The 115105-nt window shown below is 41.3% G+C and carries 122 protein-coding genes and 2 riboswitches (2 of these 124 only partly in view); of the genes, 82 read left to right on the forward strand and 40 right to left on the reverse strand.

Annotated elements, in window-relative coordinates; genetic code table 11:
• The 3 genes in view from MGG13_RS02485 to MGG13_RS02495 are tightly spaced (at most 26 nt apart) and all read left to right on the forward strand, a layout consistent with a single transcriptional unit that may run on beyond the window.
• Positions 1-1020: the 3' portion of a DUF2075 domain-containing protein gene (locus MGG13_RS02485; protein WP_239035248.1), read on the forward strand. Its footprint begins 645 nt before the window's first position; 1020 of the gene's 1665 nt are visible here — the last part of the coding sequence; the start codon falls outside the window, past its left edge; it ends in the stop codon at positions 1018-1020.
• A complete protein-coding gene (locus tag MGG13_RS02490; protein ID WP_239035249.1) occupies positions 1010-1303 on the forward strand; it encodes a nucleotide pyrophosphohydrolase in 294 nt (97 codons plus the stop codon). Before MGG13_RS02485 ends, MGG13_RS02490 begins: the two co-directional genes overlap by 11 nt.
• A gap of 26 nt (positions 1304-1329) precedes the next feature.
• Entirely contained in the window at positions 1330-2412 is a 1083-nt protein-coding gene (locus tag MGG13_RS02495; RefSeq protein WP_420827902.1) for a type I restriction endonuclease, read from the forward strand.
• Between the two features lie 220 nt (positions 2413-2632).
• On the opposite strand, the gene MGG13_RS02500 is transcribed toward MGG13_RS02495, so the two are convergent.
• A protein-coding gene (locus MGG13_RS02500) for an IS3 family transposase (RefSeq protein ID WP_239035251.1) occupies positions 2633-3777 on the reverse strand; the annotation gives its coding sequence in 2 pieces (ribosomal slippage) (positions 2633-3531 and positions 3531-3777; 1146 coding nt in all).
• 107 nt (positions 3778-3884) lie between these two features.
• Here MGG13_RS02500 and MGG13_RS02505 point away from each other — a divergent pair.
• Together MGG13_RS02505 and MGG13_RS02510 are read left to right on the forward strand one after the other, a co-directional pair.
• The gene (locus MGG13_RS02505; RefSeq protein ID WP_239035252.1) at positions 3885-4277 is read left to right on the forward strand and encodes a hypothetical protein; all 393 of its coding nucleotides are present in this window, start codon (positions 3885-3887) and stop codon (positions 4275-4277) included.
• 8 nt (positions 4278-4285) lie between these two features.
• The gene (locus tag MGG13_RS02510; RefSeq protein WP_239035253.1) at positions 4286-4837 is read left to right on the forward strand and encodes a hypothetical protein; all 552 of its coding nucleotides are present in this window, start codon (positions 4286-4288) and stop codon (positions 4835-4837) included.
• A 45-nt stretch (positions 4838-4882) separates the two neighbouring features.
• Here MGG13_RS02510 and MGG13_RS02515 read toward each other — a convergent pair whose 3' ends face one another.
• Genes MGG13_RS02515 through MGG13_RS02530 form a run of 4 tightly spaced genes read right to left on the reverse strand, consistent with a single transcriptional unit; the run spans position 4883 to position 8511 of the window.
• Complete coding sequence (locus MGG13_RS02515; protein WP_239035254.1) at positions 4883-5629, reverse strand: class I SAM-dependent methyltransferase; 747 nt, start codon at positions 5627-5629, stop codon at positions 4883-4885.
• A gap of 1 nt (position 5630) precedes the next feature.
• The gene (locus tag MGG13_RS02520; protein ID WP_239035255.1) at positions 5631-6758 is read right to left on the reverse strand and encodes an ABC transporter substrate-binding protein; all 1128 of its coding nucleotides are present in this window, start codon (positions 6756-6758) and stop codon (positions 5631-5633) included.
• Positions 6755-7510, reverse strand: a complete 756-nt coding sequence (locus tag MGG13_RS02525) for an ABC transporter ATP-binding protein (protein WP_239035256.1) — start codon at positions 7508-7510, stop codon at positions 6755-6757. The genes MGG13_RS02520 and MGG13_RS02525 overlap by 4 nt, the downstream gene beginning before the upstream one ends.
• A complete protein-coding gene (locus MGG13_RS02530) occupies positions 7507-8511 on the reverse strand; it encodes a FecCD family ABC transporter permease (RefSeq protein ID WP_239035257.1) in 1005 nt (334 codons plus the stop codon). The genes MGG13_RS02525 and MGG13_RS02530 overlap by 4 nt, the downstream gene beginning before the upstream one ends.
• Before the next feature lie 384 nt (positions 8512-8895).
• On the opposite strand from MGG13_RS02530, the gene MGG13_RS02535 reads away from it, so the two are divergent.
• From MGG13_RS02535 to MGG13_RS02545, 3 genes are all read left to right on the forward strand, one after another.
• Complete coding sequence (locus MGG13_RS02535) at positions 8896-9966, forward strand: YeeE/YedE family protein (protein WP_239035258.1); 1071 nt, start codon at positions 8896-8898, stop codon at positions 9964-9966.
• 11 nt (positions 9967-9977) lie between these two features.
• On the forward strand, positions 9978-10202 hold the full coding sequence (locus MGG13_RS02540) for a sulfurtransferase TusA family protein (protein ID WP_133432649.1): 225 nt from the start codon (positions 9978-9980) through the stop codon (positions 10200-10202).
• Positions 10203-10508: 306 nt separating this feature from the next.
• A complete protein-coding gene (locus MGG13_RS02545) occupies positions 10509-11060 on the forward strand; it encodes a hypothetical protein (protein WP_239035259.1) in 552 nt (183 codons plus the stop codon).
• Between the two features lie 283 nt (positions 11061-11343).
• On the opposite strand, the gene MGG13_RS02550 is transcribed toward MGG13_RS02545, so the two are convergent.
• Positions 11344-12981 carry a peptide ABC transporter substrate-binding protein gene (locus MGG13_RS02550; RefSeq protein ID WP_239035260.1) on the reverse strand — a complete coding sequence of 546 codons (1638 nt, stop codon included), beginning with the start codon at positions 12979-12981 and terminating at the stop codon, positions 11344-11346.
• Positions 12982-13138: 157 nt separating this feature from the next.
• A complete protein-coding gene (locus MGG13_RS02555; RefSeq protein WP_239035261.1) occupies positions 13139-14620 on the reverse strand; it encodes a M4 family metallopeptidase in 1482 nt (493 codons plus the stop codon).
• A 241-nt stretch (positions 14621-14861) separates the two neighbouring features.
• Here MGG13_RS02555 and MGG13_RS11315 point away from each other — a divergent pair, with 241 nt between their 5' ends.
• Positions 14862-14984 (forward strand): hypothetical protein, encoded by a 123-nt coding sequence (locus MGG13_RS11315; protein ID WP_275416149.1) that lies wholly within the window; start codon positions 14862-14864, stop codon positions 14982-14984.
• A 174-nt stretch (positions 14985-15158) separates the two neighbouring features.
• Here the strand turns inward: MGG13_RS11315 and rarD are convergent, their stop codons facing one another.
• Positions 15159-16055, reverse strand: a complete 897-nt coding sequence (rarD, locus tag MGG13_RS02560) for an EamA family transporter RarD (protein WP_239035656.1) — start codon at positions 16053-16055, stop codon at positions 15159-15161.
• Between the two features lie 117 nt (positions 16056-16172).
• On the opposite strand from rarD, the gene MGG13_RS02565 reads away from it, so the two are divergent.
• On the forward strand, positions 16173-17087 hold the full coding sequence (locus MGG13_RS02565; protein ID WP_239035262.1) for a hypothetical protein: 915 nt from the start codon (positions 16173-16175) through the stop codon (positions 17085-17087).
• A gap of 67 nt (positions 17088-17154) precedes the next feature.
• A riboswitch (SAM riboswitch) is annotated at positions 17155-17257 on the forward strand.
• A 71-nt stretch (positions 17258-17328) separates the two neighbouring features.
• Positions 17329-18147: a MetQ/NlpA family ABC transporter substrate-binding protein gene (locus MGG13_RS02570; RefSeq protein WP_133430947.1), complete on the forward strand. Its 819-nt coding sequence runs from the start codon at positions 17329-17331 to the stop codon at positions 18145-18147.
• A gap of 606 nt (positions 18148-18753) precedes the next feature.
• On the opposite strand, the gene MGG13_RS02575 is transcribed toward MGG13_RS02570, so the two are convergent.
• Complete coding sequence (locus MGG13_RS02575) at positions 18754-19269, reverse strand: TM2 domain-containing protein (RefSeq protein ID WP_239035263.1); 516 nt, start codon at positions 19267-19269, stop codon at positions 18754-18756.
• 252 nt (positions 19270-19521) lie between these two features.
• On the opposite strand from MGG13_RS02575, the gene MGG13_RS02580 reads away from it, so the two are divergent.
• Both MGG13_RS02580 and mqo read left to right on the forward strand, forming a co-directional pair.
• Positions 19522-21003, forward strand: a complete 1482-nt coding sequence (locus MGG13_RS02580; RefSeq protein ID WP_239035264.1) for an FAD-dependent oxidoreductase — start codon at positions 19522-19524, stop codon at positions 21001-21003.
• A gap of 111 nt (positions 21004-21114) precedes the next feature.
• Positions 21115-22602, forward strand: a complete 1488-nt coding sequence (mqo, locus tag MGG13_RS02585; RefSeq protein ID WP_239035265.1) for a malate dehydrogenase (quinone) — start codon at positions 21115-21117, stop codon at positions 22600-22602.
• 22 nt (positions 22603-22624) lie between these two features.
• Here the strand turns inward: mqo and MGG13_RS02590 are convergent, their stop codons facing one another.
• The 5 genes from MGG13_RS02590 to MGG13_RS02610 form a co-directional block, all read right to left on the reverse strand.
• On the reverse strand, positions 22625-22945 hold the full coding sequence (locus tag MGG13_RS02590; RefSeq protein ID WP_239035266.1) for a hypothetical protein: 321 nt from the start codon (positions 22943-22945) through the stop codon (positions 22625-22627).
• Between the two features lie 78 nt (positions 22946-23023).
• Positions 23024-23536: a hypothetical protein gene (locus MGG13_RS02595; RefSeq protein ID WP_239035267.1), complete on the reverse strand. Its 513-nt coding sequence runs from the start codon at positions 23534-23536 to the stop codon at positions 23024-23026.
• Positions 23523-23729, reverse strand: coding sequence for a helix-turn-helix transcriptional regulator (locus MGG13_RS02600; RefSeq protein WP_239035268.1), 207 nt, complete (start codon positions 23727-23729; stop codon positions 23523-23525). Before MGG13_RS02600 ends, MGG13_RS02595 begins: the two co-directional genes overlap by 14 nt.
• Before the next feature lie 88 nt (positions 23730-23817).
• Entirely contained in the window at positions 23818-24255 is a 438-nt protein-coding gene (locus MGG13_RS02605; protein WP_239035269.1) for a GNAT family N-acetyltransferase, read from the reverse strand.
• A complete protein-coding gene (locus MGG13_RS02610; protein ID WP_239035270.1) occupies positions 24255-24779 on the reverse strand; it encodes a DUF805 domain-containing protein in 525 nt (174 codons plus the stop codon). The genes MGG13_RS02605 and MGG13_RS02610 overlap by 1 nt, the downstream gene beginning before the upstream one ends.
• A 110-nt stretch (positions 24780-24889) precedes the next feature.
• Between MGG13_RS02610 and MGG13_RS02615 the strand changes: the two genes are divergently transcribed.
• Entirely contained in the window at positions 24890-26335 is a 1446-nt protein-coding gene (locus MGG13_RS02615) for an NAD(P)H-binding protein (RefSeq protein WP_239035271.1), read from the forward strand.
• Positions 26336-26624: 289 nt separating this feature from the next.
• Positions 26625-27347 carry a C40 family peptidase gene (locus tag MGG13_RS02620; RefSeq protein WP_239035272.1) on the forward strand — a complete coding sequence of 241 codons (723 nt, stop codon included), beginning with the start codon at positions 26625-26627 and terminating at the stop codon, positions 27345-27347.
• A gap of 32 nt (positions 27348-27379) precedes the next feature.
• Here the strand turns inward: MGG13_RS02620 and MGG13_RS02625 are convergent, their stop codons facing one another.
• Positions 27380-28075: a type 1 glutamine amidotransferase domain-containing protein gene (locus tag MGG13_RS02625; RefSeq protein ID WP_239035657.1), complete on the reverse strand. Its 696-nt coding sequence runs from the start codon at positions 28073-28075 to the stop codon at positions 27380-27382.
• 88 nt (positions 28076-28163) lie between these two features.
• On the opposite strand from MGG13_RS02625, the gene MGG13_RS02630 reads away from it, so the two are divergent.
• The 5 genes from MGG13_RS02630 to MGG13_RS02650 all read left to right on the forward strand — a co-directional run bounded on the left by MGG13_RS02630 (position 28164) and on the right by MGG13_RS02650 (position 31128).
• Positions 28164-28601: a GNAT family N-acetyltransferase gene (locus MGG13_RS02630; RefSeq protein WP_239035273.1), complete on the forward strand. Its 438-nt coding sequence runs from the start codon at positions 28164-28166 to the stop codon at positions 28599-28601.
• Positions 28585-29073, forward strand: coding sequence for a methylated-DNA--[protein]-cysteine S-methyltransferase (locus MGG13_RS11320; RefSeq protein WP_275416150.1), 489 nt, complete (start codon positions 28585-28587; stop codon positions 29071-29073). The genes MGG13_RS02630 and MGG13_RS11320 overlap by 17 nt, the downstream gene beginning before the upstream one ends.
• A 30-nt stretch (positions 29074-29103) precedes the next feature.
• Entirely contained in the window at positions 29104-29439 is a 336-nt protein-coding gene (locus MGG13_RS02640) for a zinc ribbon domain-containing protein YjdM (RefSeq protein ID WP_239035274.1), read from the forward strand.
• Positions 29436-30569: a DUF418 domain-containing protein gene (locus MGG13_RS02645; RefSeq protein WP_239035275.1), complete on the forward strand. Its 1134-nt coding sequence runs from the start codon at positions 29436-29438 to the stop codon at positions 30567-30569. Before MGG13_RS02640 ends, MGG13_RS02645 begins: the two co-directional genes overlap by 4 nt.
• 61 nt (positions 30570-30630) lie before the next feature.
• Positions 30631-31128 carry a hypothetical protein gene (locus MGG13_RS02650; protein ID WP_239035276.1) on the forward strand — a complete coding sequence of 166 codons (498 nt, stop codon included), beginning with the start codon at positions 30631-30633 and terminating at the stop codon, positions 31126-31128.
• A gap of 29 nt (positions 31129-31157) precedes the next feature.
• On the opposite strand, the gene MGG13_RS02655 is transcribed toward MGG13_RS02650, so the two are convergent.
• A complete protein-coding gene (locus MGG13_RS02655) occupies positions 31158-31532 on the reverse strand; it encodes a hypothetical protein (RefSeq protein WP_133430932.1) in 375 nt (124 codons plus the stop codon).
• 130 nt (positions 31533-31662) lie between these two features.
• On the opposite strand from MGG13_RS02655, the gene MGG13_RS02660 reads away from it, so the two are divergent.
• The 17 genes from MGG13_RS02660 (at position 31663) to MGG13_RS02740 (ending at position 47912) form a co-directional block, all read left to right on the forward strand.
• Positions 31663-32736: a YkvI family membrane protein gene (locus MGG13_RS02660; protein ID WP_133430931.1), complete on the forward strand. Its 1074-nt coding sequence runs from the start codon at positions 31663-31665 to the stop codon at positions 32734-32736.
• Positions 32737-32825: 89 nt separating this feature from the next.
• Entirely contained in the window at positions 32826-33725 is a 900-nt protein-coding gene (locus MGG13_RS02665; protein WP_239035277.1) for an NAD-dependent epimerase/dehydratase family protein, read from the forward strand.
• Between the two features lie 196 nt (positions 33726-33921).
• Positions 33922-34539 carry a DUF47 domain-containing protein gene (locus MGG13_RS02670; RefSeq protein WP_239035278.1) on the forward strand — a complete coding sequence of 206 codons (618 nt, stop codon included), beginning with the start codon at positions 33922-33924 and terminating at the stop codon, positions 34537-34539.
• 10 nt (positions 34540-34549) lie between these two features.
• Positions 34550-35548 (forward strand): inorganic phosphate transporter, encoded by a 999-nt coding sequence (locus MGG13_RS02675; protein ID WP_239035279.1) that lies wholly within the window; start codon positions 34550-34552, stop codon positions 35546-35548.
• A gap of 59 nt (positions 35549-35607) precedes the next feature.
• Entirely contained in the window at positions 35608-36156 is a 549-nt protein-coding gene (locus MGG13_RS02680) for an esterase/lipase family protein (protein WP_165983034.1), read from the forward strand.
• Between the two features lie 8 nt (positions 36157-36164).
• The gene (gene gntK / locus MGG13_RS02685) at positions 36165-37694 is read left to right on the forward strand and encodes a gluconokinase (protein WP_239035280.1); all 1530 of its coding nucleotides are present in this window, start codon (positions 36165-36167) and stop codon (positions 37692-37694) included.
• A gap of 56 nt (positions 37695-37750) precedes the next feature.
• Positions 37751-38380: a Bax inhibitor-1/YccA family protein gene (locus MGG13_RS02690; RefSeq protein ID WP_239035281.1), complete on the forward strand. Its 630-nt coding sequence runs from the start codon at positions 37751-37753 to the stop codon at positions 38378-38380.
• Between the two features lie 79 nt (positions 38381-38459).
• Positions 38460-39173, forward strand: a complete 714-nt coding sequence (locus tag MGG13_RS02695; RefSeq protein ID WP_133430924.1) for a YebC/PmpR family DNA-binding transcriptional regulator — start codon at positions 38460-38462, stop codon at positions 39171-39173.
• 37 nt (positions 39174-39210) lie between these two features.
• Positions 39211-39702, forward strand: coding sequence for a cupin domain-containing protein (locus tag MGG13_RS02700; RefSeq protein WP_133430923.1), 492 nt, complete (start codon positions 39211-39213; stop codon positions 39700-39702).
• Entirely contained in the window at positions 39702-40079 is a 378-nt protein-coding gene (locus MGG13_RS02705) for an acyltransferase family protein (protein ID WP_239035282.1), read from the forward strand. Before MGG13_RS02700 ends, MGG13_RS02705 begins: the two co-directional genes overlap by 1 nt.
• Complete coding sequence (locus MGG13_RS02710; RefSeq protein ID WP_239035283.1) at positions 40045-41703, forward strand: acyltransferase family protein; 1659 nt, start codon at positions 40045-40047, stop codon at positions 41701-41703. The genes MGG13_RS02705 and MGG13_RS02710 overlap by 35 nt, the downstream gene beginning before the upstream one ends.
• Positions 41704-41768: 65 nt before the next feature.
• Positions 41769-42161, forward strand: a complete 393-nt coding sequence (locus tag MGG13_RS02715) for a GNAT family N-acetyltransferase (protein ID WP_239035284.1) — start codon at positions 41769-41771, stop codon at positions 42159-42161.
• A gap of 1 nt (position 42162) precedes the next feature.
• The gene (locus tag MGG13_RS02720) at positions 42163-42942 is read left to right on the forward strand and encodes an SDR family NAD(P)-dependent oxidoreductase (protein WP_239035285.1); all 780 of its coding nucleotides are present in this window, start codon (positions 42163-42165) and stop codon (positions 42940-42942) included.
• Between the two features lie 221 nt (positions 42943-43163).
• Positions 43164-43553 (forward strand): GntR family transcriptional regulator, encoded by a 390-nt coding sequence (locus MGG13_RS02725; protein WP_239035286.1) that lies wholly within the window; start codon positions 43164-43166, stop codon positions 43551-43553.
• Entirely contained in the window at positions 43534-44439 is a 906-nt protein-coding gene (locus MGG13_RS02730) for an ABC transporter ATP-binding protein (protein WP_133430918.1), read from the forward strand. Before MGG13_RS02725 ends, MGG13_RS02730 begins: the two co-directional genes overlap by 20 nt.
• Entirely contained in the window at positions 44411-46309 is a 1899-nt protein-coding gene (locus tag MGG13_RS02735; RefSeq protein ID WP_239035287.1) for an OST3/OST6 family protein, read from the forward strand. The genes MGG13_RS02730 and MGG13_RS02735 overlap by 29 nt, the downstream gene beginning before the upstream one ends.
• A 52-nt stretch (positions 46310-46361) precedes the next feature.
• Positions 46362-47912 carry a phospholipase D family protein gene (locus MGG13_RS02740; RefSeq protein WP_133430916.1) on the forward strand — a complete coding sequence of 517 codons (1551 nt, stop codon included), beginning with the start codon at positions 46362-46364 and terminating at the stop codon, positions 47910-47912.
• A 38-nt stretch (positions 47913-47950) separates the two neighbouring features.
• On the opposite strand, the gene MGG13_RS02745 is transcribed toward MGG13_RS02740, so the two are convergent.
• Together MGG13_RS02745 and MGG13_RS02750 are read right to left on the reverse strand one after the other, a co-directional pair.
• A complete protein-coding gene (locus tag MGG13_RS02745) occupies positions 47951-49285 on the reverse strand; it encodes an N-acetylglucosaminidase (RefSeq protein ID WP_239035288.1) in 1335 nt (444 codons plus the stop codon).
• Positions 49286-49357: 72 nt separating this feature from the next.
• Positions 49358-49903 (reverse strand): TetR/AcrR family transcriptional regulator C-terminal domain-containing protein, encoded by a 546-nt coding sequence (locus tag MGG13_RS02750; RefSeq protein WP_239035289.1) that lies wholly within the window; start codon positions 49901-49903, stop codon positions 49358-49360.
• Between the two features lie 121 nt (positions 49904-50024).
• A riboswitch (SAM riboswitch) is annotated at positions 50025-50129 on the forward strand.
• A 68-nt stretch (positions 50130-50197) separates the two neighbouring features.
• Between MGG13_RS02750 and MGG13_RS02755 the strand changes: the two genes are divergently transcribed.
• From MGG13_RS02755 to MGG13_RS02780, 6 genes are all read left to right on the forward strand, one after another.
• Positions 50198-51211, forward strand: a complete 1014-nt coding sequence (locus MGG13_RS02755; protein WP_133430960.1) for a methionine ABC transporter ATP-binding protein — start codon at positions 50198-50200, stop codon at positions 51209-51211.
• Positions 51201-51866: a methionine ABC transporter permease gene (locus tag MGG13_RS02760; protein ID WP_133430913.1), complete on the forward strand. Its 666-nt coding sequence runs from the start codon at positions 51201-51203 to the stop codon at positions 51864-51866. Before MGG13_RS02755 ends, MGG13_RS02760 begins: the two co-directional genes overlap by 11 nt.
• A gap of 12 nt (positions 51867-51878) precedes the next feature.
• On the forward strand, positions 51879-52715 hold the full coding sequence (locus MGG13_RS02765) for a MetQ/NlpA family ABC transporter substrate-binding protein (RefSeq protein ID WP_239035290.1): 837 nt from the start codon (positions 51879-51881) through the stop codon (positions 52713-52715).
• 343 nt (positions 52716-53058) lie between these two features.
• The gene (locus tag MGG13_RS02770; RefSeq protein ID WP_239035291.1) at positions 53059-53709 is read left to right on the forward strand and encodes an HlyD family secretion protein; all 651 of its coding nucleotides are present in this window, start codon (positions 53059-53061) and stop codon (positions 53707-53709) included.
• Positions 53710-53721: 12 nt separating this feature from the next.
• Entirely contained in the window at positions 53722-55608 is a 1887-nt protein-coding gene (locus MGG13_RS02775; RefSeq protein ID WP_133430910.1) for a DHA2 family efflux MFS transporter permease subunit, read from the forward strand.
• Between the two features lie 122 nt (positions 55609-55730).
• On the forward strand, positions 55731-56267 hold the full coding sequence (locus MGG13_RS02780) for a ribonuclease FAU-1 family protein (protein ID WP_239035292.1): 537 nt from the start codon (positions 55731-55733) through the stop codon (positions 56265-56267).
• A 3-nt stretch (positions 56268-56270) separates the two neighbouring features.
• Here the strand turns inward: MGG13_RS02780 and MGG13_RS02785 are convergent, their stop codons facing one another.
• On the reverse strand, positions 56271-56654 hold the full coding sequence (locus tag MGG13_RS02785) for a YkvA family protein (RefSeq protein WP_133430908.1): 384 nt from the start codon (positions 56652-56654) through the stop codon (positions 56271-56273).
• A 92-nt stretch (positions 56655-56746) separates the two neighbouring features.
• Positions 56747-57616, reverse strand: a complete 870-nt coding sequence (locus tag MGG13_RS02790) for an SDR family oxidoreductase (protein WP_133430907.1) — start codon at positions 57614-57616, stop codon at positions 56747-56749.
• 143 nt (positions 57617-57759) lie between these two features.
• Here MGG13_RS02790 and MGG13_RS02795 point away from each other — a divergent pair, with 143 nt between their 5' ends.
• From MGG13_RS02795 to MGG13_RS02810, 4 genes are read left to right on the forward strand one after another with little or no spacing between them, the layout of a single operon-like run.
• A complete protein-coding gene (locus MGG13_RS02795) occupies positions 57760-58518 on the forward strand; it encodes a TatD family hydrolase (protein ID WP_239047713.1) in 759 nt (252 codons plus the stop codon).
• Positions 58505-59356 (forward strand): LysR family transcriptional regulator, encoded by an 852-nt coding sequence (locus MGG13_RS02800; protein ID WP_239035294.1) that lies wholly within the window; start codon positions 58505-58507, stop codon positions 59354-59356. Before MGG13_RS02795 ends, MGG13_RS02800 begins: the two co-directional genes overlap by 14 nt.
• 11 nt (positions 59357-59367) lie before the next feature.
• The gene (locus MGG13_RS02805) at positions 59368-60024 is read left to right on the forward strand and encodes a GTP pyrophosphokinase (protein WP_239035295.1); all 657 of its coding nucleotides are present in this window, start codon (positions 59368-59370) and stop codon (positions 60022-60024) included.
• 11 nt (positions 60025-60035) lie between these two features.
• On the forward strand, positions 60036-60833 hold the full coding sequence (locus tag MGG13_RS02810) for a hypothetical protein (protein WP_239035296.1): 798 nt from the start codon (positions 60036-60038) through the stop codon (positions 60831-60833).
• Here the strand turns inward: MGG13_RS02810 and MGG13_RS02815 are convergent.
• A complete protein-coding gene (locus MGG13_RS02815) occupies positions 60816-61460 on the reverse strand; it encodes an MOSC domain-containing protein (RefSeq protein ID WP_239035297.1) in 645 nt (214 codons plus the stop codon). The genes MGG13_RS02810 and MGG13_RS02815 overlap by 18 nt on opposite strands.
• A gap of 56 nt (positions 61461-61516) precedes the next feature.
• On the opposite strand from MGG13_RS02815, the gene MGG13_RS02820 reads away from it, so the two are divergent.
• Entirely contained in the window at positions 61517-62722 is a 1206-nt protein-coding gene (locus tag MGG13_RS02820) for a sugar efflux transporter (protein WP_239035298.1), read from the forward strand.
• A complete protein-coding gene (locus MGG13_RS02825) occupies positions 62719-63207 on the forward strand; it encodes a DUF456 domain-containing protein (protein ID WP_239035299.1) in 489 nt (162 codons plus the stop codon). Before MGG13_RS02820 ends, MGG13_RS02825 begins: the two co-directional genes overlap by 4 nt.
• Positions 63208-63261: 54 nt before the next feature.
• Here MGG13_RS02825 and rsgA read toward each other — a convergent pair whose 3' ends face one another.
• A complete protein-coding gene (gene rsgA, locus MGG13_RS02830; protein ID WP_239035300.1) occupies positions 63262-64317 on the reverse strand; it encodes a ribosome small subunit-dependent GTPase A in 1056 nt (351 codons plus the stop codon).
• A 268-nt stretch (positions 64318-64585) separates the two neighbouring features.
• On the opposite strand from rsgA, the gene MGG13_RS02835 reads away from it, so the two are divergent.
• Positions 64586-65062 carry a DinB family protein gene (locus MGG13_RS02835; RefSeq protein WP_133430898.1) on the forward strand — a complete coding sequence of 159 codons (477 nt, stop codon included), beginning with the start codon at positions 64586-64588 and terminating at the stop codon, positions 65060-65062.
• A gap of 31 nt (positions 65063-65093) precedes the next feature.
• Here the strand turns inward: MGG13_RS02835 and pflA are convergent, their stop codons facing one another.
• Together pflA and pflB are read right to left on the reverse strand one after the other, a co-directional pair.
• Positions 65094-65849, reverse strand: coding sequence for a pyruvate formate-lyase-activating protein (gene pflA / locus MGG13_RS02840; protein WP_239035301.1), 756 nt, complete (start codon positions 65847-65849; stop codon positions 65094-65096).
• Positions 65850-65872: 23 nt separating this feature from the next.
• Positions 65873-68122, reverse strand: coding sequence for a formate C-acetyltransferase (pflB, locus tag MGG13_RS02845; RefSeq protein ID WP_239035302.1), 2250 nt, complete (start codon positions 68120-68122; stop codon positions 65873-65875).
• A 221-nt stretch (positions 68123-68343) separates the two neighbouring features.
• On the opposite strand from pflB, the gene MGG13_RS02850 reads away from it, so the two are divergent.
• The gene (locus MGG13_RS02850) at positions 68344-68766 is read left to right on the forward strand and encodes a GNAT family N-acetyltransferase (protein WP_239035303.1); all 423 of its coding nucleotides are present in this window, start codon (positions 68344-68346) and stop codon (positions 68764-68766) included.
• A gap of 9 nt (positions 68767-68775) precedes the next feature.
• Positions 68776-69723, forward strand: coding sequence for a magnesium/cobalt transporter CorA (corA, locus tag MGG13_RS02855; RefSeq protein WP_239035304.1), 948 nt, complete (start codon positions 68776-68778; stop codon positions 69721-69723).
• Positions 69724-69756: 33 nt separating this feature from the next.
• On the opposite strand, the gene MGG13_RS02860 is transcribed toward corA, so the two are convergent.
• The gene (locus tag MGG13_RS02860) at positions 69757-70260 is read right to left on the reverse strand and encodes a cupin domain-containing protein (RefSeq protein WP_239035305.1); all 504 of its coding nucleotides are present in this window, start codon (positions 70258-70260) and stop codon (positions 69757-69759) included.
• 71 nt (positions 70261-70331) lie between these two features.
• On the opposite strand from MGG13_RS02860, the gene MGG13_RS02865 reads away from it, so the two are divergent.
• The 6 genes from MGG13_RS02865 (at position 70332) to MGG13_RS02890 (ending at position 78043) form a co-directional block, all read left to right on the forward strand.
• Positions 70332-72365 (forward strand): cation:proton antiporter, encoded by a 2034-nt coding sequence (locus tag MGG13_RS02865; protein WP_239035306.1) that lies wholly within the window; start codon positions 70332-70334, stop codon positions 72363-72365.
• Positions 72366-72419: 54 nt separating this feature from the next.
• Positions 72420-72722: a hypothetical protein gene (locus MGG13_RS02870; RefSeq protein WP_133430891.1), complete on the forward strand. Its 303-nt coding sequence runs from the start codon at positions 72420-72422 to the stop codon at positions 72720-72722.
• A 105-nt stretch (positions 72723-72827) separates the two neighbouring features.
• On the forward strand, positions 72828-74507 hold the full coding sequence (locus tag MGG13_RS02875; RefSeq protein WP_239035307.1) for an immune inhibitor A domain-containing protein: 1680 nt from the start codon (positions 72828-72830) through the stop codon (positions 74505-74507).
• A 133-nt stretch (positions 74508-74640) separates the two neighbouring features.
• Positions 74641-76986 carry an immune inhibitor A domain-containing protein gene (locus MGG13_RS02880; RefSeq protein ID WP_239035308.1) on the forward strand — a complete coding sequence of 782 codons (2346 nt, stop codon included), beginning with the start codon at positions 74641-74643 and terminating at the stop codon, positions 76984-76986.
• A gap of 56 nt (positions 76987-77042) precedes the next feature.
• Positions 77043-77579, forward strand: coding sequence for a GNAT family N-acetyltransferase (locus MGG13_RS02885; RefSeq protein WP_133430888.1), 537 nt, complete (start codon positions 77043-77045; stop codon positions 77577-77579).
• Positions 77576-78043: a 2-thiouracil desulfurase family protein gene (locus MGG13_RS02890; RefSeq protein WP_239035309.1), complete on the forward strand. Its 468-nt coding sequence runs from the start codon at positions 77576-77578 to the stop codon at positions 78041-78043. The genes MGG13_RS02885 and MGG13_RS02890 overlap by 4 nt, the downstream gene beginning before the upstream one ends.
• Here MGG13_RS02890 and MGG13_RS02895 read toward each other — a convergent pair.
• Complete coding sequence (locus tag MGG13_RS02895; RefSeq protein WP_133430886.1) at positions 78017-78553, reverse strand: LOG family protein; 537 nt, start codon at positions 78551-78553, stop codon at positions 78017-78019. The genes MGG13_RS02890 and MGG13_RS02895 overlap by 27 nt on opposite strands.
• 49 nt (positions 78554-78602) lie before the next feature.
• On the opposite strand from MGG13_RS02895, the gene MGG13_RS02900 reads away from it, so the two are divergent.
• Complete coding sequence (locus tag MGG13_RS02900; RefSeq protein WP_239035310.1) at positions 78603-79070, forward strand: GNAT family N-acetyltransferase; 468 nt, start codon at positions 78603-78605, stop codon at positions 79068-79070.
• Here the strand turns inward: MGG13_RS02900 and MGG13_RS02905 are convergent.
• The 4 genes from MGG13_RS02905 to MGG13_RS02920 form a co-directional block, all read right to left on the reverse strand.
• A complete protein-coding gene (locus tag MGG13_RS02905; protein WP_239035311.1) occupies positions 79064-79507 on the reverse strand; it encodes a YaiI/YqxD family protein in 444 nt (147 codons plus the stop codon). The two genes, MGG13_RS02900 and MGG13_RS02905, sit on opposite strands and share 7 nt — an antisense overlap.
• Entirely contained in the window at positions 79508-80152 is a 645-nt protein-coding gene (locus tag MGG13_RS02910; RefSeq protein ID WP_239035312.1) for a hypothetical protein, read from the reverse strand. It lies immediately after the preceding gene.
• Positions 80153-80244: 92 nt separating this feature from the next.
• Positions 80245-80664: a MarR family winged helix-turn-helix transcriptional regulator gene (locus MGG13_RS02915; protein ID WP_133430882.1), complete on the reverse strand. Its 420-nt coding sequence runs from the start codon at positions 80662-80664 to the stop codon at positions 80245-80247.
• Positions 80665-80686: 22 nt separating this feature from the next.
• Positions 80687-81529, reverse strand: coding sequence for an undecaprenyl-diphosphate phosphatase (locus MGG13_RS02920; RefSeq protein WP_239035313.1), 843 nt, complete (start codon positions 81527-81529; stop codon positions 80687-80689).
• Positions 81530-81675: 146 nt separating this feature from the next.
• Between MGG13_RS02920 and MGG13_RS02925 the strand changes: the two genes are divergently transcribed.
• From MGG13_RS02925 to MGG13_RS02935, 3 genes are read left to right on the forward strand one after another with little or no spacing between them, the layout of a single operon-like run.
• Positions 81676-83268, forward strand: coding sequence for an ABC transporter ATP-binding protein/permease (locus MGG13_RS02925; RefSeq protein ID WP_239035314.1), 1593 nt, complete (start codon positions 81676-81678; stop codon positions 83266-83268).
• Positions 83261-84886, forward strand: a complete 1626-nt coding sequence (locus MGG13_RS02930; protein ID WP_239035315.1) for an amino acid ABC transporter ATP-binding/permease protein — start codon at positions 83261-83263, stop codon at positions 84884-84886. Before MGG13_RS02925 ends, MGG13_RS02930 begins: the two co-directional genes overlap by 8 nt.
• A 9-nt stretch (positions 84887-84895) precedes the next feature.
• Positions 84896-85741 (forward strand): DegV family protein, encoded by an 846-nt coding sequence (locus MGG13_RS02935; protein WP_239035316.1) that lies wholly within the window; start codon positions 84896-84898, stop codon positions 85739-85741.
• Positions 85742-85759: 18 nt separating this feature from the next.
• Here the strand turns inward: MGG13_RS02935 and MGG13_RS02940 are convergent, their stop codons facing one another.
• Positions 85760-86200: a MarR family winged helix-turn-helix transcriptional regulator gene (locus MGG13_RS02940; protein ID WP_133430877.1), complete on the reverse strand. Its 441-nt coding sequence runs from the start codon at positions 86198-86200 to the stop codon at positions 85760-85762.
• 133 nt (positions 86201-86333) lie between these two features.
• Between MGG13_RS02940 and MGG13_RS02945 the strand changes: the two genes are divergently transcribed.
• The 8 genes from MGG13_RS02945 (at position 86334) to MGG13_RS02980 (ending at position 94292) form a co-directional block, all read left to right on the forward strand.
• Entirely contained in the window at positions 86334-87233 is a 900-nt protein-coding gene (locus MGG13_RS02945) for a CobW family GTP-binding protein (protein WP_239035317.1), read from the forward strand.
• A 122-nt stretch (positions 87234-87355) separates the two neighbouring features.
• Complete coding sequence (locus MGG13_RS02950) at positions 87356-88087, forward strand: DeoR/GlpR family DNA-binding transcription regulator (protein WP_239035318.1); 732 nt, start codon at positions 87356-87358, stop codon at positions 88085-88087.
• Position 88088: 1 nt separating this feature from the next.
• Positions 88089-88991: a 1-phosphofructokinase gene (gene pfkB, locus MGG13_RS02955; RefSeq protein WP_133430874.1), complete on the forward strand. Its 903-nt coding sequence runs from the start codon at positions 88089-88091 to the stop codon at positions 88989-88991.
• Between the two features lie 19 nt (positions 88992-89010).
• Entirely contained in the window at positions 89011-90915 is a 1905-nt protein-coding gene (locus tag MGG13_RS02960; RefSeq protein ID WP_239035319.1) for a PTS fructose transporter subunit IIABC, read from the forward strand.
• Positions 90916-91025: 110 nt separating this feature from the next.
• Entirely contained in the window at positions 91026-91799 is a 774-nt protein-coding gene (locus MGG13_RS02965) for an alpha/beta fold hydrolase (RefSeq protein ID WP_133430872.1), read from the forward strand.
• A 108-nt stretch (positions 91800-91907) separates the two neighbouring features.
• Positions 91908-93245: a hemolysin family protein gene (locus MGG13_RS02970; protein WP_133430871.1), complete on the forward strand. Its 1338-nt coding sequence runs from the start codon at positions 91908-91910 to the stop codon at positions 93243-93245.
• Positions 93242-93550, forward strand: a complete 309-nt coding sequence (locus MGG13_RS02975) for a DUF3817 domain-containing protein (RefSeq protein ID WP_133430870.1) — start codon at positions 93242-93244, stop codon at positions 93548-93550. Before MGG13_RS02970 ends, MGG13_RS02975 begins: the two co-directional genes overlap by 4 nt.
• A 37-nt stretch (positions 93551-93587) precedes the next feature.
• Positions 93588-94292 carry a pseudouridine synthase gene (locus MGG13_RS02980; protein ID WP_239035320.1) on the forward strand — a complete coding sequence of 235 codons (705 nt, stop codon included), beginning with the start codon at positions 93588-93590 and terminating at the stop codon, positions 94290-94292.
• A 166-nt stretch (positions 94293-94458) separates the two neighbouring features.
• Here MGG13_RS02980 and MGG13_RS02985 read toward each other — a convergent pair whose 3' ends face one another.
• Positions 94459-95253 (reverse strand): TIGR00266 family protein, encoded by a 795-nt coding sequence (locus MGG13_RS02985; RefSeq protein WP_133430868.1) that lies wholly within the window; start codon positions 95251-95253, stop codon positions 94459-94461.
• A gap of 120 nt (positions 95254-95373) precedes the next feature.
• Between MGG13_RS02985 and MGG13_RS02990 the strand changes: the two genes are divergently transcribed.
• Positions 95374-96093 carry a YwiC-like family protein gene (locus tag MGG13_RS02990; RefSeq protein WP_239035321.1) on the forward strand — a complete coding sequence of 240 codons (720 nt, stop codon included), beginning with the start codon at positions 95374-95376 and terminating at the stop codon, positions 96091-96093.
• 73 nt (positions 96094-96166) lie between these two features.
• Here MGG13_RS02990 and MGG13_RS02995 read toward each other — a convergent pair whose 3' ends face one another.
• The 5 genes from MGG13_RS02995 to queC form a co-directional block, all read right to left on the reverse strand.
• Complete coding sequence (locus MGG13_RS02995) at positions 96167-96619, reverse strand: DUF4385 domain-containing protein (RefSeq protein ID WP_239035322.1); 453 nt, start codon at positions 96617-96619, stop codon at positions 96167-96169.
• Positions 96620-96665: 46 nt separating this feature from the next.
• Positions 96666-96920, reverse strand: a complete 255-nt coding sequence (locus tag MGG13_RS03000) for a GlsB/YeaQ/YmgE family stress response membrane protein (RefSeq protein ID WP_239035323.1) — start codon at positions 96918-96920, stop codon at positions 96666-96668.
• 102 nt (positions 96921-97022) lie between these two features.
• Positions 97023-97730, reverse strand: coding sequence for a 7-carboxy-7-deazaguanine synthase QueE (gene queE, locus MGG13_RS03005; RefSeq protein ID WP_239035324.1), 708 nt, complete (start codon positions 97728-97730; stop codon positions 97023-97025).
• Positions 97727-98140 (reverse strand): 6-carboxytetrahydropterin synthase QueD, encoded by a 414-nt coding sequence (gene queD / locus MGG13_RS03010; RefSeq protein ID WP_239035325.1) that lies wholly within the window; start codon positions 98138-98140, stop codon positions 97727-97729. The genes queE and queD overlap by 4 nt, the downstream gene beginning before the upstream one ends.
• Positions 98137-98793 carry a 7-cyano-7-deazaguanine synthase QueC gene (gene queC, locus MGG13_RS03015; RefSeq protein ID WP_239035326.1) on the reverse strand — a complete coding sequence of 219 codons (657 nt, stop codon included), beginning with the start codon at positions 98791-98793 and terminating at the stop codon, positions 98137-98139. Before queC ends, queD begins: the two co-directional genes overlap by 4 nt.
• A 165-nt stretch (positions 98794-98958) precedes the next feature.
• On the opposite strand from queC, the gene MGG13_RS03020 reads away from it, so the two are divergent.
• The 5 genes from MGG13_RS03020 to ltaS all read left to right on the forward strand — a co-directional run bounded on the left by MGG13_RS03020 (position 98959) and on the right by ltaS (position 104498).
• Positions 98959-99522: an anthranilate synthase component II gene (locus MGG13_RS03020; protein WP_239035327.1), complete on the forward strand. Its 564-nt coding sequence runs from the start codon at positions 98959-98961 to the stop codon at positions 99520-99522.
• On the forward strand, positions 99519-101195 hold the full coding sequence (pabB, locus tag MGG13_RS03025) for an aminodeoxychorismate synthase component I (RefSeq protein ID WP_239035328.1): 1677 nt from the start codon (positions 99519-99521) through the stop codon (positions 101193-101195). The genes MGG13_RS03020 and pabB overlap by 4 nt, the downstream gene beginning before the upstream one ends.
• Before the next feature lie 50 nt (positions 101196-101245).
• Entirely contained in the window at positions 101246-101458 is a 213-nt protein-coding gene (locus tag MGG13_RS03030) for a hypothetical protein (protein ID WP_133430859.1), read from the forward strand.
• Positions 101459-101502: 44 nt separating this feature from the next.
• The gene (locus tag MGG13_RS03035; protein ID WP_239035329.1) at positions 101503-102369 is read left to right on the forward strand and encodes a 5-oxoprolinase subunit C family protein; all 867 of its coding nucleotides are present in this window, start codon (positions 101503-101505) and stop codon (positions 102367-102369) included.
• Between the two features lie 188 nt (positions 102370-102557).
• Positions 102558-104498: a polyglycerol-phosphate lipoteichoic acid synthase LtaS gene (gene ltaS / locus MGG13_RS03040; protein ID WP_239035330.1), complete on the forward strand. Its 1941-nt coding sequence runs from the start codon at positions 102558-102560 to the stop codon at positions 104496-104498.
• A 37-nt stretch (positions 104499-104535) separates the two neighbouring features.
• On the opposite strand, the gene MGG13_RS03045 is transcribed toward ltaS, so the two are convergent.
• A complete protein-coding gene (locus tag MGG13_RS03045) occupies positions 104536-105348 on the reverse strand; it encodes a ZIP family metal transporter (protein ID WP_239035331.1) in 813 nt (270 codons plus the stop codon).
• A 72-nt stretch (positions 105349-105420) separates the two neighbouring features.
• On the opposite strand from MGG13_RS03045, the gene MGG13_RS03050 reads away from it, so the two are divergent.
• From MGG13_RS03050 to MGG13_RS03075, 6 genes are read left to right on the forward strand one after another with little or no spacing between them, the layout of a single operon-like run.
• Positions 105421-107295, forward strand: a complete 1875-nt coding sequence (locus MGG13_RS03050; protein ID WP_338041218.1) for an ABC-F family ATP-binding cassette domain-containing protein — start codon at positions 105421-105423, stop codon at positions 107293-107295.
• Between the two features lies 1 nt (position 107296).
• Positions 107297-109057, forward strand: coding sequence for a DNA helicase RecQ (recQ, locus tag MGG13_RS03055; RefSeq protein WP_239035332.1), 1761 nt, complete (start codon positions 107297-107299; stop codon positions 109055-109057).
• Between the two features lie 39 nt (positions 109058-109096).
• Positions 109097-110017: an ABC transporter ATP-binding protein gene (locus MGG13_RS03060; RefSeq protein ID WP_239035333.1), complete on the forward strand. Its 921-nt coding sequence runs from the start codon at positions 109097-109099 to the stop codon at positions 110015-110017.
• Entirely contained in the window at positions 110017-111531 is a 1515-nt protein-coding gene (locus MGG13_RS03065; RefSeq protein ID WP_239035334.1) for an ABC transporter permease/substrate-binding protein, read from the forward strand. The genes MGG13_RS03060 and MGG13_RS03065 overlap by 1 nt, the downstream gene beginning before the upstream one ends.
• Before the next feature lie 12 nt (positions 111532-111543).
• On the forward strand, positions 111544-112605 hold the full coding sequence (gene hisC / locus MGG13_RS03070; RefSeq protein WP_239035335.1) for a histidinol-phosphate transaminase: 1062 nt from the start codon (positions 111544-111546) through the stop codon (positions 112603-112605).
• Positions 112602-113138 (forward strand): 5' nucleotidase, NT5C type, encoded by a 537-nt coding sequence (locus MGG13_RS03075; protein ID WP_239035659.1) that lies wholly within the window; start codon positions 112602-112604, stop codon positions 113136-113138. Before hisC ends, MGG13_RS03075 begins: the two co-directional genes overlap by 4 nt.
• Positions 113139-113173: 35 nt before the next feature.
• Here MGG13_RS03075 and MGG13_RS03080 read toward each other — a convergent pair whose 3' ends face one another.
• Together MGG13_RS03080 and MGG13_RS03085 are read right to left on the reverse strand one after the other, a co-directional pair.
• On the reverse strand, positions 113174-114079 hold the full coding sequence (locus tag MGG13_RS03080; RefSeq protein ID WP_239035336.1) for a diacylglycerol/lipid kinase family protein: 906 nt from the start codon (positions 114077-114079) through the stop codon (positions 113174-113176).
• A gap of 71 nt (positions 114080-114150) precedes the next feature.
• Positions 114151-115105: the 3' portion of a peptide MFS transporter gene (locus MGG13_RS03085; RefSeq protein WP_239035337.1), read on the reverse strand. It continues 548 nt past the right edge of the window; the window shows 955 of its 1503 coding nt (coding positions 549-1503); its start codon lies off the right edge, out of view — the gene reads right to left on this strand; it ends in the stop codon at positions 114151-114153.

Genomic DNA, 115105 nt, shown 5'->3' on the forward strand with positions numbered 1-115105 from the left:
CCAGAGTTTTATGGTGAATCAGACCTCTATAAAACAAACAATTATCTATTAGTCAATCATAATGAAATGAAGAAGACATACGAATCAATTGCAGAAAGTTTGCCGAACTTAAAAAAGAAAAACTTTGAAAAACCGACACCATTTATTAACAAAATGACGAAAGAAAAAAAGATGGCAGATATCACTTTTGTGGATGAAGCCCATTTATTACTCACAAAAGAAGATAACTTTAATGGCTTTACAGGACAAAATCAATTAGAAGAAATTATTAAGTTAAGTAAAGTGACAGTCATTGTTTATGATGAGAGGCAATATTTAAAAATCAAAAGTCACTGGTCCGAAGATTTGCTGAAAAAAATTACGAAGAATGTCTACACGAAACCATTTACGTTAACAGATCAGTTTCGAATGCAGGCAAGTGATGAAATGATTGACTGGATTGACTCTTTTGTAAATAAACAAATTAAGCCCATTCCTGATCATAATAACGGTGAATTTGATTTTAAAGTTTTTGAGTCAGCTGCAGAATTGAAGGAAGCAATCATTGAGAAAGATAAAAAGTTTAAACTATCTAGAATTGTTTCTACCTTCGACTATCAGCACAAAAAAGATGGAAGCGATTATTATGTTGAAGAACCTGGATTTAAACAAGTGTGGAACAGGACAGATTATAAAAATACATGGGCTGAAGAACCTGAAACAATTAATGAGGTTGGATCTATTTATACCATTCAAGGATTCGACTTGAATTATGTAGGTGTGATATTAGGGCCGTCAGTCATCTTTGATAAAGATTCTAAAAGTCTGAAGATAGATACAAAAAAATATCAGGACACAGAAGCATTCAGAGGTAAAAGTGGTGTGAATGAAGAAGCAAACACCGAAGAACTTAAAGAGCAAATTGTACTAAACTCAATTAATGTTCTGATGAAACGCGGCGTTAAGGGATTATATATCTACGCAAGTAATCCAGAGCTAAGAGAAGTGCTGCTAAACGGAGGGAAAATAGATGAATCCTGATCTGATTCAATTGATTAACAAATTTCGTGAAGAAAGAAACTGGAAGCAGTATCATAATCCAAAAGACTTGGCATTATCACTGAGTTTAGAAGCATCTGAATTACTGGAAAACTTCCAGTGGCTTTCAAGCGATGAAGCGGTCGTTAAAAACCGGCAGGAAATTGCTGAAGAACTCGCTGACGTATTTATATATGGGATACAGTTAGCCGAAGAAATGAACTTTGATATAGAAGATATTATTCGTATGAAAGTTAGAATGAACGGGGAAAAATATCCACTGTGATATTAACAATAATATAGATAAGAGGGATGGGAATGGAACAATTTATTAATAACATGGAATTAATTTCACAGAGAGTCGAAAAATTAAAAGGAAGTGTAAGTACAGAAGAAGCTACAAAAACTGCTTTGGTTTTACCGTTTTTTTCAACTCTAGGTTATGACGTATTTAATCCTTTAGAATTTACGCCAGAATTTATTGCTGACGTCGGTATTAAAAAAGGTGAAAAAGTGGATTACGCAATCATGGAAAATAATGAACCAGTCATACTTATTGAATGTAAGTCCGTTAATGAGCAGCTAACAAATCATGATTCTCAGTTATTTAGATATTTCGGTACTAGTACATCTAAGTTTGGTATTTTAACAAATGGAATAGAGTATCGATTTTTTACAGATTTAGAAGAACCGAATAAAATGGATTCCAAACCATTCTTAATGTTCAGTATTACCGATTTAAAAGATGCGCATTTAAGAGAACTATTTAAGTTCACAAAAGAAAATTTTAATGTACAGAACATTTCAAGTTCTGCATATGAATTAAAATATGTGAATTTAATAAGAAATTACTTAAATGAACAGATGGAAGATCCTAATGAAGACTTTGTAAAACATATCCTCAATCATGTTTATGAAGGAGTTAAAACAAAGGCTATCATTGAAAGATTTACCCCTACTGTTAAATCGACATTTAATCAAATGATGAAAGATAAAGTTACTGATAAATTAAATGCGGCACTGAATACAACAGGAGAAGCAAAAATAAAAATTAGTGACAAGAATGATGTCGAATCATTGGAATCAGCAAAATTAAAAAATGACACTTTAGAAGTGATTACAACTCCAACTGAACTAGAAGCTTATGCAGTGATTAAAGTTTCTCTCATGGATATAATATCACCTGAAAGAATTCACTATAGAGATAATCAAAGCTATTTCAATATTCTTGTAGATAATAATATTAGGAAATGGGTAGTTAGAGCGTATTTAGAAGGTAATAATAAAAAAATTGTGATAAATGATGAAAATAAATCTACATTCTCAATTGAGTCACCTATGGATATTGTTAATTACAAAGAAGCGTTAATTGGAGTAGTCGAAAAATTTGTTTAAAATTAGAAAGTAAACTGTTCAAATCAGTATGCTTAACACTAATTTTCCGACCCTTCACATGAGACTCATCATTAGGCTATATGTTATATCTTGTCTATGCATTGAGAAGCATACCACTTAGCGTTTCATTTTTCCGCTTCTGATAGTTCTCTAAATAAGCAAATATCTGGTATATGTTACTGGATATTTGCTTTTTATTTTGCAGTGATAAAGTGGTCTGTCAACATAATATTGGACAGTTTTTATAGAATATTTCTTTATATTCCCTTGGTGTTAGATAATTTAATGCGTCGTGCGGCCTGACATTGTTATACCAGTTCACATAATCAAAAAGTTCAATATTCAAATGATCAGTAGATTGAAAGTTATATTGATTGATAAATTCAGTCTTCATCGCTTTAAACGTAGTTTCAGCTACTGCATTATCGTATGGGCATCCTTTCATACTTAGCGATCTCTGGATACCGAAGGTATCAAGCACTTCATCAATAAGATGATTATCAAACTCTTTGCCTCTGTCTGTATGGAACATCTGTACCTCTCTTAAATCATGTCTGATAGTACTAAGAGCTGCTGAAACAAGACGACTATCTTTATTGGGTCCTGCACTGTAGCCAACAATTTCGCGGTTAAAGAGATCAATAAATAAGCATATGTAATGCCATTTTCCTGCCACCTTTACATATGTCAGATCACTCACAAGCACTTCCATCGGTCTTTCTCTATAGAATAATCTGCCCAGACCATTAGTAATATTGCGTTCATTCGACCGATCCGGAAAGGCTCTGTAACGCAGGGAAGTATATGTGGAGATAAGATTTTTAGATTTCATAATACGACCAATCCGTCTCCTGGAGACTTTCAGACCTTGTTTATCTAATGCTATCTTGATTCTTCTCGTGCCAAAACAACGCCTGTTTGTATTGAAGATATGAATGATCTTCTCAGTGACGTCTTCATCAGGCGGTTCTTTTTCTCTGTCACTCAGCTTGTTGACTTCATAATAGTAGGTACTTCTAGGAATCCGCAGGACTTTACACATTGCTGATACTGAATATTTCTCGGCATTCTCACGAATGACGGCTATCTTCGTCCCATGATCAGCGCTGCTTGCTTTAAAATGTCATTCTCCATCTTCAGCCGCTGGTTCTCTTTACGTAATTTCTTGAGTTCCTTCTCTTCATCACTCATATTGTCGTTGTGCAGAAATGACCCTGTGGACTGATGCTGTTTGATCCATTTCCCTAATGCCGAAGGCGTCAGGTCATACTCACGTACAATTTCATTTCTAGGTTTACCATTCTCATAAAGTTTGACCATCTGTAATTTGAATTCTGGACTGAAACTTCTTCTTTCACGTGACATAAATAAATCGCCTACTTTCTTAGATTAACAATATCTATTCACATAGAAATTGTCCAACTAAGTGTAGACGATTCAACTAGAGGCAAATAACTGGTGGAGGGATAGAAATGAAAAAGTTACTGCTTGCTTCACTCGCTGCAGGTGTTCTTCTTGCAGGCTGCTCTGAAGAGAAATCAAATGAGAAATTCGAGAAGGAAGAACAGGAGCTGTCAAAAGCGACGAAGAAGTATGATCTGGTGTTTGCTGAACTGATTGCGGATGGCGATAAGGATACGGCAACTTATCAGATTGCTTATAAAGATGGTGGCAAGGTCAAGTATCTGGTTAAAGACGGGGACCATTATCACGAGCGTATTCTGAAGGACCCGGAGGCAAAGCCTTATATGGTACGTCAGCCTGATAAAGAGAAAGAGGTTTTCGTTTATCGGCAGCCATACATGGTTTACGGTCAGGATGAGTCTTTTGAAGCAGACGTTAAAGATAAATCTGTTGTGAAGTAGGTGAGGGTATGAAGAAGTTATTCATCTGCTTGATAGTTGTTATGTTGAGTTTCAGTCATTCACCTGAGGCGGTCGCTAAGGGTGGAGGGAGCAGTTCCAGTTCGAGTAGTTCTGCTGGTTCGAGCAGTTCTGCTCGTTCGAGTGCAGCGGCTACGCGTAGTGCGGTCAGTGCGTCTCGTCTGAATGCTGTCTCACGTATGAACAGTACCAGTCGGATAAGTCGTGCGAATGTCCAGCGTTCTCAGACTGCGAAATCTTTAGCGAGACCGCATGTGCGGGATTTCTCCGGTAAGTCCGGGCGCAATCACTACTTTGCTGCAAGTGCAGGTTACCAGAATAACTGGTTGATGTACTGGATGGTCATTAATGCCCATCATCTGACTGCGGCCAAGCAGCGCGCTGCACTGAATAAGTTATCTGACGATGCCGTCTATACGATTACAGTTGAACATAAAGGCGAGGATAAGGTGTATGCGGTGCCTCCTGATATGTATCAGAAAATCCAGAAAGGCAGCAAGGTGAGAATCAATGGCGGCAAAGTGGTGCTGATAAATGAATAAAAAGAAAAGAAGCATTCTGATGGTAAAGTCAGAATGCTTCTTCTGTTATGGTTTAATGGCACTGATAAAAAAGACAGGCGTGATATCGCCTTGCTTCAGTCGTTCTTCTTTGCCCGTGATGTCATCCAGGTAATCATGGTGAACGTCCTCAATGGTGAAGCCGGTTGTCTCAAGTGTGCTGATATCCCAGTCAGGCCGCTTCTTATCACTTAAGTAGAGGTGGTGCATCATCTCGTGGTCATCTGGATGCTCTTCGCCGCCGTAGTTATAGACATTGACCTGATAGGTGTCTTTCACGTAACGTGCGAGTGTCTGAAATCGTTCCTGACGGTCAGCGTGATAGTGATGGCCGTACCATTCACCGTCGAAGATCAGCAGCTGACCGCCGGGCTTCAGCAGTCGGTGCCATTCCTGATAAGCTGCGACGGGTCTTTCAAGTGTCCAGACGAGGTTCCGGCAGATGATGACGTCAAACGATGCAGCAGGGAACTGTGTATCAGCAGCATCTCTGACAAAGACGTCTGCTGATACACCTGCTGTCTTGATGTTGTTCTTCGCCTGTTCAATCATGCCTTCGCTGAGGTCAATGCCTGTGACATGGAGATGTTCATCTGCTAACAGCACCGGAAATATACCGGGGCCTGTGCCGACATCGAGCAGTTCAATCGCGCCTTCTTTATGAATAGCGTTCTGGACATAATGTTGCCATCTGCTGCTGATATCAGAAGCAAGCTCCTGTCTGACGATCTCGCTGTAGTCTGCTGCGCTTTTGTTCCAGTGGTCTCTGATCATATTAATCCTCCCATTTCGTCATGAAGCTGCTGTCTGCCGGCAGCTGCGGTAAATATTTCTTGTTGAAGACTGTCAGCTCCTTAGTCGGTTCAAAATCCTTGAAGTAGTCCGGATAAAGCATCTTGCCGATGTATTCCATCAGCACGTAGTCTTTCATCGTCCGCATCAGATCGTTATCAAGTGCATAGACATGTCTGTTCTTCACAGCTGTCAGTTCTTCGAAGCCAGGTCGCGCTTTGACGAGTTGTGAGATGGACTGATTCGTCTCCTGCTTGCTGATTGTGTAGCCGGTTCTGATGGTCTTCATGTTCTTATCAGCATAGTTGCCGCCGTCCAGGAAGATGGCTTCCGGGTCCTGCTGAAAGAGGTACTCAGGGTCGACGTCGCCGAGTTCCTTCACTTTGTCTTCGTAGATATTCTTCGCGCCTGCTTCAGCAGCGAGCAGACCTAGCATATGACGGCCGTATGTTTTGCCGTATTCCTTGAAGGTAGGGCCGTTATAACGGAGTTCGAAGTAAGCGCTCTTCAGTTTATGGTCGGGTATTTTTGCGACTGCTTCCTTCACTTTCTTAACGTGCGCCGTGTAGTTGTCATTCAGTTCCTGCGCGCGTTTCTCTGAGCTGAATAACTGACCGATGATGGTCGTGGACTTCGTATGGGCCTCTGGTGTCAGGTCAGTGTAATCGATGAAGACAACCGGTATGCCTGACTGCTCAAGCAAATTGATGTTATCTTCACCGATTGCATCGTACTGGTAGTTAGCGAATATCGCTACGTCCGGTTTCAGTGCAATGAGCTGCTCGATATCGAAGTTATCTTTCAAGGTAGAGCCGATATCTTTCATCTCTTTGAAGCCGGGTGACTGGTCACGTAATAGCTGATAGAACGTTTTTGAGTAATTCTCAGTGTCATAAGTGGAGGAAGCGATGACTTTTTTGAAGGCATCAGGTCCGGCGATCGTCAGCAGGTTCTCATAGTAATACGGATAATAGACTTTACTGATTTTTTTCGGGACAGCAACTTCGCGTCCTCTGACATCTGTGATTGTTGTGGTATCTTTTTGCACTTTCTGTTCACTGCAGGCTGACAGACAGAGCAGCAGTACAAGTAAAATGATTAATTTTTTCATAGTAATGTCTCCTTCGGTTGGATGGGGATAATAGAGATAAAGCCTGCAGGGGTGCGGCTGATTTCAAGTTTGACATCATAGAGGGTTTCCAGTCTCTCTCGTGTCATGAGGTCAGTGACTGTCCCTTCTGCTGTCAGCTGACCTTGCTGCATCACATAGAGCCGGTCAGCGTAGCGACTGGTCAGTGTCAGGTCATGCAGGACGATGATGCCGATTGCCTGCTGCGACTTGATGTAGTGTTTCAGTGTTTCGATATAATGCAGCTGATTAGCGAGGTCAAGTGCTGATGTCGGCTCATCAGCAATGATGACTTTTGGCTTCTTGATCAGCGCCTGAGCGAGCAGGATCATCTGCTTCTGTCCGCCTGATAAAGTCGCGAAATCCCGGTCGGCGAGATGGCTGAGTCTCATGTCCGACAGCAGATGTTCGACCTGCGTCAACTGCTCAGAAGAGACGCGCCAGTTGAGTTCAGCGTGAAGACCGAGCAGAATGACTTCAAAGACGGTCAGGTGTAAGTCCTCACTGCCCTGCGGGATATAGGACAGGTCGCTGAAGCTGAGAGGCACCTGATCAAGCAGCACCGTGCCGGACCCTTTCTCCAGTCCGAGCAGCGTCTTCAGCAGCATACTCTTGCCTGAGCCGTTGACGCCGATGATACAGGACAGCTGACCGGCGTCAAAAGCTGTCGTGACGTGCTGAACAATGTCATTTCTACCTTTCTTAAGTGACAGATTATTGACGGTTAACTTCATGACCGACCTCTCAGCGCAATCATACACATGAACGGGACCCCGATGATATGGGTCAGAATACCGATCGGAATAAGTGTGCCCGGGATGATGGATTTAGACAGAATAGAAGCAGCAAGCAGGATGGCGGCTCCGATAACAGCGGATAAGGGTGCAGTGAAACGGACATCATAACCAACAAGAAACTTGGCGAAATGGGGGGCAAGAAGACCGATGAAACCGATTGTGCCGACGTAAGAGACAGCGACTGCCGTGATAATAGAGCTGCAGATGAAGATAAAGATTCTGAAGCGATGTGTATTGAGCCCCATACTTCTGGCGCGGTCGTCCGACATCGTCATCAGATTCAGGTGCCACGCCTTACGGTAGCTGAGCGTGAAGAAGACGATAAAAGTAAGCGTCGTCACAGTGACGCCGGTCCAGTTTGCTTTTGTCACGGAGCCGAAGACCCAGTTGACGATTTTCTGCACTTCACGTTCATCTGCCATATACTGCGTGAGCGACTGAAAGGCAAGAAAGAAGAAATTCAGCGACACACCGAAGAGAATCATCAGCTTCGGATCCATCTGCCGTCTGAACGCTGTCATTACCATCAGCCCGCTGCAGAAGAGGGAGAATAGGATGGCGGACAGCTGAATATTGACGACTGGATGGATGAAAGGGAAGCCGGTGACAATACTGACAGCAGCCCCGCAGCTCGCAGCCGATGAGATACCGAGCGTAAAAGGACTGGCAATCGGGTTTCTCAGGATGATCTGCATATAGAGTCCTGCGACACCAAGACATGCGCCGACGATCATACAGGTCAGTGCACGCGGCAGCCTGAGATTGAAGATAACCAGGTTATCAATCACGCTGTCCTTGAAATGGAAGAGCAGCTGCGTAAGAGAGACGTCATAAGCTCCGATTGTGATATCGATTATTAAGAAACAGACCACCATAAAAGCAAGAATGAAGATCATCCAGCCATTACGTGAAGTCTGCTGTCGATAAGCATTTGACATAATAACTCCTTTTTTAAATCGTAATAATTACGAATTAACTTTACGCTTCTAGTTAGAAAGTGTCAAGGATGAATTAATAGATATTTAAAAATAAATGTCAGTTTACAGTTCTTACGTTTATTCATAGTCAGTAAGCAGCAACGACTTAACATGGAAGTCGGTGACTACCACCCTGGGTCACAGCTTAAACTGAATCAAGCAGATTTTCGTCTGTAGAGCTACACGATAAAGAAAAAAGATGGGGATCATTAACCGGGCGTACTATCATCAGATAACAAAAAATAAGAAGATATTCTGTAACTTATCAATCATTCTATTTACAGCTGAATCTTCATGTGCTATTATTCCTAGTATATTTATCGGAATAATAGGAGGTCGTATGATATGTTATGGACCATTATAAGTGGTCTGCTTGTCGGCGCTGTGCTCGGCTTTGTGATGCAACGCACGCGTTTCTGTCTGACAGGCGGCTTTAGAGATATGTATGTTCAGAAAAGCAACAAGATGTTTTATGCGTTACTGATCGCAATTACCATTCAAGGTATCGGCTTGTGGGTGCTGTCTGCGATTGGCTACCTGCATTTAAGTTATGACTCGTTCTCTGTTGTCGGCACAATGATTGGATCATTTGTTTTCGGCATCGGGATTATCCTTGCCGGTGGTTGCGCGACGGGCACCTGGTATCGTGCAGGTGAAGGTCTGATCGGCAGCTGGATTGCTCTTTTCATGTATGCGTTTTTCGCTGCGATGACTAAGTTCGGTGTCTTCAAGCCGCTTCTTGATAAAATGAATTCAATGACCGTTGCTGAGGCCGATATGACTCAATTAACAGGTCTGCCTTACTGGTTACTACTGTTAGTGCTCGCTTCAGTGACACTCTTTGTCGTCAGAAAAGAGTTGTCTAAACCGAAACCGAAGTTTGCGGTGCCGACGTTAAAACCGAAATTCACAGGTATCCGTCATGCGTTATTCGAAAAGAAATATCATACATTTGTAGCAGCAATCGCTATTGGTATCATTGCACTGATTGCATGGCCTATGAGTATGTCGACAGGCCGCGTGGGTGGTCTTGGAATCACGACCCCGTCTGCGCATTTAGTGCAGTTCTTTGTGACAGGTGACAGTAAGCTCTTGAACTGGGGTGTTTTCTTAGTCCTCGGTATCTTTATCGGTTCATACATTGCTGCACGCGGTGCACGTGAGTTCAAATGGCGTCTGCCAGATAAAATTACGATCAGAAACAGTGCAATCGGCGGTGCCTTAATGGGTGTTGGTGCTTCACTTGCAGGGGGCTGTTCAATCGGTAACGGTTTAGTAGCCACTGCAACCATGAGTGCCCAGGGCTGGCTATCTCTGATCTTCATGATTCTAGGGACATGGTTTATGAGTTACTTTGTGTTTATAAGACCGATGCGACAGGCTAAAAAAGTAGCAGTCAAACCACAGACTGCATAAGGAGAGATGAGATGTTATACGAATTAGGTACAGTAGGAATGGTCTGTCCATTCCCGTTAATTGAAGCACAGAAGAAAATGGAAGAGCTGAATCCAGGGGATGAGCTGAAAATTGATTTCGACTGCACGCAGGCGACAGAGGCGATTCCGAACTGGGCAGCACAGCAGAACTACCCTGTGACGAGTTATGAACAGTTAGATGATGCCTCATGGACAATCACTGTTCAGAAAGCATAACGATTTAAAGCAGACATCCTGGATGTCTGCTTTTTTTATAGGCTCATAAGTATCATTTATGATTCTATAAATATGATGGCTATGTTTCAGCTATGTTGAATGAACCGGAAAATGACTCATCAAGGAGCATTGATTATAAAGTTAAGGATATTCTTACCGGAGCACTTGTTGAACTTTCGTCGTATATTGTAAATTTCATGAAAATATTAAGTTTATTGTGTAAATTATCTTTAAAGGTGCATACAGGGTCTATCTGAGAGTGTATAATATTGTTGAAATCAAATACAGGATTGGGAGGTAATTGAAATGAAAAAGCTTGCAACTGTCGTTTTTGCTTCTGCACTTTTCGTTACACCGTTTGCTGATCACCAGGCTGATGCCGCTGCTGCTCCGTCGTATAAAGCACCTGACCTACTGAATACAACTGTCGCTAAACAGCTGAAAAATGATACGTTCGTCTATAAAAGAGTGGATGGTAAAGCTGTTAAAATCGGTGATACTTTTAAAACAGCGAAATATCAGTGGGGGCGTCCGAGCTATCTGTCCACCTACAGCCTCCTAGGCAATTCTTCGTTTGAAGCAGGCTATGGACCTCAGCCGATTGTCGTTCTGAAGGGTGCTGCTGCTAAATATGTAGAGAACTTCAGTTATACAAAAGTTAACAGCTATCAGTTCTATTACCAGAACAAATATTCACCGACAGCCATTCAGAAAGTGTATGGTAAACCGACTTCAAGTTCCCGTCTCAACAGTCATCAGATTGAGCATTACTATAAAAATCTGTTTAAAGTTACTTATGAGAAAAATAATGAAGATAAATGGAGAGTCCGTACAGTCATTTATGCAAAAAATATTTAACTGTCAGTGTGACCGGTACAGCTTGTACTGGTCTTTGCTTTTTCTGGAATTAAGCAGGGTTTAATCTTTTACTATTGAGGTATATAGGACAATAGCTGTTACTTATAAGCATGATACGTCTGAAGAATGGATTAAACACATAGTATCTATCATCTGAAGGGGGGACGACCATCATGAAATCGGATAAACGCGTTCAGGAGAAGACGACCCGGGTAAAGATGAGAAATAGCATCAGAAGTTTCTAACTGAAAAATGCGTATGGCACTTCTGCCATACGCATTTTCTATTCTTCCATATAGGCTTCTTTCAAAGAAGTGTCCCCTGCGAATTTATGCACTACCATATTTTTCAGCTTAGGATTGACAAGTCGAGCCATACCGCTCTGATACATCGGTGCAATGGCGGCATCGTTAAGCAGTAGTGATTCCGCCTCCTGTAATGTATTCCAGCGTTGCTGCGGGTCGCTGAGTAATGCTCCTTTAGCATCTTTGACTTTCTGGTCGAACTCTTTATTTGACCAGCCTGTTTCGTTGTTCGGACCATCTGTCAGGAACATATCGACGTAAGTCATCGGATCCGGATAATCTGCACCCCAGCGTCCGAATGACATCTCGAAGTTCTGCTTCGATTCAAGACTCAGTTTCTGTTTGAAAGGCTGTTGCTTGATGTTTAAAGTCACGCCTGGTAGATTTGTTTCAATCTGCTCTTTGACATACTCCGCATCTTTCTTGGCAGTGTCCTGGTCATAAGTCAGATACTCGAAATTAAACTGATCTTTACCAAGTTCCTTTTTAGCTTGTTCGTATAATTTCTTTGCTTCTGCTTTATCATAGTTGAGTGGCGATTTCACGCCATCAACATAATCCTTCCCGTCTGGACCCGTGACAAATTCGGATGGCGTCAGAACGTCTGTTGCTTTAGAGCCGTTGTTCAACAGATTCTTGACATAAGACTCTTTATCGATGGATTTAGCGAGAGCGAGACGCAGGTTCTTATTCTTCAGTTCAGGCACTTTATCCTGATTGAAGCGGATGAAGTAAGTACGTGCCTCAAGCTGCGCATCAAATCCTTTTTCGTTTTTATACTTGTTGACCTGTTCAGCGGCAAGCTGCACAACATCGAGCGCACCAGTGCTGTAAAGATTCGCTGCAGTCTGCTGATCCTTGATGACTTCGTAATTGACCTTCTTCAGTTTGACTTTGTCTTTATCCCAGTAATTTTTATTCGGTTCAAGTACATAGTTTTTTTCAACATTCCATTCCGATAGAACGAACGGTCCGTTGTAGAGGGCAGTATCTGCTTTAATACCGAAATTCTTACCCTGCTTTTCAACGAACTTCTGATTCTGCGGCAGGAATGTACCGAAAGCAAGCAGTTCCTGGAAGTAAGGAACATTCGTGTTCAGTTCAATTTGTAAGGTATGGTCGTCAAGCGCTTTAACACCGAGTTCATCAGGTTTTTTCTTACCAAGATTGATATCTTCGGCGTTTTTGAGGTCATACATAATATAAGCGTATTCTGCGCCGGTTTCAGGCGTGAGCGTCCGACGCCACGAATAGACGAAATCATTGGCAGTGACAGGCTCACCATTTGACCATTTGGCATCTTTGCGTAATTTGACGGTCCAGGTCCTGCCATCCTTCGATTTCTCGGGAGCTCCTTCAGCAACGCCGGGTTTCGCTTTATCCTTGTCATCAAGAACATATAGACCTTCCATTGTCTGATTCATGACATTGAAAGCCACCATATCTGTTGCCAGTGAAGTATCCAGTGTCGGAATATCAGAAATAGACATTAGCTTCAGTTCCTGTTTCCCTTTACTCTCTTGAGACTGATTGTCTTTATTCTCTCCGTTGCCAGAGCAGGCAGCAAGTCCTGAAACCACCGTAAGTGAAGCAAGAAGTGCATATTTTTTCTTCATATCCATACCTCCAGAGTTTAATATATGTGTGAATTTTCAGAATATTAAACTTATTATATCGCAGGAGAAAATAAAAACAAGAAAAATATTGTATAATTATACAAATTTATAATTATAAAAAGAAAAACACCCTGAACTAGGTTCAGGATGTGCAGCATTACTGGAAGCCGACTTGTGTCCACGCTGCTGCTACTGCATCAGCAGTTGTCTGTCCGTATAAGTCTTTGGCAGACTGGATAAGTGCGATACGTGCATCTGAGAAGTCTGAAGTTGAAGTGAGATAATAACTAAGTGCACGGTAGTAGATCTGTTCCGCTTTCTCTCTGCCAGTAGACTGGATTGTCAAATATGCTGCTTTATTAGGAATACCTGAGTTTGTATGGATGCCGCCATTATCAGAGGCTGTATTAACGTATCCTGACATGGTGCCCGGCTGCCCATAAGCTTCAGGATTAGATAAACTACGTAACGCATCGCCACTGACATTCGGTGTATAAACATCTTCAGCAATGGTCCAGTCAGCTGGATCCATGAAATAAGCGAAGACATCTGACATACTTTCATTCAGAGCACCAGACTGATTGCTGTATTCAAGACGGGCTGTATTTTCTGTGACACCATGTGTCAGTTCGTGAGCAACTACGTCATTCGCAGCTGACAGCGGACGATAGTTTGTTCCGTCGCCATCACCGTAGGCAATTTTGTCACGCAGCCATGCAGCGTTATTACGGTTATCATTCGTTGTATTGAGTGTGTTGACATGAACAAGAGAAAGGATGTTGCTGCCTTTATTATCGTAAGATTCACGGTTGAATTTAGTCTTGAAGTAAGAATAGAACTTTCCTGCATAATAATGAGCATCAACGCCTGCTTTTTGTATGGAAGCACTGAATGTTTTATCAGGATCAGTAATAAGAGATGCCTGGCGTGTAGAATCGTTGAAACTATAAGTTCCGATTCCACCGACATGTGTGAGGTCCTGCAGCGCATAGCCGCCCGTGATGGAATTAATCTGAATCGTTTTCACGTTGTTCAATACGCCGTAACCTAAACCGGTAGTGGCAGCATGCTGAAGAAGGTCAGTGACTGACAGCACTGCACCGTTTGCTGCATCAATCTTAACGATATAGCGGCTGATTTTAGGTGTGACCGTTGTAAGTTCAATTCTATAAATGAGTTTATTGAGGTCACCATCAATTTCAGTGGAAACTGACTGGACGATGTTTCCTCCAAGATTACCTGTACTTTTCTGGTTAAGACCAGTAGCAGTAAATGCCTGTTTTACAGCTGTCCTTTCAGAAATATTTATATCATTTGAAGGCGCAATTAATTTTGAATCAGTTTCACCGTTGATCAGGACAATTTGCCCGCGAGAGTTGACGTGGACTTTAATCTCCCTATCAGTAGCAAAATAACCTTTCGCTTTTGGTTGCAGCGTGTAGTGGGTAAAGCCAGCAGCATCTTTTTCTGATGAAACAACCTCATAGTTTCTATAGTGTTTACTGATAGCTTGTGTACCCTTAATGGTTCGTAAAGCGAGCTGCGCCTCTTGTGCAGAATGAACAGTCTGAGCATGAGCTTGATTAGGGATAAGAACAAGAGTTGCTAGAAATGCAGGGAAAATGATTTTTGTGAACATATTTGAGTTCCTTTCAAAAGTTGAATGTTTAATGTATATAAAGATAACACAATTAGGAGAAAAGTATATATTGAAAGTAAAGAAAGAGAATTTATAATAAAAATAATTTCCTTGTATCTCCAGCTGATGGTTAATAATATTTTTGCCACTAGTTTATGATAGCGCTGACATTTCCAAGGTTTATCCAGGAATTTCCTTGGGTAAAAGACAATATCACATCATTACATTATAGGAGGGTATTATGACTGAGAAAAATTTGGAAGAAGTTCAAGAAGAACGTACAGAGAAGAGATTTGAACAGGATGAAGCAGCTGAACGTGAAGCAGAGAATACAGCAGAAACAGAAGAGAAAAACTTTATCTAAATCTTGCTTAGATTATTGAGTTTCTGTAAATTTTCGTTTCTGACGTTTATTGTAAGACATTTGGATGTATACTGATAGTAAAAACGCGTAGAAGGAGGTAATGTTCATGGAAAAAACGATTTCTGTTTCATTACCTGAAAAAGCATCACAGCTGCTGCTGTGATGCTTTTTATATTATAGGCGTTTTTGTCTTCGGTAAGTCATGATTTTAGAGATGCTGTAAAGTATCAGTCCCGTCCAGATCAATCCGAATGTAACAAGGTGGGTGATGGTGAACGGCTCATTAAACAGAAATACACTTTGAATCAGCATAAGAGTAGGACCTATGTACTGCAGGAAGCCGATCAACGATAACGGGATACGTCGTGCACCTGCTGTAAACAGAATCAGTGGAATCGCCGTCAGTGCACCTGAGAACAGTAGAATAAAGCTATCCTGATTCATTCCAAAATGACTCATATTGACACTTTTTAAGTAAACCAGTCCTATTAAAGCGAAAGGTAAGGTGAACAGACATTCAAGCAGAATGGTATAGATGGCGTCGATTCGGATATTCTTTTTCAGGAGACCGTAAACTGCAAAAGAAGCAGCAAGCAGCACTGAAATATAAGGGAATACACCGAGCGATAACGTCATATAGAATACACCGGCCGCAGCAAGTGCGATAGCGATCCATTCAACCTTAGTGAACCGTTCTTTCATAAAGATAAGGCCGAGCAGGATACTCATCAATGGATTGATGTAATAACCGAGACTCGCCTGCATGACGTGGTCATTTGAGACCGCCCAGATAAAAAGACCCCAGTTGATGGCAATAACAAGTGCCGCAATAAATAAACTGAGCGCCTGTTTCGGTTCGCCGAACAGGCGTTTAGTCTGAATCTTGAGTTCAGAAGTCTTACCGAGAATAACAACGAGAAGAATCATAAAGACAAGTGACCATATAATACGATGGGCTAGAATTTCATAAGAATTGATGCTGCCAATCAATTTCCAGTATAACGGCAGGACACCCCAGATAATGTAGCTGCCTGCCGCGTACAGTATTCCTTTTTGTTGTTCAGACATAATTTCACCTCCTTGTTATCATAACAGAAGAAATCTTAAAGTTTTCTTAAAAAGTTTGCCGTTTATCATTTACTGATTTTTCTAGTGGTAAGATAAGTAAAAAAGGAGATGGCATACTTGATGAAACGTATGATAGTTATCGTTGTCATGATTGTGATGATGTTAAGTGTCGTCTGGCTGATAAATCTGAAAGAGCCGGAACCGCTGACTGAGCATCAAAGACAAACAGTAGAGCGGCGTTTTCCTTCATATAAAGCAGCTGAAGAAGCTGTTCTTCTGCAAAGCAATGAAGTTGAAGGTACGATAGGTCCATACTTTTACAAACTACCTAATCAGCATTACTTTATCTTACATTTAAATGATTTTGAACATCATAATGATGGTTATGTGAATATCAGTTTCTTAGATATGGACAAGAATGGTAAGACCACAGTGAAATTAGCAGATCCTTATACTGTCAAAGTGACTGATAAAGAAAAATTCATCGATCAATCCTGGGACGAGAAGACACCAGCTGGGTTATTGCAATTTAAAGGTGGTATTGTTGATAGAGGTGACAACCTGGATGAAGGGATTATGTTAAGTGACGATGAGACCAGACTCGCTCTCCATTCTCAGCTGAACAAAGGTGTGATCAGGGTTGATAGCAATGGATTATGGCGGGATTCATCAAATTATTACAAAGGTTATCAAAATAAAACGAAAAATTATTCGAGCACAACTGCTGCCCTAAAAGAAATCAATCCACACGGCGAACAAGTAGGCAATTTGAAAAAAGGAAAGACTATTTTTTATATCTATCAGCAGCCATATGGCATGATGTCTGAGTGGATGATTATTCCTGTCATTAAGCAAGGTGAGCAATTCGAAGCAGGAAAGACGATTCAGTTTTCTTTTGAGAAACAGACAATCAAAGATAAACAGGTTAATACGAAATTTACTAATCAAATTGAAGATGTGCCTTTTACACTTCACATCAATCATCAAAAAGAAAGTCAATTAAGTGCTAAAGGGCTGTCTTTTAATATTAAATGAACTTTTTGATTGATCAGTTATTGACGAACGCCGATACAATTGCTATGATTTTAACAACTTAATAAAACTCTTATCAAGAGTGGCGGAGGGATGTGCCCGACGAAGCCCGGCAACCAGTCAATCTGACATGGTGCTAATTCACATAAAGCGATTGCTTTAGAAGATGAGAGAAAGCAGATACTTTCTCTATTTTTTATGGAGAAAGTATTTTTTTATTAAAAATTTTGGGGAGGATTTTACAATGAAAAAAGGGTTAGGTATTTTAGGTGCATTATTATTAACAGCGTCACTTACAGGTTGCGGAGCAACGGACGCAAAGGAAGACAATAAGAAAATCGTAGTCGCTGCATCACCGACACCGCACGGGGAAGTCGTCAAACATGCAGCTGAAGCGATGAAGAAAAAAGGCTATGATGTAGAAGTTAAGATTGTTAATGATTATAAAGTCCCGAATAAGCTGCTTGATGAGGGGGATGTGGATGCAAACCTATTCCAGCACATTCCATATCTCAATGCTGAAAAGAAAACACATGGCTATAAAATTGAGGAAGTCGGTAAAGTCTTCACAACGCCGATGGGTGTATATAGTAAGAAATATAAAAACTTAGATGAAATTCCGGACGGTGCAGAAATATTTGTCTCCAGCAATCCAGCTGAAGAAGGACGTTTCCTGTCATTCTTCGTCAATGAAGGGGTCATCAAGCTGAAAGATGGCGTTAAAATAGAAGACGCTAAATTTACAGATATCGTCGAAAATAAAAAGAATCTTAAATTCAACAATAAGCAGAGTGCAGAATTCCTGCCGAAGACTTACAAAAATGGTGAAGGTGCGGCAGTTATCATGAACTCTAACTATGCAATTGATAACGGCATTATTCCTCATAAAGATGCGATTGCACTCGAAGATAAGTCATCACCATTCGCCAATATTCTTGCCGTACAGGAAGGACATAAGGATGATCAGAAGTTTCAGGATCTAATTGAAGTCCTGCAATCAGATGACATGAAAGAATACATTAATAAAGAGTTTGGTAAAGATGTTGTGCCTTATGAGAAATAAAAAGTTCGATTAAAGTACTATTAAAATAAAGCCTGCCTTCAAGTAAAGGTAGGCTTTGGTTTGTAGCTCATATTTTTAAAAAGTCTAAATGTCAGGAATATAAGAGACATAGGTATAACTGCTGTCAATACCCCTAAAAATAAAGGTAGGGAACAGATGGTAATAAAAGTGATTAATAAGAGTGAACGTTTTTTGTGTTTAAGTAGAAAGAGACTTATAAAGAGTAATAGAGTTAAAAAGCCCAGATAAACCAGTAGTACCAAGACAGCGAATAATAGCCTAGTACCAAAGAAAGCTTTGGGGGCAACTCCAACAATCAATGAAAATAAATAGCTTTTAACAATCATCGAAAAAATCGGGTTGCCGATAATTTCTGAAATGATATCTTCATGGCCAGCTGAATCGATGTAAAGTCCTTGCGCTTGATCAAGCAGAATCTTGTGTCCTGTGAAAGAGAAATAAATCAGTGCGAAATTACAGAGTGTCGTTAGAAAGAGAAATAAGATATTTAACAAGATAATTGAACTGTTTATCGCATGCATAAAATAACTCCCTATTAAAAACCAGCTGATAAGTGATAATCAGCTGGTTTTATTTGTTTAAGAATTAAGCGTTTTTAGTTAAATCTTCATCATTTTTAACAACCTTAAGTTCTGGTTGTGTAGTGTAAGTTGTAGTTTCTACTACTGGAGATGCTTGAGGTGTAATCAGTTCATCAACAATTTCCTGTTCAGTTTTTCTAGGTTCTGGTTGAACAGGTGCTGATGGCTGAGCTGCTGGTACAGGTCGAGCAACGTGCTGAGACTGAGCGGGCTGATGGTTACCGTTCATCATGTGCACTTCTTGAATAGCTGCATGACGAACTTTTGCTTCATCTTCTTTAAGCATGTTTTGGATTAAGAACAAATCGACGATTAGCCAAATTGCCATGGGAATCCAGAATAACCACCAATTCACAAGAAGAGTAACAGCAATCATAGCAATAGCAGAGCCTGTTTTACCGAAATAAAAACGATGACCTCCAAAGCCACCTAAAAAGAACCATAGCAGATAAGCAACAACAGGACTTTTCTTATTATTTGCAACTTTTGATTCGATGAATGAACTTTCATGAATATTCATAATAGACCTCTTTTCATTTGGATATTTATCCATATTTAGTATTTTCAATATAAGTCTAAAGTAAATTGTCATAGTTTACAATGACAATTTTGATATAAATATAAACTAATTAGGTAGGATGAAATGCTATTTTTCTAACTGATATGTTATTTTAAGCTATTTATATCGTGTTAATAATTGTAATAATTTATTGAGAATGAATTAAAAATTAAAGGGTATAGCAAAGGGAAGTATAATAGAGGGGGCTATTTAATGAAGAGAGAGAACATTTCATATTGGACTGAGTCAGCAAAAGTTAGTCAGTTTCCAGCTTTAAATCAGGATATCAGAACAGAAGTACTTGTAATCGGTGGTGGAATAGCGGGGATACTTGCAGCTTATCGGTTAGCTGAAGCGGGTCATAAGGTCGTCCTTGTTGAAGGGCGTAGGCTGGTGCAGGAGACGACTGCTAATACGACAGCTAAGATTACAGCACAGCATCATCTGATGTACCAGGAAATTTTAAAAGCTCAAGGTGAAGAGAAGGCGAAGGCATTTTATCAATCTCAAGCTGATGGTATAAAAGCTATTGAAGATTTGGTTGAGAAACATGGAATCGACTGCGATTTTGAGAAAATGTCGAGTACCCAGGTAACAGATGGCAGTAACGAAAAAGTAATACGTGCTGAATATGATGCTTATCAGACGCTAGGTATCAAGTCAAGGTTACATGAGGAAGATCTCGGTCTTCCATTTAAAACGACACTTGGACTGGAGATGCCGGACCAGGCTCAGTTCCATCCGGTGAAATTCCTGGCAGGCGTGATTGATGCAGCTGTAAAACTAGGGGTTACATTCTATGAAGAAACATTGATAACGGAACTCGGTAAAATCAGGGCAGTGACTGATAAAGGTCAGACGATTCATTTTGAGAAAGCAGTTATGGCAACGCATTTCCCAGTCAATCATCTGAAGAATAACTATATGTCTCAATTACAGATAGAGCGTTCTTATATTGTAGCAGCAGACGGTATGGATATTCCGCATGGGATGTTTCAGACTGTCGACACACCGAAACGTTCACTCAGACATTATCATACCGAAAAGGGTATTGGAGTACTGGTAGGCGGAGAAAACCATATTACAGGTACAAAAGATCATACAGAAGAAGCTTATGAAAAGCTCAGTGAGTTTGCTTTTGAAAACTTCAAAGGAAATATTACGGGGCAATGGTCTGCCCAGGATATGATGACAGTTGATCATATGCCTCTTATTGGTCAGTATGATAAACAGGATCCGAATCTTTACGTCATAACTGGTTTTAATAAATTCGGGATGGCAACAGCAGCGACAGCGGCCCAGCTGATCAGCGATTTAATCAGCCGTCAGCACAATCTTTATGAAGAACTCTTCAGACCAGAACGCATCAATACATTAGGCAATCAGGCGAAAGCACTGGGTAAACAGATGATTGATGCAGCTAAAGGAGAGACTCTGGCGCTTAAAGATTACAGCACAGATACTTCTAAACTTGAACGTGGAGACGGTGGCATCTTCAATATTGAAGGGAAACTGCAGGCTGTCTATAAAGACGATGAAGGGAACGAACATCACGTTAGTCCGTTCTGTACACATTTAGGATGCGTCATTAAGTTTAATGGAGCTGAAAAGACATGGGATTGTCCATGCCACGGTTCAAGATTTGACCGAGAAGGTTGTGTACTGGAAGGACCGGCAGCTAAGGATTTAAAATAGTTAATAAATAATAAAATATTTTTTGAGTAATAACATCTTAATTAGTTATGTAATCGCATACTTTTTTCTTGAAAGAGATAAGCGTATAATAGAAGCAAACAAGGTAGGAGGATGCGAAACATGACGAACAAAACCGATGTTATCTTAATTGGTGGCGGTATTATGAGCGCCACTTTAGGAATATTGCTTAAAGAGTTGAAGCCGGAGCTCAACATCACTGTTTTTGAAAAACTTGATAAACCTGGGCTTGAGAGCTCAAATGCCTGGAACAATGCAGGAACGGGGCACTCAGCTTTATGTGAACTAAATTATACGAAGGAAGATAAAGACGGCAACGTTGATATTTCAAAAGCACTGGATATCAATGAACAGTTTCAACTTTCGAAACAGCTATGGGCTCATTTAGTGAAAAAGGGATTACTGAAAAATCCACAGGACTTTATTATGCCGGTGCCACATATGAGTTATGTCAGTGGTGAAGACAACGTCCGCTTCATTAAAAATCGTTATCAAGCATTGTCTGACAATCCGCTGTTCCGTGGCATGAAAATAACAGAGGATAAAGAAGAAATGAAAGAGTGGGTTCCGCTCATGATGGAAGGACGCGACCCGAATGAAGTGATGGCACTGACGATGATGGAGTCAGGGACTGACATCAACTTCGGTAAATTGACAGAAGATTTATTTGATGTATTGCAGGCGCAAGGGGTTAACCTGGAATATCGTCATGAAGTAAAAGACTTAAATCATGTTCAAGGTGGCGGCTGGCAAGTTAAAGTCTATGATGAAGACCAGAAGAAGACGGAATATCATAATGCTGACTTCGTCTTTATCGGGGCAGGCGGATACAGCCTGCCGTTATTACAGAAGACGGGTATACCGGAATCAAAACATATCGGCGGATTCCCTGTAAGCGGACTCTTCCTTGTATGTAAGAATCCAGAGATTGTCGAGAAGCATCACGCAAAAGTATATGGTAAAGCTAAAATCGGTGCGCCACCAATGTCAGTCCCTCATCTGGACACACGTTATATTGACGGTGAACAGTCACTGTTATTCGGTCCTTATGCCGGCTTCTCACCTAAGTTCCTGAAAACAGGTTCTTATATGGACTTAATCGGTTCAGTGAAACCGAATAACCTGCTGACCATGTTATCAGCAGGGGCTAAAGAAATGAAACTGACACAATATCTGATTGAACAGGTGATGCAGTCAAAAGAGCAGCGTATAGAAGAATTACGTGAGTTTGTTCCGAATGCTAAAGCAGATGACTGGGATATTGTAGTGGCTGGACAACGTGTACAGGTCATTAAAGATACAGATCAAGGTAAAGGTACATTGCAGTTTGGTACAGAAGTCATCACTTCAGAAGATGGCACAGTTGCCGCGTTACTAGGCGCATCACCAGGTGCTTCAACAGCGGCACATGTCATGCTGCAAGTACTGGTAAAATGTTTCGGCAGCCAGATTCCTGATATTGAAAAACGTCTTAAAGAAATCATCCCGTCTTATGGCCAGAAACTGGGCGATAATGAAGGGTTGTTTGAACAGGTCAATCAGGATGTATCTGCAGCACTGAACTTAATACCGAAAAAATAAAAAGCAGCCGATCGGCTGCTTTTTATTTTGTTTCTTCTGAAGGAATAAAAGTGAACTGGTAATTTGGAAGTTCATTCTGAAGCCTTTTCGTCAGGAAGACACCTTCTTCGTTATGTTTCGTTTCAAGTGCCTCGCCACCTGATATGACTTGATTGGTTTCAAGGTCAAGCCATTCACCGTAGCGGTTTGTCCATCTGAATAAGTCATAATCTAACGTATCTGTAAGATTGAACTCAGTCATATCCAGGTTTGAATGACAGACCGCACACCAGATAGGATCAGCACCATAATCAGCTGAAACGTTGATATATGTAAGATTAGGACAGTTGCAGAGAGTAGACATATAAATAGCTCCTTTTTATAGATGAATGAATTTGCGCTCCATAACTTTTGAGAAGTGGCGGATAAACGGGGAAACTGTCTAATTACTAAAATCTCGAATGACTCTCTTTGTGTATTTATTTCTACCTGCAATAAACATACCGATACAACCACCAATCAGTGCAGGCACCAATTCTTCACTGAAAACAGTTTCTCCCTTTGTTCTGAAATAGGTGGAAGTCATAAAGATAATAAAAAGAGTAATGGAATAAATGGCAAAGTCAATAAAAGAACGAATTTTAGCTTGTTTGAGTAACTGTAAATACTCTTTTTCATCATATGCATAGACTTTATCTAACTGATGAATACGTATAAGTCGTCTTAAATAAAACTGAGATCCCAGCACAATCACAAGCATTAACAGTGTGGTCAATGTGATTCGGTCATGTGTCATATCTGTAATTGCGAAGACAAGAAGCAATATCATCATTAAGCCATCCATCAGTACAGCATATTTCGCTAAAACCTGTCGCGCAAGTTCTCGTTCTCTCTCATCTTTAAGCCCTTCTATACCAATCATATACTTGTAATACCATTTCTCAAAACGTGTCATAGCTTTCGACCTCCCAGAATAACGTATTTAAATCTGTATTGAGAGCATGGGCGAGTTTAGTGCACAGCTCAAGGGTTGGATTATAGTTATTATTTTCAATCATATTGATGGTCTGACGTGTTACGTTAATAGTTCTTGCGAGTTCAAGCTGGGTCATGTGATTAAGCTTGCGATATTTTCTAACGCGGTTCATCTATTTCTCCTTCGTATCAAATATATCTTACACCCATTATAAGGAAAATAGCAGATTATGTCAATTATACATGACAAAAGAGGACTGTCTAAAAACAGTCCTCTTCACCATATTGCATGATTAAAAACTCCTCCAGCACATCACCGGCAAGCATTAGTTCATAATCTTTCTCAACAAAGCCACAACGTTCATATACTTTAATGGCACGTTCATTCGAAGAGATAACAGCAAGCTGAATGGATTGATAGCCCTGCTCTTTAACAAGTTGAACAGCTGCTTCAACAAAATGCTGGCCGTGGCCTTTTCCTGTTAAATCAGGTCTTAACCCAAGTCCTAAATGACAAGTTCCTTCATTATAATGAAGTTTTAGCATACCGACTAATTGATCATCATCAAATACACTGAAAAAATCATATTCACCATTAAAATCATCTGCAGTTAAATCATATAGCTGATAAGGCGCCGGGTAGTGCCACGATACAATTATTTCTTTATCACTTTCAGACATCACATTGATTTGATACATCAATATTTCCTCGGATTTAGTTCATCTATTTCTTCTTTAGGGTCATGTCCATATTTATTGGGACCTTCTGTCCCGTCAAACATCATGATAATCAGCAATATAAGTGTGACAAATAAATGAAGGGCATCGATTAAAAACTGAATATTGATATTAAGTAAACTTGATGGCATATCTGCTGGTAAGTGTAATGCAGGCACAAGTAACGTGAACCAGCCGGAAATGTTCAAATCCTGAAGTCGTCTGAACGTCACAGAGAAAGTAGGGATAATAAGAATCAAATTGCCGATTAGATTCATCATTCTATAGATATGTTCATTATCTAATTTATAGTACATCCCTATTAGAATATAGGCGATGGAATAGAGCAGGAGGTGGATGCTTATAGGAACCCAGAACTCTTTACGTCTAGCGCGGTCATGTAAATTGAATCCTTGCGTCCAAAATCGCTTATAAGCTTCCATTGCTGTCATGGTTACAATCAAAATAACACCTGCTTTCAAATCTCTGTCTAAAATATAGCACACTATGACAACATTGCTAAGGCTGGAATAACAGTTTAAGAAAACTTTAAGGTTCATACATATACAGGAAATAAACGGGTATAGTTCACCATCATAATAAAAGAGGGGTTTATATGAAGAAAATATTATTGACCGGTGCTTCTGGTTATATTGGTGGAAACTTACTCAAAGAAATCAAAGACGATTATCAGATTGTGGCTGCATCCCGCAGTACTAAAAATAAAGAAAACGAACAGAATGTAGAATGGAAGAAAGTCGACCTGTTCTCTATTAAAGATGTTGAAAATGCAATGGAAGGTATCGATACAGCGATTTATCTTGTTCATTCCATGCAGCCTTCAGCTAAACTGACTCAGGCTTCATTTGTCGACATGGATGCTATTCTGGCAGACAACTTTGGTCGTGCGGCTAAAAAACAAGGTGTGAAGCATATTATTTTTATGAGTGGTATTATGCCGCATGAAAATGCTAAAGACTTATCGGATCATCTACGCAGCCGTTTAGAATGTGAAAAAATTCTCGGCTCATACAGTGTTCCAGTTTCTACATTACGTGCCGGACTTATTATCGGACCAAAAGGGTCTTCATTCCCGATTCTGAAAAAGCTCACTGAACGTCTGCCAGCTCTTGTATTACCTAAATGGGCCTACAGCAAAACGGCTCCAGTTGCATTAAAAGATGTGGTAAAAGGACTTTCAGCACTTATTGAACGCAGCCCGGAAGAAAATGAATCCATTGATATTTTCCATGATGTAACTGATTATAAAGGCATGTTTAAAGCGACTGCAAAAGTGATGGGCAAAAAACTGCCGATGATGGATCTGCCGATTATACCAGTATCCATTACTAAACCGATTGTCAGTCTGATTACAGAAGAGCCGAAAGAACTGGTTTATCCACTGCTTGATAGCTTAGTACATGATATGGTTCCTTCAAAAGAAAATTATGTTGAAGGTATTACGAATGCGCCTACACCACTTGAAGAAAGTATTAAGACAGCGCTTGAAGAAGATAAAGAAGGCAAAAAGAAGCCTAAGAAATCAGAATCAATTGGCCGGGCACTGAAGAAAAGTGATGTTAAATCCGTGCAGCGTATAACGATTCCTTCATCATGGTCTATTGACCAGACAGCAAATTACTATATGAACTGGCTATCTCGTATTGGCATGTCATTTATTAATACGGCGATCGATGGTGATACATTATCTATCAGCCTGCCGATTTTCAAAGATCCGATTCTCATTTTACAGAAAAACAAGGACTATACAGATGATGACCGTGTTTTATTTATGATAAAAGGGGGTAAATTCTCTAAGACAGTGAAAGAAGGCGAAGAGGGAAGAGCACGTCTCGAGTTTCGCAGGGTGCTTGATACTAATGAATGTATTATCGCCATTCATGAATATGAACCGACATTGCCATGGTTTATCTATAAATTCACACAAGCACGCGTCCATTTAATAGTGATGACGCTCTTTGGCTGGGAAACAAAGATTCTCGAAAAGACGTTGGATTCTACTTATTTAGTCGATAAAGGAAAAAAAACAAAAGAGGCTTAAGTCATCTTTGTAATATAATTGGTAAAAAATTGAACTTTTAAATAAGCTAAAAACCGCAAAAACCTTATGATAATAGGGTTTATTGCGGTTTTTTAGATTGTTACATAGAAAGAAAGTCATTGTAACAATTGACTGTTAAACATATCACTTATGTAACAAATATATAACAACGCCCAATTTTGAAAGTTTAAATGCTAATATAAATTCATCGCAAAGAGCTGATAAATGAATCAGCGCTTATTAAAAAATTACAAATTCACTCAATTGAATTTCTGGAGGATATTATATAATGAAAAAGACAGTTCTTACTTTAACAACTTTAGCAGGTTTAGCAACATTAGGTTCTCATCATGCAGACGCAGCAGCATACACTATCGATGAAGTAAACAATGGTGAAGCTGGATCACACGCACAAGCAACATCTTCTAACCAATCATACAGCTACACTTACGTAATCAACCAAGATGGTTCAAGAACTTATAACTACTCAAACGGTAGCAGCCGTACGACTTCAGCACAAGCGCCAGCAGTACAAGCACAAGCAGCTACAACTTCAGTACAAGCTCCAGCTGTTGCAGCTCCAGCAGCTAACTTAGACCGTGTATCTTATTCAAACACGACTGCTACTGCAGCACCTGTTGCTAAAAAAGCAGCAACTGCAACTACTTCAGTTAATAATAACGTAGCAGCAATCGCTAACAGCATGGCAGCAAACAAAACTTATGTATACGGTGGCAACTCAGCTACAGCTGTTGACTGTTCTTCATTCGCTCAACAAGTATTAGCTTCAATGGGTAAATCAATTCCACGTACAACTTGGGCTCAAATGGCAGCTGGTACACAAGTATCAACTCCACAACCAGGTGACTTAGTATTCTTCAACGGTGGTTCACACGTTGGCGTATACATCGGTAACGGTCAAATGGTTGATGCATTAAACCCATCAGCTGGCGTTGGACAACGTGCAGTTTCATACATCAGCGGTTCAATCACTGGTTACTACCGCTACTAATTTAATCAATTAAAGTTTAAAACCGGACATCTCTAAGATGTCCGGTTTTTTAATGCTTTGACAAGTTCTTTACCTACTTTTTTAGCAGAAGTTGGATTCTGTCCGGTAATAATCTGACCATCTGTACGCACATATTCCTTCATTGGGCGTTTCGCTTTATATTTAGCACCTGCTTCTTTTAAGCTGTCTTCTGCCAGGAAAGGTACATGCTTTTTAGTACGATTTAAACGTTCTTCAAGGTTACTGAAACCTGTGACTTTCTTGCCTTTGATCAAACGTTTGCCTGTCTTTGTATCAAGTAGGTTAACGAGACCGACGATTCCGTGGCAGACACCTGTCACATAGCCACCGTCTTTATAAATCTGTTCTGCGATCTGCTGAAGTTCTATGTTATCTTTGAAATCCCACATTGTACCGTGTCCGCCTGTGTAATAAATCGCTGCATATTCAGATGGATTGATATCAGCTGGCTTAAGCGATTCTGCAAGTGCCCGACGCTTAAAATCTGCATCTCCATACCATTTAAAATCAATATCATCAGCCATAGGCATGCTGGATGGATCAATCGGTACAAAACCGCCCTTTGGACTGACATAATCAATGTCATAACCTGCTTCTGAAACAACATCTACGAACTGAGCGGCTTCTCCAAGCCATAATCCTGTTGCGCGATTGATATCTTTATATTTTTCAGTATTCGTTAAAACGACAAGAATTTTTTTCATGATGGTTTCACTCCTTTTTTATTTTATACCCGATAATGTCGTATTCACACTTTATCTGTAGTAGAATAAACAAAAGTATGAGGTGATGACCATGTGGAAAATAAGAAGATTAGATGAATTATCTACGAGAGAGTGGTATGACATTACAAAGCTTAGAGTAGATACTTTTGTAGTCGAGCAGCAGTGTGCTTACCCGGAGATAGATGACAAGGACCTCACAGCCCTTCATGTGACAAATTTTGATGACGATTTAAAAGCCTATGCCAGAATAATTGAAGGCGATGATATTTACATTGGACGTGTCATAGTCAATCAGCATTTTCGGGGGAGAGGGTTGTCACGGGAACTGATGAACTGCTGTCTGGACTATATTGATGAGCATTATCCAGACAAAACTGTGAAGCTGCAAGGACAAGCTCATTTCGCTGATTTTTATCGTTCTTACGGTTTCAAAGACACATCTGTTATCTACTTTGAAGATATGATTCCACATGTCGATATGGAGCGATTATATGAAAAAAATCTATAAAAGTGATTTCACATTACTTGATGAGCGTTTGATTATCTGTTCCACGGATTCAGGTCTCTGTTCCCTTAGTCATGACGTGCCGAATATTAAGGGAGCAGAATGGATAACTGGGAAAGAAGCGGAGCAAAAAAATCAAGAATATGTAAATGAAATGCTGGCCTATGCAACAGGTACCGTTTCCGATTTCAACTGGACATATGATCTGACAGGAACACCGTTTCAACTTGAAGTTTGGGATGCACTGCGGACGATTCCGTATGGGGCAACTTGTACTTACAGTGATATCGCCGAGATGATTGGACGGCCACGAGCTGTTCGGGCAGTTGGCGGTGCAATCGGTCGCAATCCTGTCTTAATCTCAATTCCTTGTCACCGTGTGATAGGTAAGAACGGCAAGCTGACTGGTTTCTCAAGTGGTCTTCATTTAAAAAGAAGATTGCTGGATATTGAAGCTGTCCCTTATAATGATTGATAGAAAAAAGATAATAAAGGAGAATGATTCATGACTTTACCTGTATGCCCGCAATGTGGCTCTGAATATACTTATGAGGACGGTTTGAACTATGTCTGTCCGATGTGTGCTCACGAATGGCCCATACATGCCGATGAAGAAGAAGCTGTCGTGATCAGGGATGTCAACGGCAATGAACTTTCAGATGGAGATTCAGTCACTGTAATAAAAGATTTAAAAGTAAAAGGCGCTTCTTCAGTGATTAAACAAGGAACGAAAGTTAAAAACATCCGATTAGTTGATCCAGAAGACGGACACGATATTGACTGTAAAATAGAAGGTTTTGGACAGATTGGTCTGAAGTCATCAGTTGTCAAAAAAATATGAAGCGCATCTATAGCTTAGATGCGTTACGGGGATTCAGTTTATTAGGTATTGTGCTGATGAATGTAGTAGGGTTTACGCATGATATATTTCATCTGGATCCTTTTGTTATGTTTCAGCATGGCTGGAATCGTGTCCTTTATGCACTGGATGTTCTGTTTATTAAGCAGTCGTTCTATCCGATTTTTGCTCTTTTATTTGGTTACGGGCTTTCGATGATGAAAGAAAGCGCTGACAAAAGAGGAGAAGCCTTTCTACCTATCGTCTATAGACGATTACTGGCGCTGCTCGTCTTTGGAATGCTTCACGGGATGTTCATCTTCTCCGGGGATATTCTTCAGAGCTATGCTATAGTGATGCTCATCGGCGTACCTTTTCTCTTCTGGGACAAGATGATCAGTATGCTTGCGAGTATAGTTTTATTCGGTTTTTATATTCTCAACTCCATTATTCCATTTGTGATGAATGGACTGTCGATGCCCCGCTATGATTATATGATCAACGCGCCGCGCAAGGCGGAACAGGTAATGGAAGTCTTTAGAAGTGGTGACATAACGGCGATTATTGCGCTTAATAAAGAGCACTTTTTTAACTATTTCTTTATTACTGATGTAGAAAATCTCCTTTTCAGACTATCTAGCCTCTTGCCGCTGATATTAATCGGCAGCTATGCCAGAAGAGCCGGCTGGTTTGAGGTCATCGCTCATGACCGCCGATTCAATGGAATCGGACTGCTCATGTTCATAAGTGGGATGATGCTTAAAGCGTTGCCTCTCATCTTTTATGCTCGTTACAGTGCCGATGCAGTAGGCGGGTATATAGGCGGAGTGATAGTCGCTGCCAGTTATGTCATCTGTATCATCAGAATGAGTAAACATCCGCAATTCAGAGTAATAACAGAACCAATCAGCCAACTCGGACGAATGAGTTTTACCATCTATATCCTCCAAAGCGTTCTCATGTTTATCTTAACTTATGGATTCAGGCTCTATGGTCAGATGAATCTTTTGGAAACATTCAGCATGGCTTGTCTGATTTATGCCTTGCTGCTCGTATTTGTCCACGTTTATTTCAAGCGTTTTAAACAGGGACCGCTGGAATGGATATGGAGAAAAATTACTTATTTGAAGTAGTAGGTATTAACGTGAGGATATGTTACAATAAAAATGCTGAAAAAAGAAGGAGGTTCATCAATTGAAAGAACAAATTGAAGTTCTGATTCTGAACGGTGAGTTCGAGCGTGTCAGGCAGTTGATGACCGACCATGATTTCCTGGATTTTGAAGAGGCATTCATCGGAGCGGCTCAGAACACGGAATCTGTTATGTTCTATACCTTTATTGTAGAAGTAATCAAAGAACAGGAAAGTGCTGAACTACATGACCTTGCATTTTTACTGCTTGTTTACCCGCTCAGTGATGTCACAGATGCATTTAAAGCCGCTTATTATCATGCTGAACGCTCTGCAAAATTGACAGGGTATAAGGAGATCAAGAACTTACTGCAGCTCTTATTTCTTTATACTGTACCGGAACCTGTGCTCACAGATAGGCAGGCTTACCAGGTTGCAAAAGAAATTCTGAAACTGGATCCGCACAATAAGATTGCCAGAGATCTAATGAAAAAAGCAGTAAAGAATATGGATGTCGGAGTTGTTGATATCAATGATCTTGGCCGCTCTCGTAACGCATAAAATCCTCGGATTGTGATCCGAGGATTTCTTTATTCTTCCAGCCAGAGTTCAACTGGAACGATGACTGGAAACATACCGCGATCTTCAGTGATTTTTGTAATGATGGCAGAAGCTTTAGAGAATAATGGAACAGCATACATTTTTTCGTCGCTGAGAAGTTCCTGAAGGACATCATCTGAAGGATCTTCGCTTTTAACGATAATCGTCGCCTGAATGACGCCGTCGACCTGTGTGCCAAAATGTCCGAACATAAAGTTAAGGGTGAACTCAAAAATGTCATTGTCTTCGGGATGTTGTTCAATATCAATACGATGCATTTTAGTGATTTCAGGAGAATGCTGACTGAAATCCCGGACGTGCAGCTCTTTCAAGTGCATATGTACTACTTGCTTATGTAATTCCATTGTTAAGCTCCTCTCAAGTTAAATACATCCTTATTATAACCTATCTGTTTTGAAAATGTTTATTCATTATTAAGTCGGGTAAAATACTAATCGTGTTTAAAGAGTTTTTAATTCCATAGGAGGAGATGTAGTGTCAAAAAATACAGAAGCAGTTAAAATTGGATCAGCCTATGTAGGTGTAGTTGTTGGCGCAGGGTTTTCAACCGGTCAGGAAGTTTTGAAGTTTTTCACGAACTATGGTACTTATAGTTATTTAGCTATTCTGATTGCAGGTCTGATGCTGACATTCTTCGGGCGTCAAATCTCAAAAATCGGGAATGCACTGGATGCGGAAGATCATGTCGGTGCCATTCATTACTTATTTGGTGAAAAGCTTGGAAAAATCATTGACTATATTTTAATTTTCTTTCTTTATGCGTTATCAGTCGTGATGATTGCCGGTGCAGGAAGTGCTGCACATGAAAGTTTCGGTGTACCGACATGGCTCGGTTCACTGATCATGATGCTTGCAGTCAGCTTTACGTTATTAATGGATTTTAATAAAATTGTAAGTGCACTTGGAATGGTCACACCGTTCCTGATAGTAGTGGTGACAATCATAGCAGTTTACTTCTTCTTTAAAGGCACGCTGTCATTTAATGAAGTAAACAATCATATTGATACTTCCAGACAACCGTCACATTTATGGTGGTGGGATGGTATCCTGTACGGTGCTCTCGCATTCTCGACTGCTTTCAGCATGATGACAGCGATTGGCGGCGATGCAAGCCGTAGAGTTGTAGCAGGGCGTGGCGGCTTAATCGGGGGCCTTATTCTGCTGGTGCTGATTCTGATGGTTAACTCAGGATTACTGGCTGAACTGGATAAAGTCAACGAGGCCGCGATTCCGACAATCCTGTTAGGGCGTGAAATTCATCCTTTTGTGAGCGTTGCGCTGAGTATGATTATGTTACTTGTTATCTATAATACCATCGTCGGCCTGATGTACTCATTCGTTGCTCGTTTTACAGTCCCTTATTCTCGAAATTATAAATTACTGCTCTTCGGTTCTATGATAATCGGATATGCTCTCAGTTTCGTTGGTTTTGTAGAATTAGTCGATGTGATTTATCCGTTGATGGGTTACGTCGGACTTGCATTATGTATCGGTATTACAGTGAAATATTTCTTACGTAAGCGAAAAGGTAAGCAGCATATTGCATAACTCAAAGATACAGAGTAGAAACTCTGTATCTTTTGTACTTAAAAAGGGTAAATGCTAGAATAAAGTGACAAATGAGTGGAGGCAGAATGATGCGAGTGTTATTGACAGGTGTCAGCGGCTATATCGGTAAAAATCTTTATGAATCACTGCACATGGAACATGACTTAGTGGTCGTATCCCAATACAAGCAGATATATGATGATGTCAGATGGATCAAAGGTGATATCTTTACTCTTGAAGATGTGACAAAAGCAATGGAGGATATTGATATCGCGATCTATTTCCTGGATCCGACAAAACGCTCATCCAAAACAATGGAAGCGTCATACAAAGATATGAATGCGCTTGCTGCAGATAACTATGGACGCGCAGCAGCAGCGATGAATGTGAAACAAATCATCTACGTAGCAGGTGCAGTAGAGGATAATGAAACACTGAAGATTCTTCGGTCGTATAAGACACCAGTCAGAGTGACGCATACAGAAATTAAACGAAAAGGGATGCTGGCTCGTTTTCAAAGCGCGAGAAGAGATGATGTCAGGATTATCAGACGTTTCAGGATTCCGAAGTCATGGACACTCGAGAAGTTTACTGCCTATTATTTCGACTACTACAAAAATGTCCTCCCGGGGCTGTCAAATGTTGAAATTCATGAGGACTCTTACTATCTGCAGGGCGCGAAGAGAGATTTAATTCATCTTAAGCGACGCACAGCCTTAAAGAATAATGACCGCCAGATATTTGATATCGCAGGCGGAGAACTGGCAACTATACGTGATCAGCATACCGGCACACTTGAATTCCGGCGGATGCTCGGGACGGAGGAGATTATGGTCTGTATCCATCGTTATGAGCCTTCTAAACCCTGGTTGTTCTATCAGCTTCTGCAGGCACCGTTTCATGCACTGACGATGCGTATATTTGAAGTTGATATGCGCATAGAGAAGTTCAACGAGGAACAGCGTAAAGGTCATACTGAAAATAAATGATATAAAAATCTATTCTGAAAGTGTCAGAATAGATTTTTTGTTTCTTTCACGCTTTAATTTAGCAATATATCAAAATAATTAATATTATCACTACAAACTTTACTTAAAGTTTACAAAAAAGGTATCGTTTCATTTTATTTTGTTTTACACTAATAGATGTTGTGAGATTATTCCACATAACTCTAGGAGGATTTTCATGTTTACGAAGAAGAAAGACAAATTTATAGTACAGCTGGAAGATATGGCTGAAAATCTGAAACGTGCATCTGTAGTGTTTGGCGATATGTCTTTTCATAACGCATTTGACCTCAAGAAGTATGCCGATAATATTAAGTCATACGAAAAAAACGGCGATGATTTAATGCAGCAGATGATCTCAGATCTTAACCAGACATTCATCACACCGATTGAACGTGAAGATATTTTAGCTTTAGGTAATGCGATAGATGATGTCATGGACGGGATGGAAGAGACGTCTGCGATGTTCGAGATGTATTCAATCGAGTATTCTGATGACTTTATGGGCGAATTTGTTAAAAATATTCAGGCATGCGCTGATGAAATAAAAATGGCCGTTGATTTAATCGGCTCAAAAAAGTTTTCTCATATCCGCGTCCATTCCATGAATATCAAAGATCATGAAACCATCTGTGATAATATTTTACGTCAGTCAATTAAACACATTCTTTCTGTTGAAACAGAACCCGTGACTATCATGAAAATTAAAGATATCTACCAGGCTCTTGAGAATATTGCGAACAAGTGCCAGACAGTTGCCAACAATCTTGAATCAATCATTATGAAAAATAGTTAGGAGTTTCATGATGGATCATTTATTAATTATCACTATAGCCATCGCTGTCTTTGCACTTGTCTTTGACTTTATCAATGGCTTTCACGATACAGCAAATGCGATTGCAACAGCGGTCTCAACTAAAGCGTTAAAACCGAGACATGCCATTTTGATGGCAGCTATCTTGAATTTCATCGGTGCATTATATTCTACAGGTGTGGCGAAAACAGTGACGAAGGATATAGTAGATCCTTTTACCTTAAAGAATGGATCGGTTGTGATTTTGGCAGCTTTGTTATCTGCTATTATCTGGAACTTGGTTACCTGGTATTACGGCATTCCGAGTTCTTCATCGCATGCATTGATCGGTTCTGTAGCAGGTGCAGCAATCGCCTCAGCAGGATTTGGTGTACTGCATTATAGCGGCTTCGTCAAAATCATTATGGCACTGATTATTTCTCCGTTATTGGCATTCGGAGTCGGCTATATTGTTTATTCAATTTTTAAAGTTGTCTTTAAGAACAGTAATCTGACCCGGACGAATCGTAATTTCCGATTTTTCCAGATCTTCACAGCGGGACTTCAGGCTTTTTCTCATGGAACTAACGATGCTCAAAAAGCGATGGGGATTATTACAATGGCTCTCATTGCTGCCAACATGCAGACAGGTACGGAGATTCAGCGCTGGGTTCAAGTAGCCTGTGCGACAGCAATGGGGTTAGGGACAGCCGTAGGTGGCTGGAAGATTATTAAGACAGTCGGTGGCAACATTATGAAAATTCGTCCGGCTAATGGTGTGGCAGCTGATCTCAGTTCAGCGCTTATCATCTTCGGTGCGACGCATATTCATCTGCCAGTTTCTACTACACACGTCGTATCATCTTCTATACTGGGTGTAGGTTCTTCTCATCGTATTAAAGGTGTAAAGTGGACGACTGCACAGCGTATGGTCGTGACATGGGTTATTACATTACCGATATCAGCTCTTATCGCTGCACTTGCTTATTTTATATTGCAATTATTTTTATAGAAGTTTAAAAAAGGGTAAACTTATCATGAGTTTACCTTTTTTATATGGGAGGAATGAACATGAAACATGTACTTTTTGTCCATAGCGCAAGTGAACAGCATTATGACAGTGGCAGCAATCCGCTGATTCGTTATTTAAAAAGCCAGCTGCAGGGAATTGAATGGCATACACCGTCTTTCCCGCGAGAAGATGGGCAAGTCTATATGAACTGGGTCAAAGTACTGACAGATAGTCTTAAGGATATACCTGATGAGGACGAGCTGATGATAATAGGTCATTCATTCGGCGGGACAGTCGTCATGAAATATCTGACAGAAAATCAAGATGCACATCATATCTCTAAAGTCGTGCTGATTGGCTCACCTTTCTTCGGATGTGATGACAAATTCAGTGCTTCAGAGAACAAGTTGAAAGAAAATGCAGAAGATACATTAGACAGCAAAATTATTCTGTATCATATCCAATCTGAAGATGATGACCGCGTCGATATCAGACATCAGGACTGCTGGCGGGAACACTTTAAAAGAGTGAACACAATTACGAAAACAGAAGGCAGACACGAATTTCATCAAGGTATAGAAGACTTGCTGCCGATTTTAGAATCTTAAGGAGATTGATGATGTATATAGGTGTAGATATCGGGACGACAAGTACAAAAGCGGTGCTGTTTGATCAGTCAGGTGCTGTAAAAGCTAAGCATCATGTGGAATATCCGCTTCTGACACCTGCACCGGATATTGCTGAACAGCGACCGGACGATATTTTAGAAGCGGTTATTGAAACGATTAAACAGGTCAGTCTTAAAAGTGCGGATCCGATTCGATTCGTCAGTTTTTCAAGCGCTATGCATAGTCTGATTGTAATGGACGAAGAACACCGTCCTCTGACCAACAGCATCACATGGGCTGATAACCGGAGTCAGGCCTATGCGAAAAAACTGAGGCTGAGTGACAGAGGTCAGGAAATATATGGAAAGACGGGCACACCGATACACGCGATGAGTCCGCTCTGCAAGCTATTCTGGCTGAAACATGAAGATCCCGGAATCTATCAGCGTGCAGCCAGATTTATTGGGATTAAAGAATACGTCTTTCAGCGTTTCTTCGGCCAGTATGTTATAGATTATTCGATCGCCTCTGCTACAGGACTGTTTAATATTCATGAAATGAGATTTGATGAAGGTATCTTAAATGAACTCGAGATAGAAGAACAGCAGCTATCTCAAGCGGTAGATACGACTTATATTCTGAAAGGCCTGAACGAGACTTTTGCAGAGAGAATGGGACTGGACTCTATGACCCCGTTTGTCATTGGTGCATCTGACGGTGTCCTTAGTAATCTGGGCGTCGATGCCTTTAGACCCGGTGAAGTAGCGGTAACAATCGGAACAAGTGGTGCTATTCGGACTGTTGTAGATGCACCTCGTACTGATCATGAAGGCCGGCTCTTCTGTTATGCGCTCACGAAAGACAAGTGGGTGATCGGCGGTCCTGTCAATAATGGGGGCGTTGTTCTACGCTGGATACGTGATGAGTTTGCTGCAAGTGAAATTGAGACAGCCAGACGACTGGGGATTGATAGTTACGATGTTCTGATGCGTATTGCAGAGCAGGTACCTGCTGGCAGCAACGGACTAATCTTTCATCCATATCTGTCAGGTGAACGTGCGCCTTTATGGAATTCGGACGTCAGAGGGTCCTATATCGGTCTTACACTCGCCCATCAAAAAGAACATATGATACGTGCAGCATTAGAAGGTGTTCTTTATAATCTCTATACGGTGTTCATTGCTTTGACTGTACTGATGGATGAATCTGTGACATCAATCAAAGCGACAGGCGGTTTTGCACGCAGCAATCTGTGGCGTCAGATGATGGCAGATATATTCGATGAAAATCTGATTGTTCCAGAAAGCTATGAAAGTTCATGTCTGGGCGCTGTGGCACTGGGGCAGCTAGCGACAGGCGAGAAGCAGGATTTCTCACATGTTTCAGGCTGGGTCGGTCATTCATTCAAGCATATCCCTAACAGCGAGCATGTTCTGATTTACCGGGAAATATTGCCTATCTACATCGACATCGCTCAATCACTGACTGAGCAATATACACGTATAGCAGATTTTCAGCGCAAGCATAATTCTTTGTGAAATCACGCGTAGCCATGTAAAATGAATGCTACTAATTAATTAAAGAGGTAATGTCTATGAACTATCAAAATGTTTCTATTTCACGGTCCGGTCAGATTCGTCAGGCATGGCTGTATTTTATGTATTACTGGCTTATTTTTGCAGTCGGTACATTTGCAGGCCAGTTCGTTCCTCCTGCGCTTAGAATGTCAGTTTCGATTCTGATTATGGCTATCGTGCTGATTTCATTATTTGTGAAGTCATCGCGTAAATTCAGTGCACTGATTGCAAACGTGCTTGCTTTTCTGATAGGAGTTGTCAGCTATGCGTCATTTATGTATTTTCTGAATGACCTCGGAACGGTTGCTTTCTATCAGAATATTGGACTTGCAGTTGCTGCATTCTTTATGTTTGGATTTCTGGGTTATTTTGTGATCGGTGATGCGTCGAGCTTAGGTCGTTTGCTCTTCCCCGCTCTGATTGCCCTTATATTTGCGAGTATTCTCGGATTTTTTATTCATATTCCTATGTTCCATCTCGTGATTACTATTTTTGGACTGGCTATTTTCCTCGGCTATACCATCTATGATTTTAACCGTATGAAACGAGGGGCATTCTCTCCGCGTGAAATGGGGTTCAACTTATTTATGAATTTATTGAACATCATTATGGATGTGCTGAGACTGGCCAGTATACTGAGAGATTAAGAGTGACATGAAGTCACTCTTTTTTTGTGTGAAATAGTGTATAATAAGTTTATATTAAATCGAAAGAGAGATGGCTTTTATGGGTCGTAAATGGAATAATATCAAGGATAAAAAAGCAGCAAAAGACAAAAACACGAGTCGAATCTACGCAAAATTCGGACGTGAAATCTATGTGGCTGCGAAGTCTGGCGAACCGGACCCAGAATCAAATCAGAATCTGAAATTCGTACTGGAGCGTGCTAAAACTTACTCAGTACCTAAACATATCATTGACCGTGCAATTGAGAAAGCTAAGGGCGGCGGAGAAGAAAACTACGATGAGCTCCGTTATGAAGGTTTTGGACCAGCGGGTTCTATGCTGATTGTTGATGCGCTGACAAACAACGTCAACCGTACTGCGAGTGACGTACGAGCGGCATTTGGTAAGAATGGCGGAAACATGGGTGTATCCGGTTCTGTTGCCTATATGTTCGACAATACAGCAGTCTTTGGTTTTGAAGGTAAATCAGCTGACGAGACGCTCGAACTTCTGATGGAAGAAGATATCGACGTACGTGATGTGATGGAAGAAGAAGGACAGACCATTGTCTATGCTGAACCTGATCAGTTCGCAGCAGTTCAGAATGCACTGAATAATGCAGGTATCACAGAATTTACGGTTGCAGAACTTTCAATGCTTGCACAGAATGAGCTGGAATTATCAGAAGAAGACCTTGCAACATTTGAGAAACTGGTTGATGCGATAGAAGATTTAGAGGACGTACAGAACGTCTATCATAACGTGGAAATGTAAGCCAAGGCTTTTCTTGGCTTTTTTTATAGGGGGAACTATGAAGAATAGACAGAAAGAGCAGCTGATCAGACAGCTCAATATGACACCACATCCGGAAGGTGGCTATTTCAGTGAGACATATCGTTCGGACATAACTACTGAAGGACGCGAACTATATTCGAGCATTTATTTTTTACTGGAAACAGGAAACATCTCACATTTCCACCGTATTGATGCCGACGAACTCTGGTATTTTCACGGGGGTGATGCACTGACATTACATATGATTATGGAGGACGGGACTTATCAATCTGTAAAGCTGGGCCTTGATGTGATAAATGGTGAAGTCCCGCAGTATCTAGTGCCCAAAAACACCATTTTTGCGTCAACCGTTGAGGAGGAGAATGAGTGGAGTCTGGTCGGTTGTATGGTTTCGCCTGGCTTTAAATTCGAAACGTTCGAACTCTTCACTCAGCATGAACTGATGGCAATGTATCCTGAACATGACGAGCTCATCGTAAAATATGCACTGAAGGAGATCAGAGACTAGTGGAAGCGGTAAAACAAAATAAAAAATTTCGTCCTGAGATTGAAGGACTACGTGTTGTAGCTGCCCTGTTAGTCGCGGTCTACCACATCTGGTTAGGGAAGGTGTCAGGAGGAGTAGATGTCTTCTTCGTTGTATCAGGCTTTCTGATTACGACGAGTCTGTTATCGAAAGTCAGAAGAACGGGTACTGTTAATTTCTTTGACTTTATCTTTGGACTACTGAGAAGATTAGTGCCTGCTGCATTTTTTGTTCTGTTTACAGTCATTATACTCAGTTACTTCTTCTTGCCGGAGGTGCAGTGGACGCAGACGATCAAAGAAATCTTTGCGTCAGCATTTTACTATGAAAACTGGCAGCTGGCTTTTTACAGCTACTGATTATCTCGATCATACCAATGCCAAAAGTCCGGTTCAACATTACTGGGCAATGAGTATCCAGGGCCAATTCTACATCATCTGGTTCTTGATAATCTGGTTTGCTATCTGGTGTGCCAAATGGATGAAAACATCGGTGAAAAAACCGCTTTTCATTCTGTTTTTAATTCTATTTGCTGTTTCGTTTGTGTTTTCAGTTTATCTGACTGCTATCAATCAGCCGTGGGCCTACTTTGATACACGCACACGGGTCTGGGAGTTTGCGCTTGGCGGTTTACTTTGTCTGCTTCTGACTCGTATTAAGCTGCCGCATATACTTGCTGGCATACTCGGCTGGCTGGGTTTACTGATGCTGATATCGTGTGGCCTGCTGCTGAATGTATCATCACTGTTCCCTGGCTATGTGGCATTATGGCCGACGCTGGCAGCAGTCTTCATTCTGATTTCAGGTGAGAACCCTTCGAAGTTTGGGGTGGAGAAACTGCTCGGTACATCCTGGATGGTTAAGCTTGGCGCATTGTCATATGGATTTTATTTATGGCACTGGGTAGTACTGACGTTCTATCATGTACTTAAAGAAGTGAAGCATGTTCCACTTACAGACGGCCTATTGATTATTGCAGGATCCCTTCTTCTGTCATGGCTGACGACGCGATTTGTCGAACAGCCGTTACGAAAAGTGAAGTTTCCGAATAAAAGTGTGCGCACAGCATTACTGCTCGGCAGCTTACTGGCGATTGTAGCGGGTAGCAATGCGTTCTGGCTATACCAGATGAATAGTGATCAGGCAGCTGACCAGAAACTGATAGGTTCAGATGATTATCCTGGTGCACGTGTAGTTGAAATGGACAGTGTGCCGAAAAAGGATTACCTGCCGGAAGCAGAAGCCATTAAAAATGATAAAGCAGCACCTTATACAGATGGCTGTCACGTAGCTGCGGGTGACCCGGTTGTTAAGGTTTGCGAATACGGTGTGACAGAAGATTATGATTATACTGTCGCTTTAGTAGGAAGTTCTCATGCGACGCACTGGCAGCCTGCGCTTGTAAAAATGGCAGAGAAAAATAAAATACGTGTTCTTAATATTACGAAGAGTGGCTGTCGCTTATCAACTTACAAAGCAAAAGACCCATCATGTATCGTCTGGAATAAGAATGTTGTTAACAAAATCGCTGCTGAGAAACCAGACATGGTCTTTGCGAATGCTGATATTGGTTACTGGAACGTTCATGAAGTGGAGAAGGGTTATATTGAGCAGTTTGAGGCACTGAATAAAAAAGGAATTGAAGTTTTCGGAGTACGTGATACGCCGTATTTCCGTAAAGATGTGCCGACTTGTGTCAATCACTACGGAGCCGATAGCCCGAGATGTCAGACTAAGCGAGAAGAACTGTTCCCTGAACCTTCTGACTGGTCTAAATTAAAGAACCCGCCTGAAAACGTGCATGTTTTTGATTACACTGATTTCTTCTGTAATGAAGAAGTATGTAAGCCGGTTATTGGGAACGTTATGGCATATGTTGATAAAGGACATATCTCGAAATCTTATATGGAGACGTTGAGTCCCTATATAGAGAAAGACTTAATGCCTTTGCTTGAAAAAGTAAAAGAGAAACGTTCATCTTAGTGGATGAACGTTTTTTTCGCAAATAAAGATTAATTTCATTACAATATGAATAAGGAGATGATGCGATGATTCGAGCATTTAAAACAGCTGACATAGATCAGATTCAGGCAATGAATAAAGCAGAAGGCTGGGATAACCTGGTCGCTCGTCACGAACAGACCCTGAACAGTTGGCAGCATAGCATCGCATATGTCATGGAGATTGAAAATGAGATAGTCGGTTGTATCCGCGCATTGACGGATGGCTATGTCTCTTTATATGTCTGTGAGTTAATTGTCAGAGAAGACGTTCGAGGTAAGGGATATGGGCGAGACTTGCTGAATTTTGTGCATGATATCTATCCATCTACACGAATGGAACTGCTTGCGACAGCTAGTTCTAAAGAGTACTATGCACCCAGGTTCAGACCTTTTTATGGTTTTAGAAGAACATATCATGAAGACTTAAGGAGTGAATAGCATGGATTTAGGATTAAAGGATAAAGTAGCAGTGATTACAGGTTCAAGCAAAGGAATTGGCAAAGAAACAGCAGCACTGCTGACTGAAGAAGGCGCAAAAGTGATATTGGTTGCGCGTAATGAAGAAGGTTTACAAGAAGCTGTACAGACTATTAAGGAGAAAACCGGCCAGACTCTGAGTTACGTAGCGGCAGATGTTACAAAAGAAGAAGATGCAAAGAAAATTATTGCGCATGCAGTGGAAACTTATGGCCGTTTAGATATTCTGATTAATAACGCAGGTTCTGCATTCGCTGAAAACTTCGAGAATGTTGAACTGAGTGACTGGCAGAATGATTTAAATCTCAAGCTCTTCGGCTGGTTGCATATGATTCATGCGGCATTGCCTGAACTCAAGAAACAAGGCGGTGCCATCCTTAATCTGACAGCAGTCGCTGGCAAAACACCACCCGCTAACTCATCACCGACATCTGTTTCGCGTGCAGCAGGACTTGCACTGACCAATACCCTTAGCAAGGATCTCGCACCTTACAATATTCGTGTCAATGCGGTCTGTATCGGACTGATACGCAGTGGTCAGATTGAGAAACGCTGGCAGCAGGAAGCCCCTGAAAAATCGTGGGAAGAATATGCAAGAGATCCAAAGTTCAATATACCGCTTGGACGAATCGGTGACACGAGAGAAGCGGCAAATGTGATCTCTTTCCTTGTTTCTGATGCTGCAAGCTATGTAACTGGAACAGCAGTTAATATCGATGGTGGCAGTGGCGCTACGCTATAGATTATCGAGAGTGATTAATGTGAAAAGTGAGTGATGAGCGATAAACAGTGAATATTGCTTATAAAGCTAAATAAAATACTATTCGTAAACCGTATATCCTGAAGATATACGGTTTTTTGCATGTCTTAAGAAATATTTAAAATAATACTTGCTCTTACACCGTACTAACTGTATTATATTAATTAATACAGTTAGTACAATATTTAAAAGGAGGTCATCTATTGATTTCAATTGATAACCGCAGCCGTACGCCCTTATATGAGCAATTGATGGAAAACATCAAATTGCAGATTATTAAAGGTGTCATGAAACCTGATGAACAGCTCCCATCTGTCAGACAAATGGCACAGGAACTGACCATCAATCCCAATACGATTCAAAAAGCTTACCGGGAACTTGAACGTGAAGGCTTCACTTATTCTATTCCGGGTCGAGGCAGCTTTGTTCAAAAAATAGAAACAGATATTAATAAGGAGCGTGTGGATGAATTGACAACTGAACTGGAACGTATCATACAGGAACTTTTATTCCTCGGTCTGACCAAAGAAGAACTACAGCAGAAAATTGAGCTTATCGCAGGAGGTGAACAGCATGAACGTCAAGGCAATTGAGGTTACTAAGTCATTTGACCGTTATCAGGCAGTCAGAGAAGCAACTTTAGAACTCGAACCAGGTACTATCCATGGTCTGCTCGGTTCTAACGGGGCCGGTAAGACGACTTTCCTGAAATTGCTGGCCGGTATATACCGGGCTGACAGCGGTCAGATTCTCTATGACAAAAGAGAGGTTTATGAAAACACTGCCGTAAAAGAAGCGATGCTTTTTATGCCGGACATTCCATATTTCTTTAACTATTCCAATTTGATTGAAATGGCCGGATTCTATAAAGAGTCGTATCCAGGGTTCAGCGACAGCCGGTTTCATCAGCTCGTTAAACTACTCAAGCTGAATCCAAAACAGCGCTTCAACCGTATGTCAAAAGGGATGAAACGTCAGGCGGCCTTCATTCTGTCACTATCCTGTCATCCGCAGGTACTCCTGCTGGATGAACCTTTTGATGGTCTGGATCCAGTAGTGAGACATACCATCAAGAATCTGCTGATCCAGGATGTGTCGAATCATCAAATGTCTATTTTAGTTTCGAGTCATAATCTACGTGAGATGGAAGACTTCTGTGACAGCATCTCTATCATGCATGAAGGTACGATGCTGATCAATCGTGAGCTCGATAGTCTGAAACGTGATCACTGTAAAGTTCAGGCTGCATTTGAAACGTTACCGCCTGAATCGTTCTATAGAGACTTAAAGGCACTCGACCGTAAAATAAAGGGGCGTGTCGTGACATGTATCACTGCAGGTAGTGACAGCCATATAGAAGAAATCATCACGAAGTATCATCCGCTCATGTATGATATTCTGCCGCTGACATTAGAAGAGATCTTTACTTATGAGATGGGAGGGCATGGTTATGCTATCGAAAACATTATCGTTGAATAAAGGGTTATTTCAGCATTTCTTTTTCAACAATTTAATCTTTATGGCGATCAATATCATCTGTACATTTTTCCTGCTGCCATTTGGCTATATTCTTATGACTTACAGCGGAGAAAGTCATTTGTACGGAGCTGATAATCATCTGCTAGGTTTTGATTCTGCTGTCCTTTCAACCTTCTTTGTCGGTACATTATTTTACGGTGTGCTTAGCGGGCTTGGTATGACTTATTTCCTGAAGAATGAAAAGGCGTCTGACTTTATGCATAGTCTGCCGTTTAAAAGGAATCAGATACTGGCACATATGCTGGCTGCTTTTACAGCGACAGTAGCCATGAACTTAATGATTAACGGTATTATTCTTGGTTTGTTTTCACTCCATTTTAAGGACATCACGGCTGGTAAAATCTTTGACTGGGTGATTCTTACTTTAATCATTTCACTGTTTGCATTCATATTTACACTCTTTGTAGGACAGCTGATCAATCATTATTTTGGTCATCTCGTTCTGACAGGTTTACTGTTAATGCTGCCCGTTATCTTCCATAGTCTCGCGACGGGAATATACAATAACTTATTTCGCGGAGCGACAGTACTGGATTTTGATCCAGGACAGGAAAAAGTCTATACATTATCAGAGAACCTGACATTCCCGATTGGCATGGTGAATCATATCGTTGATCACATAGACTGGCTGTATTTCGGGATAGCGATGATTGTAGCCTGCATACTGCTCGCTGCGACATATTTCCTATATGAACGACGTCGCAATGAGCGTATTGTTCATTCTTTCCAGCGTTCTTGGCTTGAGTGGTCATTTATCACGCTAGTCGTGCTTTTAGGTGTGATGGTTGCCGGAACTATTTTCACTTCGGGCATTCAGAATTTATTCGTGATTGCTGTTATTTATATTCTGTCATTCCTGATTATCTATCTGCTTGCGCAGGCAGTCAATCAGAGAAGTCCGCGTGTTAGACTGAACTTCCGGTCTATGGGGCTGACGTTTCTGGTGGTCGCACTTATACTTGCAACGACATATGCATTTGGTAAATGGCAGGAAGGGTACGTACCTGATACAGATAAAGTAGCTTCAGTGAATATGGAGACCGAAATGGCTGAAGAGGGAAGACCGCATTTAGAAAGTTATGTAAAGGATCCCGCATATATAAAAGAAGTGGTGGCGATGCATCATGATATTATCAATCATAATGCCAATGATTCATACGGCAGCTTCTCGGTCACATATAAGATGAAAGATGGGACACTTCAACACCGATCATATACCGATCTGTCAGAAGAACAGTTTAAGAAAGCATCACGATTAACAGATGATAAAACTTACAGTAAAGCAATCACAGAAGGTTATGACTGGGATGACTTGAAACGATACTCTGTTAATATCCAGTATGGTGAAGATGATATTCGAACGATTGAACCTGAAGATAATTCAAAATTTCTAAAAGCATTTAAAGCAGATATGGCAGAAGCAAACACTGAATATTCGCCGGTTCGTATCTCGTCCAGCCCAGTCTATGTAACGCTTGAACAATTAGATGGCAGTTTTGTTGACTTCAATATATCTCCTTATCATCCGCACTTAATTCAGTACATGATTGATGAAAAAATGATTAAACAGCCAAGTGATATTTTTAATGCAGATGAATATTATCGTTTAAATGTTAAACCGGATCATTTTAAAGGTCAGACCATTTTTGAAAAAAGAGAACTTAAAAAATTAAAGAAAACTAAAGTAAGTGAGAAAGCATTCAATCAAGCAATGAACGATGGTTCTGCTGATGTTGATGGTAATTATATATATGCTATAGGTAGTGATGATATATTTGCTATAATTAATATGAATAAAGAAGTGAAATAAGAAGATGCCTGCATCTTCTTATTTACTTATAACCCGGGAAATGGAGGATGCCATGGCAGAGAAAAAAACAACAGCCAAAAAACCAGCTGCTAAAAAGGTAGCAGCAAAGAAAACGACAGCCAAAAAGACAATCCCAAAAAACCGAAAGGCCGCAGCGGTTAAAAGAAAACCGAAATCTAAAAAGAAAAAATCGCTGGGTAAATGGATAGTAGGAAGCTTATTTTTAATCGTCACTGCTGTCGCGGTCTTTAATGTTCTGAAGCCGATGCCAGTAGGCCTGTCTAAACGTTTTGAACCGAGCAGAACCAATAATGTGAAGCTCTTGCTTGATAATACATATGGTCATAAATATGATCATGAAATCTTCAATACTGTCTTTCAGACGATAGATGAGGCAGATGATTTCATTATCCTGGATATGTTTTTATTTAACGATGCCTATGATGGTAATGAAAAATTTCCTGACTTAACAGGTGAGCTGACAAGACATTTAATCAAGAAGAAAGAGGAGAACCCGAATATTCGTATTTATGTACTGACTGATCCGATTAATTCTGTTTATGGCAGTTATACACCCGCTCATTATAAGCAGATGCGCGCACATGATATTTTTGTCTATGAGACGGATCTGACGAAACTACGGGACTCTAACCCGCTTTATTCCGGTTTTTGGCGTTCCACTTTTTATTTTTTAGGCAATAGTGAGAACGGGCATATTACGAATATCTTCTCGAAGAAGGCGCCTGATGTTACGGTAAGAGGAATGGCGGAGCTTCTTAATTTCAAGGCGAATCATCGTAAAACGCTTGTGACTGAAAAGTCCGCTATTATCGCGAGCAGTAATCCGCATAATCCAAGCGGCCATCATCAGAATATCGCGCTCAAAATGTCGGGTCGTATTCAGGAAGACTTGATCAGAAGTGAGGTTGCGGCCATCAATATGAGTGGCGGCAGCCTGGAAAGAGAAGATTTTACCATTCAGAACCGGGCCTTTGATAATATGATGGATTATGAAACAACGCTTGTGACTGAAGGCAAGATTAAAGAAGCAATGCTTGAATATATTGAAAAAACGAATGATAATGACACGATGAAAATAGGGATGTTTTATTTATCAGACCGCGACGTGATTGATGCACTCCTTAGAGCAGCCGATCGCGGGGTCAATATAAAGTTGATACTTGACGTCAATAAAGAGGCATTCGGCAAAGAGAAACCGGGTATACCGAATAAACCGGTCGCCCATGAACTAGTCTCAAGAAGCGATGACCGTATTCAGGTGAAATGGGCTGTCTCACATGGAGAGCAGTTCCATAACAAATATGTGCTGATCGAAGATGATCAGCAACAGACTTCAACTTTGTTTGTCGGCAGTGCGAACTTAACGCGTCGAAATATAGCAGATTATAATATGGAGACTGACGTCATTCTGTCGGGTAAGTCAAGTCTTCCTGTCTTTAAGGAACTGGATACAGATTTTGATGCTAAATGGAACAACGAATATGCGCATGTGACAGATAGCTATGATGTTAAGAAAGAAGCTTCGTTCTGGAAGACTGTACTTTACCGACTGCAGGAGTTGACAGGACTCTCCAGTTTCTAAAAAAATAGACGTTCAGCAGTATTGCTGAACGTCTATTTCTATTTACTGTACTGAACGAAATCGAAGTGAGTGCCTTCAAGACCGAGCTGCTGATAGAACTGGACTAAGTACCTTGCATTTGCATGTGCCCAGTGAATATCAGTTGCATATTGGGTCTGTCCAGGTGCATCCGGATTCCAGCGCATTTTGTAAAGGGTATTCTGTGATTCGCTTAAATAACCTGTTGAAATAAACTTAGCGCCACCGATGATGGCTTTATCAGGCGTATCCCAGCCGACATTGGCTGCATACTGTGCACCATATTTCACAGCATGTTTATCAAACGCACCGATTCCAAACATGTTGTAATATTTTTTCTTTTTATCAGCGCCTTTGACTTTCTTACCTTGCGCGAGTTCACTCGTTCCTTCACCTGTTTCAAGAAAAGCATGCGAGATTAAATAGATCTCATTAATACCATAACGTTCACTTGCGGTCTTGAATGCCTGTCCTCGTCCTTCTAAAATACCTTTACCTTGAAGTAAGTAATTGAGCTGCGCCACTGACAGGCCTTGAGGTTCTGTTAAATTCAGGAACTGATAACGATTCACGCTGTCAGCTGCCAGTTTACCTGTATCCATGGCAGCAAGAATAGCTGATTTAGGTGCGTTATACCACTTAATACCGTTAGAGGTCTGAGGTCTCGGCGTCAGTCTCATCTGAGCTTTATAGGCATCTTCAAGACTTGTTGCTACCATTCGGGCACCTGCAATAGGAGTTGCTTTGATTTCTGTTTTAACGACAGGTTTCTTAATGACAGATTGAGCAGGTTTCACAATCTTTTTCACTTTATTGACAGCTTGTCTGACTTGAGGTTTTTGCGCTTTTGTATGGCTGTTTGCTTTAATCCAGCCTGTTAAACCAGTAGGACGAGTGATTTCATGATAGACTTTACCACCGACCTGCAGCGACTGATTCACTGTCACACTTTCATTTTTAGGTGCACGATCAATGATTTGTCTCTCTGTTCCTTCAGGTACGCTGTAAACCTTTGTGCTTGCAGAAAGTACGAGTGTCGTATCAGGTTTAGCTGTATCCTTAACGGGACGGATAGTTAGGTCCTCAGCTGCAACGTAACCAATGGCATTATTGATATCAGGTGTCACTTGAACACGGTAATAAGGTTTTTGATTGATCATCACTTTATCATTAACGTAAAGCGTATAATTGACATAATCACCTGCGACCTTTTTAGTCATGGCATTCATACTGGTGACAATAATTGAACTCGTATCTTTAATATGCCCCATTCTTAACGAATCCGCTTGAGCGTAAGCAGAAAAAATAACAGAAGAAAGCATCGTCATTGCAAGTGTGCGTTTAATGTATTTCATTCAGGACCTCCGAAAGCTTAGTGAATTTATTATACAGTATACGATTAATCAATGGCTGAGCTTTACAATAAATTAACGATTTGTCTTTAGAATGTTACGATAAACGATATCTGCGACCTTATCTGGTGATTCTTCGCAGTTATTCTTCAGCCAGAAATAGATGATGCCGAACTGTCCGCCTAATGTATAGTTAACGAAATATTCGGGATCCTGAAGATGATGATTTTTAATGATATGCATATAATTGTCTTTTAATACATTGAGAAATTTCTGAGTAAAGTTCTGAGCGGGATGAACAGTCATCAATGTCCGAAAGAACTTCTGATTGTTATAGATATATGAAAATAAATTATCTAAATAAAGAAGCGACAAGGTGCGAAGCGCATCACGGTCTATTATGATGGCATCTGCAAACTGTTTGCCGATTGAATTGAGTTCTGAAAGATGGTGCTCTATTAGTCTATCCAGCAAATCATATTTATCAAGATAGTATGTATAAAAAGTGGATCGGTTGATATGCGCTTCTTCGCAGATCATTTTAATCGTAATTTCACGGAAACGATGTTCTTCTAATAGTTTTAAAAATTGTTTTTCTATCAGCATTTGTTTATCTGTCATAAGTACCTACTTCTTATATCTGTTATAATCATTTATTTTATCATGAATTCAAGATTGCGAAAATTAAAAAAACAAGTTGACACCTTATAAATGTACATGTACTATGAGTATAACTTCATAAAACTTATCAAGAGAGATTGAGGGATATGGCCCGATGACATCTCAGCAGCGGACTCGTTTACGAGCACTGTGCTAAATCCATCAAGCTTAGCTTGGCAGATAAAAGGACGTTTAAGACTTTTTAGCTTCTAGCTAAAAGGTCTTTTTTTATTTTTTAAGGAGGCTATCATGGCGATTATCGAGATTGACGAAGTATCAAAACAGTTTCAGACGAAGAAAGGAACAGTGACGGCACTGCAAGACGTCACGCTGAATATAGAGAGAGGACAGATATTCGGCATAGTGGGGTATTCCGGTGCAGGTAAATCGACTTTAATCCGGTTGATCAACAAGCTTGAGAAACCGACAAGCGGGCGAATAATTGTTGATGGTGAGAATATAACCACTTTAAAGCCACAGCTGCTCAGAAAAAGACGGCAGAATATCGGAATGATTTTTCAGCAGTTCAATCTTTTTAAGGCAAAGACAGTGGCAGAGAATATCAAATATCCTTTGAAACTTTCGAAGAAGTATTCGAAAGAAGAACTGGATCAGCGAGTAGATGAGTTACTTAATTTCGTCGGTTTATTAGATAAAAAATACGACTATCCGGCCCAGTTGTCAGGGGGGCAGAAACAGCGTATTGGTATCGCGCGTGCCTTAGCCACAAATCCAGAGATCCTGCTTTGTGATGAGGCAACATCTGCTCTTGATCCTGAGACAACAGACGAAATCCTACGTCTTCTGAAACGCATCAACCAGGAACTGAACATCACAATCGTACTGATCACCCATGAGATGGAAGTTGTCAAGGCTATCTGTGATGAAGTGGCGGTCATGGAACAAGGTCGGATTGTCGAACAGAACAAAGTATTTGAGCTATTCACGAATCCACTGCATCCGACGACAAAACGTTTTGTTCACTCTGTTCTGAATGACCACGTACCAAAAGGCGTAGAACGTTCACGCAAACTTTATCGGTTTATTTTTAACCATCAGCAGATACTGGAGCCCGTGCTGAGTCAGATTGGACGTAAGTATGAAGTCGATTTCAATATTTTGTACGGTAGTATAACTGAGTTAACCGATCGTTTATTCGGTAATTTACTGATTGAAGCAGTCGGTCCAGATTACAAAGTCCAGTTTGCACTGCTTGAACTGAAACAGCATGGTATTGAAATCAAGGAGGTAGAAGGTTTTGAAAGCTGATTTATCTGAATTTTATCCGATTATTCTGCAGGAGCTTGTGAATACATTGATCATGGTGGGCATCACATTAGTACTTGCGGCGCTCATTGGTATTCCGCTCGGGATTTTACTTTATGCAACAGGGCGAGGCAATGTGCTTGAAAATCGCGCGGTCAATGTCACTTTAAACTTTCTGATTAACACGATCAGACCGATACCTTTCATTATCTTTCTGGTGGCGCTGATACCGATCACCCGATTTTTAGTCGGGACATCCATTGGTATATGGGCGGCTATCTTCCCGATGACGCTCGCTGCCTCGCTCTCTATCGCCCGGGTGGTGGAAAATAATATCATCTCTGTTGATAAAGGGGTCATTGAAGCAGCAGAAGCGATGGGGTCTACTAAGTTCGATATTCTGTTTAAAGTGCTTGTCCCTGAAGCAGCAGGTGCATTGATACTCGGTCTGACATTTACGACTGTCTCATTGATTGAATTCTCTGCTGTTGCCGGACTAGTGGGTGCTGGCGGCATTGGTTATCTCGCATTTACATATGGCTATCAGCGATTTGACGTCGCAGTCATGTTCATCACGGTTCTGATACTGATTATTCTTGTTCAGATCGTACAATTCATTGGCAATAAGATTGCAAATATATATACAAGTCGATTATAAGGAGAGAAAATGATGAAAAAATTAATTTGGGTATTCTTAAGTGTGATTGTTTTTTTAGCAGCATGTGGAGGTAAGGACGAAAAAACGGTTAAAATAGGTGTGACAGGCGAAGATAAAACTGTCTGGAATATTATTAAAGAAAAGGCGGAGAAAGATGGCATTAAAGTAGAACTCGTTGAATTCCAGGATTACACGATTCCTAATAATGCACTGAATGAAGGGGAAATTGATTTAAACGCATTCCAGCATTTTGCGTTTTTAGAAGAATTCAAGAAAGCACATAACTTAGACATTACGCCAATCGGAACAACTGTATTTGCACCGATGGGTATTTATTCAGAGAAAATTAAAGACATCAAGGAACTGAAGAAAGGTGACACAGTCGCGATTCCAAATGATCCGACTAACCAGGCGCGCGCACTTCGTTTGCTTGAAACGGCGGGAATCATTAAATTAGATGATGATTTCGGACTATTAGGCGACCCATCAAAAGTAAAAGAGAACGACTTAGGCATTAAAATTAAAGCAATCGATGCACAGCAGACACCACGTGTATTACCGGACGTTGCGGCAAGTATCATCAATAACGGTGTAGCGGGTAAAGCAGGATTTGATACAAAGAACGACCCGATATATCTGGAAAATGCGAATGCTGATAACGCAAAACCTTACATCAATGTCATCGCAGCAAAAACAGAAAATAAAGATAAAGAAGAATACAAAAAAATCGTTGAATACTATCAGACACCAGAAGTAGCTGAAGCGATTAAGAAAAACTCAAATGGCGGCGAAGTTGTTCATAAGTTATCAGCAGATGAGATTAAACAAGTAGAAGAAGATGTGAAATAGTAGAGTGAGCACCTCGTTTTTATAGCGGGGTGTTTTTTTATGGATTTACCCGCCATCATTATCGAGTTTCTTCTATAATAATACGTCACTCATTAAGTTATATATTTCCCCTCCGCCATCTTTATCAAGTTTAATTAAGACATTTATCTCTCGTTGTCATTTTTCACCTCATACCCATTATACGTTCGCTTTGCAAATTTCATATTGACTTTTTGTAAATGTAATCGTTTGCGATGTAAATAATAGTGCGAAATCCAACACTTTGTTGAATATTGTTGGTTGATAGTGTGATGAAACTCACTATAATGTTATTTATGTGAAAAAATTATATGGAGGAATACACATGAGAAAAATAGTCTTAATCAATATCTTAACTTTAGTCATCCTTGCCGCTGCTGGTATCGCTGCATACCACTTCTACGATGAGTCAGTCAACTACGTTAAAACTGACAACGCAAAAGTAGACGGCACACAATTAACAATCGCTAGCCCTGCAGCAGGTAAACTGACTACATTTGACAAACAAGTCGGCGACGAAATCTCTAAAGACGACACTGTCGGTGAAGTAATGGCTCAAGGTGCTGATGGCAAACCATCTAAAGTAGACCTTAAAATGCCTCAAGACGGTACTATCGTAAAAACACAAGCAACTGAAAATGGTTTTATTGGCGCGGGTACACCCATCGCTTACGCTTACGACATGAACGAATTATTCGTTACAGCAAATATTAAAGAAACAGAACTTGATGGCGTGAAAAAAGGTCAAGAAGTTGACGTATACGTTGATGGTTACAAAGATACTACACTTACAGGTGAAGTAGAACAAATCGGTTTTGCTACAGCTTCTAGCTTCTCATTATTACCATCATCAAACGGTAATGCGAACTTCACTAAAGTCACTCAAGTAGTGCCTGTTAAAATCAGCCTTTCTAAAGACAAATCATTAGACATCTTACCAGGGATGAATGTAACTGTACGCATTCATAAAAACTAAGGAGGTTATCGTATGACCTCATTTATCATTGCATATATCCTATTATCTCTGGCGGTATTCTTTGTTATCAACCGCCTTTTCCTGAGAAGAAAGAAAGTTAAACCGGTTGACACGAAAGAACAGGTTGTTGAAGAAACACCTGTTTATGACCATCAAGCGGAAAAAGTGACTTATGAGCAGCCAATCAAAACACATGTTGAACCTGCACAGCCAGAAGTCATCTATAACAGCTCGACACGCAGTACACATGAAAAAATAGAACCAGAATATTCAGAAGAAGTGATCTATGATAGTGAAGCAGCGCGCACTCATGAAGAAGTAGAAACTGCAACAGCTTCTACTGAAGAATCACCAAGAGAAGCAGCAGCTCATGCTCATGGTCCGAACTTAACATTCGGCAAAAATATCACGATTCCAAAAATCATTACTGCATTAATGATCGGGATGTTCATCGCAATCTTGAACCAGACGTTAATCAACGTCGCGTTACCAGTCTTAATCAATGACTTTGGTATCACGACTTCTACAGCACAGTGGTTAACAACAGGTTTCATGCTGGTCAATGGTATTTTAGTACCCATCAGTGCATTCCTGATTCAACGTTTCACATATCGTCAGTTATTCATGACGGCGATGATGTTCTTTACAGTCGGATCACTGATCTGTGCCATCGCAGGAAACTTCCCGATGATGATGGTCGGTCGTTTAACACAGGCAGTCGGTGCCGGTATCTTAATGCCACTTGGTACAAATATCTTCATGTCTATCTTCCCGCCCGACAAACGAGGTGCGGCAATGGGTATGATGGGTATTGCATTTATCTTAGCACCTGCAATTGGTCCGACATTAACAGGCTGGGTCATCCAGAACTATCACTGGAACGTGATGTTCTATGGTATGTTCATTATTGGTGCAATTGCACTTCTCATCGGTTCAGTGTGGTTCAAAATTGCACAGCCGACACATAATGCGAAACTTGATATTCCAGGTGTTATTTTCAGTACAATCGGTTTCGGTAGTATTCTTTATGGCTTCAGTGAAGCCGGTAACAAAGGCTGGGATTCACCAGTCGTTGATTCTACAATTATTATAGGTCTCATTTTCGTTGGTTTATTCGTCTATAGAGAACTGTCAATGAAGAACCCAATGATGGACCTTTCAACACTGAAATATTCAGGTTTCTCGTTTACAACATTGATCAACATCATCGTGACGATGGCGTTATTCGGTGGGATGATTCTTCTGCCAATTTATCTTCAATCTATCAGAGGATTCTCACCACTTGATTCAGGGTTGTTATTATTACCTGGTTCACTCTTGATGGGTCTGATGGGTCCTATCGCAGGTCGATTATTTGATAAAGTGGGTATTAAACCGCTAGCTATCTTTGGTCTTGCCATCATGACTTATGCAACGTGGGAACTGACTAAACTGAATATGGATACACCTTATAGTCATATATTAGGAATCTATATACTTCGTTCATTCGGTATGGCATTTATCATGATGCCGATTATGACAGCAGGTATGAACTCATTACCAGGCAGATTAATTCCTCACGGTAATGCATTCAGTAACACAATTCGTCAGCTTGCGGGTTCTATCGGTACAGCTATCTTAGTAACAGTGATGACGCAGCAGACTTCTGCTCATATCGGTGACATAGCTAACTCACTCGACAAAACGAATCCTGCTGTTATGAATCAGATTCAGCAGGCTGGACAAGCAGTGGGCAGTGATGCATTAGGTACACAGATGATGCTCGGCCGCATGCAGCAGCTGGCAACAATCAATGGTATCAATGATGCATTCTGGGTGGCAACTGTTCTCAGTGCCCTCGCATTTATCTTATCGTTCTTCCTGAAAGGTAAAGACCATTACCGTTCAGATGAAGCATAAAAGAGAAGCCCTGTGCTTCTCTTTTTTTGTATAAAGAATGACTTACATATGAATGACAAAGTAAAAAATACTATCTCTGCAATGGTTAATTTTATATAATAATGTGTAAGGAGTTGTGCGATTTGAAAACGAAATATATTGATAAACGCTACTGGCGCAGATTGCAGAAGAAAGAATATAAGGAACTAAGAATAGAAGACCACACATTTGATGGCATCGTGGGACTTGTTACGATGAAGAAAGTAAAATCACCTTTGCAAGTTGAAGTCGTAGGGACGACCATCACAGTGGCAGAAGTCGGTTATCAATGGCTGCAATTACTGCCTAAAGATAAACAATACAGCATCACTGCTATGTACGACCGTGCAGGAAAACCTGTCCAGTATTATATCGATATCAATGAACGAAATATACTGGAGATGGGTGAGGCCAGAACAGCTGATATGTTTCTTGATATTCTTGTATTGCCGACGGGTGAATATGAGCTCGTGGACGAAGCAGATATCAAACGTGCGCTTCATAAAGGAGATATTACTCAGGAACAGTACGATGCAGCCTATCAGACAGCACATGACCTGATGAAGCGGATCAGCAGCGACTTCGTTTCTTTTGCCGAAAAAGTAGAATATTGCAGACAAAAAATAGCCCCTACATTGTAGAGGCTATTTTTTAATGATATAAGGAAGTAAATATTGAATAACAGTCCATAAAATGGCAATCCAGAATAGTACAATCAAAACAACAATGAATGACGTATGTTTTTTGTCAATCTGCTCTGTCTCGGCTTGTTTTTTAGCTTCAATCAGTACCTGTTCAGGTATCATTTTATAGCACAGGTATATGCCGAGCGGTAACAGAATTAAGTCATCGAGAATGCCTAAAACAGGAATGAAGTCAGGAATCAGGTCAATGGGACTGAGGGCATAACTGACAATGAAGACAGCAAATAGCTTAGTCATCAGTGGCATATCGGGGTGCTGTGCAGCAAAATAAAGAACTGTCAGCTGCTGTTTCATTTGTTTTGCCCATTGTTTTAAACGTTTCATGACATCACTCTTTTCGCAGATAATAAGTTTATCGTATAACAACTTCTCATTCTACGTACTAAAAAAAGCCTCTATAAAAGAGGCTTTAGTCATTAACTTGTGATAAAGTCGCCACCATTGATATGGATAGCCTGACCTGTAATATAAGTTGAATCCTGTGAAGCAAGGAACACGTAAGCGGGTGCATTCTCACTCGGTTGACCACGGCGTTCCATTGCAGTTTCCTGACCATGTTTTTCTACTTTTTCAGCAGGGAAAGTTGCTGGAATAAGCGGTGTATAAATAGGTCCTGGCGCTACGCTGTTAACGCGGATACCTTTCGGTGCCAGCTGTTGAGATAGTGAACGTGTAAAGGCTGTAATCGCACCTTTAGTCGCTGAGTAATCAATCAATGTTTCAGAACCACGATAAGCTGTGACACTGCTTGTATTGATGATTGAATCACCTTTAGACATATGAGGGAGAACAGCTTGAGTTAAATACATCATGCCGAAGATGTTCGTCGCAAATGTCTCGTGGATCTGTTCAGGTGTAATATCCAGGAAGTCTTCCTGAGGGTACTGAACGCCGCCGTTATTAACTAGAACGTTGATATTACCGAAATCTGTGATTACGTCAGATGCAAGTTTCTTACATTGTTCTACATCTTTTAAATCAAATGGATAGGCTTTTGCTTTAGCGCCTAATTCTTCCAGACGTTTCACAGTATCATCTGCATCCTGTTTTTCGTCATAATAACCAATCGCAACATCAGCACCTTCTTTCGCATAAAGAATGGCAACTGCACGACCAATACCTGAATCACCGCCTGTAATTAAAGCGACTTTACCTTTCAGTTTGCCGCCTGGCTGATAATCTTCATCTTCAGCGATTGGTTTTGGATTCATTTCATGTTCGCGACCTGGCTGACCTTCCTGCGTATAACCTTCAATTTCTTTATCAATCTTTTCAAATTTATCCATGAGTGAGCCTCCTAAATTTGTGTTGTTTAGTTATACCTTTTATAAAGACTGGTAAAACATGGCGTACAATTTATCACAGATAGTTGAGATTTATCGGTAAGACCGTCACAATATACATGTAAACTAGAGAAAAGAGGTATGACATGTACGACAGTCATATACATTTAGATCAATATCATGAGGATGAAATGAATATTATGCTCTCTCAAATAGAGGGAGTCATTGCTGTCGCCACAGATTTAGACAGCAGTAAAAGATTGCTCGACTTAAAAAGACAGTATGATATCAATATCGCTGCAGGCTTTCATCCCGAGCAGGCCGTGCTGAAAGAATCAGAACTCATTAAACTCGTCGACTGGATACGTCAGAACCAGACTGAGCTCTGTGCTATCGGTGAAATAGGACTGCCGCAATATTTGAGAAGAGAAGGAAAAGTAGAAGACGAGGCCGCATACATTCATATCCTTGAAACGCTGATTCATCTTGCAAGTGAACTGAAACTGCCGGTCGTACTACATGCAGTATATGCAGACGCCGCTATCGCACTCCAGCTGCTTAGTAAGTACAACGTCAGAGGGCACTTTCACTGGTTCAAGGCGAAAGATGAATTAATCCATGAAGTCATCGAAGCGGGTCATTTTATCAGTGTCACACCAGACGTTCTTTGGAATGCGAAGACAAGACGAGTAGTAGAGCTGACGCCACTTAACCAGCTGATGATAGAGACGGACGGACCATGGCCGCATACAGGATTTGACAAGTGCGACATTCAGAACCAACTATCTGCTATAATAGGTGAGATTGCAGTAATTAAACAGATGACGCGTAATGAGGTTAGTATTCAAATGGGACATAATACGCGGTCATTCTATCATTTGGAGGCGCATGATGAAAATAGATGACTATCGATTGATTGTGACACTAGCTGATGCGGAGACGCTTAGAAAAGCGGCAGCACTTCTTTATATCTCACAGCCTGCTGTCAGTCAGCGTCTGAAATCGATTGAACAGGAGTGGGGGACGCCCATTTTCATTCGCACGAAGAAAAAATTGATCGTTACGACACACGGAGAAAGTATCATTCAGCATGCGCGTAAGATGCTGAAGGAAGAAGAAACGCTAAAAGAACTGATTCACTCGTCAGAAGGAGTCATCAACGGTAAATTATCAATCGGTGCATCTTCACTGATCGGGCAGACGATTCTACCTAAAGTACTGGGGCGTTACGTCGAGCTTTATCCGCAAGTAAAAATTCAGCTCCAGGTCGGTTCAAGTGCACAGATTTCAGCGCACCATCGTGATTTCCATGTGGCGATTATCCGCGGTACAGAAATAATGAATGTGACCAATGAGCTCTTTTTAGAAGACAGGCATTATTTTATCTATCCTAAAGCGAAACAGCATCAGCTGGACCAGCTGCCGGTTATAGAGTTTCAGGCGGATGCTGCTTATCTCAAAGAAATTGAAGAATGGTATACAGAACAGTTTGGGCAGGTATATGCACCGCAAATACGTACTGATCAGATTGCGACATGTAAAGAACTGCTGCTCAGTGGCGTCGGTATGACAGTTCTGCCGGAAATCGTCATTGGAGATATCGACCAGGAATTATTTGCTGTTGAACTGCTGGATGCAGGACAGGCGCATATGACACGTAAGACTTACATGAGTTATGATCATGACATATTGAGTCTTCCACAAGTGGAAGCGTTCATCAGCTTGATGAGACAATATCAGTAGAAGGTGACGAAATGGATTTAAGAACGATATTTAACAGCTTCGGTGCACGTGAAGATTACAGACAGATTATTGAGGAATTCAATGATTTTATCAAACTATATGAAATGGCGCTCCTTGAACTGCAGAGTGATATCGAAATAATAGAACTAGAATGGCAGACGCGTTACGAGTACTCACCTTTTGAACATATTAAGACGCGGATGAAGACGCCGCAGTCACTTCAGAAAAAGATTGAACGAAAAGGTGTGCCGTTCACAATTGAAGGGATTCGTGACAATATTTTTGATATTGTCGGGCTGAGGATTGTTACGAGTTTTGAAGATGATGTTTATAAGATATATGAGTTGTTAAAAGGCCGCAATGACCTTAAAATAAAAAGAGTGAAAGATTACATAAAAAATCCGAAACCAAGCGGCTATAAAAGTCTGCATCTCATCGTCGAAACAGAGCTGATTCTCTCTGAAGGTATCAGATGGGTGCCGGCAGAAATACAGATACGGACACTTGCCATGGATTTCTTTGCTTCTACAGAACATAAACTGCAGTATAAATACAATACAAAAGAACTCAGTCAGGAAATGAAAGACGAGTTGTTTGAAGTGGCACAGGCATCAAGCCAGTTAGATGAAAAAATGACGAAAGTCCGTAATACCATTCTGATTGATTAGGGAGTGTCAGCATGATTGTCTCGGTTATTCAGCAAGGTGAAGGTCTGATGAATGAAGATGCACTTATTATTAACGATCAGGCGCGAGTGTACGGTGTAATAGACGGAGTGACTTCACTGTCTGGCCGGATGTTTGCAGGGGTGACCCCGGGTAAACGCGCGGCAGATGCAGTAAAAGCAGCTTTTGAACAGGCAGAAAGTGACGCATCCTTAAATGACATCACTGAAACAGCCAACCAGGCGATTCAAACAGATATGACGGCTATGGAACTTGAAATCAATCATCCTAAAGACCGCTTTCAGTGCTGTCATGCTGCTGTTAAGCTGCTGTCTGACCATATCGAATGGACGAGTTCAGCAGACTGTGTGCTCTATGCGATAGGTGATGAAGTGATACAAGCAGTGCCACGCTACGGTAAGAAAGAAGAAAGCGATAGAATGGCAGAATGGATGAAAAAGTACCCGAACATGAAAGACAGACCTAAAGAAATGATTGAAGCGATGGATCAGGCAAAGAAGATGGCGAACCAGCCGTTTGGTTATAGCGTCATGAACGGAGACCTGTTGTTTAATGAAGCGTATAACCATGGGACACTGAGCTATGAATGTCTGACACACATCTTGCTGACAACTGATGGTTTTTACGATATTAAAGGTGTCGGACTTGAACAGTTCGTCAGAGAAGGAATCCGGGATTTAGACCAGTTTCTCCGCAACATGATGCTATATGAAATAGAGGATAAAGACAAACGCCTCTATCCCCGTTATAAAGTACATGATGATAAGGCAGCGCTACTGATTACGCTCTAGGCGCTGCATGAATGTCTGACGTTGATCTTCGCTCAGTGCCTTCACACTGACAGCTTTCTTGAGAAGATTGACGTTTTTCTTATCTGTGTAAAGGAGTGCATTGAACTCATCCAGCGTAAATTGTTCAGGGTCTCGCTCTAATAGTTCAAGCTGACTGTCAGGCTGCACGTATCCTTCTTCAAGCACACGGAAATAGCAGCCGGTCGCATGGGCCGCGCTCATCATTTTGACAAGAGTCGGCACTTCGTACTTCTTAGCGATGGTATTACACGGGCCACGGCCTTCTGATACTTGAATGACCGCGTCACCGAGTCTGAATGTATCGCCAATCGCAATCTTATCTTTTGTCAGACCAACTGTCGTAATATTCTCACCGAACATCGCATAGTCCGGCATATCGGTGATATAGTCCTGCCAGAGCGCGTAATCAAGTTTGTCATAAAGACAGACCGCTTTATTGACACCACCATGACCTTTATATTCATGCTCGTCTCCTTCAAAGCCAAGCTTTGATAAATAATTCGGTTCAGTAATCGGATATTTGTTGACCGCAGTCTTTTTAGGTTTACCGCCGAGCATCAGCTTTTCAACTTTACCTGTACATATTTTAATGACTTCATACTTCATCTGATCACCTCAAGTTTTATTCCATCATACAATATATTAAGAAAGTACGTGAGAAAATGTTCCGAGATTTAATGAAAATAAAAAACTACAAGCTCTTCCTGCTCGATATGATGCTGCTCGGGATGGCGCTCGCGATTACTGTTCCATTCTTCATTCTTTACGCGACACAGGAACTCGGTATGACCCGGGGTATGTATGGCATCATGATGGCGCTTTTCGCGTTAGCAGGGTTTCTTGTCAATACCATCGTTGCTCGTTTTTCGGATAAAGCGAATTTTAACCGCAAATATATTATTCTTTTTAGTCTGTCGATGTCCTGTATTGCCTTCAGCAGTTACTTCTTTGTCCAGACACCTGTTATCTTCATCATGATGTACGTCTTTTTTGCAGGGATGGGCGCACCGGCTATGCCGCAGCTTTATGCCTCTGCCCGAGAAAGCATCAATGAATCAGCATCTATCAAGCATGCGGCTTTTGCGAATACAGTCTTACGTTCAATGTTCAGCTTCGGATTCCTGTTCGGACCGCTCGTCGGAACAGTTCTTCTCAAACAATTCGGCTATGCCGGTCTTTTCGGCGGAACGATTCTATGCTATCTAACTGCTTTACTGACTATCATCATCTTTTATAAAGATGTCGAAAAGAAAGAAGTGGTACGCGCGGAAGGTTATGTCGAGCCTGTCACGCCTAACTTATTACGTGATAAGTATCTGCTGATTCCATTTCTGGCTTTTGTTTTTCTGCATGTGGGGCAGTGGATGTACACCTTGAATATGCCGCTCTTTGTCACGGAATACCTTCATGCAAAAGAAGCGAACGTCGGCTATTTAGCCAGTCTATGCGCCGGACTTGAAGTGCCTTTTATGATTATACTGGGTATCATGTCAGCGAAGATGGAGACACGAACACTGCTCATGATCGGTGCTGTTCTTGGCGGCGGTTATTATTTCTCAATCGGTATTTTTGACAATGTTATCGCGATGCTGATTGGCCAGGTTGGACTCGCCTTCTTCTTAGCTATTTTATTAGGTCTTGGCATCAGTTATTTCCAGGATATACTGCCGGATTTCCCGGGTTATGCCTCAACGCTGTTTTCAAATGCAATGATTGTCGGCCAGTTAGTTGGAAACTTACTTGGCGGCTTCATGAGTGATATCGTCGGACTTGGCAACGTGTTCTTCGTCTCTGCATCATTCATCGCTGTTGCCTTTATCTTACTCATCTTCACAAAACCCGTCAGAATGGAGGACATAGTAGAATGACCACTTTGCTCTGGTTACTTGTTATAGTTTCATTTATACTAGCTTTCGTCAGTTTAGTCGTACCTATCATACCAGGCGTACTCATGATGTGGATTGGTTTTCTGATCTATCATTTCGCTATAGACAGTACAACACTCTCCTGGTTCTTCTGGATTGTCATGATCATCATTACAGCTTTAATGCTCGTCAGTGACTACGTCGCAGGCAGTTATTTTGTCAAACGCTACGGCGGCAGTAAAGCTGGTGAAATCACCGCACTTATCAGTGTGATAGTCGGGAGCTTCGTCTATCCGCCATTTGGTATCATCCTGTTTCCATTAATCGCTGTTTTTATAGTGGAGCTCTTGGTGGTACAGGATATGAGGAAAGCAATGGATGCAAGTTTAGGTTCATTACTAGGCTTTCTCGCAAGTACGTTTGCCAAACTCATTATGCTGATAGTGATGATTGTATGGTTCATCATAGATGTTTTTATTAACCTTTAAATGAATATTTCTTAAAAATTAAAGGACCTTCACAGCAGTGAAGGTCCTTTGTTGTTATCTTCCTTTTTTCATCCTGTTCTGACGGCCCATTTGCGTCAGCTTTTTCCACTTGTCGCGTTCCTGACGTTCTAATGCTTCGTTGCCGCGTCGTTCCTGGAAGGCGAGTTCCCGCTGATATTTCTGATATCTTTCGTATCTTTCTGTACTTAATGAACCGTCTTCCAGTGCAGCATTGATAGCACAGCCGGGTTCATTAGTGTGGCTGCAGTCATTGAAGCGGCAGTTTGCAATCAAATCTTCTACGTCTTCAAATTCAGCGGTGAGTCCCGCGTTTGCGCCGGTGGACCACAGCTGGAATTCACGCATGCCTGGTGTATCGATGATGATGCCACCAGTAGGAAGCAGGAGGAGTTCTCGGTGGGTTGTTGTATGTTTCCCTTTACTGTCAGATTCACGGATGCTTTGTGTGACCATGACTTCCTGACCCACCAGTTTATTGATCAGTGTTGATTTACCGATACCACTTGAACCGAGTATGGTTGCCGTTTTATTGTCTTGCAGGAGGGCACGTAGTTCATCAATATGATCATTCGTATGCATATCCATGAAGTAAATCGGCACATCAAACGCGATGCCAGATAGTTCTGCTGTCATAATTTCTTTATCAAGCTCGCTGACGAGGTCCGCTTTTGTCAGCAGAATAATGGGCGTTGCGCCTGAATCCCACGCAGCAATCAGGTAACGCTCCATACGGTTAAGGTTATAGTTGTCGTTGCAGCTCATCGCCAGAAATGCATAGTCAACATTCGCAGAGATGACTTGAGGTTTAGTCTCAGTGCCTGCTGCCTGTCTGATAAAAGCCTGCTTTCTCGGCAGGAGGTCTGTAATGACACCGCGCATTTCACCCGGAAAAGATTCTATTTTAACAAAATCCCCGACAGCAGGTATCGCTGCCAGATCCGTCACTTCATATTTATACTTGCCGGTCAAAGAAACAAGATACGTTCCTTGTTCAGTAACAGCTCGGTAGATGCCTTTTGCTTGTGTTGATATACGGCCGATCAGGCCTTGTGCTTCCTCTGTGAAGCCTAGTTGTGTAAGTGTTGTCAATTGTCTCATCCTTTTTCAGTTAATAAAAAATACCCATGGCTGAGCCATGGGTACACTGAAAAAACGTCCGTTAAAGGGCGCACGTGGTCCATGGCTTCGGTGACAGAAAAATATTTATCGTTACCATAGACCTCACGTCCTTTCTTTTTCTTAAGTGTAAAGTGTGTTCCTTAAATTGTCAATATGCCATTCTGGGCACAAAGTGCATTTGTTGCACTTTGATGATTTACCCTCTACACTTAAACCATCACAGTAAAGGAGGATTCACATGTACACATCTAAAGATTCATTTATCCAGGAATATGAACGCGAAGGTCAACTGACTCTGAATTGTTTAAAAGAACTGACTGATGAATCACTGCAGCAGGCAGTCACTGAAAATGATCGTACTTTAGGTGAAATTGCCTGGCATATCACGCAAAGCGCGGGTGGCTTTGCTTCACTTACGGGCGAAACATTTGAAGGTGCGCGCTTTACACCTGACTCAGCACCTGACAGTGCGGAAGAGATTGCAGATATTTATGAAAAAACATACAAAAGCGTACTTGATTCTTATCAGCAGACTTTAACTGATGCAAATTTATTAGACGAAGCAGATATGTTTGGAACAAAGATGCCAAAAGGTGCTTTGCTTCAGGCAGCGAACTTACATCAGGTGCATCATCGTGGTCAGATGACTGTGCTGATGCGTCAGGCTGATCTTCATGTCCCTTCTATCTACGGCCCATCAAGAGATGACAAATAAAAAAAGATTCAGGCAGCTGCCTGAATCTTTTTTAACTATTAAGAGGGGTCAATCCTTTAAAGCCGACTAAATCATAAGCCATTTTGACTTCTTCGTCGCTAGGGGGTTCGACGTCAGTTAATTCATAAGGGATACCGAGCGCCTCCCATTTATGGACGCCCAGCTGGTGATAGGGGAGGATTTCAAACTTAACTACATTGTCCAGAGAGTTAACAAACTCACCGAGCTTAATCAGATCTTCTCTGCTATCTGTCAGCCCCGGTACAAGAACGTGTCTGATCCAGACAGGTTGTTTGCGGTCAGATAATAAACGTGCAAATTTCAGGATATGGGTATTGGGCTTACTTGTCAGTTTTAAATGTTTATCGTTATCAATATGTTTAATGTCTAGCAAAAATAAATCAGTATATTTCTGCAGTTCATTAAAGTGATTCATAAAAGCGGGTGTTTCATTAAAGCAGCCGGCTGATGTATCGATACATGTTGAGATACCTTCAGCTTTAAGCTGTTTAAATAATTCTTCAAGGAATGGCAGTTGCAGGAGCGGTTCGCCACCGCTCACTGTAACACCGCCACCTGATGCATGGAAATAAGGCTTGTAGGGGAGTATCTCCTGAACCATTTCCTCAGCCGTCACTTCGCGTGAAGGTTCACCGATTTGCCAAGTATCTGGATTGTGACAGAATAGGCAGCGTAGTAAGCACCCTTGTGTAAATAAGATATATCTTAATCCAGGTCCATCTACTGTTCCTAAACTTTCGACTGAATGAATGTGTCCTTTAATCAATTGAAGTCCCCCTAAGCAATTAGTTACATTTTTTCGTGGAATGTTCTAGAGATAACATCCAGCTGTTGTTCACGTGTTAATTTGATGAAGTTAACAGCGTAACCAGATACACGGATTGTCAGCTGTGGATATTCTTCTGGATGTTCCATTGCATCCAGTAAAGTTTCTCTGTTAAATACGTTGATATTTAAGTGGTGACCATGCTGCATTGCATAACCATCTAATACGCTGACTAAGTTACTTTGCTGAGCATCGTCTTCTTTACCGAGTGATTTAGGTACGATAGAGAATGTGTTAGAGATACCATCTTTAGCGCAGTCATATGGTAATTTAGCAACTGATGATAATGAAGCTAAAGCACCTTTTTGATCGCGTCCATGCATTGGGTTCGCACCTGGTGCAAATGGTTCGCCTGCTTTACGGCCATCTGGTGTATTACCTGTTTTCTTACCATATACCACATTAGAAGTGATAGTTAACACTGACATTGTGTGTTCTGAATCACGGTAAGTTTTGTGTTTGCGTAATTTTGTCATGAATTCTTCTACTAATTTAACAGCGATATCATCAACACGTGCATCGTTGTTACCGTATTGTGGGAATTCACCTTCAGTTTCAAAGTCAACCACTAAACCTTCTTCATTGCGGATTGGTTTAACTTTAGCATGTTTGATTGCTGATAATGAGTCAGCGGCAACTGAAAGACCGGCAATACCTGTAGCCATTGTACGAATAATTTCAGTGTCATGTAAAGCCATTTCAATTCTTTCATAGCTGTATTTATCGTGCATGTAGTGGATGACGTTTAATGAATTGATGTAAACGCCTGCTAACCATTCCATCATATCATTGAAACGGACCATAACTTCGTCATAATCAAGGTATTCAGATGTGATGGGTGCAAGAGCCGGACCGACTTGAGCGCCAGATTTTTCGTCTTTACCACCATTGATTGCATATAATAACGTTTTTGCTAAGTTCGCACGAGCGCCGAAGAACTGCATTTGTTTACCGATTCTCATTGCAGATACACAGCAGGCGATACCGTAGTCGTCGCCGTAGCTTTCACGCATCAGATCATCATTTTCATACTGGATAGATGAAGTCTGAATACTCATCTTCGCACAGTATTTTTTGAAGTTCTCAGGTAAGCGAGTAGACCAGAGTACTGTTAAGTTTGGTTCTGGTGCCGGACCTAAGTTGTCTAAAGAATGTAAGAAACGGAATGAGTTTTTAGTGACAAGCGCGCGGCCATCCATGCCGACACCACCGATTGATTCAGTTACCCAAGTTGGGTCACCAGAGAATAATTCGTTGTAGTCAGGTGTACGAGCAAATTTCACTAAGCGTAATTTCATGATGAAGTGGTCAACGATTTCCTGTGCTTCTTCTTCAGTTAATACGCCATTTTTGATATCGCGTTCTGCATAGATATCAAGGAATGTAGAAGTACGACCTAAACTCATCGCAGCACCGTTCTGTTCTTTAATTGCTGCAAGGTAGCCGAGGTAAGTCCATTGTACAGCTTCTTTGAAGTTTTCAGCTGGACGGCTTAAATCAAATCCGTAGATTTCACCTAACTGTTTAAGTTCATTTAATGCGCGGTACTGTTCAGATACTTCTTCACGTATACGGATAACGTCTTCAGACATTGTTGTAGAGATGTTATCGAAGTCACGTTTTTTCTCAGCCATTAAGAAGTCTACACCGTATAAAGCAACACGACGGTAGTCACCGATAATACGTCCACGACCATAAGCATCTGGCAGACCAGTGATAATACCTGCTTTACGGCATGCAAGCATTTCTTTTGAATAAGCATCGAATACACCTTGGTTATGTGTTTTACGGTATTCAGTGAAGATATGTTCTGTTTCTTTATCTAACTCATAACCATAAGATTCACAAGCAGCTTTTGCCATACGAATACCACCGTAAGGCTGCATAGAGCGTTTGAATGGTTTTTCTGTCTGAACGCCGACGATTGTTTCAAGATTTTTGTCTAAGTAACCTGCATCGTGAGAAGTGATAGAAGAAACGACTTTCGTATCCATATCCCACATGCCGCCACGGTCACGCTCTTCTTTAGTCAGCTCCATTACTTGTGCCCAGAGTTTCTGAGTTGCGTCTGTTGCAGGTGCTAAGAATTCATCGTTACCTTCGTACAGTGTGTAGTTCAGTTGGATGAATTCTCTGACATCAATACGTTTTGCCCATTTACCAGTTTTGAATCCAGACCATGCAGTAGTTTGTTTTTGTTCATTTTTTAACATAATGTATGCCTCCCAAACATAATGTGATTAACTTCACAAGACAATTATAACACATACGTGAATGGAATCACATTATTTATAATATTTTTAAGTTTTTTTAGAAATCCAGTCATATCAAGTGCTTGGCTGTAATAGTACATCTGCAGAAATAAAATCTGTATCTATAACAGGTATCTACCGGTTGTTTCATACTCTATTCATCATGTTAAAATCAAACTATGATGATACATATTAATTACGATGACCCTTTACTGAAAACAATCGCGCGTTTACATGAAACAATCCCTGCAGACTACAAAGACTGGCGGCCGACTGAACTAGAGTATATTTTAAGAGAAGAATCAATACGGTTGCTCATGCAGTACAGTGGCGACAGAATACTTGCAGTAGTAGAAGAGGAGCTCGTCGCCTTTATCTGGTACGCGATGACTGACTATACGCATATAAAATCATTGTGGGTGAATCCTGGGCAAAGAGGAAAAGGTTACGCCAGCAAGCTTAAAAATGAAGTAAAGAGAATAAGTGAAGAAAAAGGAATGACTTATATTACAGGGACCGTTCATCCTGCTAATAGAAGCATGGTCGCCCTCAATCAGAAATTAGGCTATAATTGGAAAGGTAAAGAAATGAGACTTGAACTATAGAGGTGACTTATGATCCGTACATTATATATAGATATCAATAATGAGCTGAAGACATGTGAATCTCCTTATGAAATGACTTCAGAGCCACGTCTTGTATGGGTTGACATGTCTGAACCGACAATGCATGAAAACCTTCTGCTCAGCCAGTTCTTTCACTTCCATCCGCTTTCTATAGAAGATGCAGTCTCAGTGAGACAAAGACCGAAGTATAAGGAATATGATGATTATCTCTTCTATGTCTTTCATGCAATCGATCTGAAGACCATGAAGCCTGAAGAAATAGACGTCTTCATTAATGATATATTAGTCGTGACCTATCATAAGGAACATTCAGAAGAAGTAGATAAAGTCTGGAATATGATGATCAACAAGAAGGATAACTCAAAAGCATCTACTTCTGAAATAATGTTTCTGACGCTGGATGCGATTGTCGATAACTATTTTCCGTTTGTTTATGAACTGGAAGATAAAGTTTTCTCTTTTGAGGACAGACATTCAGTGGATATTTCGACAGAAGTGCTGATAGAGGAGACCTTTGATTTAAGAGAGGATCTGCTCCTGATCAGACGAACCGTACTACCGATGAGGGATCTGGTGTACAGGCTGCTGGAAGGCAGAATTATGCCGTTATCCAAGAAACAGAAAATCTTTCTGCATCATATTAATGACCATCTGATCAAGCAAGTGGAAATGATTGAATCGTCGCGTGAGATGACCGCTGATATTCGTGATAATTACATCTCACTTAACTCATTCAAGATGAATAATATCATGAAGATTCTCACGATTTACTCTGTTATCTTCATGCCGCTGACGTTACTTGCCGGGATTTACGGCATGAACTTCGACGTGATGCCTGAACTTCACTGGAAATATGGCTACTTAGGTGTCTGGGTCGTGATGCTTGTCATTACATTCGGTATGATTGTTTACTTCAGGCAGAAAAACTGGTTTTAAAAAGGTCATGTTTCATTGGAAACATGACCTCTTTTAATATTCAGCGTTGCAATAATAGATATTATGCCATTCTTTGAACATCGGACCGTTACTGCCTGTTACTGGATCGGAATCCGGCAGTTTGACGCTGTTGATGCTTCTATTGATAGCAGTCAAGTCATCATAAGATGTTTCAGTCTTTACTTCTTCTTCAGTAGGGTAAGCACCGACTATCTTAAAATCTTCTGACTTACTCAGTCGTTTATGACCGTAACCAGCGGGTAACAGTAGTACATCGCCTTTTTGAACTGTGACTCTCTGACCCTTCTCGCCTCCGATCATCAATTCTGCCTGACCTTCTTTAACACCGAGCACCTCATGACAGTTTGGATGAAAGTGATGGTAATCATAGACACCGTTTGTCCAGACTTGATGCCAGTCATTGCGTTTAAATAGTTCGACCGGGTCTTCTTTGATATCATGATAGATGATGACAGGGAGCACCATATGATTGGGTGCTGACGGGGAAACGGGTGCATGTAAGATGGTATGTCTCATAAAATGACCTCCTTTATTTAACATCATATTTCCCTTTATAATGACTATCAACCATAGAAAGGACTGAACAGATGGAAATATTTATTATGCTTTCTAGTTTTATTATTGCGACTATTATATCAACAGTTATTCACTACAAGTTTCCACGACTGCCTCTTGCTTTTATTCAAATATTTTTAGGCATGCTGATTTTCCTGACACCTGTACCTATTGTCATGGAATTTGAACCCGAGATGTTTCTGATTGGTATTATCGCACCGCTGCTTTTTTTGGAAGGGAACCATGTCTCCCGGATTAAGTTATTAAAATACATCAAACCTGTCGTTCTGATGGCGATCGGTCTCGTTTTTACGACAGTCATCGGTCTGGGCTATATCACGCATTTCATGATGCCATTGATACCGATTGCGGCCTGTTTTGCACTGGCAGCTATTATCTGTCCGACTGATGCAGTGGCCGTTCAGGCCATTGCACAAGGTAAAAAACTTCCTAAAGGATTGATGACGATTCTTGAAGGAGAGTCACTTTTGAACGATGCAGCAGGGATCCTGAGTTTCAATATTGCTGTTGTAGCCTTAACTTCGCATGTCTTTACTGTGCAAGGCGCTGCGATTCAGTTTCTGACGACTTCAATAGGCGGTGTTATCGTCGGACTGATTATCGGTCTTCTCTTCGTCCAGATAAGAATCAGACTGCTGGATAGTGGGTTCGAAGAAGAGTATATCTTCAGTCTTATACAATTGCTGACACCTTTCGTTATTTATATGGTGGCAGAATCATTCCACGTGTCAGGTGTAATCGCTGCAGTGATAGGCGGTATCGTTCATGGGATAGAACGAGACCGCTTCAGTCAGGCAACGACTAAACTTCAGATGGGATACAACTATACATGGGGATTACTATCTACTGTACTTAATGGGATGGTCTTCACCATTCTCGGCTATATTATTCCGGAAGTCACACTTGAGATCATCACGCACGAAAGACAGAATTTAGTGGGTCTTTTAATTCTGACTGCCATCATTTCACTGCTTGTCTATCTCTTCAGATTTATATGGGTCTTCCTACTCTATGATATGTTCTATATACCTGAAAACCCGTTCATCAAAATACTGAACAATCAGGACTCGGATGTGCCGGAAGAGCGGCCATCACGCTTTAAATATGCACTGATTGCTGCAGTCTGTGGTGTTCACGGGACTATCTCAATGGCCATCGCTTTGACATTGCCATATGAAATCTATAAGAACCAGGACTTCATCTATAGAGATGACCTGCTATTTATAGCAGCAGGGGTAGTAGTCATCAGTTTAGTAGTGGCTCAGGTGCTGCTGCCACTGCTGGTAGAAAAAGATATCATCGAGAATACATCCAAATATTCATTTAAAGAAGCACGTATTTTCGTGATTGAAAAAGCGATTGAATATCTGCAAAGGCAGACGACAGAAGAGAACACGGCGATTACAGGTAATCTGATTCGTCAGAACACGATGCGTATCAACTTCTATAAGCGGATTCATGATCACGACGAAAATCCTAAGGAGATCATCAGGCTCCAGAACAAAGCGCTTGATGTCGAAGCTGCTGTGCTTGAAGACTTAACGGAAAGTGGAGCGATATCTGAGAGTGCGTATCAAAACTACATCGCTTATATCGAGCGGACACGCTTGTTTGCGCACACTTCTTTTCTGAAGAGAGGACTTTTTATACTGCGTGTACGGAAAAGCAGACGTAAGCTGGGCTCACATTTCAGCGGAATGAGCCCACTTACTTTCAGAAGCCATCTAGTTGAACTGCAGAACATCGCCAATAAGGTCTATACTGAAGTGCTTTCGGCACTACTCGAAGAAACAGATGGTGATAACCGTATGGAAGTAGCGCTTGTATCAGATATCTACTTGAACCGAGTAGAGCAGTTAAAGCGTAATATTGTAAATGAAAAGCTCGAGGATGCAGAAGCATTGATGGCGCTGAATGTCATCGGTATGGAGCGTGAAGTGGTTCAGCAGCTGGCCTCACGCGGTAAAATATCTTCAGAAGTTGCCATTGAGCTGCGGCAATCATTGAACTATGATGAGATGATTCTACTCGATAATCATAGTTGATGTTTCTCGATACTGGGGATGGGGAATGAAAAAGTTAAGAATAAGAGAAAAAGGATGATGACCATGCATGAAGAGAAGTTTGTTCTGATTGAAAATAAAGAAATGACTTTAAGAGAGCTTGCAAGTGAACTGGAAGCGATTACTGGCTATACAGTGACTGACAGCTTCGGTGATATTAATCGTATAGTCGCTCAGAAACCGAATTTTGATGATGAATTTGAGACGTTCCTTGTCACATATGAATTCAATGAGACGGATGATATTGTAGATGCGACCGTCACAACACCGCGTAACGAAAAAATAGATTTTAAAACGGATACTGTGAAGGTTCGTCTGTTATCCTACAAATCGAGATAAAATAAGGGCATCTGATTTTAATGAAAATCAGATGCTTTTTATATTAATGAAAGGTGAGGCATGATATGATTTAGGGAAATAGCAACAACAATAGAGGTATAAAATATGAAAAAAATAATGATCACATTAATTGCTGCACTGATCCTCGCTAGTCAGACCATAAAAGTGGATGGTGCTGAAAAAGTGAAAACGAACTCTGAAATAGTCCATAAACGAAGTTTCCTGCCTACTTTTGGTATGCCCGCTTTTAAAGCAAGAGAATATAGCGGACCTGTTATGAAAGAAAATGTGCTCATCGTCATGATGGATTTCAGTGATAGTAAACAGTCGACGCTGAAACCGGAAATGGGCCATTATACGCCTGGCACAAGTGCCTCCAGGAACTACTATCCGAAATACACTAAAGAGCACTATAGAGATGTATTTTTTGCAGATCGTTTTAAAGGACCTGACGGCAAATCTTATCGTTCAGTAAAAAACTATTATGAGATTTCTTCAGGAGGCAGCTTTACTTTAGGTGGCCAGGTTACTGGCTGGTATCGTGCGAAGAAACCATTAAGTTATTACGGGGTCAATGAGGACTCGAATGATGATGCACACGTACATGAACTGATCATGGAAGCAGCGGCCCGGGTCGCTAAAGATAAATCCGTCAATTTATCTAAATACGATCGCTATGATTATTATGACCGGGATCAGGACGGGAAAGTGAATGAACCTGACGGCATCATAGATAAGTTTATAGTCGTCTTCAGTGGTATCGGAGAAAGTGAAGGAGGCGGTGCACTCGGTCAGAATTCAATCTGGGAGCACGTCAGTGAAGTAGGCTCAAAACCTCACATGATTCCGAACACCTATAGCCGGACTTCCAAGTTCCCGGGTCATCGACTCGCTATAGGCGAATACGGGGTGATGGCAGAAGACAGCTCTGTCGGTACATTTACCCATGAGTTCGGGCATATGCTCGGATTAATCGATGAATATGATACATCCCGGTCTGCTAATAGCCACGCCGGCGAACCTGTACGTTACTGGTCACTGATGAGCTACGGTGCGGACGCTGGTAAACGCGTCGGTTCTAAACCAGTCGGCTTAAGTCCACTGGCCAAATCTGATCTGCAGATGATGTACGGCGGCAACTGGCTCCGAGGTTCTGTCATCAAATCAACTGACATCACGACAAAAGGTAAGACGTACCTTCTCGACCAGGCCAGCAGAAAGGGGCGTAATAATGATATTCTCAGAATTGAGCTGCCTCCTATCAAGAAAAAACTTAAATCCGGGCGCTATAGAAATTACCAGCAGTATTATCTGGTAGAGTGGCGAACTCATACAGGAATTGATCAAGGGCTTAGTGAAATTTACGACCCCTTTGGCCGAAACTATTATGGTAAAGGTATGCTGGTGTGGTACGTCAATGAGTATTACCGTAATAACTCATCGTTATCGAGCCATCCGGGTAAAAGTTTAGTCGGTGTAGTAGATGCATCTCCTAAAACATTGATATCAAAAACAGACAATGCACCGACGACTGATATTCAAATATTTGATGCCCCGTTTAACACGAAGCGTTATGGTAACTATAATAAGCTTTCAAATTATTTCTTTAAGAAAAAGAACACAAATCCAGTCCCTGTTTTTTCTGACCGTAATTACACACAGGCGAAACTGGATGACCTTATGCTGCCTGAAGCGGGTCGGGTACTGCCGCAATATGGTATTAAAATGCGAGTAGTCGATCAGAACAAAGAAGGTACAGTAGCAAAAATAAAAATATATAAATAATTAAAATGCACATTTCAATAAGAGATGTGCATTTTAATTTTTAAAATAATATATCAGAAATTTTAAAATACTTATTTACAACTCCTTCGAATTCCGACATAATGTATTTAATTAAACAAAAGGGGGCCATCATTTGAAAAAGAAAGTGATTTCATCTGTCTTAACACTGGGAATTATTTCATCTGGTACTGCATTTGCAAGTGATTATTATAAGGGGACGGGCTTTGACAGTGTCATTGCAAATGAAGACCGTTTAATCGAGATGCTGAAGCAGGAAGGTGTCTTGAAAGAAAATGCATCGCGTGCTGAAGCAGAAAAAGCAGTCAAAGCTTATGTGAAAAACAAAGGGGAAGCAGCGACTGAAAAAGTTAAAAATGAAGGCAAGTTCGTTAAAAAGTTCAAGAAAGTGACGGATCAATCTAACAAAGCAAAAGACAATCGTTTCACTAAAGGAAAAGGGCAGAAAAAAGGACATGCAAATGTTCTGAAGCCTGTGCAATTAGAAGAGTATAACGGCGAAAAACGAACAGATAAAGTGCTGCTTCTCGCTATCGACTTCCCGGATTACAAGAACTCAACAATCACAAAAGAAGAAAGTGATATGTTCTATGAAGATTACCCAGTAAATCATTATCAGCAGATGGTGTTCGGTGAAAAAGGATTCAAAGGACCGAATGGTGAGAATCTGCTGAGTATGAAGCAGTTCTATCAGAATCAGTCTGGTGGCAGTTATGATATCGAAGGAGATGTCCATGGCTGGTACACTGCTGACCATCCGGCAGCTTATTATGGAGGCAACTATCCGGACGCAGATGGCAGTGATGCCCGTCCGAAGGAACTTATAAAAGAAGCACTTCAAAAAGCGGCGCAAGATCCAACACTTGATCTGTCAGACTATGACCACTGGGATCGTTATGACCTTGATGGAGACGGTGTGCTGAATGAAAAAGATGGAATCGTTGACCACGTTATGATTATCCATGCTGGACCGGGTGAAGATGCAGGTGGTGGCCGTCTTGGTCCGGATGCTATCTGGTCTCATCGCTGGAGTCTGGACTTCAACGAACAGGGTGAACCGTATACGATTCCAGGTACAAAATCAGGACTGGACCAATTTGGAGGCGAGCTTGCTGTCATCGACTACACAATTGAACCAGAAGACGGTGCGACCGGGGTATTCGCTCATGAGTTCGGCCATGACTTAGGACTCCCGGATGAATATGATACGATTTATTCTGGTAAAGGTGAACCTGTCTCATTCTGGTCTATTATGTCAAGCGGTAGCTGGGCAGGTAAAATTCCAGGTACTGAACCAACTGGTTTTGATGCTTATATGAAAGAACTGCTTCAAAACTACCACGGTGGTAACTGGCAGACTGGTAGTGAAATTGATGTTAAAGACGTCACTTCCACTCCTCAGGCGTTCACATTAGATGAGGCTTCAAGCAAAGGGACAAATGATGATGCTGTTAAAATCACATTACCTGATAAAGAAACACAGGTTGTCAAACCAGCTGAAGGCACTAAAACCTATTTCAGTGGGGCAGACAATAATCTTCTGACATCTATGACGACAACTGTCGATTTAACAGGAAAACAATCAGCAGATTTATCATTTAAGGCATCATATGATATCGAAAAAGGTTATGACTATGCATATGTACAGGCCTCTACAGATGGTAAGAACTGGACTAATCTGGCTGGTAACATCACAAATAATGATGATCCTGAAGGTGCAGGTGCCAATGCCGGTAACGGTATTGATGGTACAAGTGACGGCTGGGTAGATGCTAAGTTCGACCTGTCAGCTTATGCAGGCAAGAAAGTTCAGCTGCGCTATCTATATGTCACAGATGCAGGTTCTATCGGCACTGGTCTCTATATTGATGACATCAAAGTAAACGCTGATGGAGGAGTAGTGCTCGCAGATGGAGCAGAAAACACTTCTAAGTTTGAACTGAATGGTTTCACTGTCTCTGATGGTAAGAAGTACAGCAAAAACTATTATCTGCTTCAATGGAGAAGTCATCATAAGATTGATGAAGGACTGGCACATATTAAACGTGCAGGTAACTTAATGAGCTTCAATCAAGGCTTAAACGTCTATTATGTTGATGAAAGCTATTCTGACAATCATGTCGCAAAACATCCGGGATACGGCTATATCGGAATTGTCGATGCAGACCAGAATCCACTGAAATGGAACGGTGCAACGGCATCATATGCATCGACTCAGTACCAGGTCCGCGATGCTGCGTTCAGCATGACTGCACAGGATCCACTCAAATTAAAACTTGATGATGGATCAACGCTTGTTGATGACAGCCTGAAATCAAGTGTGCTTTTCAATGATCAGAATGATTACTCTAATCCAGCCCAGCCGCATGCAGGAAAAATCCTGCCGCAATATGGACTGAAAGTGAAGGTAGTCGCAGAATCTAAAGATAAATCAGTCGGAAAAGTCATCGTCTATAAATAAAAAAATGCCACTTCGGTGGCATTTTTTATTTGCTATAATAGAGACGAGGTGAGGAGATGAAATATATAGAGACGGACCGGTTGGTTTTAAGAAACTGGCAACAGAAGGATCTGCCGTTGTTTCAGCAGATGAATGCTGATGCAGAAGTCAGACGTTATTTTCCTGACAGACTCAGCTATAAACGTTCAGAAATCGTTTTTCAGCAGATGCAGCGCGATATTGAAAAAAACAATCTCGGCTTATTTGCAGTAGAAGAAAAAGTAACTGGAGCGTTCATTGGTTTTATTGGTATGCATCTACTGGAGAAGAATAAGTGGTTCTCACTTGAAGAGATGCCCTTTTATGAGATTGGCTGGCGTCTCAGGAAAGAGGCGTGGGGGAAGGGCTACGCAACTGAAGGCGCCAAAGCTGTACTTTCTTATGGAAGAAAGATGACAGACCTGCCTATATTCAGTTTGACCAGTGTCAGAAATCTGCCGAGTATTCGTGTCATGCAGAAGATCGGCTTCTCTGAATATAGAACGTTTAATCACCCGATGATTCCGTCTGGCCATCCCCTCGAAAAACATGTCCTTTATAAGGATCAAATATGATACTGATCAGTAGCTGTTTAGTAGGACAGCCGGTTCGCTATGATGGCCGCAATCAGCTTGATTTACGGCTCAGACAATGGGTAGAGGATGGTAAAGCAATGCCCGTCTGTCCAGAAGTGATGGGTGGGCTGCTAGTCCCAAGAGAACCTGCAGAAATAGTGGGAGGAGACGGTGAAGCGGTCTGGCAAGGTGACGGTCGCGTCTTGACTGTTTCCGGTCAGGATGTGACAGAACAGTTCAAACAGGGTGCGCTTCAGACGCTTGAAATATGTCAGAAACATCAGGTAACTATGGTGATTTTAAAGGAAAATAGTCCGAGCTGTGGTAGTCATATGATTTATAATGGTCAGTTTGACGGCACGAAACAAGCGGGACTAGGTGTGACTTCAGCACTTCTTAAACGTTACGGCATTCAGGTTATCAATGAAAAAGACCCTCTAATTGAGGGTCATTGCTTTGATTAATGCATCAGGTTCTTCTTCAAGGACTGCGAGCGACAAATAGCGCTCGTCTAAAAAGCCTCTGTCATGCATTTCAACCAGCATCTGATAAAGGGTATGGTAATAGCCGTCTATATTGAAAATACCAATGGGCTTGTGATGAAGTTCCAGCTGGGCCCAGGTGAAGATTTCAAAAAATTCTTCCAATGTACCTGCACCGCCGGGCATCATAATAAAGCCGTCTGAGTAGTCTGCCATCATTTTTTTGCGTTCATGCATATTGTCGACTATATGAAGTTCAGTCAGCCCGTTATGTGCGACTTCTTTATCTCTCAGAAAACCTGGAATAACACCTATGACTTCACCACCACTCGCGAGTACGCTGTCAGCAATAACACCCATCAGCCCCACGTTGCCACCGCCATATACTAAACGGATGTTGTGATCGGCGAGATAAGTGCCTAATTTTTTTGCCTGTTCTGTATAAATATCAGCCCCTAGTCGGGAACCGCAGAAGACTGCTACTGATTTCATAGAAAAAATCCTTTCTAAATATGTTATCATTATGGCAAGAGGTGACGGTATGATCAGAATTATGAAAGTAAGCCCTGGGATGGAGATTCCGTTAGAACGTTATACATTATCACTCAGTCAAATGAGATTTTCCGGCCATCCAAAGTATATCATCAATCGAAAAAAAGCGGATTATCAACCTTTTGTCATATTAAAAGATAATGAAGTGATCGGCGTATTTGCACTGGAAACGGGCAGCATCCTGAAGACCATGGGTGCAGGCTCAGATGCCATCTATTTACGTGGTTTATCTATCTCAAGTAGTCAACAAGGGAAAGGCTATTTCAGACAGGCGTTAAAAGCGATAGAAAAATACTGTGCAAGTCTGAATAAGTCAGAACTCTATTTGATGGTCAATGTAAAAAATGATAATGGCTATTATGCGTTTATTAAAACAGGTTTTATTGACCGTAAACGAATCGTCCGTCAAGGGTTACTTAACTTAAAAGTATTATCAAAAACCATCCAGAATCATTGATTAAGGATGGTTTTTTCTAGTTGTTCTTTAAAATAGGCTTTATCAGCTGGTGACAAGGCTTTAGGGCCTTTCGTACGGATACCTGCTCGCCGCATCTGCAGCGTTGTATGACGTATCGTGAGCAACTGGTCTATATTATCTTTCGTATAGAGTTTACCGTTATGATGAAGAATGATGGCCTTTTTATTAAGAAGTAGACTCGCTAGACCGTAATCCTGAGTAATAACGATGTCACCGGGACGAGTCAAAGCGACTATTTTATAGTCCGCACTGTCTGCACCGTCATCGACATACTGTACAGACACAAAATCAGGATAATGTTTACTTGTATAATGATTAAAATTTCGTACTAATATGACGTTAAGCTGATGGTTATCGGCTAGCTCAATAATTTCAGCAATGACCGGACAGGCATCAGCATCTACGAGAATCGTCATTTAGTATTTGCCGCGTCGCTCGATATGAGCAGCCATCTGTTCACGGTGTTTCTCGAACAGTGGTGCATTAGAGTAATCCTCATCATGACCAAAATCATAAACTGTTTCTGGTATCTCTACTTTTGATGTTTGACGTGAAGATGTGAAAGCGCTGAGGATAGAAGATTTGCCTGCTTCTTTTCTCTTTGTTTCTTTTAATTCAGTTTTATGTTTCTTTTTTGCTTCTTTATCAGCTTTCACCAGATTTTCTTTCATCTGCTTCTGGCGCTCTTTCAGTCGTTTGTCTTCATCTTTCTGACGTTGACTGATTTCTTTTTCAAGCTGTTTGCTCATCTGTTTAGTTTGTTTAACTTTTTTGTTCTCTGCACGGTTTTCCTGGATGTTCTGTGCAGTCGACGCAACAAATTGAGAAGCAGCTACGGTCTTATCTTTGACATTTTTAGTTGTCTGAACGACTTTCTGAGTTGTATCAACAGTTTTGTCTTTCGCTTTGACAGCGACATCTTTTGTAGCGATAGCAGTATGAACCGTTTTATTTTTAACGGCTACATAGTCAGGGTTTTCCTTTAAGCGGTGGCGTTCATTGATTAAAGGTACAAGTATAAGAGCTCCTAGGTTTACAGCTGTTTTGATTTTATCATTCATCATCATTCTCTCCTTCATAAGGTCATATTAATAACTTCATTTTACCCTTAATAAGTTTAAAATAAACGGCTGTCACAAGGACAACCGTCTATTTACTCTTCAATATTGTTCGCGATTTTATTAGTTAAATACATTAAGTGTTTGTAATCTGCGTAAGTGATACCGGAATGAACGAGCATTTCCTCAGGTATCTGATTGATTTGCTCTATCAGATCTTTACCTTTAGATGCTAAATGGACAAGTACGATTCGTTCATCCTCACTTGAACGGCTTCTGCTCACTAAATCAGCTATCTCCATCTTTTTAATAATGGGCGTGATTGTGCCGGACTGAAATGCCAGTCTTTCACCCAGTTTAAGCACAGGCATGCCATCTGATTCATTCAATACCATGAGAACGAGATACTGCTGATAACTGAGGTCATAAGGTTTCAGCAGTATGCGATTATAATATTTAATCATTTGACGCTGCGCATGATAAAGATAATAGTCAAGCGAAGATAATTTATTCATAGGTACTCCTTAAAGATAAAAATTAAATCCCTTTACCGATACCGAAACCGAAGTACAATACAGCAATGATTGCAACAAGTACCAGTCTGTAAATGGCGAATGGAATCAGTTTGACACGGTTGATCAGGTCGAGGAAAAGTTTAATAGATAAAATCCCAAAGATAAATGCAAAAATAAAACCTAAAATATAGAACCATGTCTGATCAGCATGTATATACTGATAATTACTGATTAAACTTTTAGCGCTGGCAGCAGCCATAATAGGAACAGCCATCATAAAAGTGAAATCAGAAGCTGCTTTATGATCAAGCTTTGTCAGTACACCTGCAGAAATGGTAGAACCAGAACGTGAGAATCCTGGCCAGAGAGCAAGGATTTGAACGAGACCGATAATGAAGGCCTGACGATAAGTGATACTGTCTACTGTCTGAGGATGCTGAACTTTTTTCGCATAGATATCAGCAACAATCATCAGAATAGCACCGAGCGCAAGTCCTACAAGAACAGTGGGAACAGAGAATAAATGTTCATCGATGAAATCATCAAATAATAGGCCGGCAATACCTGCTGGCAATAAACCGATGATGATGTGAGAAAGTTTAAGACGACGCTCCGAACGTTCTGCTTTAAAACTGAGCATATCAACGAAACGATGTCTGAAAATCCATGCCGCAGCCAGTATTGAACCAAGCTGAATAACAATTTTAAAAGTATTGGCAGATTCTTTTGATCCGAGTACTTGTGCTGAATGCAGCCACATATCATCCACTAAAATCTGATGACCTGTAGAAGAGACAGGTGCAAATTCAGTCAGACCTTCAACAATCCCTAAAATAATCGCTTTTAACAGTATAAAAAATTCCATATCTTAACCACCTTGTGTCTTATCATTTTCTTTGACAGTATACCATATCAGCATATAATAAGAATATTTTTAACAGTGAATGAGTATAAGCGTATTATTTTTGTTTTGCGTATTTATCATTATAATATAACTGAGGATGTGAAATTGTGAAATATTTAACAAGTTTATCTAAACGTTATTTTTATATACATGGTTTATTGTTTATAGCTTCTATTTTACTTGCTTCTATTATTATTATGCAGAGTTTAAATATCGGACAGCTGATTGACGGTGTGCTGCATCAAAATATTCCGTATCAATTGTTAGGAATTATTCTCGCTATATTAATAGGAAGAAGTGTGCTGCATTTTTTCATTAAGTGGCTCGGTGTCGTTCTCAGTTCTAAGATTAAGCATCAGCTGCGCCGCTCGCTTATCAATGATAAACAATCTGCTGCTGATGCACTGAACCTGTCGACTGAAGGAATAGAAGGCATAGATAGTTTCTATGCAGATTATCTGCCGCAAGTTTACCGCTCGGCCATCATTCCTTTAGTCATCATTATTTTTCTGCTGTTCTTTCATCGGAATGCCGCTTTTATCATGATGATTACGGCACCTTTTGTACCGTTATTTTATATCATCATCGGTATCAACACAGCAAAAAAAGCGACGGATCAGATGACTGCACTCAATCAGTTTTCCAGTTATTTTCTTGATGCTATACGCGGCATCGTGACGATTAAACTGTTTAATAATGAAGAGCGTGTTAAACAGGATATCGCAGAAAAATCTGAAGGGTTCAGAGAGAAGACGATGATTATTCTGAAGACTGCATTTCTGTCTACACTGATGATTGAATTTATCACTATGCTCTCCATCGGGATCATCGCCCTGGAAATAGGACTCGGCCTGATTGTTTTTAAGACGATTTCTTTCTACACGGCTATTGTAGTGCTGATGCTGGCACCGGAGTTTTATAATGCACTCAAAGATTTAGGTGCTGCCTTCCATACAGGCAAACAGGCAGAAGGCTATGCAGAACTTCTTGAAGAACAGGACACAGAGCGTATTCAGTATGCATATACAGACCGTGATTCTATTAGAATGGATACTCAGCTCAACTATTCAAACTTCAGTATGCAGATTCATGACGAATTACCGATTCGTCATGCTGTAATATTCGGTCCAAGCGGAGCAGGCAAGTCAACCTTCGCTAAAATGCTGTCAGGAATAGAGAATCATGGCCACGGCCAGATTGAACTGCCTGCTTATCTTGAAAATAACCTGATTTATATGTCCCAGCAGCCTTTTGTGATGAATGATACACTTCGTCATAATGTCACGATGTTTAATGCGATTTCTGAAGAGGCACTTTATTCTGCTGCGAAACAGGTCGATATGCTGGAACGAATCGAGGCTCTGCCTCACGGGTTTGATACAGTCCTCGGAAGTGGCGGCGAGCAGCTGTCTGGCGGAGAAACCCATAGACTGATGCTCATGCGGGCGCTATTAAATCCGGCGGCGATGATTATTTTTGATGAACCGACCGCGATGCTGGATGCACAGACAGCAGAAATTGTAAGAGCAACGTTAAAAGGGCTCAGTAAACAGTCGGTGCTTTATACGATTGCGCATCAGCGGGCGACCATTCAGTCAGCTGACTACCTGATTTATATTGAAGGAGGCAAAGTGTCACATGGCACACGTGCAGATTTCAGTCATCAGGAATTCTATCAGGCGGTGATGCAAAATGTTTAAATGGATTGATAAAAAAACTTATCGCTCGCTGTCACTTGCTATTCTAATAGGCGTGATTGGTGGTTTAACGGCTATCGGTATGTTCAGCTTGAGCGGTCTGATGTTGTCTAAAAGTGCATATGGTGTTCCACTCTATTCACTGATGATTCTTGTAGCTTCCATCAAACTGCTCGGAGTGGTGCGGGCAGTTGCAAGATATTTTGAACGTCTGATCAGCCACGATGCTACCTTCCGTATGCTGAAAGAAGTCAGAGTAAGTGCATTTGACCAGCTGATGCTGGACTTTGTCAATTTACATCAGAAATGGCGTCTATCAGAACTGCTGCAGCGGACAGTCAATGATATCGAGAAACTGCAGAACGTATTACTGAGAGTTATCTATCCGCCGGTGGTCGTGTTACTGACTGCACTCAATGTCTGCGTCATCTATGCTTTTTATGACTGGCAGGCAGTCGGTGTCATCGCGGGTGTCATGCTCATCATATTAGGGGTGCTGCCTCTGGTTTTCAGCCGGATGCTCAGCGGACTGACAAACCGGACAAGAAGCAGTCAGACTGATTTTATGGATACTCTCGCAGACTTTAACCTAGGCCGCGAAGATTTAGCCGTCTTCGATCAGCAGGGCCATTATGCACAGAGACTTCTAACAGCTCAACATGAATTTGAAAAAAATCTTCTGCGTGAAAAGCAGCTGATAGCAATCTACGACTGGCTGCTCAATTTGTTCAGTATGCTGGCCATCTGGGGCGTACTCTATGTCATGCTGGACCGCACTGTACTGATGTATGCAAGTATCGTCATGGTGACTATCACCCTCTTTGAGATGGCTATTCCAATGACTAATTTTCCTTTCTATTACCAGGAAACGAAGCGGGCGAGTGAACATCTGCTGACATTTTCTGCACCGGAAGACCAAATCCGGCCGGCACACGTCCTGCCGATTGAACTCAAAAATCTTCATTTTATTTATCCCGGACAAGTTCGTCCGGTATTAAATGACTTGACTATGACTATTCGTGAAGGCGAAAAGATAGCGATTGTCGGCAGCAGCGGCTCAGGTAAGTCTACTTTGATGAGTCTTTTATCAGGACTTTACTCAAGTGATATGCTGGCAGACGGACTCTCGATGCAGGACATCGACCGTGAAAGCTATATGAATGAACTGAATGTGATGCAGCAGAAGAATCATTTCTTCCAGGGCACTGTGCAGGATAATCTCTTCAGTCAGAATACTGAAGCGATTAATCAGTATTTAGAAGCATTCCATTTACCTTTTTCAGCAGACAGCGCAATCAGTGAATTTGGGCGTAATTTATCGGGTGGTGAACGCCAGCGACTGCACTTTATCAGATTATTGCTCAGAGATAGACCTCTATGGCTGCTCGACGAACCGTTCAACGGTATCGATGTTGTAAACAGACAGCTGATGATAGAACAGATTCTCAAGCAAAATACAGTGGTCGTCATCAGTCATGAACTTGAAATCTTACAGGACTTTGATATGATTTATGTATTGGAAGATGGAAAATTGATGGAGTCTGGACATTTCGAGTCATTAATGGAGAGACGAGGCATTTTCTATCAGAATGTTTTATTGGAACGTCAGAGAATCAATTAGGAGGACAACATGACAAAAATAGCATGGTTAGTCGATACAGCGGCTGGATTTACGAAAGAAGAAATTGCAGAACATGCTCTGTATGTAGTGCCGATGGGTCTGATCTTAAATGACCGCAGTTACATCGACCAAGTCAATCTGTCATCAGAGGAGTTTTATCAACTTCTGAAACAGTACGGTGAAGGTGCTAAATCCTCTCAGCCGAATTTTCAGGCGATGCTGGATACGTATCACAAAATAAAAGAAGATGGATATGACGCTGTTATCGCTGTCCACCCGACGAGTGAACTGACAGGTTCTTATCAAAATTCTCTGACCGCGAGCAGCGAAGTAGAGATAAAGTCAGCTGTTATAGATTCGCGTACCGGTTCTTATCCTTATAAGAAAATGGTGCTGGAAGGTATGGCACTGACTGAAAGCGGAGAATCTTTTGAGACGGCAGTCAATCATATTAAAAAACGAGTAAATGACACTGTCCTCTATCTGCAGCCCAAAAATCTGCAGCAGGTCAGAAGAAGCGGTCGACTCAGTGCCTCCCAGAGTTTTTTAGCAGGTCTTCTCAGTATTCAGCTAATTTTAAGCCTGGAAGAAGGAAAAATCATTCCTTACGAAAAAGTCAGAACGCGCAAAAAAGTATTTGAGCGTATGATTGAAATAGTGGAAGAAGCCATTGAGAAAGAACAACTTAAAGAAATCTGTGTATTGAATTCAGGTGATCAAGAAGAAGCACAGAAATATGTAGAACGATTACAAAAAGACTATCCGGAACTTATTATTCATGAGGATTATATGGTTGCAGTCGCAAGTGTGCATACGGGATATGGTACTGTATCTGTGGGCTGGCTTAAAAATTAAAATAACCTGAGCATCTGCTCAGGTTATTTTGTTATTCATATTATCGACCATTTTATCCAGCAATGCTTTCAGTTCGTCGATTTCTTTGTCTGAAAGGATATCCGCATCTAGTAGAACGTCAGTGCAATTCTGGAGCGGTTTCTGAATTGCACGACTTTTGTCTGTGAGATGGATGAATACTTCCCGCTGATCAAGTTCAGAGCGCTCGCGAACAATCAGTTCATTTGCTTCCATACGTTTGAGAAGAGGAGAGATAGTACCTGTATCAAGTGCCAGCTCCTCTACGAGTGTCTTGACATTGACAGGTGAAATCTGCCAGAGTATGGAGAGAACGAGGTACTGCGGATAAGTAAGATTATATTGTTTAAATACTTTATTAGTATAGAAGCGATTCATCTTACGCTGTGCGTTATAGAGACTGAAACACAGCTGTTTGTCGAGCTTAAAATTATCTGACATTGAGTTCCCCGCCTTAAATATTTTCTTGGTAGTATGATACTTAATAACCTTATTATAAAAACGTTTTTAATTCAAGGCAATAATATTTGAATAACATGTAAATGTAATTAAAAACTGTATGCTGGAGGAATTTATGAATAAGATTAAACTTTACATTATTAGCGGTTTTTTAGGCAGTGGTAAAACCACATTGCTGAAACAGATGTTAACACAGTGGCAAGGTCAGAAAGTTGCAATTCTGATGAATGAGCTCGGACAGTTTAATGTAGATTCTACTATATTAGGTGATGATACACCGATGAATGAGCTTCTGAACGGCTGTATCTGCTGTGATTTAAAAAGTGATGTCGAAGTGCAGCTACATGATATCAGACACCGACATCAGCCGGATATCATCATTATTGAAGCAACAGGTGTCGCGCATCCTGTTGAAATTTACGATGCATGCCTTGCACCGTCTTTAACAAGTTACATTCAAATACAGTCCATATTGACATTAGTCGACGGGCCCCGTTTTCTTGCTCGGGCCAAATACAGTGTGACGACTGTTCAATTAATGGAGGAGCAAGTCCGCTATGCGCACAGTGTGATGATTAATAAAAAGGATCTGATGACAGAAGACGAGATAGATTTAGTCAGACAGCAGATTCAGCAGCTCAATTCGACTGGTGACATATATGTCACTTCTTATTCAGCTGTACCGGATTCAGTATTTGAATTAGAAGGGGAAAAGCGTGAGTCTCATCAGCATCTGCATCATGGCATCCAGTCGATGGTGTATACATTTTCTGCTCCTGTCGATAGCCGTCAATTTGTCAACTGGCTCAGAGAGTTACCGGACAGCGTACTAAGAATCAAAGGCTATATCAAGTTCAGAGAGAATCCCGGTCAGGTCGTCCTGTTTCAATATTCATACGGCATCCCGCAGTATGAACCTGAAGACATGAACCTGCCGCTTAAGCTTGTTGTAATCGGTGAGCAGCTGGACAAAAATAAAATATTGGATCAGCTGGATCAGCTGCAATTCAGTTAAGACAATCAGGTGATTGTCTTTTTTTTGATTATTGATGAAAGTTTTTGAATGTTTTTGGTAGTTTTTGATTGATTTCTGTAAACGGTAACATTATACTAAAGGGGAGATAAGGGGGTCAGATAATGCTTACTGAAAAACGTCATGAGATCATCTGTGACATGCTCAGTCAACATGACATTGTCACTTTACAGCAACTGACAGATACAATAGGCAGCAGTGAATCTACTATTAGACGAGACTTATCTGCACTGGAAGAAAAGGGTCAATTAATACGAGTCCACGGGGGTGCTAAACAAGTAGCAGATCTGCAGGATACACAGCTTGAAATCAAGACGACAAGATTTGTCCGTGAGAAAGATGAGATAGCGAAACACGCAGCTGCACTGATTAATGACGGTGCCTGCATCTATCTTGATGCCGGCAGCTCGACACTTGCCATGATTCCTTATTTAACCCAGCAGAATCTGACAGTCATCACCAATAGCGTGATTCATGTGACGGCACTTGTTGAACGAGGGATTAAAACGATTATGATCGGCGGTTTTGTCAAGCAGAATACGATGGCTAATGTCGGCTGTTCTGCTGAAGAGATGCTGAAAACTTTTAATTTTAATCTGGCTTTTATCGGTGTGAATGGTGTAGATGCTGATAAAGGGTTGACAACCCCTGATCCGGAAGAAGCGGCGATTAAACGTCTAGCTATCAACCAGAGCGTCAAGAGCTATTATCTGGCTGACGAATCGAAATTCGACCAAGTGACATTTGCGACGATTACACCCCTCAGTGAAGGAAGTATTATCACCAATCATCATTCTTATAACAATCAATATAATAAATATATAAAGGTGGGATAGCATGATCTATACCGTGACTTTAAATCCGTCAGTCGATTATATTGTGTTCACTGATACGATTAAACTAGGTGAACTCAACAGAGCAGGACAAACTTATAAGTTTGCAGGCGGCAAAGGTATTAATGTATCGCGTGTTCTGAAATCACATGGTGTTGAATCGACAGCACTCGGCTTTACAGGCGGGTTTCCTGGAGAGTTCATCAAAAACAGTCTGCAGGAAGCAGATATTATGACGGACTTTATTGAAGTAGCAGAGGATACACGAATCAACATTAAACTAAAAGGTGCATCTGAAACAGAAATCAATGCGCCTGGTCCAGCAGTGACAAATGAACAGACAGAGCAGCTGCTTGAGCAGATTAGGAGATTATCTCCTGAAGATACACTGGTGCTCGCGGGCAGTATTCCTTCTTCAATGAATGCAGATATCTATCGTAAAATAGCGCAGATGTGTCCTGGAAAACTTGTTGTAGATGCAGAGAAAGATTTGCTGTTATCGGTACTTGATAGTCATCCTGAGTTCATTAAGCCGAATAAAGCAGAGCTTGAACAGATTTTTGATAGAAAGCTTGAGACAGTCGATGAAATTAAAGACTGCGCAAGAGAACTCATTAAGCAAGGTGCCAAAAATGTCATGGTTTCACTTGGCGGGGAAGGTGCTTTATTTGTGAGTGAATCACTTGTCTACAAGGCGGAAGTACCTAGCGGCAAAGTGGTCAATACAGTAGGTTCAGGAGACTCTACAGTAGCAGGTATGATAGCGGGTATCGCCAGAGGACTGTCTCTAGAAGAGAGCTTTAAGCTGGCTGTTGCTTCTGGGACAGCGACTGCATTTACAGAAGATCTTGCAACGAAAGAACAGATAGATAACGTATTATCAGATATTAAATTGACGATTGTCTAAAAATAAGGAGGGTAAACCTATGAGAATTACAGAACTACTGACACAGTCTACTATTGCGATGGATTTAAATGCTTCGACTAAAAATACAGTGATAGATGAACTCGTTGAAACACTATGGCAGGCAGGCAAACTGAATGATAAAGAAGCCTACCGTGAAGCCATTCATGCACGTGAAGCACAAAGTACAACAGGAATTGGAGAAGGCATTGCCATTCCACATGCGAAGACTGATGCAGTTAAAGTACCGGCTATTGCGTTCGGAAAATCAAAACCAGGTGTGGATTATGAATCACTGGACGGAACACCGGCACATCTTTTCTTCATGATTGCAGCACCAGCAGGCGGCGCTCAGACCCATCTGGATGCACTGGCTAAATTATCCGGTATTCTGATGAATGAAGAAGTAAGAGCCCAGTTACTGAACGCTACTTCTAAAGAAGAAGTACTTGCTATTATCGATCAGAATGATGAAAGTGAAGCAGAAGTTGAGGAAGTGGCTGCTTCAGCTCCAGCTGCTGATGATAATCTTATTTTAGCGGTCACAGCTTGTCCGACAGGTATTGCGCATACTTATATGGCAGCGGATTCTCTGAAAAATAAAGCTGCGAAAATGGGTATTCCTATTAAAGTCGAGACCAATGGCTCTGGCGGTGTTAAAAACAAGCTGACAGATGATGAAATCAGACGCGCAAAAGGTATCATCGTTGCAGCAGATGTCAATGTCGATACAGCACGCTTCGATGGTAAAAATGTGGTCATGGTGCCAGTGGCAGACGGGATTAAACGTCCGGAAGAACTGATCAACATGGCACAGGATGATTCACGACCTAAATTTGTCGCAACTTCTAAAGCACGTACAACAGAGTCAGGTGAGAAAAAAGGATTCTATAAACATCTGATGAGCGGTGTATCCAACATGCTGCCGTTCGTTATTGCCGGGGGAATACTTATTGCGCTCAGTTTCTTCTGGGGTATACACTCTGCGGATCCGAAAAGTGAAGAATATAATGCATTTGCAGCTGCACTTAATACAATTGGTGGCGGCAATGGTGCATTCGGACTGATGATTCCAATACTCGCTGGTTTCATCGCATACAGTATCGCTGACCGTCCAGGTCTCGCTCCAGGTATGGTGGGTGGTCTGATGGCTGTACATGGCGGTTCTGGGTTCTTAGGTGGACTTGTTGCCGGATTCCTTGCAGGTTACTTAGTCAGAGGCTTAAAAGCACTGTTCAGTGGTCTGCCACAAGCACTTGAAGGCATTAAGCCAACTTTACTTTATCCTGTACTCGGTGTCGGTCTGACTGGTTTAATTATGTGCTATTTAGTCAATCCACCGGCAAAATGGTTGAATGACTTACTGACAACAACACTGAATGACATGAGCGGTACGAATATCATCCTGCTCGGACTCGTACTCGGTGGTATGATGGCTATCGATATGGGTGGTCCATTCAATAAAGCAGCCTACGCATTTGGGATTGCAGCGATTGATGCAGGTAACTATGCACCGATTACTGCAGCGATGATCGGGGGTATGGTGCCACCACTTGCGATTGCGCTTGCGATGATTATCTTCAGACGTAAATTCACTAAAGTTCAGCGTGGTTCTACTGTCTCTAATGCGGTCATGGGTGCTTCATTTATCACGGAAGGTGCGATTCCATTTGCAGCGGCAGATCCACTCCGCGTCATTCCTTCTATGATAGCAGGTAGCGCGACAGCTGGTGCACTTGCGATGGCATTCGGCTGCCGAGTACCAGCACCGCATGGCGGTATGTTCGTTATCTGGTTAGATAAAGCACACTGGCCGATGTTTTTACTGGCTCTTCTGATTGGTACAGTGGTCTCTGCATTAATTTATGGTTTTATTAAACCGAAACTTACTGAAGAAGAGCTTCAGGCTGAAATGGCAATGGAATAATTTAAGCATCCGACTTATGTCGGATGTTTTTTAATAACTGACGTTATATATTGTAATAAAGGGGTAAATTTTATAACATTATAGTTAACTTAGTAAAGAAGGATGAGCCCATGTTATACTACAAAACATATATAAAAGATAAGGAGGCGCCCTGGATCACCTTTATTCATGGTGCGGGCGGCAGTTCGACGATCTGGTTTAAGCAGATTCGCTACTTCAGAAAAGATTTTAATATCTTGCTTGTGGATTTACGTGGACATGGTAAATCCAAAGAGGATAAGTGGAAAAAAGGAGATACATTCGGTCATTTAGCAGCTGAAGTGATAGAAGTCTGTGACCACTTGGGGATTGAGAGAACGCATGTTATCGGTATGAGTCTTGGAACTATCGTTTCGCAGTCTCTGGCTGACCGTTATCCAGAACGTGTGCAGTCACTCGTATTAGGCGGCGCTATTATCGCACTTGATATACGGACAAAACTTTTACTATGGCTGGGTCGCACTATTAAGCGCATCATTCCATTTATGCTCCTCTATAAATTGTTTGCATATATCATTATGCCAAGAAAAAACCACGAGGAATCCCGACTTGCGTTTGTCAATGAAGCAAAAAAAATGAGTCAGAAGCAGTTTGTTAAATGGTTCAGTCTGACGAAACTGATCAACCCTTACTTGAGCCATCTACAGGTCTCGACTAAAAAAATTCCGACCGTCTTTATCATGGGGTCTGAAGACTATCTTTTTATCCCGCCGGTCAGAAAAGTGGCTGAAGAAAACAGCAACTTTAAAGTAGAGATTATTGAAAACTGTGGTCATGTCTGTAATATTGATCAGCCAGATATTTTCAATGATATTTCTAAACGATTCATTATGTCGCACGTGTAACGCTGCGGCATAAAATGTGTTAGAATAGAATTAATATTTTTAAAAGTGGCTGTCATTTAGGCAGTCATAAAATTTTTCGGAGGTGAATCCCTAATTCTAGGGAATTAATTGGACATAGAGACCATAATCAAGCTTTTCGTATTTGCATTTTTAATCTTAATGACTGCACTTTTCGTTGGATCTGAATTCAGTTTAGTTAAAGTCAGACTTTCTCGTATCGATCAACTCGTATCTGAAGGCAACAAAGCAGCTAAGATTGTCCAGCACATGGTTCATGAACTGGATTATTACTTATCTGCCTGTCAGTTAGGTATTACTGTCACAGCACTTGGACTCGGTTGGATCGGTGAATCGACTTTTGAAGCAGTCATCCATCCAGGACTGGAACTCTTACACATTCCTGTTGAACTCGCGAAGCCCATTTCAATCGCACTCAGTTTCCTGATTGTGACTTTCCTGCACGTTGTGTTAGGGGAATTAGCGCCTAAGTCACTCGCTATCCAATATGCGGAACGGATGACTTTAATTTTTGCGAGACCGCTTTATTACTTCGGTATTCTGATGAAACCTTTAATCTGGGCGATGAACGGTACGGCGCGTACTATTCTCAGAATGGTGGGTGTACAGCCGGCCGGGCATGAACAGGCGATGAGCGAAGATGAACTGAAGATTATTATGACGCAAAGTTACCAGAGCGGTGAAATCAACCGGACTGAACTTGCTTATATGCAGAATATCTTTTCATTTGATGAACGTCTGGCTAAAGACATTATGGTGCCGCGTACACAGATGATTTCACTGACGCAGCCATTTGATATTTCAGAACTGCTTGAAGTGGTCAATGAACACCAGTTTACTCGCTATCCGATTACAGAAGATGGGGATAAAGACCATATTATCGGTTTTATCAACGTCAAAGAATTCCTGACTAAATATGCGTCTGGTGATCCAGTCCGCATTAAAGAACACGTCCATGATCTGCCCCTTATTCATGAGGTCACTCGAATCAGTGATGCTCTGATTAAAATGCAGCGTGAACGCGTTCATATGGCACTTGTTATTGACGAATACGGTGGTACAGCAGGTATTCTGACGATGGAAGATATTCTAGAAGAGATTGTCGGCGAAATTCGTGATGAATTCGATGATGACGAAGTCAACGATATTATCAAGACCGGTGAAGCGACTTATCAGATTAACGGTAGAGTTTTATTAGCAGATATAGAAGAGCAATTTGGTATCACTTTCGAAGAATCAGACGATATCGATACGATTGGCGGCTGGATGCAGGCACAGAATCCTGATATCGATAAAGATGATTATGTCGATACCCACTTTGATAAATGGGTTGTGCTGGATGCGGAAAGCCATCAGATTAAATCAGTGGCGCTTCACAAGGATTTCCACGCATCAAGAGAAGAAGAAAACGGTGAAACTGAAGCATGAACCATTCAACATTAAATAGTTTGTTTCGCTTTTTTAGTTATCTGGAAGGTGGATCGCTTTTAATTCTTTTCTTTATAGCGGTTCCTCTAAAGCGCTTTGCAGGTAAGCCGGAAGTGGTGACGGTCTTCGGCTCTATTCATGGCTTTCTGTTTACTGTTTATATCATTCTGGTTATCTGGTTGATGTTCAAACTTAAATGGACCTTTAAATGGGTGGCCGGCGCTGTAATTTCAGCATTCCTGCCTTTTGGTACATTTGTATTTGATCATTATTATAAAAGGACTTTATATTATAGAAACGAATAAGAGAGACGAGGGTCTCTCTTTTTTTGGAGGTTAAGCGATGAGAATCAATAAATATCTTTCAGAATCCGGTATTACATCTAGACGTGGAGCAGATAAATATATAGATGCCGGTCGCGTTAAAATTAACGGTGAATTAGCAGAACTCGGGAGCAAAGTAGAAGAAGGAGACGTTGTCACTGTTGATGGTAATGCTGTTACACTCGAGAAAAGTTATGTTTACCTGAAATTAAATAAACCAAGAGGCATTACTTCAACAACAGAACGTCACATTAAAGGAAATATCGTGGATTTTGTTGGACATCAGGAGCGTATCTTTCATATCGGAAGACTGGATAAAGATTCAGAGGGCTTGATTTTACTGACGAATGACGGGGATATCGTCAATGAAATCCTGCGTGTGGAAAATAAACATGAGAAGGAATATGTGGTGTCCGTCGACAAGAAAATCACTGATGATTTTATCGAACAGATGGCAGGCGGTGTAGATATTCTCGGGACAACGACATTACCGGCTCAAGTCAGAAAAATTAATGACCGGACATTTAATATCATACTGATGCAGGGACTCAACCGACAGATCAGACGGATGTGTGAAGCTCTTGGCTTTGAGGTCAGACAGTTACGCCGCATACGAGTGATGAACATTCATGTAGATGATTTGAAACTAGGTGAGTGGAAAGATTTAACACAGATAGAGAAGGATGAACTTTTCAGACAGCTGGACTATCAGCCGAAAAGATAAGATGAGTGAATGAGCGCCGCGTAAAGTCCCGCAAAAGCAGTTAGCGGGATGATGCTCACTAAATGAGCAGACGCTGCATATCATAAAAAACAGCGATAAATTCTGATTCAATCAGATTTTATCGCTGTTTACATTTCTGAATATTTAATAGGCAATCACCGCTTTATTATTCACCGCCGAGCATGTCAAACAGTCCACCGAGTGGGCTGCCTTCACCATAGCTTGAACTTTTCCCTGAAGCGGGCGCTGCAGCAAATACACGGCTTGCCAGACGAGAGAATGGTAATGATTGAACGAAAACTGTTCCTGGACCTTGGACACGCGCAAACCATAAGCCTTCGCCGCCGAACATTTTTGTTTTGATACCAGGTATCGGTTCAATATCATAGTGAACGCTTGACGTCATACCGACTAAACAACCTGTATCAATCTGCAGGACTTCACCTGGCTGTAAATGACGTTCAACAATCGCTCCGCCTGCATGAATAAAGGCCATGCCATCACCAGTCAGTCGCTGCATAATAAAGCCTTCACCACCGAAGAAGCCGACACCGAGCTTTTTCTGAAGTGCGATATCAACTGAAACACCTTTAGCAGCCGCTAAAAATGCATCTTTCTGACAGATAAATTCACCATTTAAACGACTAAGGTCCAGTGGAATGATCTTACCTGGATAAGGTGCTGCCAAATAGACATGTTCTTTTTGATGTCCACGGTTTGTGAAAGTCGTCATAAAAAGACTTTCACCAGTCAATGTACGTTTGCCGGCAGAAAAAAGTTTATCCATAAAGCCGCCACCTTGCTTAGAACCATCGCCGAAGATTGTTGCAAGTTCAATATTAGGGTTGACCATCATCATACTGCCAGCTTCAGATACAACTGTTTCATTCGGATCAAGCTCTATCTCCACATACTGGATATCATCACCGTAAATTTTATAATCTATTTCATGGTTATTCATCTTGTCATCTCCCTTTTTTCTCCAGTATAACGATTTGTATGATTAATCGCCACAAAGTTGTTAAGAATGAAAGATAGATAACAAATACACCTTTAGTATAATGAGCTTGAGGTGAATCCTATGAAATTTAAAAAACCTAATCAGCACGGAGTCTGGGCTATGCTGATTATGCCTTTTTTATTTGGAGTCTTTGCGGGAGAGTTTAATCTATTTCACTTATTATTTATATTAGGCTGGTTTTTAGTCTTCTTTGCGACAGATAATTTACTGTTCTATATCAAAAAACGTAAAAAAGATAATGGCTATTTATTGTCAGCTGGCATGTTTGGTGTGCTTGCGGCATTATGTTTAGGAGTTCTGATTCTTCGCCAGCCGTCATTACTGTTCTTTTTTGGCATGATGATTCCTTTTGGCGGACTTAATATTTACTTTGCGAGTATCCGTGATGAACGAAATGTGTTAAATGATCTCAGTGCAGTGATCATTTTTTCTATAGCCGGCTGCATCAGTTATTTTATCGGGCATGAAGAATTAGATGGTGAGATGATCAAAGTCTTTGTTTTCAGTTTTCTGTATTTTGTGGGTACGATTCTTTACGTTAAAACAATGATTCGTGAAAAACGAAATGTAAAGTATAAATGGCTATCTTTTAGTTATCATATGCTACTGGTGGTTGCAGGATTTTGGTTCCACGTTCTGATGGGAATTGCCGTAGTCCCTAGTTTGATTAGAGCGGTAACGTTCTATGGCAAGAATTATAAGCCGATGAAGATAGGGATAGTTGAAATAGCGAATGCCTGCTTCGTGACATTCTTTGTAGCGTTGTATTTTCTTAAATAGTGGAGTTACTGGCGATAAACGGTATTTATCGCTGATAACGCTTGTCTCCAAAAAAATGACGACCACTCGGTCGTCATTTTTCATATTTCTCGCGATGTTCTTTTTTCATCTTTAAATATTCTTTATCTTCCCGAATAGTATCCCAGTATTCCTTGAAGATAAGTGCAGATTCTCTTTTTTCCGGTGCTTCGTCGTTCAAATAGACAGACCCATTCTCTGCATACTTCTTGCCGCTTTTATGATGGGCATAACGCATCGCACGGGTGTAACCCATCTGGATGAACTTACGAGACATGTCCATGCCGACAAAATCGTTTTCTTTCTTATAATTCTGATAGAGTTCGTATATTTTTTCAGCTGATTCTTTAGCGATTTCTGGTGTCTTAAATCGCCAGTAAGGTAATATTTCATTTTTATAGGGCTGGACTAATAATACACCTTGTTCGCCACGTCCTACTTGATACAGCTCAGGATGTTTTCTGAAATCCAGCGCATCAAAATCCTGATCATAATTGAATTCTTTCACAAAAAACCTCCTCATAAAAAAAGAGCCTTCAAGGCTCTTTGAAAAATTAACGACGTTTGTGCATCATATTTAAAATGATAGATGCGAGAGCAATTAAAAGAATTGTACCTACTAAAGCTGGTAAAATATAGACATCCCAAATTTTTGGTCCCCAATGTCCAAGTAAGAAAGTACCTAACATTGAACCAAGTAAACCTGCGATGATGTTACCGAGTTTTCCACCTGGAATATCAGTACCCATGATCATACCTGCTATCCAGCCGATAAGACCACCCATAATTAACATTAAAATAAAGCCCATGTGTATTTCCTCCTACGAAATAAAATTAAAAGAATAAGACGTTTGTCTCTTATAATGTCTATATACCCAGGAAGTCAAACGTAAAACATAAGATATTAAAATCTATACACCTTTTTTATTGCTCCATAAAAGAGTATGCAGCTGAGGGGTGACATATACATCATTCATGCCAGCATCCTGCATGACATGTTCAATCAGTTCTTCGTAGCGTGCTAAAAGTTTTGAAGTATGATCATGGACGTCATCTTCAAGATATGGATTGCCTACCTGCACATAAAACGGTAGATTTAAATAACGGTGATGAATCTGCTTTGCAAATTGATAGTCTGCTTCATCAAAAACGACGACCTTCAAGTTGATTTTAGTCGCATCGAGCTGACTGATGACCTCGTCGAGAATAGTGAGATTCTGCTTCATATGAGACGACGGTGGTTTCGGACTGATGGTCAGCTGATCGATGTCGCGCATCCAGGTCTGGAACTTAGAACCCTGTGTTTCAAGTGCAACCTGGCAGCCCACGCTATGCAGTAAATCAACCAATGTGCCGATATCCTTGATAAGCGCAGGGTTACCACCTGAGATGGTTACATGATTGAATGACTGCCCACCAATTTTTCTTAGTTCTTTATAAATGGCTTCAGCAGTCATCATTCTGATTTCTTCTTTCATTGAACCGTCCCATGTAAACTTTGAATCACACCAGCTGCAGCGGAAATCACAGCCGGCTGTTCTGACAAACATCGTTTTACGTCCGATGACGATACCTTCACCTTGAATAGTCGGGCCGAATATTTCCATCACAGGTATCATAGGCCACCTCGGTATAGGACATAGCTTGTCGGGGTTTCACGCAGAAAAACCTGCAAGCATTTTGGCTGATTATCTAATTTATCCAGATAATCCTGAACAATCGTATAAATGAGTTCAGCCATTTTTTCAGTTGAAGGAATTATGCCGTTGACTTCAGGCAGTTCATTCAGAAGCTGATGATCAAAGCGGCCATGTATGAGTTTTTTTAACACGCTGAAATTGACAAGAAAGCCGAGTTCATCAAGTGTATCACCGGCAATGGTCAGATTCAGGAAATAAGTATGGCCATGTACGCGTGCACAGGCGCCTGCACGTTCGTCAGGAATATAATGAGCGCTCGAGAAATTCATATCTTTATTCAGTTCAAAACGATAGGAATGAGCAACTTGCGGATAAATCTGTCCGATCATTGTGCACCTCTTTCTGCAAGATAGGCTGTGAGTCCTGCATTTCTTAATTGACAGCTTGGACACGCGCCGCAGCCATCCGCCATGATACCTTCGTAACAGGTCAAGGTTTTATAACGAACATAATCCAGCTGGCCGAGTTCATCTGCCAGCTGCCACGTCTCTTTTTTATCCAGCCACATCAGCGGCGTATGAATGACGAAGTTTTCGTCGAGAGCCAGATTCACTGTGACATTCAGTGATTTAATGAAGATGTCACGGCAATCCGGGTAGCCGGAGAAATCAGTTTCACAGACACCCGTGATAATATGTTTGGCACCGATCTGATAGGCAAGGGCAGCTGCAAAGCTCATAAACAGGAGATTCCGCGCCGGCACAAATGTGTTAGGGATATTACCTTCTTCTATTGCCATCGTATGATCCGTTAAAGCATTAGGTGACAGCTGAGATAAAAGAGACATATCGAGGACGTGATGCTTCAATCCCTGTTCTTCAGCAATATTCTGTGCGACTGTTATTTCAAGCGCATGGCGCTGACCGTAGTTAAAAGTCACGAGTTCAACTTCTTTATAATGTTTCAGAGCATGGAACATACAGGTCGTACTATCCTGTCCACCGCTGAAGACGACGAGTGCTTTATCATTGTTTAGTTTCATTTTTTCCACCTTTTCAATAAAAAAAGACATCTTATCCCTAGCAAGATGTCTGACTAGTTTTTTATAGAGGGTATGCGCTAGGAACCTCTTATTAAATTCGTTACTCATTGTAGCAGAAAAAAAGATATACTAAAAGAGATAAATTTTGAGCACCGGAGTGAAAGTATGTTTTTAATGATAGATAATTACGACTCATTTACTTATAACATCGTGCATTATATCGAAGGAATGGACGAAGAAATCATCGCGCGTCAGCCGCATGAAATCACGACTCACGATATAGAAGACATGCAGCCGGAGGGCATTCTTCTGTCGCCAGGTCCAGGTCACCCGGAAGATGCTGCTCTGACACTCGAGGTGATTAAAACATTTGCAGGTAGAATTCCGCTGCTCGGTATCTGTCTCGGGTTTCAGGCGATTATAACGGCTTTCGGTGGTAAAGTCGATAAAGGTCGGCCTGTCCATGGCCATAGTGCTGAAATCACACACGACGGGAAAGGGCTGTACATGAATCTGCCAGATTCTCTAAAAGTAGCACGTTATCACTCGCTCCGAGCGGTCAGTCTGCCAGAATGTCTGATTGTCACAGCAAAAACGCATGATGGTATTATCATGGGTATCAGACATCGTGACTCGCTCGTTGAAGGGGTGCAGTATCATCCTGAATCAGTGCTGACAGAACACGGTCATGAGCAGTTAAAACAATTCATTAGGATGTGCAGAGAATGAGAGCATGTATTCAGTTTAAAGAGTTTGATACTTTATATTTTGAAGAGCCACTTCAAGTACTGACGGCAAATACGCTGGACGAGGTGAAACCAGTCATTGACGCTGCTGAAAAGTGGAGCAAGGCGAACTATGTTGTCGGCTATCTGAACTATGAAGCTGCGAAAGCATTCTCACCATTAATGGCTGTTAAAGAAGCGGATTGCTATGCCAAGTTCTATGTGTTCAGTGAGCCGGCCCGGCCTTTTGAAAAGTCGGTTCTGAGACAACCAGTTAAGTTTGCCTTTACAGAAACAAAAGAGATGATAGAAGACCATATAAGGGAGATTAAAGAACGTATACGTCTCGGGGATACTTATCAGGTCAACTATACGACACGCTTGAAGGCGACTGCTGATGTTGATGCCTATGCCCTTTACCTGAAACTCACTGAAGTCAGTAATGGGGGTTACTGTGCATTTATCGAAGAAGAAGATCATGCCATCATCAGTATCTCGCCAGAACTATTCTTTAAATACGACAGGGCTTCTCGTGTCATTCAGACTAAACCGATGAAAGGGACTCTTTCCCGTCATCAAGATCCTCTACAGGATAAAAGGAACTTTGAACAGCTGAAGAGTTCAGAGAAAGATCAGGCAGAAAATGTGATGATTGTTGACTTACTGCGCAACGATTTAAGCCGTATAGCAGAGAAGAACTCTGTACAGGTTCCTGCGCTTTTTGATATCGAAGCGTATCCGACAGTCTATCAGATGACCTCTACAGTAGAAGCGGTCATTAAGAAATCACATACACTGTATGACGTACTGAAGGCGCTGTTTCCTTGTGGCTCGATTACTGGTGCTCCGAAAATTAGTACGATGAATATCATTAACGGACTCGAGAGCGCGAGAGGCATCTACTGCGGAACAATCGGTATTCTGACACCTGAACAGGCTGTTTTTAATGTACCGATTCGTACAATCGAAAAGAAAAATAATCAGCTGCTTTACGGTGTAGGTGGGGGGATGACCATCGATTCTGATGAAACAGCAGAATTCAATGAAATGGTCATGAAGACCCATATTTTGAGACAGCTGGCTCATTACTCTGAATTCAACTTAATTGAAACGATGCGGCTGGATGCAACGGGGATCAGACGACGCGAATATCATTTTAATAGACTCTTAAAAAGCCTGACACACTTTGATTTTGCTTATGACAGCCATCTCCTTCAGCGGATATTTGAACAGCAGGGAGATGGCAGCTTAAGAATCGCTGCCTACGACGGCTATATCTCAGTGACGAAGCGGCCACTTCCCACAAAGATAATAGATAAAGCGCTGCTGACCCCTATGGAAGAAGTATCTTTAGAGCGCCTGCAGCATAAGACTTCACAGCGGAATCATTACACGTCAGCTGACGGTTTCCTTTCTTTGTATTATAATAAGAATAATTATCTGACAGAGTTCAATATTGGCAATCTTGTCTATTCTCTTGATGGGACTCTTTATACCCCTGCTTTAGAAGACCAGCTGCCAGGCAGTATGCAGGCAGAACTTCTCGCCACTCACCAGATTAAAAGGCGTGACTTGCATCTCAATGAACTTGATTCAGTAGAGCAATTCTGGATGATTAATTCCCTCAGAGAATGGGTGAAAGTTGAACTTTGTAAACAAAACGTGGCAAAGTTCTAGATAAAAGCGTAAAATAAAAGCAATTAACTTATGAGCGTTAGGAGAACTTTATGATTATCACTTTAATACTTCTCATCGGTTTATGCGTCTGGATCTACTATTGTAATCAGCGTGTGATATCTTTTTTAAAAACAGGAGAAGATAGAAACGCATTGATCTGGCTCTATGTAGCGATGGTAACCGCTATACTGATTGTAGGTGTTCTTGTTTTCAGTATGAGACAGGAAGTAATCAGCCTGCTTGATGTTTTTTATCACCATTAGGTGGTCTTCTATTTAGAAATTAGCAAGTAGAGAGAGGTTCTATCATGATATTTGAAGATGCAGGACTATATACAACTTATCAGACAGCTAAAAGTGATCAATTGTCTCATACTATTGCCAACGCACTTGTCGGCAATGATTCAGAAATGCCGACATTTGAGATGGCTATAGTACCGGCGACGGTCTATTTTGAAGAAGAGACTTTAATAGCCTTAACAGGTGCGGATTACAACGCCTATACTTCGGAACGTGAAATTGAGATGTTCAAGCCACATCTGATGGCTAAAGGAGAGACTCTGCATTTCAGACGAGCGGCGAAAGGGACACGTGTCTACCTTGCCGTTGCGGGCGGTGTGCAGGAGGCAGTACTGAATCAGAAAATAGAAGCAGATACGACCTTTAAACTGGCGCATGAATATACAGACATACAGAAGAAACTGATTCAGAAATTATCTGTCGTCGAGTCATGCCCATGGGGTGTTGATTTTTACTCTTTATCACGTGTCTATTACTCTGATATTTTCCACATTTATCCCGTTAAGGATGTGGTGATTCCGGATGATGAAGTCTATGAAGTTTCAAGTTATCTGAATCGACAGAGCTTTACATTAGAAGGACCGTTGATTAAATACAAAGAGCGAGCTGAAGCGCAGCTGAATCCTGGCAGCATCCAGGTTACAGTTGACCAGAAACTAAGAGTGATCTTGACTGCAATGGATGGCCAGGAAGCGGTGGCACAGATTGCGCCTTATCATTTCTCAAAACTGGTTCAAAAGCGACCAGGGTCGAAACTTATTTTTAAAAACGTATCTCAGGAAGAGTACTATGAACGCAAAAATTCTTACGACCACTGGGTAAAAAGTCTTTTAATGCAGCTATCTTATCAGCTGAAAAGTTATGTCAGTTCCTGATATCTGATTATAGACAAAAATCATTCACATATTACACAAAAAATAGCTGAGAAGCTATTTTTTATTTGCTTAAATAACAAAATAAGGTTAAATTTATATATTGAAGCTAATCATATTAATTTAAATTAAAGAACGTTAATTTTGTGTAAATTTTATATGGGATGGTATAGATTGGAGTTGTTAAATGAATGTTTAAAGACAAAAAAATAACGATATTTACTTTCTTTCTGATGACTGTACTGACAGTATCAGTTAAAACTTATTTTGCATATTATGTTGACTTATCACTAGGCGTTAAAGGTATTGTACAGAACTTGATTCTCCTGCTCAATCCTTATAGTCTAGTGGCGCTTATATTAAGTACACTGCTGTTTTTCAAAGGGCGAAAAGCATTCTGGCTAGTTTTTACAGGTGGTACACTATTGACGCTGCTCCTATATAGTAACGTCGTCTACTTCAGATTCTTCTCAGACTTCCTGACGTTCAGTACACTCAATCAGGTCAGCAACGTTGAATCTATGTCCGGAGCACTCTGGAGCTCATTCCAGTGGTATGACTTTGTATATTTTCTGGATACCATTGTTTATTTGGTCCTACTGACTGTTAAACGAGATGTATTGTCAACACAGTCATTTAAACGAAAGTTTGTGCCTGTCATGATGGGTGTTTCAATCGCACTATTCTTCATTAATCTGGCGTTCGCAGAAATGGATCGTCCTGAGCTTTTGACTCGTACGTTTGACCATAAATATTTGGTGAAGTATCTGGGACCTTATAACTTTACAGTCTATGACGGCGTGAAGACGATTCAGAACAATCAGCAGAAAGCGATGGCAAGTGCAGACGATCTGACGCGCCTGCAGTCCTATACAAAAACGAAATACGCCGAACCAAATAAAAAATATTTCGGTGTTGCTAAAGAAAAAAATATCATCAAAATTCATCTGGAAAGTTTCCAGACAGAGATGATCGGTCTGAAAGTGAATGGTAAAGAAGTCACACCTTATTTGAATCAGCTGGCAACAGGTAATGATGACTTCATCTATTACAGCAACTTCTTCCATTCAACTGGCCAGGGTAAAACATCTGATGCTGAGTTAACAATGGATAACAGCATGTATGGTCTGCAGCAAGGGTCTGCTTTCTCATTGAAAAGCGACAACACATTCCAGTCGCTGCCGGCTATCCTGCACCAGAAACAGAACTATTCGACTTCTGTCATGCATGGAGACTATAAGACGTTCTGGAACCGTGATCAGATTTACAAACGTTTCGGCATCGATAAGTTCTATGATGCAACGTATTATGATATGAGCGAAGAAAATCTTGAGAACCTGGGTCTTAAAGATAAAGAGTTCTTTAAGGAATCTATTCCTTACCTGAAAAAAGAAACGAAGCCGTTCTATTCACATCTGATCACACTGACGAACCATTATCCTTTCACAGTGGATCCATCTGAAGCGACAATTGCTTCTCCGAATACAGGTGACGCAACAGTTGATGGTTATGTACAGACTGCCCGTTATTTAGACGAAGCAGTGAGACAATTTATGACTGACTTGAAGAAAAACGGACTTTATGATGATTCCGTCATTATGATTTATGGAGACCACTACGGTATTTCAGAGAATCATAATAAAGCGATGGGTCAACTGATTGGTGAAACTGTGACACCAGCTAAGTTTATGGATCTGCAACGTACAGGTTTATTCCTGAAAGTGCCTGGCATTAAAGGGCATGTTGACCCTACTTATGCGAGTCAGGTGGACGTGATGCCGACAATCCTTCACTTAACAGGAATCGATGCAAAACCTTATACGATTTTCGGTACTGACTTATTATCTAAAAAACATCGTCAAGTCGTCGTCTTCAGAAACGGTGATTTCATTACACCGGAAATCAAGTCGTTGAATGGTGTCTTTTATGACAATAAGACGAACGCGCAGCTGACAGATGAGAAGCTGATTGCGAAAGCAACGAAAATCAAAAATACGGTGGCTACAGAACTTGAAATGTCAGATAGTCTGTTGAACGGAGACTTACTTCGTTTCTACAATAACAAAGAATTCAAGAAAATTAATCCTGCTGATTATGAATACCAGAATGGTACAGTCAGCTCGATGAAATAGAAAAAAGAGACGATTTCAACTGAAATCGTCTCTTTTTTTATCCAAGTGAGACATCGAGAATCATCATGATCGTAAAGCCGACCATTAATCCGAGTGTCGCAAGGTCTGTATTTTCTCCGGACTGTGATTCAGGTATCAGTTCTTCTACAACTACGAAGATCATCGCACCTGCCGCAAAAGCGAGGGCATAAGGTAATAGAGGTGTGACGAGTAGAACGGCTGCGGCACCGATGACGGCGAAGACAGGTTCAACAAGTGCAGAAGCCTGGCCAAAATTAAAAGCCCGCCATTTCGATTTGCCGTCACCATGAATTGGCAGGCTAAGTGCAGTTCCTTCAGGAATGTTCTGGATACCAATGCCGATTGCGAGTCCGACTGCTGCCATAAGTCCGCTGTCAGTCGCATGACCAATCGCACCAAATGCAACACCGAGTGCCAGTCCTTCAGGGATATTATGAAGGGTGATAGCAAGTAAAAGTAACGTAGATTTATTTAAATTACTTTTACGGCCTTCTGTCTGATGGCCAGATGATGCATGAGCGTGCATATGAGGAATAACAACATCCAGGCCACGGATGAAGATACCGCCCAGCAGGAAACCGATTGCAGCTGGAATCCAGGGAATCTGTCCTGCTTTTTCACTGAATTCAAGTGCGGGTGCCAAGAGCGACCAGAAGGATGCTGCGATCATAACGCCGGCCGCAAAACCTTGCATCGTATTGAGCAGCTTATTGTTGACTGATCTGACTAAAAAGACTACAGCTGCGCCTAAAGCTGTCATGCCCCAGGTAAAAATACCAGCGATAAGAGCCTGATAAACATGTGATAGTTGACTAAACCACTCTAACATAGTGTCTCCTTCTCCGTAAAAGTGTATAATATATTAATGAATTTTTGACAATAACAACATCATAGCACATATATGAGAAAGAGGTTAACGATGGAAGCGTATAAGATAGAGAATTTAGCGAAACAATACGGAGACAAGACCATATTCGACCAGGTCAACCTGAGCATTACTGAAGGCGAAAAGATTGCGCTTGTCGGTATAAATGGCACGGGTAAAAGCGCGCTTCTAAAAGCCATCGCAGAAATCGAACCACATAATGGCATAGTGACTCATCCAAATGGTTTTAAGATCAGTTATGCAGCACAGGATCCGGTACTCAGCCTGAAAGAGAATGCAGTACAAAATGTAATGGATCCAGAAAATCCGGTCGTCAGACTGCTGAATGACTATAATGAAGTGCTCATCCAAATGACAACCAATATGTGTGACCCTGTTATGCAGTCATTTAATCAGCTTCAGGAACAGATTGAAGCAGTTGATGGCTTCAGCTATCAGGCTGAAGCGAAGACCATTCTGACGAAGCTCGGTATTATGGATCACGACAAACTGCTGAGTGAAATGAGTGGGGGTCAGCAGAAACGGGTTGCACTTGCGAAGACCTTGTTATCAAGACCAGATTTACTGCTTCTTGATGAACCGACCAACCATCTGGATTTCGAATCCATTGCCTGGCTGATTCAGTATATTAAGACTTATCCGAAGGCTGTTTTATTTGTTACCCATGACCGCTTCTTCTTAAATGAGGTGACTGACCGCATCATCGAACTGAGAAATGGACATCTTCATCCTTACGTCGGTAATTATGATGCTTATATCGCGCAGAAGGCTGAAGAAGAACTGACAGCAGAACGTATTCAACATAAAGAGAAGCAGCTTTACAAGCAGGAACTGGCCTGGATGAGAAAAGGGGCTAAAGCACGTACGACGAAGCAGCAGGCCCGTATAGACCGTTTTAAGTCAATAGAAGAGAAAGTCAGCGAGCACCAGACGAAGGACCAGATGTCTATCGATCTCAATCATCAAAGACTGGGTAAGCAGGTCTTTGAACTTGATGATATCGGTATCACAATCGGTAATAAAGAATTGTTTAATGGATTAACGACTATCGTCCAGACGACTGACCGTATTGGTATTGTCGGTGAGAACGGCAGCGGTAAATCAACACTTTTAAATATCTTGAGCGAGCGTCTGACCAACTATACAGGAACACTTAAGACGGGACAGACCGTTAAAATCGGTTACTACCAGCAGTCTTACGCAAAAATTAATGAAGAAATGCGTATCATTGATTTTCTGCGTGAGAAAGCAGAAGAAGCGACACAGAAAGATGGTACTAAAATCTCTGTCACCCAGCTTCTTGAGCGTTTTCTTTTCCCGTCCAGTATGCACGGTACACTGATTCACCGCCTGTCAGGTGGAGAGAAAAAGAGACTTTATCTCCTCAGCATTCTGATAGAAGGACCGAATGTATTGCTGCTGGATGAGCCGACAAATGATCTGGACACAGAGACGCTGACGATACTTGAAGCATATCTCGCTGAGTTTAATGGCGCAGTCATTACAGTCAGCCATGATCGTTACTTCCTGGATAAAGTCGTGACTAAGTACTGGTATATTTCGGATCAGAAAGTCAATATCATTCTCGGTGAGTTCGATGACTACCTTGCTTATAAAAAATCTGTCGTGACAACGCCCGTGAAAGAAGTAGTCGTGAAAGAAAAACGGACTCAGACTCGAGTCAGTTACAAGGATAAACGTCGTTTCGAGGAATTAGGCGAAGAAATAGAATCACTGGAGAAACAACTTGAAGAGACAGATGAGCAGATTGCGCAGGAGACGACGAATTATGAGCGTCTTAATGAATTAACGGCAACACGAGAAGACCTCAATACACGATATGAAGAATCATTTTTAGAGTGGAGCGAACTCGCAGAACGGATGGAATAAAATGAAGCTAGAAGATATATTACAGAAATATTATGGATATGAGACATTCAGGGAAGGGCAGAAAGAGCTGATTGAGCATGTGATGAATAATCAGTCAGCACTTGGCATCCTGCCGACAGGCGGCGGAAAATCAATCTGTTACCAGGTGCCGGGTATTGCCCGAGGCGGATTGACGCTCGTGATCAGTCCGCTCATCTCCTTGATGAAAGACCAGGTTGATACACTGAGTGCAGCAGGGATACCAGCTGCTTATTTGAACAGTCAGCAGAAAGCAGCAGAAGTTCGCGCTGTTGAATCTGATTTAAAAAAGGGTGCTTATCAGTTCCTCTATGTCGCGCCGGAACGATTCGAACAGAATAACTTCAGATATTTACTGACACAGCTGGATATCAGATTGATCGCCTTTGACGAAGCGCATTGTATCTCAAAATGGGGACATGATTTCAGACCGAGTTATCGTCAAGTCGTCTCTCGCGTGATGACAATAGGCGCGCCGTGTATAGCTGTCACGGCGACGGCAACTGTAGATGTCAGAAAAGATATTCAGGAACTCCTTTACATTAGTGATGATTGTGTCGTTGAAACGAGTATTAAACGTGATAATCTTGATTTTAAGATTGATCCGACGTTCCAGAAAGATAAGATGGTCAGACGCTATGTGAAGGAACATATGAAAGATTCAGGTATTATTTATGCGACGACACGCAAACAAGTGGAAGCACTCAGCGAGCAGTTCACTGATCAGAATATCAGTCATACCATTTATCATGCGGGTCTTTCCAGTGAAGTAAGAGAGCAGAACCAGACTGCGTTCGTCAATGACAACAGTCCTGTTATGATAGCGACCAACGCATTTGGAATGGGTATTGATAAATCTAACGTCAGATACGTCATCCATTATAATCTGCCTCAGGATCTGGAATCTTACTATCAGGAAGCGGGGCGTGCCGGGCGTGATGGTCTGCAGAGTGAATGTATTCTTCTCTATAGTGAACAGGATATACGGCTGCAGCAGTTTTTTATCGGTAACACACCGGACGAAGTCATTCAGGAACGTAAGAAAGAAAAACTTGAGAAAATGGTTCAGTATACGAAGACTACGCAGTGTCTGCAGGGGACACTCATCAATTACTTCAATCCGGAAGAACATCTTGAACCGTGTGGCAGATGTACAAACTGTCTGATGGAAGCAAAATATGATATGTCCGTTGAAGCGAAGAAACTGATGAGCTGTCTGATTCGCATCAAGACGCCTGTCAGCAGGGGGATACTGACGAAAGTCATCAGAGGTGAGCAGGTGTCACAAGAAATGTCTCAGCTCAGTACATTTGGCCTGATGAAAGATTATGAGACAAAAGCTATTCACGGCTTTATTGATACGCTTCTATTCAATGGTTATTTAGATGAGATAGATGGTAAACTGCACGTACATCCAAGTGCTAAAGATGTCCTGATGAGTGACGTTAAAATCATGACACACTACCATCCTGTTTCCTATAATGAACGCGTCACGATTCATACGCTTGTCAATGTTGATGAAGACTTATTTGAACATCTGAAGAAAGTCAGAAAAGAACTGTCTGTAGAAATGAATGTCCCTCCTTTTACTATCTTCTCCGACCGGACACTGACTTTATTTGCACAGAAACAGCCGACGACGAAACAGGAAATGTTCCATATCGAAGGAGTTGGATCCTATAAACTCAAACATTACTGCCCGCGTTTCATCGAAGCGATAAAAAGTTATCAATCCACAGTTTAGTCCGTCTTATACAGGCTATTAGTGTACAGAGGTGAAGACATGATAAAATTTGACAATGTTTCTAAAGTTTACGGTGATAAAGCGGCTGTAGATCATATCTCCTTTGAAGTGAATGAAGGGGAATTCTTCGTGTTGATCGGTCCGTCAGGTTGCGGTAAAACGACAACACTGAAAATGATCAACCGACTGATTCCGTTATCGAGTGGTTATATTTATTTTAAGAATCAGCCTATCAGTAGTTACAAGCTTGATGAAATGCGCTGGGATATCGGCTATGTCCTGCAGCAGATCGCGCTTTTCCCCCATATGACAGTGCGTGATAATATTGCGCAAGTCCCGACGATGAAAAAGTGGGAGACGAGTCGTATAGATGAACAGATCAATCGCCTTCTCGATATGGTTGGACTGCCACATGAGCAGTTTAGGGATCGCTATCCATCTGAACTATCAGGGGGCCAGCAGCAACGTATCGGTGTCGTCCGGGCGCTTGCTGCCGATCCACCGGTTATTTTGATGGATGAACCGTTCAGTGCACTTGATCCACTCAGTCGTGAGAAACTGCAGGATGACCTGCTGCACCTGCAGTCAGAGATCAATAAGACCATCATCTTTGTCACACATGATATCAATGAAGCATTTAAGCTGGGTGACCGCATCTGTCTCATGAATCAAGGTCGTATAGAGCAGATTGGCACACCTCGAGATTTTGTCGAGAGACCCAACAGCGAATTTGTGCAGTCATTTATCGGTAACGCCACGATAGAGCGTCTGGCAGCTGACTGTCTGGAGCCTATCCCTTATAATGCAACCTATCCAGCAGTAAAACCAGAGACACCCGTATCTGAGCTCTATGCTCTGCTCGCTGAACACGAGCAGCTGAATGTCATTGATACAGAATACAGAGGCGCTGTGACACGTACTTCAGTCTTCAAGACGCTGAGTAAAGGAGGCGCTGAATAATGAAAGAATTTATCTCAACGTTTCAGGAACGTCAAGGAGAGCTCTGGACAGCCTTATTTGAACATATCCAGATTTCTTTTATCGCCCTGTTAATCGCGATGCTTATTGCAGTACCGCTTGGTATTTTACTCACAAGACGTGAACGTATCGCTGAACCCATCATCAATGTGACTGCTGTCCTGCAGACTATCCCGTCTCTGGCACTCTTAGGTCTGATGATTCCGCTTTTTGGTATTGGGCGTGTCCCAGCCATCATCGCACTCGTCATTTATGCTTTGCTGCCGATTCTGCGAAATACATATACAGGCATCAAAGAAGTAGACCCATCGCTTAAAGAAGCGGCAAGTGGCATCGGTATGAATCCGTTCAGACGACTGACCCGTGTTGAACTGCCGCTCGCTATGCCTGTCATCATGGCAGGGATCAGAACAGCGATGGTCCTGATTATCGGGACAGCCACTCTCGCTGCATTTATCGGAGCAGGTGGACTTGGTGACCTCATCTTACTCGGTATCGACCGCAATAACATGGCGCTGATTCTACTCGGCGCAATCCCTGCTGCTATCTTAGCGATTTTCTTTGATTTACTGCTCAGATGGATGGCTAAACTATCTTATAAGAAGATTGGAATTATTTTAGGTCTTATTCTGCTCGTGGCACTGCTTATGGCAATCATTCCCCTCTTCTCCAAGGAAAAAGGGCAGCTTGAACTTGCAGGTAAACTAGGGACTGAACCAGAGATTATCACGAATATGTACAAAGAACTGATAGAGGACGAGACAGATGTCTCTGTTGAAATTAAACCAGGACTTGGTAAGACGTCATTCCTGTTCAATGCATTAAAAGCTGATGAAATAGATGGCTACTTAGAGTTCACAGGAACAGTCCTCGGCGAACTGGTCAAAGAAACGCCAAAAGGAAACACAGAATCAGAAGTTTATCAACAGGCTAAAGACAGCATTATGAAGAAAGAGAAGATGTCTCTACTTGAACCGATGAAGTACAATAACACTTATGCGCTCGCAGTGAAACGGAGCTATGCAGAAGAACATGGTCTGAAAACCATTTCTGACCTCAGCAAAGTGAAAAATGATATCCGTGCCGGATTCACCCTTGAGTTCAATGACCGTGCAGACGGTTATAAAGGCATCCAGAAGAAATACAACTTGAAGTTCAGTCATGTGAACACGATGGAACCTAAAATCCGTTACCAGGCGATTGAGAGCAATAAGATAGATCTGATCGATGCTTATTCTACAGACGCTGAACTAGAGAAATATGATATGGTTGTATTAAAAGATGATCAGCATCTGTTCCCGCCATATCAAGGTGCACCATTACTGAAGGAAGAAACGGTCAAGAAATATCCGGAAGTCATGAAAGCACTGAATAAACTAGCCGGGCAGATTTCAGATGAAGAAATGCAGCAGATGAACTATGAAGTCGCCTACAAAAAGAAAAAGGCTGAAGACGTTGCGCATGCCTTCCTGAAGAAGAAACAGCTGATCAAGTAAGGAGATTTGATGATGAAGAAACAGCTTGCCTCATTAAATATTTATTCACCTGGTAAAACAGCAGAAGAAATACAGCGTGATTTGAACATTAAAAGTGAGATGATGAAATTATCATCCAACGAAAATGTTTACGGACCTTCACCGGAAGTAGAAAAAACACTTCAAGCTGCCATACAGAATATTCATGAGTATCCGGATGCAGCGGGAACTGACCTCAAACAGGCCATCAGCAGGTTTTATCAAGTTCCATCTGAAGCAGTTCTTTTGGGTGCTGGACTGGACGAAGTGATTCAGATGCTTTCCAGGGCAATACTGAAGCCTGGAGACGAAATTGTGACAAGTGAACAGACATTTGTCCAATATTCGCATCATGCAGTGATTGAAGACTGTACGATAGTAACAGCGCCACTTACGAACGGCAAATTCGATTTAAAAGCACTTCTTGGTCAGGTGACTGATAAGACAGCACTCGTCTGGCTCTGTAATCCAAACAATCCGACAGGCAACTATTTTTCTGAAGAAGAGCTGACTGCATTCCTGAGTGAAGTGGGAGATGTGCCTGTCGTGCTGGACGAAGCATATGCAGAGTATGTGACAGCTGAAAATTACCCGGACAGCCTGAAACTGAGGGATCAATTTGAAAATATCATTATCCTGCGAACTTTTTCTAAAGCTTATGGACTTGCTTCTTTAAGAATCGGCTATGCCATTTCATCGGACGAATGGACGGATCTCTGGCATCGTGTCAAGCTGCCTTTTAATGTGACGACATTATCACTTAAAGCAGCAGAAGCTGCGCTTGCCGATCAGGATTATCTGAAAAGAATCGTGACACAGAACGCGACGGAACGAGCACGCTACTACGCGTCTGAATTTAAAAATCATCTCCTCCCATCAGAGACGAATTTTGTCTTTATTCAAGTAGATGATGCGAGTCAGTTAAATGATTTTCTGCTTAGAAAAGGGATTATTGCTCGTCCGGTACCTGGTGGTGTACGTCTGACGATTGGCACAAGAGACCAAAACGATGTTATCATTGAAGTATTAAATGAGTATTTTAAGGAGGAAGCATAGTGAGAGAAACCATTGCGATTGACATGGATGAAGTATTAGCGGATACACTGAAAAAAGTCATCTTCAAATTCAATGAAGAATCAGGAGAAACAGTAACAGCCGAAGACCTTCAAGGCGTCAAGCTGCGCGATTTACATCCACAGCATGTTGAAAGCCTGTCAAACCTTCTTCTTGACCGCAGCTTTTTCCGGGACCTTGAAGTATTCCCGGATGCTGTACGCGTCGTTAAACGACTGACGGAACATTATGATGTCTATATCGCAACGGCTGCGATGGATGTTCCGACTTCTTTTGATGCCAAATATGAGTGGCTTCTGGAGCACTTCCCGTTTCTCGATCCACAGCATTTTATTTTCTGCGGGGATAAAGGTGTCGTCGGGACAGATTACTTGATTGATGACAATCCTAAACAGCTTGCAGCGTTTAAAGGTAAAGGAATCATGTTCAATGCAGCACATAATATTCACGAAGAAGGCTTTGACCGTGTTCACAGCTGGAAAGAAGTTGAAGACTATTTCTTTGGTCAGGCATAAAAAGAGATTCCTCTAATTTAGAGGAATCTCTTTTTTTAACATACTTCAGGTCCGGTAAACATGCGTAACCGTTTATTAAGGATGGTGATATGGACAGGTGTTGATAAATCAATCTCACCATCTACGTCAACTTCCATCGGCTCTTTTGTTCTGATAGTAAAATCTGTTCCTTCTATCTGTTCTACATTTTTACTGATGTTATTCCAGTTATCGATCGATTTCTCATTGATCATTTCAGTAAATAACTTGATGCCCGCTTCCTTAAAGATAAACGCATGCATGACGCCGTCATCCGGACATAGTTCTTTAAGAGGGATACGATTACCGCCGACGAACTGACCATTGGCGACTACAATCATGGATGCAGTGCCGGACTCAGTTTTTCCATTTACTTCTATCTCATAATCAAAGAAAGTCGAATCTGTTACCGTCTTTAAAGTAGAGAAGAGATAACTGAATTTACCCAGTTTACTTTTCTTCTCATCGACGACAGCTTCGGCATTCTCAACAATGAGTCCCATACCGATGAAATTAAGTACATAGCGGTCATTGGCCTGCATCACATCGATATGTTTAACGTGACCTTCAAGCAATACTTCAGATGCTTCTTTCGGTGTAGGAGGGAGGTTCAGCGTTTTCGTGAAGTCATTGAACGTTCCTCCAGGCAGTATGCCGATTGGTAGATTCAAATCTGCTTCAATGACGCCGTTGATAAGCTCATGAACCGTACCGTCACCGCCTAGTATAAAGATGACATCATAATCCTCTTTTTTAATGACCTGACAATGTTTCTTGATATCGCCTTCCTCGTCACTCCGATAGATGACAAGCTCCTTACACATCTTTAACAGATTCGTTGAAACCTGTCCTAGTTCAACGTGAACGTCTCCTTGACCTGCAGCTTCATGATAGTAAAGAATACCTTTATTGAACTTAACCATAGATGATACATCTCCTTTACCTAACAGTACCCAAAAATAAAAGAAAAACACGTCCGAAGAGGACGTGTTTATTAGTGGATACCTTCCATTTTACGAGAAACCCATTTATTCATGAGTAATAAGATAACGAATAGTACGATAGCTAATCCACCGATAAAACCAAAGTAGTTGGTATAGCCCATCGGTTCAACGAGTTTAACAAGCTGCGCATTGATGGCCTGTGCACTGGCATTTGTTAAAAACCAGAGACTCAGCATCTGTGAGCTGAAAGCTTCAGGTGCGAGTTTCACCGATACAGAAGACCCTGTTGGTGATAAGCATAACTCACCGATTACACATAAGAAGAATGACAGCACAAGCCACATTGGATTATAAAGTTCACCTTGACTCGTCATGGCTGGAATAATCATGACTAGGAACGATATACCCGCAAAGAATAATCCGAAGGCAAATTTAAGCGGTGTCGAAGGGTTATACTTGCCAAGTTTCGTCCACATCGCTGAAATGAAAGGAGCCAGCAAGACGATGAAAATAGGATTGACTGACTGGAACCAGGCAGCTGGAACAGTAAAATCAATTCCAAAGACTTTATTCAAGTCGAGCTGGGTCTGTTCTTTAGCGAAAATACTCAGCACGTTAGCACCTTGCTCCTGGATAGACCAGAACATCACACCTGCAATGAAAAGTGGAATATAGGCCAGTAATCTTGAACGCTCTGTAGATGTCACATCATTACTTCGGTACATCGTCGTGAAATAAATAATAGGTAACAGTACACCTAATATTGTCACGACGATTGAGAATGTACCAAATGTCAGAATGCCCATCTTGAGTGTGATAACGATGAGAGCGATCAAGAGGAGAACTGTTATCGTAATGATTTTTGTGTACTTTGCTTTTTCCTGAGCGCTGAGCGGATGTGTTGGTGCCAGACCCACAAGACCGAGTGAACGTTTCTGGAAAATGATATAAGCGATGAGTGCCAGCGCCATCCCGATAGCGGCTGCTAGGAAACCGATGTGATAA

It is taken from the genome of Macrococcus brunensis, assembly GCF_022343725.1.
Lineage (GTDB): Bacteria > Bacillota > Bacilli > Staphylococcales > Staphylococcaceae > Macrococcus > Macrococcus brunensis.

What these genes read in the sequence shown, in the direction of transcription:
- MGG13_RS02590 (WP_239035266.1), bottom strand. Translation starts at nt 22,945, where the DNA reads ATGTCTACTCTCTGCAACTGTCCTAATCTTACATATATCAACGTTTCA.
- MGG13_RS02795 (WP_239047713.1), top strand. Translation starts at nt 57,760, where the DNA reads ATGTACGACAGTCATATACATTTAGATCAATATCATGAGGATGAAATG.
- MGG13_RS02915 (WP_133430882.1), bottom strand. Translation starts at nt 80,664, where the DNA reads ATGAATAAATTATCTTCGCTTGACTATTATCTTTATCATGCGCAGCGT.
- queD (WP_239035325.1), bottom strand. Translation starts at nt 98,140, where the DNA reads ATGATCGGACAGATTTATCCGCAAGTTGCTCATTCCTATCGTTTTGAA.
- MGG13_RS02980 (WP_239035320.1), top strand. Translation starts at nt 93,588, where the DNA reads ATGAGAATCAATAAATATCTTTCAGAATCCGGTATTACATCTAGACGT.
- MGG13_RS02820 (WP_239035298.1), top strand. Translation starts at nt 61,517, where the DNA reads ATGTTCCGAGATTTAATGAAAATAAAAAACTACAAGCTCTTCCTGCTC.
- MGG13_RS02895 (WP_133430886.1), bottom strand. Translation starts at nt 78,553, where the DNA reads ATGAAATCAGTAGCAGTCTTCTGCGGTTCCCGACTAGGGGCTGATATT.
- MGG13_RS02540 (WP_133432649.1), top strand. Translation starts at nt 9,978, where the DNA reads ATGTTATACGAATTAGGTACAGTAGGAATGGTCTGTCCATTCCCGTTA.
- ltaS (WP_239035330.1), top strand. Translation starts at nt 102,558, where the DNA reads ATGTTTAAAGACAAAAAAATAACGATATTTACTTTCTTTCTGATGACT.
- MGG13_RS02525 (WP_239035256.1), bottom strand. Translation starts at nt 7,510, where the DNA reads ATGAAGTTAACCGTCAATAATCTGTCACTTAAGAAAGGTAGAAATGAC.
- MGG13_RS11320 (WP_275416150.1), top strand. Translation starts at nt 28,585, where the DNA reads ATGAAAAAAATCTATAAAAGTGATTTCACATTACTTGATGAGCGTTTG.
- recQ (WP_239035332.1), top strand. Translation starts at nt 107,297, where the DNA reads ATGAAGCTAGAAGATATATTACAGAAATATTATGGATATGAGACATTC.
- MGG13_RS02985 (WP_133430868.1), bottom strand. Translation starts at nt 95,253, where the DNA reads ATGAATAACCATGAAATAGATTATAAAATTTACGGTGATGATATCCAG.
- MGG13_RS02515 (WP_239035254.1), bottom strand. Translation starts at nt 5,629, where the DNA reads ATGATCAGAGACCACTGGAACAAAAGCGCAGCAGACTACAGCGAGATC.
- MGG13_RS02545 (WP_239035259.1), top strand. Translation starts at nt 10,509, where the DNA reads ATGAAAAAGCTTGCAACTGTCGTTTTTGCTTCTGCACTTTTCGTTACA.
- MGG13_RS02655 (WP_133430932.1), bottom strand. Translation starts at nt 31,532, where the DNA reads ATGGAATTACATAAGCAAGTAGTACATATGCACTTGAAAGAGCTGCAC.
- MGG13_RS02960 (WP_239035319.1), top strand. Translation starts at nt 89,011, where the DNA reads ATGAGAATTACAGAACTACTGACACAGTCTACTATTGCGATGGATTTA.
- pfkB (WP_133430874.1), top strand. Translation starts at nt 88,089, where the DNA reads ATGATCTATACCGTGACTTTAAATCCGTCAGTCGATTATATTGTGTTC.
- MGG13_RS02930 (WP_239035315.1), top strand. Translation starts at nt 83,261, where the DNA reads ATGTTTAAATGGATTGATAAAAAAACTTATCGCTCGCTGTCACTTGCT.
- MGG13_RS02690 (WP_239035281.1), top strand. Translation starts at nt 37,751, where the DNA reads ATGAACTATCAAAATGTTTCTATTTCACGGTCCGGTCAGATTCGTCAG.
- MGG13_RS02720 (WP_239035285.1), top strand. Translation starts at nt 42,163, where the DNA reads ATGGATTTAGGATTAAAGGATAAAGTAGCAGTGATTACAGGTTCAAGC.
- MGG13_RS11315 (WP_275416149.1), top strand. Translation starts at nt 14,862, where the DNA reads ATGACTGAGAAAAATTTGGAAGAAGTTCAAGAAGAACGTACAGAGAAG.
- MGG13_RS02510 (WP_239035253.1), top strand. Translation starts at nt 4,286, where the DNA reads ATGAAGAAGTTATTCATCTGCTTGATAGTTGTTATGTTGAGTTTCAGT.
- MGG13_RS02740 (WP_133430916.1), top strand. Translation starts at nt 46,362, where the DNA reads ATGGCAGAGAAAAAAACAACAGCCAAAAAACCAGCTGCTAAAAAGGTA.
- MGG13_RS02580 (WP_239035264.1), top strand. Translation starts at nt 19,522, where the DNA reads ATGAAGAGAGAGAACATTTCATATTGGACTGAGTCAGCAAAAGTTAGT.
- MGG13_RS02730 (WP_133430918.1), top strand. Translation starts at nt 43,534, where the DNA reads ATGAACGTCAAGGCAATTGAGGTTACTAAGTCATTTGACCGTTATCAG.
- MGG13_RS02620 (WP_239035272.1), top strand. Translation starts at nt 26,625, where the DNA reads ATGAAAAAGACAGTTCTTACTTTAACAACTTTAGCAGGTTTAGCAACA.
- MGG13_RS02710 (WP_239035283.1), top strand. Translation starts at nt 40,045, where the DNA reads ATGAAAACTGGCAGCTGGCTTTTTACAGCTACTGATTATCTCGATCAT.
- MGG13_RS02965 (WP_133430872.1), top strand. Translation starts at nt 91,026, where the DNA reads ATGTTATACTACAAAACATATATAAAAGATAAGGAGGCGCCCTGGATC.
- MGG13_RS03000 (WP_239035323.1), bottom strand. Translation starts at nt 96,920, where the DNA reads ATGGGCTTTATTTTAATGTTAATTATGGGTGGTCTTATCGGCTGGATA.
- MGG13_RS02905 (WP_239035311.1), bottom strand. Translation starts at nt 79,507, where the DNA reads ATGACGATTCTCGTAGATGCTGATGCCTGTCCGGTCATTGCTGAAATT.
- MGG13_RS02950 (WP_239035318.1), top strand. Translation starts at nt 87,356, where the DNA reads ATGCTTACTGAAAAACGTCATGAGATCATCTGTGACATGCTCAGTCAA.
- hisC (WP_239035335.1), top strand. Translation starts at nt 111,544, where the DNA reads ATGAAGAAACAGCTTGCCTCATTAAATATTTATTCACCTGGTAAAACA.
- MGG13_RS02595 (WP_239035267.1), bottom strand. Translation starts at nt 23,536, where the DNA reads ATGACACGTTTTGAGAAATGGTATTACAAGTATATGATTGGTATAGAA.
- MGG13_RS02865 (WP_239035306.1), top strand. Translation starts at nt 70,332, where the DNA reads ATGGAAATATTTATTATGCTTTCTAGTTTTATTATTGCGACTATTATA.
- MGG13_RS02900 (WP_239035310.1), top strand. Translation starts at nt 78,603, where the DNA reads ATGATCAGAATTATGAAAGTAAGCCCTGGGATGGAGATTCCGTTAGAA.
- MGG13_RS02615 (WP_239035271.1), top strand. Translation starts at nt 24,890, where the DNA reads ATGAAGAAAATATTATTGACCGGTGCTTCTGGTTATATTGGTGGAAAC.
- MGG13_RS02495 (WP_420827902.1), top strand. Translation starts at nt 1,330, where the DNA reads ATGGGAATGGAACAATTTATTAATAACATGGAATTAATTTCACAGAGA.
- MGG13_RS02530 (WP_239035257.1), bottom strand. Translation starts at nt 8,511, where the DNA reads ATGTCAAATGCTTATCGACAGCAGACTTCACGTAATGGCTGGATGATC.
- MGG13_RS02680 (WP_165983034.1), top strand. Translation starts at nt 35,608, where the DNA reads ATGAAACATGTACTTTTTGTCCATAGCGCAAGTGAACAGCATTATGAC.
- MGG13_RS02605 (WP_239035269.1), bottom strand. Translation starts at nt 24,255, where the DNA reads ATGTATCAAATCAATGTGATGTCTGAAAGTGATAAAGAAATAATTGTA.
- MGG13_RS02750 (WP_239035289.1), bottom strand. Translation starts at nt 49,903, where the DNA reads ATGACAGATAAACAAATGCTGATAGAAAAACAATTTTTAAAACTATTA.
- MGG13_RS03065 (WP_239035334.1), top strand. Translation starts at nt 110,017, where the DNA reads ATGAAAGAATTTATCTCAACGTTTCAGGAACGTCAAGGAGAGCTCTGG.
- MGG13_RS02810 (WP_239035296.1), top strand. Translation starts at nt 60,036, where the DNA reads ATGATTGTCTCGGTTATTCAGCAAGGTGAAGGTCTGATGAATGAAGAT.
- MGG13_RS02640 (WP_239035274.1), top strand. Translation starts at nt 29,104, where the DNA reads ATGACTTTACCTGTATGCCCGCAATGTGGCTCTGAATATACTTATGAG.
- MGG13_RS02555 (WP_239035261.1), bottom strand. Translation starts at nt 14,620, where the DNA reads ATGTTCACAAAAATCATTTTCCCTGCATTTCTAGCAACTCTTGTTCTT.
- MGG13_RS02860 (WP_239035305.1), bottom strand. Translation starts at nt 70,260, where the DNA reads ATGAGACATACCATCTTACATGCACCCGTTTCCCCGTCAGCACCCAAT.
- MGG13_RS02910 (WP_239035312.1), bottom strand. Translation starts at nt 80,152, where the DNA reads ATGAATGATAAAATCAAAACAGCTGTAAACCTAGGAGCTCTTATACTT.
- MGG13_RS03060 (WP_239035333.1), top strand. Translation starts at nt 109,097, where the DNA reads ATGATAAAATTTGACAATGTTTCTAAAGTTTACGGTGATAAAGCGGCT.
- MGG13_RS02695 (WP_133430924.1), top strand. Translation starts at nt 38,460, where the DNA reads ATGGGTCGTAAATGGAATAATATCAAGGATAAAAAAGCAGCAAAAGAC.
- MGG13_RS03030 (WP_133430859.1), top strand. Translation starts at nt 101,246, where the DNA reads ATGATTATCACTTTAATACTTCTCATCGGTTTATGCGTCTGGATCTAC.
- MGG13_RS02825 (WP_239035299.1), top strand. Translation starts at nt 62,719, where the DNA reads ATGACCACTTTGCTCTGGTTACTTGTTATAGTTTCATTTATACTAGCT.
- MGG13_RS02700 (WP_133430923.1), top strand. Translation starts at nt 39,211, where the DNA reads ATGAAGAATAGACAGAAAGAGCAGCTGATCAGACAGCTCAATATGACA.
- MGG13_RS02835 (WP_133430898.1), top strand. Translation starts at nt 64,586, where the DNA reads ATGTACACATCTAAAGATTCATTTATCCAGGAATATGAACGCGAAGGT.
- MGG13_RS03020 (WP_239035327.1), top strand. Translation starts at nt 98,959, where the DNA reads ATGTTTTTAATGATAGATAATTACGACTCATTTACTTATAACATCGTG.
- mqo (WP_239035265.1), top strand. Translation starts at nt 21,115, where the DNA reads ATGCGAAACATGACGAACAAAACCGATGTTATCTTAATTGGTGGCGGT.
- MGG13_RS02875 (WP_239035307.1), top strand. Translation starts at nt 72,828, where the DNA reads ATGAAAAAAATAATGATCACATTAATTGCTGCACTGATCCTCGCTAGT.
- MGG13_RS02570 (WP_133430947.1), top strand. Translation starts at nt 17,329, where the DNA reads ATGAAAAAAGGGTTAGGTATTTTAGGTGCATTATTATTAACAGCGTCA.
- MGG13_RS02670 (WP_239035278.1), top strand. Translation starts at nt 33,922, where the DNA reads ATGTTTACGAAGAAGAAAGACAAATTTATAGTACAGCTGGAAGATATG.
- MGG13_RS02790 (WP_133430907.1), bottom strand. Translation starts at nt 57,616, where the DNA reads ATGGATAAATTTGAAAAGATTGATAAAGAAATTGAAGGTTATACGCAG.
- MGG13_RS02745 (WP_239035288.1), bottom strand. Translation starts at nt 49,285, where the DNA reads ATGAAATACATTAAACGCACACTTGCAATGACGATGCTTTCTTCTGTT.
- MGG13_RS03080 (WP_239035336.1), bottom strand. Translation starts at nt 114,079, where the DNA reads ATGGTTAAGTTCAATAAAGGTATTCTTTACTATCATGAAGCTGCAGGT.
- MGG13_RS02575 (WP_239035263.1), bottom strand. Translation starts at nt 19,269, where the DNA reads ATGAATATTCATGAAAGTTCATTCATCGAATCAAAAGTTGCAAATAAT.
- MGG13_RS02775 (WP_133430910.1), top strand. Translation starts at nt 53,722, where the DNA reads ATGACCTCATTTATCATTGCATATATCCTATTATCTCTGGCGGTATTC.
- MGG13_RS02815 (WP_239035297.1), bottom strand. Translation starts at nt 61,460, where the DNA reads ATGAAGTATGAAGTCATTAAAATATGTACAGGTAAAGTTGAAAAGCTG.
- MGG13_RS02505 (WP_239035252.1), top strand. Translation starts at nt 3,885, where the DNA reads ATGAAAAAGTTACTGCTTGCTTCACTCGCTGCAGGTGTTCTTCTTGCA.
- MGG13_RS02805 (WP_239035295.1), top strand. Translation starts at nt 59,368, where the DNA reads ATGGATTTAAGAACGATATTTAACAGCTTCGGTGCACGTGAAGATTAC.
- MGG13_RS02975 (WP_133430870.1), top strand. Translation starts at nt 93,242, where the DNA reads ATGAACCATTCAACATTAAATAGTTTGTTTCGCTTTTTTAGTTATCTG.
- MGG13_RS02550 (WP_239035260.1), bottom strand. Translation starts at nt 12,981, where the DNA reads ATGAAGAAAAAATATGCACTTCTTGCTTCACTTACGGTGGTTTCAGGA.
- MGG13_RS02890 (WP_239035309.1), top strand. Translation starts at nt 77,576, where the DNA reads ATGATACTGATCAGTAGCTGTTTAGTAGGACAGCCGGTTCGCTATGAT.
- MGG13_RS02600 (WP_239035268.1), bottom strand. Translation starts at nt 23,729, where the DNA reads ATGAACCGCGTTAGAAAATATCGCAAGCTTAATCACATGACCCAGCTT.
- MGG13_RS02945 (WP_239035317.1), top strand. Translation starts at nt 86,334, where the DNA reads ATGAATAAGATTAAACTTTACATTATTAGCGGTTTTTTAGGCAGTGGT.
- MGG13_RS02675 (WP_239035279.1), top strand. Translation starts at nt 34,550, where the DNA reads ATGGATCATTTATTAATTATCACTATAGCCATCGCTGTCTTTGCACTT.
- MGG13_RS02870 (WP_133430891.1), top strand. Translation starts at nt 72,420, where the DNA reads ATGATGACCATGCATGAAGAGAAGTTTGTTCTGATTGAAAATAAAGAA.
- MGG13_RS02645 (WP_239035275.1), top strand. Translation starts at nt 29,436, where the DNA reads ATGAAGCGCATCTATAGCTTAGATGCGTTACGGGGATTCAGTTTATTA.
- MGG13_RS02765 (WP_239035290.1), top strand. Translation starts at nt 51,879, where the DNA reads ATGAAAAAATTAATTTGGGTATTCTTAAGTGTGATTGTTTTTTTAGCA.
- pflB (WP_239035302.1), bottom strand. Translation starts at nt 68,122, where the DNA reads ATGTTAAAAAATGAACAAAAACAAACTACTGCATGGTCTGGATTCAAA.
- MGG13_RS03035 (WP_239035329.1), top strand. Translation starts at nt 101,503, where the DNA reads ATGATATTTGAAGATGCAGGACTATATACAACTTATCAGACAGCTAAA.
- gntK (WP_239035280.1), top strand. Translation starts at nt 36,165, where the DNA reads ATGATGTATATAGGTGTAGATATCGGGACGACAAGTACAAAAGCGGTG.
- MGG13_RS02535 (WP_239035258.1), top strand. Translation starts at nt 8,896, where the DNA reads ATGTTATGGACCATTATAAGTGGTCTGCTTGTCGGCGCTGTGCTCGGC.
- MGG13_RS02885 (WP_133430888.1), top strand. Translation starts at nt 77,043, where the DNA reads ATGAAATATATAGAGACGGACCGGTTGGTTTTAAGAAACTGGCAACAG.
- MGG13_RS02990 (WP_239035321.1), top strand. Translation starts at nt 95,374, where the DNA reads ATGAAATTTAAAAAACCTAATCAGCACGGAGTCTGGGCTATGCTGATT.
- MGG13_RS02735 (WP_239035287.1), top strand. Translation starts at nt 44,411, where the DNA reads ATGCTATCGAAAACATTATCGTTGAATAAAGGGTTATTTCAGCATTTC.
- queC (WP_239035326.1), bottom strand. Translation starts at nt 98,793, where the DNA reads ATGAAACTAAACAATGATAAAGCACTCGTCGTCTTCAGCGGTGGACAG.
- MGG13_RS02940 (WP_133430877.1), bottom strand. Translation starts at nt 86,200, where the DNA reads ATGTCAGATAATTTTAAGCTCGACAAACAGCTGTGTTTCAGTCTCTAT.
- MGG13_RS02785 (WP_133430908.1), bottom strand. Translation starts at nt 56,654, where the DNA reads ATGAAACGTTTAAAACAATGGGCAAAACAAATGAAACAGCAGCTGACA.
- MGG13_RS02665 (WP_239035277.1), top strand. Translation starts at nt 32,826, where the DNA reads ATGCGAGTGTTATTGACAGGTGTCAGCGGCTATATCGGTAAAAATCTT.
- MGG13_RS02800 (WP_239035294.1), top strand. Translation starts at nt 58,505, where the DNA reads ATGAAAATAGATGACTATCGATTGATTGTGACACTAGCTGATGCGGAG.
- MGG13_RS02565 (WP_239035262.1), top strand. Translation starts at nt 16,173, where the DNA reads ATGAAACGTATGATAGTTATCGTTGTCATGATTGTGATGATGTTAAGT.
- MGG13_RS02490 (WP_239035249.1), top strand. Translation starts at nt 1,010, where the DNA reads ATGAATCCTGATCTGATTCAATTGATTAACAAATTTCGTGAAGAAAGA.
- MGG13_RS02920 (WP_239035313.1), bottom strand. Translation starts at nt 81,529, where the DNA reads ATGGAATTTTTTATACTGTTAAAAGCGATTATTTTAGGGATTGTTGAA.
- MGG13_RS02520 (WP_239035255.1), bottom strand. Translation starts at nt 6,758, where the DNA reads ATGAAAAAATTAATCATTTTACTTGTACTGCTGCTCTGTCTGTCAGCC.
- MGG13_RS02715 (WP_239035284.1), top strand. Translation starts at nt 41,769, where the DNA reads ATGATTCGAGCATTTAAAACAGCTGACATAGATCAGATTCAGGCAATG.
- MGG13_RS02935 (WP_239035316.1), top strand. Translation starts at nt 84,896, where the DNA reads ATGACAAAAATAGCATGGTTAGTCGATACAGCGGCTGGATTTACGAAA.
- MGG13_RS02630 (WP_239035273.1), top strand. Translation starts at nt 28,164, where the DNA reads ATGTGGAAAATAAGAAGATTAGATGAATTATCTACGAGAGAGTGGTAT.
- MGG13_RS03045 (WP_239035331.1), bottom strand. Translation starts at nt 105,348, where the DNA reads ATGTTAGAGTGGTTTAGTCAACTATCACATGTTTATCAGGCTCTTATC.
- MGG13_RS02770 (WP_239035291.1), top strand. Translation starts at nt 53,059, where the DNA reads ATGAGAAAAATAGTCTTAATCAATATCTTAACTTTAGTCATCCTTGCC.
- MGG13_RS03050 (WP_338041218.1), top strand. Translation starts at nt 105,421, where the DNA reads ATGAGAAAGAGGTTAACGATGGAAGCGTATAAGATAGAGAATTTAGCG.
- corA (WP_239035304.1), top strand. Translation starts at nt 68,776, where the DNA reads ATGATCCGTACATTATATATAGATATCAATAATGAGCTGAAGACATGT.
- pabB (WP_239035328.1), top strand. Translation starts at nt 99,519, where the DNA reads ATGAGAGCATGTATTCAGTTTAAAGAGTTTGATACTTTATATTTTGAA.
- queE (WP_239035324.1), bottom strand. Translation starts at nt 97,730, where the DNA reads ATGATACCTGTGATGGAAATATTCGGCCCGACTATTCAAGGTGAAGGT.
- MGG13_RS02850 (WP_239035303.1), top strand. Translation starts at nt 68,344, where the DNA reads ATGATACATATTAATTACGATGACCCTTTACTGAAAACAATCGCGCGT.